This window comes from Streptomyces sp. GL_140 (assembly GCF_057834465.1).
In genome coordinates this window covers 2364246-2476453 of the sequence record NZ_CM174404.1, presented here as the reverse complement: position 1 = coordinate 2476453, position 112208 = coordinate 2364246, and the positions used below count along the sequence as shown (strand labels likewise).

Below are 112208 nucleotides of genomic sequence, written 5' to 3'. Positions count from 1 at the left end.
CTTCCGGCCGTCCGCACACTTCCTCGAAAACTCCACGGAGGAGCGACCGCGATGGCGGAACACACCAGCTCGAGCATCACGATCGAGGCGTCCCCGGCCGACGTCATGGCCGTGATCGCCGACTTCGCCCGCTACCCCGAGTGGACCGGCGAGGTGAAGGAGGCCGAGGTACTGGCCACCGACGCCGAAGGTCGCGCGGAAAAGGTCCGGCTGCTGCTGGACGCGGGCGCGATCAAGGACGACCACACCCTGGCGTACGCCTGGAAGGGCGCGGACGAGGTCAGCTGGACCCTGGACAAGTCCCAGATGCTGCGGCAGCTGGACGGCTCCTACCGGCTGGCACCGCTGGCGGGCGGTACCAGGACCGAGGTCACCTACCAGCTGACCGTGGACGTCAAGATCCCGATGCTGGGCATGATCAAGCGCAAGGCGGAGAAGGTCATCATCGACCGTGCGCTGGCGGGCCTGAAGAAGCGAGTGGAAGCCCCCGCTTCCGCCTGACCCGGCCACAGCACTAGGAGCCGTCCCGGCATGCACACCCTGCTCGTCACCGGCCCCGGCGGGGCGGGGCGGACCACAGTCGCGGCGGCCACCGCGCTCGCCGCTGCCCGCGAGGGGCACCGCGTGCTGCTGCTCTCCTCCGGCGGCCCCGGCGACCCGGTGGCCCTGCCGGGCAGCGGGGTACGGGTGGCCCGCGTCGACTCCGGCCAGGAGTTCCGCCAGGAACTCGTCGCCCTCCAGGAACGCGGCTCCACGCTCCTCGGGATGCTCGGGGCCCGCCCCCTCGGCGCCGACGAGCTCACCGAACTCCCCGGCGCCGAAGAGTTCGCGCTGCTGCGCGCCCTGCGACGGGCCGCCGCCGAGCCCGCCACCGACCTCGTCGTCGTCGACATGCCCCCGCTGCACCAGGCCGTCGCCACCCTCGCCCTCCCCGCCCAGCTGCGCCGCTACCTCGCCCGGCTGCTCCCCACGGAACGCCAGGCGGCCCGGGCCCTGCGCCCCGTACTGGCCCAGCTGGCCGGGGTGCCGATGCCCGCGCAGTGGCTGTACGAGGCCGCCGCCCGCTGGGACGAGGAGCTGGCGGCCGTCCAGGCCGTCGTGGAAGCCCCCACCACCCGGGTCCGCCTGGTCGCCGAGCCCGGACCCGCCGCCGACGAGGCCCTGCGCTCCGGGGCCCTCGGGCTGGCCCTGCACCAGCTCGCCATCAGCGACCTGATCCTGAACCGGACGGTGCCCCGGGGCTCCGCCGACCCCTGGCTCGCCGGGCTCGCCTCCCAGCAGGAGGCCTTCGAGGACCGGTGGAAGCAGTGGGGCCCCTCGGTGCCCCTGCCCCACCTGGGCCGGGATCCGCAGGGTCCCGGGGACCTGGCCGCACTGGCCGCCACGGCGGACTTCGCCCCGGCGACGGGCGGCCCCCGCCCCGCCTGGCCCGTCGAGGACCGGCTCGCCGAGGACGGGGTGCTCGTCTGGTGCGTGCCGCTGCCCCGCGCCGAGAAGGGCGAGCTGGACCTGGTCCGGCGCGGCGACGAGCTGCTGCTCACGGTGGGCCCGTACCGCAGGATCGTTCCGCTGCCCGCCGCGCTGCGCCGGTGCACGGTCTCCGGCGCGGCCCTCGCCGACGACGAGCTGCGCATCCGCTTCACCCCGGACCCGGGACTGTGGCCGCGCACGCCCTGACGCCGTGGACGGCCCTGGGTGGCGTACCGCCGTTCGGGTAACGTCGAAGGTAGTCCGCACCGCACGACCAGCCGCCGCCGCAGGAGAGTCCGCCATGAGCGAGGCCACCGACCGACCCGCCGACCGACAGGCCGGCGCCCCCGCCGGGGACGACGCGTGGGCCGAGGCCTGCGCCGAGGACCTCGCCGCGGAGAAGGAGCGGCGCCGGGCGCGGGGAGAAGGCACCGGCACGGGCACCGGCACCGCCGCCGAGGAGCTCTTCAAGCTGTTCGAGGCCGTCGCCGACAAGGTGTCCGCGCTGAACAACCCGCTGATCACGGGCGCTGCCCAGGGAGCCGTACGACAGTTCGTCAACCAGGCGAAGACCGCCGCCAAGCCCGTCATCGAGCGCAATCCCGAGGTCTTCGACCACCTCGCGGCGGCCGGCTCGGAGCTGCTCGCCGCCTACCGCTCGGCGGTCGAGGGCCACGAGCGCCGGTGGACGCGCGACGAACGCGACGAGCGCGGCGGGGAGCGCAACGACGGGCCCCGCGGCGAGAGTGGGCGCGGCACCGGCGCCGCAGGCTCCACGGAGCGGATCGATCTAGACTGATCCTCTTCATCACTCGGGTACGGTTGACAGCGGCGGGGTTTGACCGGAAACCGAGGGACTAATGGGACTCACCATCGGCGTCGACATCGGCGGCACGAAGATCGCGGCCGGCGTGGTCGACGAAGACGGCACCATCCTTGAGACGTACAAGGTGCCCACCCCGCCGACCGCGGACGGAGTGACGGACGCGATCTGCGCCGCCGTGTCCGAGGTAAGCAGCAGCCACACCATCGACGCCGTCGGCATCGGCGCCGCCGGATACGTGGACGACAAGCGCGCGACCGTACTCTTCGCGCCGAACATCAACTGGCGCCACGAGCCGCTCAAGGACAAGGTCGAGCAGCGCATCGGCCTGCCCGTGGTCGTCGAGAACGACGCCAACTGCGCGGCCTGGGGCGAATACCGCTTCGGCGCCGGACAGGGCCACGAGGACGTCATCTGCATCACGCTCGGCACGGGCCTGGGCGGCGGCATCATCATCGGCAACAAGCTCCGGCGCGGACGCTTCGGCGTCGCCGCCGAGTTCGGCCACATCCGGGTCGTCCCGGACGGCCTGCTGTGCGGGTGCGGCAGCCAGGGCTGCTGGGAGCAGTACGCCTCCGGGCGCGCGCTCGTCCGCTACGCCAAGCAGCGCGCCAACGCCACCCCCGAGAACGCGACGATCCTGCTCGCACTCGGCGACGGCACGCCCGAGGGCATCGAGGGCAAGCACATCAGCGAAGCGGCCCGGCAGGGCGACCTGGTGGCCGTGGACTCCTTCCGCGAGCTGGCCCGCTGGGCGGGCGCGGGCCTCGCGGACCTGGCCTCGCTCTTCGACCCGTCGGCCTTCATCGTCGGCGGCGGCGTCTCGGACGAGGGCGACCTCGTCCTCGACCCGATCCGCAAGTCCTTCAAGCGCTGGCTGATCGGCGGCGCGTGGCGCCCGCACGCGCAGGTGCTCGCGGCCCAGCTCGGCGGCAAGGCCGGCCTGGTCGGCGCGGCGGACCTGGCCCGCCAGGGCTGAGCGGCCCACCCGTATCGGCAGACTGCCCGCCGCGCCCCCTGGGGTACGGCGGGCAGTCTCGTTATGTTGCCGGGTATGGAACTCGCAGAGCTGCCGAACTCCCGTACCGAAGCCGATGGTTCAGCTGTCATCCGGGTGCTCTCCTACAACGTCCGCTCGATGCGCGACGACGAGGACGCACTGGCCCGGGTGATCCGCGCGTGTGCGCCGGACCTGGTGTTCGTGCAGGAAGCGCCCCGGTTCTTCCGCTGGCGCAAGCACGCGGCGCGGCTCGCCAGGAAATCCGAACTGGTGGTGCTGAGCGGGGGCGCGACCGCGGCCGGGCCGCTGCTGATGTGCTCCCTACGGGCCTTCGTGGAGCGGACCGAGGACGTGCTGCTGCCCCTGACGCCGGGGCACCACCGGCGGGGTTTCGCCACGGCCGTGGTGCGCTTCGCCGGGGCCCGGGTGGGGGTCGTCAGCACCCACCTGTCGCTGGACACGGCCGAGCGCGGGGCGCAGGCGCAGCTCCTCCTGGACCGGGTCGCCTCGATGGACGTGCCGTACGCGATCGCGGCCGGTGACGTGAACGAGATCCCGGGGGGCCCGGCCTTCGGCCGCCTCGCCGGAACCCTCCAGGACTGCTGGTCGGTGGCCCCGTGGGGCGGGGAGCGGACCTTCCCGGCGACGGCGCCGGACCGGCGGATCGACGCCGTCTTCGCGACGCGGGAGGTGGAGGTACTGGCCTGTGGCGTCCCGACCGGCCTCCCGGGCGTCCGTGCCGCGGACCTCGCCTCGGCGACGGACCACCTCCCGGTCCTGGCGGCCCTGCGTCTGCCGGCGGCGTAGCCGGCCGCTGCGCGGACCCGGTCCTCAACGCCGGACGGGCTGAGATTTGCCGCTGCGCGGCAAATCCAGCCTCGCCGGCGTTTGAGGCGCGGGGTCTGGGGCGGAGCCCCGGGGAACGGGCGAAGGGCGGGGCGGGGAGAAGGCTCCGCGCAGCGGCCGGTCGCGCCTAGACCACCGCTCCGCGACCGGGGTCGTCATCGTCGTCGTCACCAGTGGCCATCCGGGCCACCAGCGTCGCGAACCCGCCCAGGAACCCGCCGATGCCCAGGGTCGTCAGCCACCAGGTCATGTCCCACTGGAGCAGCACCGCCAGGAGCAGCAGGACCGGTCCGCCCACCACCGCCAGCCAGGCGAACTTCGAGGTGGTGTCCGCCTCCGGCAGCTCCGGTTCCGGCGGGACGAAGTGACCCTCGTCCTTCGCCGCGGCGGCCGCCGCCGCGGGGGAGTCGTCCGGGTCCGCCAGCGAGTGGTCCCGGGGGCCCGAGGTGCCCACGCCCGGGGCGAACACCACCGAGCTGCCCAGGGTCGCCGCCGGCGGGGGTTCCGGGGACGGCGGCTGCTCGGGCTGGACGTCCTCCTCCGGCAGGAGGAGGTTCTCGATCGGTCTGAAGGGCCGCGCGCCCGGCGGGTCCGCCGGCTCCTGGCCGTAGCCGGCGACGATCGCCGCCCACGCCGCTTCCTCGTCCAGCGGAGGGACACCCCCCGAGGACTCCTCGTGCTCAGCCACCGCTGGCCGCCCCCTCCCTGCCCACGCTCTCCGCCAGTCGTCCGACGAACGCATAACTGTCCGCGAAGATCCGCTCCGCGTCATGGTCCAACGTCGCGACGTGGTAACTCTGTTCCAGCAGGGTCTCGGTGACATCGGTGGAGGACACCCGCGCCAGGATCCGTGCCGAGTCGGCCGGCCGTACGACGTGGTCCTGCGGGCTGTGCAGGAGCAGCAGCGGCTGCGTCACCTGCGGCAGCTCGGTGTCCAGCATCTGCAGGAACTTCCGCAGCGAGTGCGCGGCCCGTGTCGGGATCCGGTCGTAGCCGACCTCGTCCGAGCCGGGCTTGGCGATGTCGCTCGCGATGCCCGGCGTCGACCGGATGAAGTGCTTGACCACCGGAAGGGCTACGGCCAGCGGGTCGTGCACCTTGTTGACCGGGTTGACGAGGACGATCCCCCGGATCGAGTCCCCGTGCTTCGCCGCCAGCCGCAGCGTCAGCGCACCGCCCATAGACAGCCCGAAGACGAACACCTGCTCGCAGCTGTCGAGCAGTTCCCGCAGCGCGCGGTCCACCTCGGCGTACCAGTCCTGCCAGCCCGTGAGCTGCATGTCCTGCCAGCGGGTCCCGTGCCCGGGGAGCAGGGGGAGCGACACCGTCAGCCCCCGCGCGGCCAGATGGTCGGCCCAGGGGCGCATCGACTGCGGGGAACCGGTGAAGCCGTGGCAGAGGAGGACGCCGACCTTTCCGCCCTCGTGGCGGAACGGCTCGGCTCCAGGGAGGACGGGCACCAGGATCTCCTTCGAAGGGGGGTGTGGGGGGTGCGTAGCGCTGTGTGACTTCACCGTACGCGACGGGGGTGGCACCGACCAGGGTCGTCGGGCCGCTCCGGGGACGGCCACGGGATAAGGTCTGTTCGACAGACAAAGGAAGGCTTTCGAGTTGATCTACGGCGCAATGAAGTTCTCCATCGGCGGTTCCCTGAAGCTCGCCTTCAGGCCGTGGGTCGAGGGCCTCGAGAACATTCCCGCGGAGGGGCCGGCGATCCTCGCGAGCAACCACCTTTCCTTCTCCGACTCCTTCTTCCTCCCGGCGGTGCTGGACCGCAAGGTCACCTTCATCGCCAAGGCGGAGTACTTCACCTCCCCGGGCGTCAAGGGCAAGCTGACCGCCGCCTTCTTCAAGGGTGTCGGCCAGCTTCCGGTGGACCGTTCCGGCGCGCGCGGGGCGGGCGAGGCCGCGATCAAGAGCGGCATCGACGTCATCGAACGCGGAGAACTGTTCGGTATTTACCCCGAGGGGACGCGTTCACCCGACGGCAGGCTCTACCGCGGTAAGCCCGGCGGTCTGGCCCGGGTGGCACTGGCCACCGGCGCGCCCGTGATCCCGGTGGCGATGATCGACACCGAGAAGATCCAGCCGCCCGGCAAGGTGGTTCCGAAGCTGATGCGTCCGGGTATCAGGATCGGCAAGCCCCTGGACTTCAGCCGGTACCACGGCATGGACGGGGACCGGTTCATCCTGCGCTCGGTGACCGACGAGGTCATGTACGAGATCATGAAGCTGTCCGGCCAGGAGTACGTCGACATCTACGCCACGGCCGCCAAGCGCCAGATCGCCGACGCCGAGAAGGCCGCCGCCAAGAGCGAGAAGGCGGAGCAGGCCGAACAGGCCGACAGGGCCGACAAGGACGCGGACAACGGCAAGTAGCAGTACACGGGCGGGAGCGCCCGCACGGGGTGGGGGAAATGGCGAAGCGCGAGCGCGTCGTACGCATGTCGGTCGAGCAGCCGCTGTGGCGGGCTTTGACGGCCTATCGGCTGATCACCGTGGTCTACGCGGTGGGGCTCTTCGCCTCCGCGTACAAGGACTTCGACCGGCCGTGGGTCGCGGTCGCCTACCTCGCCGTCCTCGCGGTCTGGACCCTGGTCACCCTCCCCAAGGTGGCCAACGCCGTCAGCTGCACGAAGCGGTTCCTGTGCGCCGACCTCACGGTCGCCTGCGTCGGGATCCTGCTGACCCCGGTCGCCGACAGCCACGCGCGGATCGCGGCCGGCGGCCCCACCCTCCCGACCATCTGGACCGCGGGAGCCGTCCTCGCCTTCGCCATCAAGGGCGGCTGGCGCTGGGCCTGTTTCGCCTCCACCTTCGTGGCCGCCGCCAATCTCATCCAGCGCGGCGAGCCCACCCGGGACACCCTGCACAACGTGCTGCTGGTCTGGGTCGCCTCCATCGCCATCGGTTACGTCGTCGAGGTCGCCCGCGCCAGTGAGGCCACGCTCGCCCGCGCCCTGGAGATCGAGGCCGCCACCCGCGAGCGCGAACGCCTCGCCCGCGACATCCACGACGGGGTCCTCCAGGTCCTGGCCATGGTCCAGCGGCGCGGCACCGAACTGGGCGGCGAGGCCGCCGAGCTGGGCCGGATGGCGGGGGACCAGGAGGTCGCGCTGCGCACCCTGGTCTCCAGTGGGCTGACCCGTCCCTCCCGGATCTCCCGGGACGAGTCGATGGGCGCGCTCGTGGACTCGTACGAGGTGGAGGAGCCGGACGCCGACGAGGGCGAGCTGGACCTGCGGACCCTGCTGGCCCCGCACGCCGGCTCCCGGGTGAGCTTCGCCGAGCCGGGGACCCCGGTGCCGCTGCCGGCGCCCGCGGCGAAGGAGCTGGCCGCGGCGGTCGGCGCCGCCCTGGACAACGTGCGCAAGCACGCGGGCGACGGGGCCAGCGCCTGGATCCTGGTCGAGGACTGGGGCGACGAGGTGATCGTGACCGTCCGCGACGACGGCCCGGGAATCCCGGCGGGCCGGCTCGACCAGGCGGTGGGCGAGGGCCGGATGGGCGTGGCCCTGTCCATCCGGGGCAGGCTGCGCGACCTCGGCGGCAGCGCCGAGCTGGTGTCCGTCCCCGGGCAGGGCACCGAAGTGGAACTGAAAGTACCGAGGGGGAGCACCCAGTGAACGAGCAGAGCGCCACCGGCACCGTCGCCGACATCAAGGTCATGGTCGTCGACGACCACCCGATGTGGCGGGACGCGGTCGCCCGCGACCTGGCCGCCGCCGGATTCGACCTGGTGGCCACCGCCGGGGACGGCCCCGAGGCGGTGCGCCGGGCCCGCGCGACCGTCCCGCACGTGCTGGTCCTCGACCTCAACCTGCCCGGCATGCCCGGGGTCCAGGTCTGCAAGGAGCTGGTCGGCGCCAACCCGGCGCTGCGGGTCCTGGTCCTGTCCGCGAGCGGCGAGCACGCCGACGTCCTGGAGGCGGTGAAGTCCGGCGCCACCGGCTACCTGCTGAAGTCCGCGGGCGCCCAGGAGCTCATCGACGCGGTGCGCCGCACGGCGGCCGGCGATCCCGTCTTCACCCCGGGCCTGGCCGGCCTTGTCCTGGGCGAGTACCGGCGCCTGGCCACCGACCCGGCGCCGGCCGCCGCCGACGAGCGCCAGGCCCCCCAGCTGACCGACCGGGAGACCGAGGTGCTGCGGCTGGTGGCCAAGGGGCTCTCGTACAAGCAGATTGCGGAGCGGCTGGTCATTTCGCACCGCACGGTGCAGAACCACGTGCAGAACACCCTGGGCAAGCTCCAGCTGCACAACCGGGTGGAGCTCGTCCGGTACGCGATCGAGCGCGGCCTCGACGACGTGTGAGCCGGGGCGCGGGCAGGGGTGAGCGGGTATGACGGCACCCCGGGCGTGGCCCGTTCCTCGTACGAGTGAACGGGTGTACGGCAACTCCCCTGGATTCCACCGGAATTGACCCTTCCAGGACCCTTGCTGTGACCTGAGTCACCACTAGCGTGACGGTCATGAGGGCCCCGCGGCCTCAGCGGGCCCCCGTGGCGAAGGGATGTTCCATGAAGGTCGGAGTGCTGACGGGCGGCGGAGACTGCCCGGGTCTGAACGCGGTCATCCGCAGCGTCGTGCGCAAGGGCGTGCAGGAGTACCAGTACGAGTTCATCGGGTTCAAGGACGGCTGGCGCGGCACGGTCGAAGGGGACACCGTCCCGCTCGGCATCCCCGCCGTCCGCGGGATCCTGCCGCGCGGCGGAACCATCCTCGGCTCCTCGCGCACCAACCCGTTCAAGCTGGAGAACGGCGTCCGCCGGATCAAGGAGAACCTCGCCAAGTACGAGGTCGACGCCCTCGTCGCGATCGGCGGCGAGGACACCCTGGGCGTGGCCGCCAAGCTGTACGAGGAGTACGGCATCCCCTGCGTCGGCGTCCCGAAGACCATCGACAACGACCTGTCGGCCACCGACTACACCTTCGGCTTCGACACGGCCGTCGGCATCGCCACCGAGGCCATCGACCGCCTGCACACCACCGCCGAATCCCACATGCGGGTCCTGGTCGTGGAGGTGATGGGCCGCCACGCCGGCTGGATCGCCCTGCACTCGGGGCTGGCGGGCGGCGCCAACGTCATCCTCATTCCGGAGCAGCGCTTCGACGTGGACCAGGTGTGCGACTGGGTGACCTCGCGGTTCAAGGCGAGCTACGCGCCGATCGTGTGCATCGCCGAAGGTGCGATGCCCAAGGACGGCGAGATGGTGCTCAAGGACGCCACCCAGGACTCCTTCGGGCACGTCCGGCTGTCCGGCGTGGGCGAGTGGCTGGCCAAGGAGATCGAGGCGCGGACCGGCAAGGAAGCCCGTACGACGGTGCTCGGGCACATCCAGCGCGGCGGCACGCCGAGCGCCTTCGACCGGTGGCTGGCGACCCGCTTCGGGCTGCACGCGATCGACGCGGTGCGCGACGGGGACTTCGGCAAGATGGTCGCCCTCCAGGGGACGGACATCGTGCGGGTGCCGATCGCCGAGGCGACGGCGAAGCTCAAGACGGTGGACCCGGCGCTGTACAAGGAGGCCGGAGTGTTCTTCGGCTGATCCCTCCGGCTGGGCCGGGGCGCGTAGGCGGGTCATGGGTCGTAAGGTGACAAACGGCCCATGATCCGAATCTTGCGCGCAGTACGGGAGCAAACGTGGAAATCCTGGCATTCGGGGTGACAGGGGACGAGAAGCCGCTCCTGGAGCAGGCCTTCGCCAGGCAGCACGAGGTGCGCTGCCTGGACGTCTTCCTGAACGAGGACACCGCCCCCATCGCGGCCGGGTACGAGATCGTCTCCTCCAGCGTCAACGCCGACCTGAACGGGCGGGTGCTGCGGACCCTGGCGGCGGGCGGGACGAAGATGATCGCCCAGCGCTCCACCGGCTTCAACAACATCGACCTGCCGGTCGCGAACCAGCTCGGCCTGACCGTCAGCCGGGTGTCGTACTACTCCCCGTACTCGGTGGCCGAGTTCGCCTGGACCCTGGCCATGGCCGTGAACCGGCGGATCGTCCGCGCCTCGAACCGCACGCGGGACTTCGACTTCCGGCTGAACGGCCTGCTGGGCCGAGACATGCGCGGCCGCACGGTGGGCGTGCTCGGCACCGGCAAGATCGGCGAGGCGTTCACCCGGATCGCGCACGGCTTCGGGATGAACCTGCTGGGCTGGGACGTGGCGCAGAACCCGGCGTGCGTGGAGCTGGGCATGAAGTACGTGGACAAGGACGAGCTGTTCGCGTCCTCGGACCTGATCAGCCTGCACGTCCCGCTGCTGGAGTCCACGCACCACATCATCGACGCCGAGGCGCTGAAGATGATGAAGGACGACGCCATCCTGGTGAACTCCAGCCGCGGCGGCCTGGTGGACACGGACGCGCTGGTCACCGAGTTGCGCTCGGGCCGGTTCGAGGGCGTGGGCCTCGACGTCTACGAGGCGGAGGCCGGACTCTTCTTCCTCGACAAGTCGCTGGTCGTCGTCGAGGACGACACCCTGGCGCGCCTGATCACCTTCCCGAACGTGGTGGTCACCTCCCACCAGGCCTACTACACCCACGACGCAGTGGGCCAGATCATCGAGACCACCGTCGCCAACGTCGCGGACTACCTGGCGGGACGGCGTTCGGAGAACACGCTCAGCCCTTCGGATCCTTCCTGACCCGGCGCCCCCGGAGTTCGGCCGGAGTTCGGGCTCCGGCCATGTCCGGGTGCGCGGCGGTGGCCTAATGTCGCCCACGTGGACATGGACATACCCGTAGCGTTCCGCTGGGTGCTGCTCGCCTTCGCCGGCCTCAATCTCCTCCTCGCACTGCGAGCGCTGAACCTCCTGCGCCGGGCCGGGCGGGGCCACCGCTCCGGCCCGGCCTTCGACGCCGTCGACCACGCCCTCGGCACGGTGCTGATAGGGGCCATCGCCCTGCCCGGCGACCACTCGCTCATCGCCGTCGTCACGCTGGCCCTGCTCGGCCCGGTGATCCTCTGGAAGGGCGTCCGCGATTTCCGGGCCGGCCGCGAGAAGAAGGCCAAGGCCGCCGCCGACGCGGCGGCCGGGACCCCCGCCGCGGACGGCTAGACCCCCATCGCGGACGGCTGGACCCCCGCCGTCACCCCGGCGACCAGGTCGCGGACCAGCTCCGCACCCCGCAGGGTCAGCACCGACTCCGGGTGGAACTGGACGCTCGCGAAGCCCCCGGAGACGCAGCGCAGCGCGTGCACCTCGCCCGTGGCCGGGTCCCGGGAGACCTCGATGCCCCGCAGGGCCAGGGACCGCTCCTGCTCCGCCGAGCAGGAGGCCGCGTAGGTGTTGTAGAAGCCCACCACCTCCTCCGCCCCGAACAGGGAGATCCGGGTCTGCGCCCCCTGCGCCGGCTCCGCCTTGCGCACGAGCGGGAGACCCAGCTCCGCGGCCAGCAGCTGGTGGCTGAGGCAGACACCGAGCAGCCCGCCCCGGTGCGAGGCCAGGAGCTCCGCCGCCAGAGCGCGCAGCAGCGCCATCTTCGGGTCCGAGGCGTCCGCCGGGTCACCCGGGCCGGGGCCCAGCACGATCGGCCCGTCCCAGGCCAGGGCCGCCGCCCGCAGGCCCGGGTCGTCGTGGCGCAGCACGGTCACCTCCAGCCCGGCCACCCGCAGCACGTGCCCCAGCATCGAGGTGAAGGTGTCCTCGCCGTCCACCACCAGGGCATGGCCCGTCACCGCGGCCGGCCGCTCCTGCATCCGGAGCCAGAACGGCGCCAGGTCCTCGCGGCGAGCCGCCAGGGCGGCCTGGACCCGGGGGTCGTCGGCCAGCCGGGCCCCGGCGAAGGAGGGCCGCACCGCCGCCGGGCGGACACCAAGCGCCGCCAGGACGCCCGCCGCCTTCGCGTGCGTCTCGGCCACCTCGCCCGCCGGGTCGGAGTGCCGCACGAGGGTGGCGCCCACGGGCACCCGCAGCGCGCCGTCCGCGGCGATGTCGGCCGTGCGGATCAGGATCGGGGAGTCCAGCGTCTGCGCCCCGGCCTCGTCCACGCCCAGCAGCGCCAGGGCGCCCGCGTAGTACGCCCGGCCTCCGGTCTCGTACCGCTCGATGACCCGGCAGGCGTTCTGCACCGGGGACCCGGTCACCGTCGCCGCGAACATCGTCTCCTTGAGCACCTCACGCACGTCCAGCGAGGAGCGGCCGCGCAGCTCGTACTCGGTGTGCGCGAGGTGCGCCATCTCCTTGAGCCGGGGGCCCACGACCACCCCGCCCATGTCCCCGACGGTGCACATCATCTTGAGCTCCTCGTCCACGACCATGGACAGCTCCTCGGTCTCCTTGCGGTCCCCGAGGAAGGAGAGGAGGGACTCCGCCGTCGGACCCCCGGCCGGATACCGGTAGGTACCGCTGATCGGGTTCATCACGACCGTGCCGCCGGACATCCGCACGTGCACCTCGGGGCTGGCCCCGACCAGGGTGCGGTCCCCGGTGTGGACCACGTACGTCCAGTACGCCCCCCGCTCGCCCTCCAGCAGCCGCCGGAACAGGGCGAGGGCGTCGGCGGGGCCGAAGCCCTCGATCCGGCCCTCGTAGGTGCGCCGGATGACGAAGTTGGCGCCCTCGCCGCGGCCGATCTCGTCCTCGATGACCCGCCGGACGGTGTCCGCGTACTCCTCGTCGGGGACGTCGAAGCCGCCGCCGTCGACCCGCACCTCGTGGTCCGGCAGCGCGGCCAGCGCCTCGGCGAGCGGGACCTCGTACGCCTCGTCGGCCACCAGCACGCTCAGCGGGGTGCCGTCGTCGCGCACGTCGAACCCGCGCTCCCGCATCTGCCGGAAGGGTACGAGGGCCAGGGCGGGGCGCTCGCCGACGGGCAGGTCGGCCAGGTGCTCGGCCTCGTGGACCGGGCCGGTCAGCACCTCGACGGTGTCGTGGTCGCGGCCGGGGGTGCGGCGGCGCAGCAGCGCGAACGGCTGGGTGGGGCCGGCGGACCGTCCGAGACGGTCGAAGAGGGCGGTCAGTCGGCTGGGGTCCATGGGCACAGACATGGAGGGTGCGTCCTTCCGGGTGGTGGAGGGACGGCCGACGCTTCGGGAGAAACGCGGAAGGCCGCCCCGTGGGGCGGCCTTCGCGTCGCTCGTGTCTTCTAGGTACGCACGAGGGGTGGGCCGCCGGGAGCGGTCCACCACCAGTTCTTGTTGGAGTGCGCGTACATGCGGAGAACCCTAGCCCACCGGGCGGGCTGAACGGATGAGTAACACAGTGAGAGACATCCGTCTCACGTAGTGGTCGCCAGGGCCGGACGTGCCGTGGGACGCCGTAATGTGTGTGGGGTGACCGTGAACGCTGAAACCCAAGCCCCCGCCTCCAAGGCGACCTGGCGAGACCTTCCCGCGGCGCAGCAGCCTTCGTACCCCGATGCCGAGGCCCTGCGCGCTGTCGTCGCGGACCTCGAGTCGTATCCGCCCCTCGTTTTCGCGGGTGAGTGCGACCAGCTGCGCGCCCGCCTGGGAGCCGTCGCCAAGGGCGAGGCGTTCCTGCTGCAGGGTGGCGACTGCGCCGAGGCCTTCGATGCCGTATCCGCAGACCACATCCGCGCCAAGCTGAAGACGCTGCTCCAGATGAGCGCCGTCCTGACGTACGCGGCCTCCGTGCCGGTCGTCAAGGTCGGCCGCATCGCGGGCCAGTACTCCAAGCCGCGCTCCAAGGACACCGAGACCCGCGACGGCGTCACCCTGCCGACCTACCGCGGCGACTCCGTCAACGGCTTCCCTTTCACCGAAGAGGCCCGGATCCCGGACCCCGAGCGGCTGAAGCGCATGTACCACGCGTCCGCGTCGACGCTGAACCTGGTGCGTGCCTTCACCACCGGTGGTTACGCCGACCTGCGCCAGGTGCACGCCTGGAACCAGGACTTCGTAAAGTCCTCCCCGTCCGGGCAGCGCTACGAGCAGCTCGCGCGGGAGATCGACAACGCGCTGAACTTCATGAAGGCCTGTGGCACCGACCCGGCGGAGTTCAAGGCCGTCGAGTTCTACTCCTCCCACGAGGCGCTGCTGCTCGACTACGAGGGCGCCCTCACCCGTACGGACTCGCGCACCGGCCGGCTGTACGACACCTCCGGCCACATGGTCTGGGTCGGTGAGCGCACCCGCCAGCTGGACCACGCGCACATCGAGTTCTGCTCGCAGATCGCCAACCCGATCGGCGTCAAGCTCGGCCCCACCACCACGGTGGACGAGGCCCTGACGTACATCGACCGGCTGGACCCCGACCGCGAGCCGGGCCGTCTGACCTTCGTCGTCCGCATGGGCGCCGACAAGGTCCGCGACAAGCTCCCCGAGCTGGTCGAGAAGGTCACCGCCTCCGGCGCCGAGGTCGTCTGGGTCACCGACCCGATGCATGGCAACACCTTCGAGGCGGCCTCCGGCCACAAGACGCGCCGTTTCGACGACGTGCTCGACGAGGTCAAGGGCTTCTTCGAGGTCCACAAGGGCCTGGGCACCCACCCGGGCGGCATCCACGTCGAGCTCACCGGTGACGACGTCACCGAGTGCGTGGGCGGCGGCGACGAGATCTTCGTCGACGACCTGCACCAGCGCTACGAGACGGCCTGCGACCCGCGCCTGAACCGCAGCCAGTCCCTGGACCTGGCGTTCCTGGTCGCCGAGATGTACCGCGACCAGTAAGCGGCACCCGGTACGACAGCCGGTAGTACGGAGCACTTCATGAGAATGGGGCGCGGATCGAATGTGATCCGCGCCCCATCCTCGTTTCCACCTCTTTTAGGCCACCCTAAGTTCGGGTACGGTTAGGTAAGCCTCACCGAATAGGGGATGGCTCGCCGAACCATTCCGGTCAGGGAGGTGAACCGCGTGTACGTCTGCTCTTGCTTCGGGGTCACCGACAAGCAGGTCAAGGACCACGCGGCTGCCGGGGCCTGCACCCCGCGCCAGATCGCGTCGGCCACCAAGGCCGGCACCGACTGCGGCTCGTGCGTGCGCACCATCCAGGGCCTCCTCGGCCGCGGGGCCTGCCCGCGCCGCGAGCTGCTGGAGAAGGGCAACGCCGCCACCGTGCTGGCCGCCGACCCGCTGGTGCCCGCGGGCGCGGAGCTCGTCGAAGCCGCGTAGGGCCCGAGCGGTTCCGGGTGCGGCCTAGCTCTCGGGCTGTTCCAGCAGCTGCGCGATGTACAGCGGCTCGCCGATGGACTCGATGAGCTCCAGCTGGGTGTCGAGGTAGTCGATGTGGTGCTCCTCGTCCTCCAGGATGTCCTCGAAGAGACGCGCCGAGGTGACGTCACCCTTGCCGCGCATGACCTCGATGCCCCGCTTGAGCCGGTCGATCGCCTCGACCTCGACCTGGCGGTCGCACTGGAACATCTCCGTCAGCGTCTGACCCACGCGGACGTGGAAGAGGCGCTGGTAGTTCGGCAGGCCGTCGAGCATCAGGATGCGCTCGGTGATCTTGTCCGCGTGCTTCATCTCGTCGATGGACTCGGCACGGGTGTACTTCGCGAGCTTCGTCCAGCCCTTGTTGTCCTGGATCCGGTAGTGGAGCCAGTACTGGTTGATCGCCGTAAGCTCGCCGGTCAGCTGCTCGTTCAGAAACTCAAGGACCTCGGGGTCGCCCTGCATCGCAGAGGCTCCTTCCAAGCAATGTCAGCAATGTGACTGGGCAGTTGCGCGCATCCTTGCACCGCCTTCGGAGGCCGTCCAGTAAGTGCCTCCTTAGTGGGAGTTGCCGTGACTTGCCCGAATCGGGCCGCAGCTGGTCATGACCACCCCGCCAAGTCTGTCACCATGGAGTCATGGGTCAGCCGGAAAGCCGGGAATCTCCGGGATCAGAGCAGCTGGAGCTTCCCCCGGGGCAGCGGTTGCAGCGAGGCTGGCCGGTCACCCATTACGGGCCCGTACCCAAGTTCAAGCCGGACCGCTGGGAGTTCCGCGTCTTCGGCGCGACGGCCGACGGTGAGAAGCGCTGCTGGAACCACGAGGAGTTCGCGGCCCTGCCGTTCGAGTCCGTCGTGGCGGACCTGCACTGCGTGACGAAGTTCAGCATGACCGGCGCCGAATGGGGCGGTGTGCTCACCCGCGAGATCCTCGCCCTCGCCCCGCCGTCCCCGCAGGTCACGCACGTGATGGTGTGGGCCGAGTACGGCTTCAGCTCCAACATGCGGCTCGCGGACTTCGCTTCCGACCGGTCCCTCTTCGCCACCCACCAGGGCGGTGAACTGCTCACCGCGGAGCACGGATTCCCGCTGCGGCTCGTGGTGCCGCACCTGTACGCCTGGAAGGGCCCCAAGTGGGTCCGCGGCATCGAGTACATGACCGCCGACCGCCGCGGCTTCTGGGAGGAGCGCGGCTACCACAACATCGGCGACCCCTGGCGCGAGCAGCGCTACTCGTACCAGGAGGAGCCGGGGGACGGCCCCGAGCTGTAGCTCCGCGGGCCCCGGGACCCCTCTTCGGGTTCCCTCAATGGTGGTACTGGTGGACCACCGCGTGCCCCTTGCCGCGGCCGATCATCCACTTGTTGACCGGGGTCGTGACGACGAAGGCCAGCGCGAGCGAGATGGCGAGCGCGATCCAGAACAGGACGTCCGAGAGCGTCGCGTCCATGGCTCCCGGCCAGAGCACGATCACCCCGTTGTCGATCAGCTCCATGACGGCGATCGAAAGGGTGTCCGCGGCCAGCGCCACCCGGACGGCCGTACGGAAGTCCACGCCGGCCGCGCGGATCCCGCGCAGGGTGAGCGCGTAGCCGAAGAAGAACGCGAGGACGATCGCGAGGATCATCGTCGGGACGGTCCCCCAGCCGAGCGCGGTGCCGACGATCATGCCGAGCACTTCGCCGATGGCGCATCCGGTGAGGCAGTGCAGGGTGGCCTGCGCGGCGGCGGCCCAGGTGACCTTGCCGCCGCCGTGGTGGTGCTGGTGTCCGTGCTGCTCGTGCTGCTCGTGCTGCTCGTGATCGTGGTGCTCGTGGTGCTCGTGTACGTGCTCCATGACGACCCCCTGGCGTGGAACGCCGAATAACGGCTCTGTCGATATGGCAGAACCGTATACCCCCCCGGGGTATTCCTCAACAGGTCATCCGAGCCCGCGGAGCTCCTTGAGCAGCGCCACGTCGGCCGCGTGCCCTTCCTTGCCGCCCGGAGTCTCGGTGATCAGCGGTACGCCCTCCATCGCCGGATGCGTGAACAGCTCGGCGAAGGCCTCCCGGCCGATGTGGCCCTGCCCGATGTTCTCGTGCCGGTCCTTGTGGGCGCCCACGCCCTCCTTGGAGTCGTTCGCGTGGACCAGCTTCAGCCGGCCCTCGCCGACCGTGTCCACCAGGAGGTCCAGCGTCTCCTTGGTCCCGCCCGGCGCCGCCAGATCGTGTCCGGCCGCGAAGATGTGGCAGGTGTCCAGGCAGATCCCGAGCTTCGGGTGGTGGTCCAGCGCGTCGAAGTACGGGCCGAAATCCCAGGTGCGCGAGCACAGCGAGGAGCCCTGCCCGGCCGTGGACTCCAGCAGCAGGAAGGGGTCGTCCTCGTGCGTCAGCTCCTCCAGCAGCGGCAGCATGTGCTGCCTGACCTGCGCGTACGCCTCCTCGCGCGGCCGGCCGCCGGTCGCCGAGCCGGTGTGCACGACCACCCCGAGCGCACCGATCGCACGGGCCCGGCGCAGCGAGTGGCGCAGCGACTCCACGGACTTCTCCACGGTCGCCTCGGTGTGCGAGCCGAAGTTGATCAGGTACGGGGCATGGACGTACGCCGGGATCCCCTCGGCCGCACAGGCCTCGCGGAACAGCTCGTCCTGCGCCGGAATGCCGACCGGGGTGGCCCAGCCGCGCGGATTCGCGACGAAGACCTGGACGGCCTCGGCCCCCATCTCGCGGGCGTACGTCAGACCGACCGATGCCAGCCCGCCCGCGACGGGAACGTGCCCGCCCACGGGATTACGACCTATTGAATTGCTCATGACGTGGTGCTAGAGCCCCTTGATCTTGACGGTGATGCTGCTGCCCTCGGGGGCGCTCTGGCCGGCGGGCACCGACTGCGCATCGACGGTGTTGCTGAAGGAGAGGAACGGCTTGTCGACCTTCACCTTGAAGCCCAGCCCCTCCAGGGTCTTGCGGGCCGCGTCCACCTCCTGGCCGGTGACGTCCGGCACCGGGATCTGACGGGGGCCCTTGGACACGGTGAGGGTGACGGTGTCCCCGGCGGCGGCCTGGGTACCGGCGGCCACCGACTGGTTGGCGACCGAACCGGCGGGGGAGGGGGAGTTGACCTGCTCGGGGGCGGTCTCCACCTTCAGGCCGGCGCCCTCCAGCGCCGAGCGGGCCTGGTCCAGCGGCTTGCCCACGACGCCCGGCACCGCCACCGGACGGCCCTTGCTGACCACCAGCGCGACCGCCGTGTCGAGGGCGCGCTTGGGGCCGTCCGCCGCCGGGTCCGTGCTGATCACCGAGCCCTGGGGGACGTCCTGGCTGAAGGCCTGCGTGACGATCCCGGGCGCCAGACCCGCCGAGGTCAGCTCCGCCTTCGCCGCCTCCAGCGGCTTGCCCTTCAGGTCGGGGACCGCGACGGTCTCGGGGCCGCGGGAGATGGTCACGACCACCGCGCCGTTGCCCCGTATCCGCTTGCCGCCGGGGGGATCGGTGTTCATCACCGTCCCCTTGCCGAAGGTGTTGCTGAACTTCCGGTCGACCCGCTTCACCCCGAGGCCAGCCGCCGACAGCTGGGTCCGGGCCTCCGCCTCGGTCTTGCCGAGCAGGTTCGGGACCTTGGTGAACTGGCCGGAGCTGATGTACCAGACGCCGGTGCCGACGCCCAGGGCGAGCAGCACGGCCACGATGACGAGCAGCGGCCCGCGGCGGCCCGTCCTCGGGGCGGCGGCCGCCCGGGACGGGGCGGGGCCCGGGGGCAGCGGCGGAGTCGAAAGCCGGGAGGTGTGGGAGACGGGCTCGGCCGCCGGCCGCGCGATCACACTGGTGCGGTCCTCGGTGGACGTCCGCACCTCGGCCCGCGCCTGCGGCGGTACGGCGTCCAGCGCGGCGTCGCCCAGCTGCGCGCGGGCGCCCTGCACCAGCCCGAGCAGCGCGGCGGCGTCGCCGGGGCGCAGCTCGGGATTGCGCGCGGTGGCGTACGCGACGAGCTCGTCCAGCTCGGCGGCCAGCCCGGGCACGGCGGCCGACGGGGTCGGCACGTCCTCGTTGAGGTGCTGGTACAGCACCTGGGCGGGGTTGTCGCCGAGGTGCGGCTTGGAGCCGGTGAGCATCTCGTAGAGCACGACACCGCAGGCGTAGACGTCCACACGGGTGTCGGTGACCCCGTTCTCGATCTGCTCGGGGGCCAGGTAGGAGACGGTGCCGAGGACCGAGCCGGTGGTCTGGGTGACGGAGTCCACGGATCGCACCAGCCCGAAGTCGGCCACCTTCACCCGGCCGTCGTCGCCGATCAGCACGTTCTCGGGCTTCATGTCGCGGTGCACGAAGCCGGCCCGGTGCGCGGCGCCGAGGGCGGCGAGCACAGGCTCCAGGATGTCCAGGGCCGCGCGGGGCTGGAGCGCGCCGCGCTCGCGGAGCACGTCGCGCAGGGTGCAGCCGGAGACGTACTCCATGGCGAGGTACGTGTACCGGCCGTCAGTGCCCTGGTCGAAGACGGCCACGACGTTGGGGTGGGCGAGCCGGGCGACGGACTTGGCCTCGCGGATGAACCGGTCGACGAAGGCACCGTCGGCGGCGAGCGCCGGATGCATCACCTTCAGCGCGAGGATGCGGTCGAGCCGGGTGTCCACGGCCCGGTAGACCGTGGCCATGCCGCCGGCCGCGATACGGGCGTCCACGCGGTAGCGGCCGTCGAGCGTCTGCCCGACGAGAGGGTCATCCAGGGTCGTGTCCACCCGGTGATTCTACGAGGGCGCCCAACGGCCCCGGGCCGGGTCCCAAGGGTTGCAGCAGAGCTTTGAATCCTCCCTGCTCTGAAGGGCGAGGATTCCTGGCTCACGCAGCCTGGCAGCCCGGCGGGCTGTCAGGTCTTACGCGATCGGCACCAGCCGGGTTGAGACCAGGGGACACGGTTCCGCACGCGGTGCAGGTGTAGGTACGTTCTGAGAGAGGCAGTGCGTCCAGGTCATGCCCGATCCGAAGCCCAGCTCCGGCGGCAGGTACTCCCACCACCCCGGACCGAGATCCACATGATCAACAGCTCCTGTTGGGACCTCTAAGAGCGCGCACCCCAGTGGAATTCTTATCCCTTGGCCCAGTCGGGCCAGAGGAATTCATCGGCGGGCTTGAGCGACTCGCCCTTCTGCCTCTTCTCTGCCACGATCTCGTCGGACGGGAACCAGTTGTCGAAGAACTGCCTGAGATCCTGCTTGGAATATCCTTCCACAAGGACCCGGAAATCATCCCAATTGGGAGCCTTCCCCTCTTGCGTGGGCATCCACTTCTTCAAAGTATCGTAAAACGCCTCGTCGCCGACCAGTCGCCGCAGCGCATACATTCCCTTGCTGGACATCGAATAAGTGTTGGCGATACTCCAGTCCATGCTTTCTACTTCTTGGCGATATTTGACGACGAGGTCCTCGTTGCGGAACTTCTCCAGCCACGCCCACTGTAGATAGGTTGGGATTGCCTCACCCACGTAGGAGTCATCGCTGTCATTTTCCCCGAGCCATGTATGGGCGAGCTCGTGGACAAGGACGTCGGGCGTAGTCGGTTCGAGACTTCCGCCCGGACCGGTGCGGGACTCTTTCACTATGGAGATGATGTTCGAGCCCGTCACATTGGGTGCTTCCTTATCCTCGAAGGAGAGGAAAACGACGGTCAGGCTGTCGTGGAGGTAGCCTTTCCCGAATAGCCCAGCCTCCCAGGTGACCGCTTCGGGCAGGGCTTCGGCCAGCTTCTTCCCGGTCTCTTCCTGGTCCTTGCCGTACACATAGTGCACAGGTATTCCGCCGGGCAGCGTCCCGTCCGACTCGCTCCATTTGTCGCCGACTCCGAACTTTACATTGTCAGCCTTCATGGACTTATTGTTCCACTGGTATATTTTGCGCCCATCTTCTTTCTTGGGGGCGCTGGAGGGGCCGTTTGACACAGCCGTCCATCCATCGGGGACCACGGCCTGCAGGTTTACATTGGCGCGGTCATTGGGGTCGGTGCTCGCAGGGAAAAGCATTCCGGCAGCTCCGAGCGGAAGGTAATGTCCGCCGTCCTCCGTCTTCGCCCAGGCCAGGTTGTTCTCGCCTGGGTAGGCCAGGGAGTCGCTTGGGTTTCCCGCATAGGTGATGTGCACGGTGTGCCGGCCGGGGCTCAGCCCGCCTGCCGGCTTCACCTGAAGGATGTCCTTGACGGCGGACTTTGCCGCTCCGGCGCCGTCGATCTCCACGGCACTCGCCGGCAGCTGTAACTGGAGATCGATACTGTCCCGCTGTGCAGGGACCTCAACGTCCAGAGTGGCCTGACCCGACAGGGTCCCATTTTTTGGGTCGTACTCGATCCGTGCATCGTAGGAAGTCACGTCGTACCCGGCAGCAGCTGTCACGCCCGGGCCGTTTCCCCGCACCTCAGCCGCCGCTGCGGAGGCGGTAGACCCCAGCCCCGTTATCAGAGTCACAGCCGCCACACAGACGGAAACCAACGCCTTCTTCTTCTCATTCATGACCAGACCCTATATCTGCCTTTATGACCAAATGACCACGAGCCTGTCTCAATGACGTGCGGGGCGACACGGGTGCGCAGTCACCACGGCTGCGCCGGTACCTCTCGTCGTGGCGGTCTGTGGTTCAGGCGGCTGAGGAGGGCAGGCCGGTGCAGTCGGTGATGTGGTCCGGCGGGAGAACCTGCTGGCCGCAGGCTTGTCACGCCGGTTCTGGACTCCTCGTCGAGGTGCCATTTGTCGCCCGGGTGCGGGCGCCGCCGACGCAGCGCGTTGGCGTAGGCCCGGCCGAACTCAGACACCAACGCCGGACCGTCGCTGTGGTCGCTGTTTCGTGCGGGTAGCGGCCCAGGACGGCGGTCGGCCGCCAAGAGACGAGGACCGTGTAGCGATCTGATGCGCGCCCGGTGCCGCCGGGCTGCTTGCCGCTGCCGGGTGTGGTTCCGGCTGCCTTTCCCGGGGCTCTGCCTTCGCGTCTCTGATCAGGCTCGGTCTGGAACGTATTGCCCGGCCCGTTCTTTTGGGGTTTTCCGGCTGCCTTCGTTTTTCCGTGGCGGGTCGGTCTGTCAAGGGCGGCCGCAGGCCGTCGCGGAGCGACGCGAACGCAGTGAGCGCCCTTGACGGGCCGGCCCGACGCGGAAGGACGATGAGGCTGACGGAAAACCCCGAGCCCCTCCCTGCTTCCGGCCGGGCCGGACCCCGCCGTCCCCCCGACCCCGCCGCGCGGTGCCGTCCCGGCCCGCCCCACCCCCGAGGGGGGCGGGTGGGCAGCCACCGGACCCGGGTGGGGGTCGAGGGGGCGAGGGCCCCGCACGCGCGAGGCCCCGTACCCCCGCCCCCTCAGAACGCCGGCCGCTCCGGGTCCAGGGCCGCGCGGCCCTCCGTCGGGGAGGAGGCCTCCGCGAAGCGGCGTTGGGGGATGCGGCCCGCGCGGTGGGCCAGGCGGCCTGCCGAGACCGCGTCGCGCATGGCCGCGGCCATCAGGACGGGCAGCTGCGCTCGGGTCACGGCGGAGGCGAGCATCACCGCCGCGCAGCCCAGTTCCATCGCCAGGGCGGCGTCCGAGGCCGTGCCGGCCCCGGCGTCCAGGATGACCGGGACGCCGGCCCGCTCCACCATCAGCTCGAAGTTGTGCGGGTTGCGGATGCCCATCCCGGAGCCGATCGGCGAGCCCAGCGGCATGATCGCCGCGCAGCCCACGTCCTCCAGTTTCCGTGCGAGGACCGGGTCGTCGTTGGTGTAGGGCAGGACCGTGAAGCCCTCGTCGACCAGGATCTCGGCGGCGTCGAGCAGTTCCACGCCGTCCGGGAGGAGCGTCCGCTCGTCCGCTACGACCTCCAGCTTGATCCAGTCCGTGCCGAGGGCCTCGCGCGCCAGTCGGGCCGTCAGTACGGCCTCGCCCGCCGTGAAGCAGCCGGCGGTGTTGGGCAGCACCGCGATCCCGAGCTTGTTCAGGACGGTCAGGACCGAGCCCTGGACCGTGGGGTCCAGCCGTCGCATCGCGACCGTGGTCAGTTCCGTACCGGAGGCGACCAGCGCCCGTTCCAGGATGTCCAGGCTCGGGGCGCCGCCCGTGCCCATGATCAGGCGCGAGGAGAAGCTGCGCCCGCCCAGGGTGAACACGTCGCCGTCGGGCGTGTCAGTGTTGTCGGCCATGTCGTTCAGCCTCCCTGGACCGCGGTGAGGATCTCCACGCGGTCGCCGTCTTCCACGCGGGTGTGGAGCCACTGGCCGCGCGGGACCACCGTCTCGTTGAGGGCCGCCGCGACCCCCTTGGTGGCCTGGGTGAGGGTGGCGACCACCGTGGCGAGCACGGTGCCGGCCGCGATCTCGCGCGGTTCGCCGTTGACGGAGATGGTCATGCGTACGACTCCTGTCGCGTGAGGGCGAAACGGCGCGGGGTGAAGGGGCGTGCGATCTCCGGCAGTTCGCCGGTGGTCAGCAGCTCCGCCATGACGTCCCCGGTCAGCGGGGTCAGCAGGACCCCGTTGCGGTAGTGCCCGGTGGCCAGGTGCAGGCCCGGCAGGTCGGTGGGGCCGAGCAGTGGGGCGTTGTCCGGCGAGCCGGGCCGCAGTCCGGCCAGGGTCTCCACGAGCGGGAGCTCGGTGATGCCGGGTACCAGCTCGTGGGCGTCGCGCAGGAGCTCGTAGACCCCGCCCGCGGTGACGGTGGTGTCCCAGCCGAGTTCCTCGCTGGTGGCGCCGATGACCAGCTCGCCGTTCTCGCGCGGCACCAGGTAGACGTGGCTGCCGCGCACGACGGCCCGTACGGTCCGCGACAGGAACGGCGCGTACGAGGGCGGCACCCGCAGCCGCAGCACCTGCCCCTTCACAGGCCGTACGGGGGCCACGACCTCGGGCGGTACGCCGTCCAGCCGGCCGCTGAGCGAGCCCGCCGCCAGCACCACCTGGTCGGCGAGCAGCTCCGTGGCCCCGGCGTCGTCGAGCACCGCACCGGTGGCCCGGTCGGCACTGGTCAGCAGCCGGGATGCGGCCGCCCGGTGGAAGTCGACCCCGGCGCGTTCGCAGGCGGCGAGCAGCGCCGCCGAGAGTCGGCGGGGGTCGACCTGGTGGTCGCCGTCCACGCGCAGGCCGCCGCGTACGCCAGGGGCCAGCATCGGCTCCAGGCGGCGGCACTCGCGGCCGGTGAGCCACTGCGACTCCAGCCCGCAGCGCCGCTGGAGGGCGTGCAGTTCCCGCAGGTGGAGGCGGTCGTCGGAGTCGAGGGCGACGGCGAGCGTGCCGCAGGCGCGGTAGCCGATGTCCAGGCCGCCGCTGGCTTCGGCGAGTTCGGCGGCGAACTGCGGGTAGCGGGCGGCGGAGGCGAGGTTCAGCCCGAGCAGGGTCTCCTCGCCGTAGTGGAGCTCGGTGACGGCGGCGAGCATGCCGGCCGCGACCCGGGCGGCGCCGCCGCCGGGCGCCGGGTCGGCCAGGGCGGTGCGCAGCCCGAGGCGGGCCGCCCGCCAGGCGGTGACGAGGCCGATGATGCCGCCCCCGATGACGAGGACGTCGTAGCCGGAACTCCGGCTCTTCCTGGATGAGTGCACGGTTGAGTGCATGGGCGTCCAGCCCCTCCCTTCGCCGGCATGACCCGGATCAGGTTCGGACGGTCGGAGGCCGGCCAGCCTCCCTCTCAGCCCGGTGCGCCCGGACTCCCGCGATAGGTTCGGTGGCCAGAGTAACGCCGAGCCCGACGGCGGGGTAAGGCTGCCTCCCCGGCCGGCTGCCGAGACGATCCCGGCCCCCTATTCCTGACGGACCGTCAGATGATTAGGGTGGGCCGCGTGAGCGAGCAGACGGAACACAGCGAACACACCGGTCCCGGCGTCGTCATCGTCGGCGCCGGAATGGCCGGGGTCCAGACCGCGGTGGCCCTCCGGGAGCAGGGCTGGACCGGCCCCGTCACCCTCCTGGGCGCCGAACCCCACCAGCCCTACGACCGGCCCCCGCTCTCCAAGGCGGTGCTCCTCGGCAAAGCCGAGGACTCGGCCTTCGACGTCGACTTCGAGGGGCTCGGCATCGAGCTCCGGCTCGGGGTCGAGGTCACCGGGGTGCGGGCCGCCGACCACGAGGTGGACACCGAGGCGGGTCCGGTCCCGTACGAGGTCCTCGTGCTGGCCACGGGAGCCCAGCCGCTGACCCTGCCCGGCGCGGAAGGGGTCCCGGGCGTCCACCTGCTGCGCACCCTGGACGACGCGGCCCGGCTGCGGCCCGTGCTGGCGGCCGGGTCGGCGGTGGTGGTCGTCGGCGCGGGCTGGATCGGCGCGGAGTTCGCCACCGCGGCCCGCGAGGCGGGCTGCGCGGTGACGGTGGTCGAGGCGGCCGACCGGGTCCTGGCGGGCGCGCTGCCGGCCGAGGTCGCCGAGCCCATGGGGCGCTGGTACGAGCAGGCGGGCGCCGAGCTGCTGACGGGTGCGCGGGTGGCCTCGGTCGAGGCGGGCCGGGTGCTGCTGGCGGACGGGCGCTCGCTGGAGGCGGGCGCGGTGGTCGTCGGCATCGGGGCCCGCCCCGCCACGGGCTGGCTCGCCGGGTCGGGGATCGAGCTCGGCCCCGACGGCGCGATCGTCGCCGACGAGCACCTGCGCACCTCCGTCCCCGGGGTGTACGCGGTGGGGGACTGCGCCTCGTTCCCGTCCGGGCGCTACGGCGCGCGGCTGCTGGTGCACCACTGGGACAACGCCCTGCAGGGGCCGCGGGCGGTGGCCGCGGACATCCTGGCCGCGGGCTCCGGGGACCAGCCCTACGACCCGGTCCCGTACTTCTGGTCGGAGCAGTTCGGCCGCTTCGTGCAGTACGCGGGCCACCACGGCGACTCCGACGCGATGCTGTGGCGCGGCGACCCGGCGGCCGCGACCTGGTCGGTGTGCTGGCTGCGGGAGGGCCGTCTGGTCGCGGTCCTCGCGGTGGGCCGCCCGCGCGACCTGGCCCAGGGCCGGCGCCTGATCGAGTCGGGTGCGGCCGTGGACCCGGCCAAGGTCGCCGACCCCGCGGTCGCGCTGAAATCGGCGTCGGCCTGACCGTCCGGGGGCCGGGGAGGGCCCCGGACGGGGCGCCCGGGTACCGGCAGTCAGTCCGAGGTGGCAGGCTTGTCCCCGTGACCGAGATTGACGCAAAGATCGATGCCCTTGTCCCCGCCTGGCTGTACCTCCCCGACATCGCGGAGATGCTCAACATCGAAGTGACCAAGGTTCGCCAGCTGGTCAAGGAAGGTCAGCTGCTCGCGGTGCGCCGCGGCGAGAACCGTTCCCTCCAGGTCCCCGCGGCCTTCATCGACGGGGACAAGATCGTCAAGGGTCTGGTCGGCCTGCTGACCGTGCTCCGCGACGACCGCTTCTCCGACACGGAGATCCTGGAGTGGCTGTTCACCGCTGACGACTCCCTGCCCGGCACCCCCGTGCAGGCGCTGAGCGAGAATCGCGGCACGGAGGTGAAGCGCCGCGCTCAGGCGCTCGCCCTCTGATCCGATCAAAAGCAGTACGCACAGCGCAATGCCACCCGCGGTGTGCGGGCCCCCGGCCGGGGGCCCGCACACCGCGTACGCACGAACACCACCCCGGGGGTACCCATGTCCGCCATCGCCGCCCAGCTGTCCGACGCCCGGCTCTACCTGTGCACGGACGCCCGCAGGCGGCAGGGCGACCTCCCCGAGTTCCTCGACGCCGTCCTCGCCGGGGGCGTGGACATCGTCCAGCTCCGCGACAAGGGCATGGAGGCGGCCGAGGAGCTGGAGCACCTCCAGGTCTTCGCCGACGCGGCCCGCCGCCACGGCAAGCTGCTCTCCGTCAACGACCGCGCCGACGTCGCGCACGCCATCGGCTCCGACGTGCTGCACCTCGGCCAGGGCGACATCCCGGTGCCCGCCGCCCGCGCCATCCTCGGCGGCGAGGTCCTCATCGGACGCTCCTGCCACTCCGGGGCCGAGGTCGACGCGGCCGCCGCCGAGCCCGGTGTGGACTACTTCTGCACCGGCCCCTGCTGGCCCACCCCCACCAAGCCCGGCCGCCACGCCCCCGGCCTCGACCTCGTCCGCCACGCGGCCTCGCTCGGCCAGGACCGGCCGTGGTTCGCCATCGGCGGGATCGACGCGACGAATCTGGACGAGGTGCTCGACGCCGGCGCCTCCCGCGTCGTGGTCGTACGGGCCCTCACCGAGGCCTCCGACCCCGGCGCCGCCGCCGCCGACCTGGCCAAGCGCGTCCGCGCCCGCCTCGGCTGACGGTTCCCGGCGGCCTCGCGGCCGCCCCGGCCGTTCGACCGACTGTCTCATTTTCGAGTCCAGTCCGTGGACACCACTTCGGAGTCCACCGGACCACGTCTAACCTCCCCATATGGCCCTTGGTACCTCTTCCACCTGGTCGGATCGCGCACACACGGTCCGAGACCTCATCGCGTCCGGGCGCTCGTACTCCTTCGAGTTCTGGGCGCCCAAGAGCGAGAAGGGTGAGCGCAACCTCTGGAACGCGCTGCGCCGGGTCGAGGCGGTAGCCCCGAGCTTCGTCTCCGTCACCTACGGAGCCGGCGGCTCCACCCGTGGTGGCACCGTGCGGGCCACCGAGCAGATCGCCGCGGACACCACGCTGACCCCCGTCGCGCACCTCACCGCGGTCGACCACTCGATCGCCGAGCTGCGCAACGTCATCGGCCAGTTCGCCGACGCCGGCATCCGCAACATGCTCGCCCTGCGCGGTGACCCGCCGGGCGACCCGATGGGCGAGTGGGTCGCGCACCCCGAGGGCGTGCACTACGCGGCCGACCTGGTCCGGCTGCTCAAGGAGTCCGGCGACTTCTGCGTCGGCGTCGCGGCCTTCCCCGAGATGCACCCGCGCTCGGACGACTGGAACACGGATATTCGGCACTTCGTGGACAAGTGCCGCGCGGGCGCCGACTATGCGATCACGCAGATGTTCTTCGATCCGGAGCATTACCTGCGGCTGCGCGACAGCGTCGAGAAGGCGGGTTGCGAAACCCCGATCATCCCCGAGTGCATGCCTGTTGTGGGCATCAAGCAGCTCGACCGGCTTCCGCAACTCAGCAACGCAGTCTTCCCCGCGGCCGTGAAAGAGCGCATGCTCGCCGTCAAGGACGATCCGGCCGCTGTACGCTCCATTGGCATCGAGTTCGCCACGGAGTTCTGCGCGCGGCTGCTGTCCGAGGGTGTCCCGGGGCTGCACTTCATCACGCTGAACAATTCCACGGCGACTCTCGAAATCTACGAGAACCTGGGTCTGCACCAGCGGGCCTGATCGGCCGGCCCCCGATTCCTGGGCGGTCGTCCGCACCGAGAGGGGCCCATGCATGGGAATGACGGTCCTCTACATCGCGTTCGGTTTCGTCGCGTTGTGGCTGCTTGCCGAGGTCCTGATGCAGTACAAGGCCCGGCTGCGCTGGCGCCTGCTCGCCTTCGTCGGCTTCCTCGGCGTCGTGGCGGGCGTCGCACTGCCGTCGGTGCTGGTCATCGCCGCAGGTGCGGGCGCGTTCGCGGTCGGCCAGACGCTGGTGACCCTCTCCTTCCGCAAGGGCTTCGTGGCCGGCTGGGCGCTGCGCCGGGGCAAGGCGCCCGCCGCCGCCCCGCAGGCGAACCGGCGCCGCCGGGCGGGCGGAGCGCGCCCGGAGCCGGCGCTCCAGGTGACGGCCCTGGAGTACGGGCCCGAGTCCGGGTTCGACGCCGACGGCGATGCCGTGGATTCCGGCGAGTTCGACGAGAGCGCAGCCCCGTCCGTGTCCCCGTCCGCTTCCGGAGCCCGGTCCGAGGACGGGCAGCAGCACGCGGAAGCCCAGCAGTTCTACGCCGCGCAGCCAGTGCCCGAGGAGACCGGCTCGTACGGGATCCAGAGCTTCCAGACCGCCTCCTTCGCCTCGCCGTTCGCCGCGCCGGAGCAGGACGCCCACCAGTACGCGGCGTACTACGACCCGCAGGGCCAGGGCGGCTACGACTACACCACCGGCTACCCGGCCCCCGGCGAGCCGCAGGTCTACGCCGCCTACTCGGACCCGTACATCGGCACCGGCGGCGCCGTGGCCCCGCAGCAGCCGTACGAGTACCCCCAGTCCGGCGGCTACACCGCCTACCCGGACCACACCCCCGACCCGTACGCGGCCGCGCAGCAGCAGTACTCCATGGACACCCCGCCCGGCGGGGTCTGGGTCCCGCAGCAGCGGTCCACCGACGGGGCGGCCGCCCAGCCCTACCCGGGGCAGGAGCAGCCGCAGTACCCGTACCAGGGCACGGGCGAATACGACCAGTACCGGTACTGACCCGGTCGGCGGCCGCCGGTCGCAGCCCTAGCGGGAGCCGCGGAACTCCGCGCCCTCCACGATCAGTCCGGCCACCAGGGCCCCCGTCATTCCGGCGTGCGCCAGCCCGCCGCCGGGGTGCGCCCAGCCGCCGGCGAGGTACAGGCCGGGCAGCTTCGTCGAGTTGGCGGGGTAGAGCCCGCGGCCGCCGGCTCCCGCGAGGGCCGGCGGGGGCACCGAGCCGCCCACGGCACCCGTGGCCGCCTCCACGTCGGCCGGGCCCTGCGCCCGCTGCCACAGCAGCCGCTCGCGCAGGTCCGGGACCGTCCGTGCAGCCAGGTCCAGCAGCTCCCGCGGGTCCGGTGCGGCCCCCGGCGCGCACACCGTGCTCACGGTGACGGCCTCGTGGTCCGGGTCCGGCCGGGTGGTGGCGTCGTCGGGGCGCATTACGGTCACCAGCGCGCCGGGGGAGTGGACCAGGGTCCGGTGGACGGCGTCGCCGGGGCGGGGCCCGCGCAGGGCCAGGAAGAGCGTGTGGCGGCTCGCCACTCCCTCGCCCCGGGCCGGGACGGCCCCCGGTGCGGACTCCACGCCCAGCAGCCGCGGGTCCACCCCGCAGACCACGTGATCGGCCTCCACCGAGGATCCGTCGGTCAGCAGCAGGCCGGCCGCCCGGCCCTCGCGGTCCAGAACCTCCAGCACCTCGGCGCCGAACTCGAAGGCCACCTTCCGCTCCAGGCACCGCTCGTACACGGCGGTGGCCAGCTCCCGCATCCCGCCGCGGACGTACCAGCTGCCGAAGGTCTGCTCCATGTAGGGCAGCACCGCCGCCGAGGCGGGCCCGGTCGCCGGATCGATCCCGTACGAGCGCACGCGCGCGGTGAGCAGATCGCCGAGGCCGTCTCCGCCGAGCTCGCGCGCGGCGACCTCGGCCAGGGTCGGCGGGCGGCGGCGCAGCAGGCCGCTGCCGCGCAGCGCGGGGTACGGGTCGCGGCCCAGGACCTCCCAGTCGGGGCGCAGGGGCTCCTCGAGCAGGGGGCGGCGGGTGGCGTCCCAGGCGTCCCGGGCGCGGCCCAGGACCGCGTTCCAGCGGTCCCCGGCGCCCGGCCCGAAGGCCTCGTCGAGGACGGCGGCCGCGCCGCCGTGGGAGCCGCCCGGGAGGGTGACCGTGCGGCCGTCCCGGAGGACGTGGCGGACGGCCGGGTCGAGCTGGACCAGTTCGGCGCACTCCTCCAGGGGGCGCTTGCCGGTCTTGACGAAGAGGTCGCGGTAGACGGCGGGCAGGTGCAGCAGCCCCGGGCCGGTGTCGAAGGCGAAGCCGTCCCGCTCGTACCGTCCCACGGCGCCGCCGTAGGTCGCCGCGCGCTCGTACACCGTCACCCGGTGCCCCGCCACGGCCAGCCGGGCCGCCGTCGCCATCGCGCCCATCCCGGCGCCGATCACCGCAATTCGTGCCATGCGCAGAGCCTATCGAGCGACCCTGGCCACCTCGGAGGCGAGTCTCTTCTCCTCGCGGCGCTGCGCGCGACGCCGTCGGAAGCGGCGGATCCTGGTCCAGAGGTAGATCAGCAGGGCGAGCCCGATGATCAGCAGGACGGCGCAGATGATCGCGGCGGCCTGCGGGTTGAACATCGCGAAGGTGACGATGCCGCCCACGCCGAGGTCCTCGGCGGTGCTCATGACGATGTTGCTGAACGGTTCTGGCGAGGTGTTGATCGCCATCCGCGTGCCGGCTTTGACGAAATGGCTGGCCAGCGCTGTGGAGCCGCCGACCGCGCCGGCGGCGATGTCGGAGAGCGAACCGCTCTGCCCGGCCAGCAGCGCGCCGACCACGGCTCCGGACACCGGGCGGATCACGGTGTGCACCGTGTCCCAGACCGAGTCCACGTAAGGGATCTTGTCGGCCACGGCCTCGCAGAGGAACAGCACCGCGGCCACGATCAGCACGTCGGTGCGCTGCAGGGAGGCGGGGACCTCGTCGGTCAGGCCGGTCGCGCCGAAGATGCCGAGCAGGAGGACCACGGCGTACGCGTTGATCCCGCTGGCCCAGCCGCTGGTGAAGACCAGGGGGAGCACACTCATCGGCTCATCATGGACCAGTGAGGGGACGGGCGCCTTCCGGCGCCCGTCCCCTCACCCGAGTCTGTGGGGCTCACTGCCCCTGATCGTCACGGCGGCGCTGCCACCGGTCCTCGATACGGGTCATCATCGACCGACGCTGCCGGTTCTGCCCTTGGGCCGAACCGCCTGCACTACCGGAGGCGGGCTGCTCACCAGGCTTGGGTGCCTTGCGCCAACCGGTGACCACGAGGACCGTACAGCCCAGCATGACGAGGAATCCCACCACGCTGATCCAAAGCACGTTCGGCACGATCACACCGGTCATAAGGAGCGCGACACCCACCACGATGCCTGCGACTGCCTGGTAGACCCGTCGCCGGGTGTACGTGCGCAGCCCGCTTCCCTCAAGCGCTGTAGCGAATTTGGGATCTTCGGCGTACAGCGCTCGCTCCATCTGCTCGAGCATTCGCTGCTCGTGCTCCGAGAGCGGCACGGGAGTCCTCCTCATCCGTCGGTCGCGGGGGGCAGCGACCAGGGGTCCCTTTCAGGATAGGCGGGGAACCGCCCCCGTGATACCCGCCCTCTACGCCGCGTTCTAAAAAACACTGCCTAAAAAACACTGCCCGAAAAAAGTACTGTTCCGGGGAACCCAGTCCTGTCTCAAGCATGCGTCGTGCCAAGCCGTACCGCCCTGCGAGCGGCCACTGAGGGCGTTATTCCCCAGAGGTCCGCTCGGCATGCCGGTCACTGACCCCGATCATACGGGTCACACCGCCGGTTCGGAGGGTGAGTGACGCAGTGCGTGCTTCGGAAGGTTCGCAGATCAGGCGGGCTTCTCGCCGAGCACGTGCAGTTGCGTGGCGATCGCGTGGAAGGCGGGCAGCTCGGCGGCGGCTTCCTCCAGGCGCAGCAGGGCTTCGACCGCACCCGGTTCGGTGTCCACCAGGACGCCCGGGACCAGGTCGGCGAAGACCCGGATCCCGTGGACCGAGCCGACCGTCAGGCCGGCGTCGCCGACCAGCGCGGAGAGCTGCTCGGCGGTGAAGCGGCGCGGCACCGGGTCGCCCGAGCCCCAGCGGCCGGCCGGGTCGTCGAGGGCGGTACGGGCCTCCGTGAAGTGCCCGGCCAGGGCGCGGGCCAGGACGGCCCCGCCGAGCCCGGCGCCGAGCAGGCTGAGGATGCCGCCGGAGCGCAGGGCGGCCACCGTGTTGGCCACGCCCTCGGCCGGGTCGTCCACGTACTCCAGCACGCCGTGGCAGATCACCACGTCGTAGGCGTCGCGCTCGACGACGTCGAGCAGGCCCTGCGCATCGCCCTGCACCCCGCGGACCAGGTCGGCCACGCCCGCTTCGGCGACCCGGCGCTCCAGCCCGAACAGCGCGTTCGGGCTGGGGTCGACCACGGTGACCCGGTGGCCCAGACGGGCCACCGGAACGGCGAAGTTCCCGGTGCCGCCACCCGTGTCCAGCACGTCCAGCACATCCCGCCCGGTCGCCTTCACCCGGCGGTCGAGCGCCTCCTTGAGGACCTCCCACACCACGGCGGTGCGGAGGGAGGCGCGGGGGCGGGAAGTGTCCGACACGGCTGATGGCTCCTCGGCGTAGGGGGCACCTCCCAGCGGTAGCTGGGGGAGGGTGAGCGCTCCGTGCCCACCCTATTGCCTCCGGATGCCGGGCAGGTCATCCCGCGTCCGGACGCTCCGCTCGGGGCTGCGGCAGCTGCTGGGGCGGGTCGTTCGGCGAGGTCCGCCCCGGCGGTTGCCGCAGTGGGAGTGTCCGCTCCACCAGGCGCAGGAACATCTCGACGGCACGCACCAGGTCGTCCGCGTCCCGGCCGGTGGCCGCGCCCGCTATCCCGGCCTCGGCCCGGGCCCGGCGGGCCGCACCGGAGGCGAAGAGCGCGCTCCACTCGGTCAGTTCGGGCGCTATCTCCGGAAGCACCTCCCACGCGCTGCGTATCCGGGGTCGGCGCCGCGGATTGGCGGGCACGGGCCGTCCGCGCGCGGCGAGCACGGCAGCGGCGGCGCGCAGTGCCGCGAGGTGGGCGGTGGCGTACCGCTCGTTGGGCCGGGTCAGCCGGGCGGCTTCGGCCAGGCCCGCGCGGGCCTTGACGAGCAGATCGAGGGCGGCGGCAGGGTCTCCCCGCGGCGGGACCGCGGGGGAAGGCGGCGCCGGCTTCCGGGAGATGGGGTGGACAACAGGGGACGGGGACGGTGTGGCCATGACGAACCTCCTGTCGTTGCGTGCGTGCGGTGCTTCATGTCATTGCGTCCCCCCATCGTGAAGGCCCCCACTGACAATCGCGCTGACCTGCGGTTTCGCCTCCCCTGTACCGCCCCGCTCCCGTCCCCGGTTGAGGGCGGGAGCGGGCAACTGGCCCCCCACTGCGCATCGGTGCCGATGAGGGATGCTAGTTTTTGAACTGACTGGTCAGTTCAAAAGAAGGGGGGACCGGCGTGGACAGCCCGCACGGCGCGGCCGTCAAGGCCGAGGACTTCGGACTCAAGGGCCCGCGCGGCTGGGTGTTCCGGGGCGTCGGGATCGACGCGGCGCCCGGCTCGCTCATCGCGGTCGAAGGCCCCTCCGGCAGCGGGCGGACCTGCCTGCTCCTCGCGCTCACCGGCCGGATGAAGCCCACCGAGGGCAGCGCCGAGATCGGCCGCCACCGGCTGCCGAAGAAGATGGCCGCGGTCCGCCGCATCGCCGCCCTCGGCCCGGTACCCGGGGTCAACGACCTGGACCAGGCCCTCACCGTCGCCGAGCAGCTGCGCGAGGGCGCCCTGCTCCAGCGTCGCTACGACGGCCCCCTGCGCTCCCTGCTCCGCCCGCGCGGCGAGCGCCGCACCTCCACCGCGGCCCGGATCGAAGCCGCGCTGGCCGCCGCCGGACTGGACCTGGCGACCCTGCCCAAGGGCCCGCGCACCTCCGTACGCGATCTGGAACGGCTGGAATCCGTAAGGCTGTCGGTGGCCATCGCCCTGCTCGGAGCGCCGCGCCTGCTGGCCCTGGACGACCTCGACCTCAAGCTCTCGGACACCGAGCGCACCGAGGCCTGGGAGCTGCTCCGCTCGATCACCGCCCGCGGCACCACCGTCCTCGCGGTGTGCAGCCAGGCTCCGGCCGACGCGACGGTCCTGCGGACCGTCGCCGAGGAGCCGGCCGCCGAGCCCGCGGCGGAGCCCGCCGCAGAGCGGACGGCCCTGCCCCGGCCCGCCGAATCCAAGATCACCTGGGGTGTCCCCGCAGACGCCGACGCAGACGCAGAAGCCGACACCGACACCGACACCGACACCAGGACCGACACGAAGGGGGACGACGATGCGCTCGCCGAAGCTGGCCGCGCTTGAGCTGAAGCGGTTCGGGCGGGGGAAGCTGCCCCGGGCCGCACTCGTCGCGCTGCTCCTGCTGCCGCTGCTCTACGGAGCGCTGTACCTGTGGTCCTTCTGGGACCCGTACAGCCGCCTCGACAAGGTGCCCGTCGCCCTCGTCAACGCCGACCAGGGCGCCACCGTGGACGGCAAGCGCATCGACGCCGGTGACGAGATCACCCGCAAACTGCACGCCAGCAAGACCTTCGACTGGCGCGAAGTGAGCGCCGAGGAGGCGGCCAAGGGCCTGGAGAACGGTACGTACTACCTCTCCCTCACCATGCCCGCCGACTTCAGCTCGAAGATCGCCTCCAGCGCCGGCACCGACCCCGCCACCGGAGCCCTCCAGGTCCGCACCAACGACGCCAACAACTACATCGTCGGCTCGATCTCGCGCACCGTCTTCTCCGAGGTCCGCTCGGCGGCGTCCACCAACGCCTCCCGCGGATTCCTCGACAAGATCTTCGTCAATTTCTCCGACCTACACGACAAGACCGCCGAAGCCGCGAACGGCGCCGACAAGCTCACCGACGGGGCCGGCAAGGCCCAGCAGGGCGCGAAGGACCTCGCCGACGGCCTGGACACGGCCAAGGAGAAGAACGGCGAGCTCACCGGCGGCCTGAAGAAGCTCAACAGTGCCGCGGGACAGCTGGAGACGGGGAGCAGGGACGTCGCCGCGGGCACCCAGAAGCTCGCCGACAAGGTGGGCGGCATCGCCGACCAGGCCCGCCCCTTCCTCAAGGACCCCAAGCAGCTCGCGGACAGCGCCGAACTCGTCGCCGACACCGCCAAGGTCGTCAAGAACCACCTCGACACCTTCGCCAAGGCCGCTCCGGGCGCCGCCACCGTCACCCAGCGCGTCTCCACCGGCGCCGCCGACGTCTACGCGAAGACCTGCACCAACGCCACCCCGCCGCTGCCCGCCACCTGCCCGCAGCTGAAGAAGCTCAAGGACGACGCCGCCGAGGGCGCCGAACTCGCGGGCGACGTCAACAACCTCGTCAAGGACTCCAACGGCGACCTCGCCACCCTGCGCAAGCAGCTCACCGACCTGGAGAACCAGGCCCGCACCCTCGCGGCCAAGGCCCCGGCCCTCTCCTCCGACCTCGACGCGACCGTGACCCAGGTCGACGCCCTCAACGACGGCGCCCACAAGGTCGCCACCGGCATGGCCAAGCTGCACACCGGCCTCGGTTCCGCCACCGACGGCTCCGGCGCCATCGGCGAGGGCGTCGGCAAGCTCGGCGACGGCGCGCACAGCCTCGACGGCGGCCTGGTCAAGCTCGTGGACGGCAACGGCGAACTCGCCGGCGGCCTGCACGACGGCGCGGGCAGGATCCCCGACTACGACCAGCAGCAGCGCGACGCCCGCACCCAGGTCATGGCCGACCCGGTGCAGCTCGCCAACCAGTCCCTGCACAAGGCGCCCAACTACGGCACCGGCTTCGCCCCCTACTTCATCCCGCTCTCCCTCTGGGTCGGCGCGATGGTCGCCTACATGCTGATCGCCCCGCTGAACCGGCGGGCCCTGGCCGCAGGCGCCTCGCCCTGGCGGATCGCCTTCGCGGGCTGGCTGCCCGTGGCCGGGCTCGGCGCGGCGCAGGTGGCCGCACTGATGTCCGTACTCCACTGGGGCCTCGGCCTCCAGATGGCCCGGCCGGCGCTCACCATCGCCTTCCTGATGCTGGTCACCGGCTGCTTCGCCGCGATCGTCCAGTGGCTCAACGCCAAGTTCGGGGCCGCCGGACGCATCCTGGTCCTCGCCGTCCTGATGCTCCAGCTGACCTCGGCGGGCGGCACCTACCCCGTTCAGACCAGCCCCGGCTTCTTCAACGCCATCCACCCGTACCTGCCGATGTCGTACGTCGTGGAGAGCCTGCGCCGCCTGATCACCGGCGGCGATCTCGCGCCGGTCTGGCAGGGCTGCGCCGTTCTCGCCGCCTTCACCGCGGGCGCCCTCGCCCTCACCGCGCTCGCCGCACGCGGCAAGCAGGTGTGGACGATGGACCGCCTGCATCCGGAACTGAGCCTGTAGCCAGTGGGGACGGGTTGACCTGTGAGAATCAGCGCCATGGAAAGCAGCAGCACCGGTACGGCCGCGGGCGGCGGACGCCGCCAGGCCACACGGCAGAAGCTCTACGAAGCGGCCGTGACCCTCATCGCGGAACAGGGTTTCTCCGCGACCACCGTCGATGAGATCGCGGAGCGGGCGGGTGTCGCGAAGGGCACCGTCTACTACAACTTCGCCAGCAAGAACGAACTCTTCGAGGAGCTGCTGCGACACGGGGTCGGGCTGCTCACCGAATCCCTGCGGACGGCGGCGGAGTCCACCGAGGCGCGGGGCGGGACCCGGGTCGAGGCCCTCGACGCGATGATCCGGGCCGGTCTGGTCTTCATCGACCGCTACCCGGCCTTCACCCAGCTCTACGTGGCCGAACTGTGGCGGACCAACCGCACCTGGCAGCCCACCCTGATGCTCGTGCGGCGCGAGGCGGTCGCCGTCGTGGAGACCGTGCTGCGCGAGGGCGTGGAGCGGGGCGAGCTGAGCTCGGAGATCGACGTGCCGCTGACCGCCGCCGCGATGGTGGGGATGGTGCTGGTGGCGGCACTGGACTGGCAGTCCTTCCAGAGCGAGCGCTCGCTGGACGACGTGCACTCGGCGCTGTCGCTGCTGCTGCGGGGCCGGGTCAGCGGAAACCGCTGACGCGTGCCGCCCGCCGCGACCCGCGGGCCGAACGGGTGACCCCCGATCGGCGGTGCCGCGGGGGCGGTGGGTGCAAGTAGAACTGGTGGGGCGCCTGAGTATCCGTACCTAGACGCGGAAATGAGTCGGTGCGCGGATGGGCTCCGGCCTGCGCGGACGCCAGACTGGGGGCAACGGACAGGGACCCGGCCCGCACCGCCGACACGGGGCGGCAGGTGTGGACCGGGTCTCTCTGGCCGGGGGAAGCAGAACGGCCGACGCCGGGGCTCGGGGGGATCGAGCCCCGGCGTCGGCCGTTTTTCCGTGACTGCGGGGCTTCAGCCCCGCCCCCGCGCCGGGATGCGGGTCCGCACCCGGGACAGGGCGGCCGAGACCCTGGCGGCCAGGGCCGCGCGCCGGGCCGTCGCCGCCCAGCGCAGCCGGGCCGAGGAGTGCGGCAGGAACAGGGCCCGCAGCCGGGTGGTGCGGGAGACCCCGGCCAGCAGGGCGGTCCGCACGAGCAGGACGTCGGGGGCCAGAGCCCCGTGCGAGGGTTCCGCGCCCGGCGGGGCGTACAGCGCGCGCTCCACCGCCGCCGACACCCGCCGCACCGCCTCCGCCGCCCGCTGGTCCAGCCGGCCCAGCGTCACCACCCGGTCCGCCGCACCCCGCGGGGACAGCGCCTCGTCCGGGTCGATCCCGACGTCCCACGCCGAGTCGCCCAGCTCCCGCCACGCGGCCAGGACATCGCCCGAGTCCAGCCGCCGCGACCGCAGCCGCCTGCGCCACAGGAACGGCAGGAAGGGCAGGGCCAGCAGGACCACCGCGCCGAGCGTCCAGGCCAGGACGGCCCCCGCGGACGCACCGCCGCTTCCCGAGCCCGCGCCCCGGTCGGCCGCGGCCGACCCGCACTCGCCCAGCTTCTTCTGGTCAGGCGGGCAGTCCTCCTCCTTCGAGGGCCCGGCCGAGGGCGCCGCCGAACTGGCGGACGGGGCCGCGGTCGGAGCCGTCGGCTGGGACTCCGGGGCCTCGGGCCGGCTGTAGTCCGGCACCGTGATGCCCGACCGCGGAGTCGGCTCGAAGCGGGTCCAGCCCACGCCCTCGAAGTACAGCTCCGGCCACGCGTGCGCGTCCCGCATCGAGACGTTGACGCTGCCGTCCGACTGCTTCTCCCCGGGCGTGAAACCGACCGCGACCCGCGCCGGGATCCCCAGCGTGCGCGCCATCGAAGCCATCGAGAAGGCGAAGTGGACGCAGAAGCCCTCCTTGTCGGAGAGGAACTTCACGATGGCCTGCGAACCCGTACCGGAGGACACCTTCGTGTCGTAGCGGAACCCGCCGCTCACCGCGAAGTAGTCCTGGAGCTTCACCGCGCGCGAGTAGTCGTCCTTCGCGCCCTTGGTGACCTGGCGGGCCGTGTCGGCCACCACCGCCGGCAGGTTGTCCGGCACCTTCGTGTACTCGCCCCGGATCGCCTCGTTCGGCGCCGGCGCGTTCTGCAGCTGCTCCGCCGTCGGCTTCAGCAGCAGGCTCCGTACGGTGTACTGCGCGCCCTGGGCGTTCTGGAACCTGTCCTTGCCCAGCTGGTCCCCGACGAGCGTCCGCCCGACCGGCTCGAACCGCCACTTCCCGCCGATGTCCACATGCATCGCCGGATACGGCATCGGCAGGTAGCGCTGCGCGTACGTCTGCGCCGAAGAGACGCTGGTGCGCACCTCGGCCGCGCCGCCGAGGACGTCGCCGCTCACTCCGGGCGGGTTCGGCAGCCGCTCCGGCACGTCCGTCAGGGGCCGCCCGGAAGCCTCCCACTTGACCCCGTTGAACTCGTCGAGCGCCAGGATCCGCAAGTACTGCTCGCTCAGCTGCGGATTGTCGGTGCGGTACTTCAGCACCACCCGGTTGTCCTGGGCGTTGAGGCTGCTCTGCAGCGAGACCAGCGGATTGACCGCCTGGATCGAGGGGCCGATGCCGGTCCCGTCGCCGTCACCCGCGCCGCCCGTGCCCAGCAGCCCGCCGCCCATCGAGGGCAGCACCGCCGGCACCGCCAGCGCCAGGCCCAGCGCGACCGCGCCGATCCGCCGCCCGGTGCGCACCGGGGCCATGGCCCGGCCGCCGCCCGAGACACCGGCCGACACCCGCCCGCGCGGGGCCGCGCCGAAGACCCGGCCCCACTGCGCGAGCCGGTCGCGGCCCTCGGACAGCAGCAGCAACAGGTAGCCGCACCCCGCCAGCAGGAACGCGAACCACGAGGCGCCGCCGGAGCCGGTGGCCGTGCCCGAAAGGCCCGCCGCCACCGAGTACAGGGCGAGCAGCGGGAGCCCGGCCGCCGCGGCCATCCGCAGGGTCACCGCCAGCAGGTCCACCAGGAGCCCGATGAGCAGCACCCCGGTCACCAGCAGGAGCCGGATCCCGTCCGTCAACGGCGCCGGGATCGCGAACTGGTTCACGTCCCGGACGCCCTGGGCGAACAGCCCGCCGAAGTCCGACACCAGGTAGGACAGCACCCCGTCGCTCGTCGTGGACTGGCCCTTGCCGCCGAAGAGCAGCATGAGCGTCAGCAGCGACACGAGCAGCTGCGCCGCCACGGTCAGGGACCGGGCCAGCGGCACGCGTCGCGCCCCGCCGCCCACCGCGCTCTGCAGCGCCAGCAGTACCGCCGCCTCCGGCAGCCAGCTCCCCGTCTCCACCAGCGGGTTCAGCGACCACGCCGTGAACAGCGTCGCCAGTGCCGCGAAGACCGTCAGTCTCGCCCGCCCGCTCATCCCCAGCCCCCCGCCGAACCAGCACTGCCGGACTGCGCGCTCCCGGCCAGCCGCCACAGTTCACCGAAGGCCACCCCGGGCGGGGCGGCCAGCGCCGTCCAGCCCGCGTCGCGCAGCCGGCCCAGGCGATCCGCCAGCGGGGGCAGCCCCTGCGACATCACCGCCGAGAGCCCCGGCGGCCTGCCGGACCAGTCCGCGGAGTCCAGTACGAACGCCACGGCCCCTCCGCTGCGCCGGCACATCTTGGCCGCCAGATCCGTTTGTACGTCGTCCAGGTCTCCGAAGAAGGCGATGAGGAGCCCGTCGCCCCCGGCTCCGCCGAAACCGCCACCGCCGGGGCCGCCGCCGCGGACCGCGTCGTAGGCCCGGGAGAGACCGGCGCCGTCGGAGTGGCCGACCACCGCGAGGGTGTCCATCATCAGGCCGGCGGCCTCCGCGGACTCCTGGCCGCCGGAGGTGAAGCCGCCGCCCTCGCGGGGGACGCAGTCCCCGGTGTCGGTCAGCAGCCGCACGGCGTAGCCCTGCTCCAGGAGGTGCACGAGCGCCGACGCGGTACCGGAGACGGCCCACTCGAAGGCCGAGTCGGGGCCGGCGCCCTCGTAGGCGAGGCGCCGGGTGTCCAGCAGCACGGTGGCCCGGCTGCGCTGCGGCTGCTCCTCGCGGCGCACCATCAGCTCCCCGTAGCGGGCGGTGGAGCGCCAGTGCACCCGGCGCAGGTCGTCGCCGCGCCGGTAGCCGCGCGGGATCACGTCGTCCTCGCCGGCCAGGGCCAGCGAGCGGCGGCTGCCGTCGCCGTAGCCCGAGGACTCGCCGGTGAGGCGGACCGGGGGCAGCGCTTCGGTGCGCGGTATCACCGTGAGGGTGTCGTAGGCGGAGAAGGAGCGGGTCAGCTCGACCAGCCCGAAGGGGTCGGACAGCCGCAGCTGGAGGGGGCCGAGCGGGTAGCGGCCGCGCAGGTCGGAGCGGACCCGGTAGGACACCTCGCGGTGGCCGCCCGGCTCCACCCGGTCCAGGACGAAGCGGGGCCGGGGCCCGAGCACGTAGGGCACCCGGTCCTGGAGCATCAGCAGGCCGGTGGGCATCCGGGAGGTGTTGTCCAGGCGCAGCTGCACCCGGGCCTCGGCGCCGGCGGGCACCCGCATCGGGCTCAGCCGACGGCTGCCGGAGACCCGGTGGCGGGTGCGGTGCAGGGCCAGGACGCAGATCAGCGGCAGCACGGCGAGCAGCAGCCCGACCCGGAGCAGCTCGGACTGGCCCAGGAGGTACGCGCACAGCGCGGCGGCGACGCCGGCGGCCAGGAAGGACCGGCCCCGCGTGGTCAGCCCGGCCAGCGAGGCACGCAGCCCGCCACCGTCCTCCGGTCCCCGGCCGCCACCGCCGTGCGGGGCACCGGCGCTCATCAGAAGCCCCGGATGCCCGCGCCGGGCGGGATCTCGCCGCGCGCGTGCGCGGCCGGTACGGGGGTGCGCTGGAGGATGTCGGCGACGACCTGCTCGGCGGTGCGCCGGCTCAGCTGGGCCTGCGCGGTGGGCAGCAGCCGGTGCGCGAGGACCGGGCCGGCCAGGGCCTGGACGTCGTCGGGCAGGACGTAGTCCCGGCCGGCCAGGGCGGCGGAGGCCTTCACCGCGCGCAGCAGGTGCAGGGTGGCGCGGGGCGAGGCGCCCAGGCGCAGGTCGGGGTGGCTGCGGGTGGCGGAGACCAGGTCGACGACGTAGCCGCGGACGGGCCCGGCGACGTACACCTCGCGGACGGCCTCGATGAGCTTGACCATGTCGTGGGCGTGCGCGACGGCCGTCAAGTCGTCGAGCGGGGAGAGCCCGCCGTGCACGTCCAGCATCCGCAGTTCGGCCTCGTGGCTGGGGTAGCCGACGGAGACGCGGGCCATGAACCGGTCGCGCTGGGCCTCGGGGAGGGGGTAGGTGCCCTCCATCTCCACCGGGTTCTGGGTGGCGACGACCATGAACGGGGTCGGCAGCGTGTACGTCGTGCCGTCGATGGTGACCTGGCGCTCCTCCATCGACTCCAGGAGCGCGGACTGGGTCTTGGGGGAGGCGCGGTTGATCTCGTCGCCGATGACGATCTGCGCGAAGATCGCGCCCGGCTTGAACTCGAACTCGCGGCGCTGCTGGTCGTAGATGCTGACGCCGGTGATGTCGGAGGGCAGCAGGTCCGGGGTGAACTGGATGCGCTGCACCGAGCAGTCGATGGACTTGGCGAGCGCCTTGGCCAGCATGGTCTTGCCCACGCCGGGGACGTCCTCGATGAGCAGGTGACCCTCGGCGAGCAGCACGGTCAGGGCGAGGCGGACCACTTCGGGCTTGCCCTCGATCACGCTCTCGATCGAATCGCGCACCCGCTGTGCGGTGCTCGTCAGATCCGCGAGGCTCGCTCGGTCGTCGTACGTGGTCACCTGGTTCTCCTCGACCCTATCCCCGGGCCGACGCCGCACGGCGCACGATCGGCCCACCCCGAAACACCTCAGAAATCAAGAGTGCGGACGCCGGCCCGGAGGTCCTCCGGGTGACGTCTCCCCGCATTCTTGACGGCGTTACGGCCCGGTGTCACTCACGAGGTGGGATCGATCTCCCGCAGGAGGCCGGTGTGCACGTCGAAGACGAAGCCTCGCACATCGTCCTTGTGGGGCAGGAAGGGGTTCGTCCGGACCCGCTGCATCGACTGGCGGACGTCCTGGTCCACGTCGCGGAAGGCCTCGACGGCCCAGGCGGGGCGCTGGCCGACCTCGTCCTCCAGCTCGTGGCGGAAGTCCTCGGTCAGGCTTTCGAGACCACATCCGGTGTGGTGGATGAGTATCACCGTGCGGGTGCCCAGGGCCCGCTGGCTGATGGTGAGGGAGCGGATGGTGTCGTCGGTGACCACGCCGCCGGCGTTGCGGATCGTGTGACAGTCGCCGAGCTCCAGGCCGAGGGCGGCGTGCAGGTCGAGGCGGGCGTCCATGCAGGCCACGACGGCCACGTGCAGGACCGGGCGGGCGTCCATGCCGGGGTCGGCGAACTTTGCGGCGTAGGCGCGGTTCGCCTCCACCAGCCGGTCGGTGACGGTGGGGGCGGCGGTTTCCTCGGGGGAATCCGCGGCCGGCACGGCGGGGACTGGAGTGGAAGTCGTCATGGATACGACGTTAGTGGTCACAGCCTGTCCCGGCATTGAGTGAGGGTGGACAAAGAAGGTCACTACTTCCTGTTGTGAGCTAACCCACAGGAGTGAGCACCGGGAGGTCATCCGGGTGATTCGGGGCATTTACCGGTTCGGTCCGAGAGCGCCGAACGGCGCGCGGGGCGGTTCGTTGACCGCGGCGACCGTTGCACTAAAGTGACGCGAACCGGCCGGAGCCCGGCCCTGACCGGCCGCCCGGCCCTTTGGTAAGACTCCGCGTGCGCGGCGCGGCGTATGCCTGCCGCGCCGTTATCTGAGAGGGCGCTTTGACTAGCGAGTCCCGACATGTCCCGGTGATGCTCCAGCGGTGCCTGGACCTGTTGGCCCCGGCACTGGAGAGGCCCGGGGCCGTCGTCGTCGACTGCACCCTCGGCCTCGGCGGCCACAGCGAGGCCCTGCTCACCCGGTTCCCCGAGGCCCACCTCATCGGCCTCGACCGCGACAAGGAGGCCCTGCGCCTCTCCGGGGAGCGCCTCGCGCCCTTCGGGGACCGGGCCACCCTCGTCCACGCCATCTACGCCGACCTGGCCGACGTACTGGACGACCTGCGCATCCCGACCGTCCAGGGCATCCTCTTCGACCTCGGCGTCTCCTCCATGCAGCTGGACGAGGCCGACCGCGGCTTCGCCTACGCGCAGGACGCCCCGCTCGACATGCGGATGGACCAGACGACCGGCATCAGCGCGGCCGAGGTCCTCAACACCTACGCGCCCGGCGAGCTGGTCCGCATCCTGCGCCAGTACGGCGAGGAGAAGCAGGCCAAGCGGATCGTCTCCGCGGTCGTGCGCGAGCGCGTCAAGGAGCCCTTCACCAACAGCGCACGGCTCGTGGAGCTCATCCGCGACTCCCTGCCGCAGGCGGCGAAGCGGACCGGCGGCAACCCGGCCAAGCGCACCTTCCAGGCACTGCGCATCGAGGTCAACGGCGAGCTGTCCGGGCTGGAGCGGGCCATCCCCGCCGCCGTGGACCGGATCGCGGTCGGCGGCCGGATCGCCGTGCTCTCGTACCACTCGCTGGAGGACCGCCTCGTCAAGCAGGTCTTCGCGGCCGGGGCCACGTCCACGGCCCCGCCCGGACTGCCGGTCGTACCGGAGAAGTACCAGCCGAAGCTGAAACTCCTCACGCGCGGCGCGGAGCTGCCGACGGAGGAGGAGATCGCGGAGAACCGGCGGGCGGCGCCGGCCCGCTTCCGCGGGGTGGAACGGATCCGGGAGGCGCGGCTGTGAGTCCACGCGCGGGACGCGTCGGCCGCGTCCTGGCCGGGAGCCCGGCAGGGCAGGCGGCGCGCACGCCGTTCGTCCTGCTGGTCGTCGCGCTGCTCGGCGGCGGGCTGATCAGCCTGCTGCTGCTGAACTCGGCGCTCAACCAGGGCTCCTTCCAGCTGAGCAAGCTGAAGAAGGAGACCACCACGCTGACGGACGAGGAACAGGCGCTGCAGCGGGACGTGGACGGGTACTCGGCGCCGGACGCCTTGCAGCGGCGGGCGCAGGAGCTGGGGCTGGTGCCGGGTGGCAGCCCGGTGTTCATCGGCGCCGACGGCAAGGTCGTAGGGACCGCGTCCCCGGCGGCGGAGCAGCCCCCGCCGTCCGCTCCGCCGGTTCAGTCGGGGGCCTCGGGCTTCGTGCCCGTGGTCGCCTCCGCCGTGCCCAGCCCCGCGGGCTCCCCGGCGCTCGCGCCGTCCCCGGCCCCTTCGGGCCAGGCCGCCCCGTCGGCTTCTGCCGGAGCCCCCCAGCCCTCCCAGACCCCTGGACGGTGACGTCGTGACGCGTACCCCTGCGGGGGCGGTCCCCAACCCGCCCTTCCACCGTTCCCCGGGCGCTGCCCGGACCCGTTCCGCGTGCGGCGCCGTCGCCGGGGGCCAGCCCCCGGACCCCCGCGCCTCAAACGCCGGCGGGGCTGGATTTCCCGGCCCGGGGGCTTCCGCGTGAGCCCGCAGGAGCCGCCGCGGCGGCGGGTGCCGGGACCCGGTAGGCCCAGGCCCGGCGGGGCCGGGTCGGAGCGGGCGCGGGCCACGGCCCGGCCGGCCTCCAGGCCCGCCACCCGGCGCCCCGCCCCCGCGAGGAAACCGCACACCATCCGGCTCGGCGCCCCCAAGCCCCGGCTGCGCCTCGTCAGCGTCGGACTGACGCTGGTGATGCTCGCCTTCGTCGTACGGCTCCTCCAGGTCCAGGCGGTCGACGCGTCCGCGTACTCCGCCAAGGCCTCCCAGAACCGGTTCGCCAGCTACACCCTGGCCGCCGAGCGCGGGGAGATCACCGACCGCAAGGGCGTCGCGCTCGCCACCAGCGTGGACGCGTACGACATCACCGCCGACCCGCAAATGTTCACCCCGCAGGAGAGCAAGGCCCCGGACGCCCCCGAGCAGGCGGCCGCCCTCCTCGCCCCGATCATCGGCAAGGACGCCAAGGAGCTCACCGAGCGCCTGAGGACGAAGAACACCCGCTACGTCGTCCTCGCCCGCCGCCAGACCCCCCAGGTCTGGAACCAGATCAAGGGCCTCAAGAAGGTCTTCGCGGACAAGGCCGCCGCGGACAAGCGCAACAACGGCCCCGGCGCCAACGTCATCGCGGGCGTGTTCAACGAGAACAGCAGCAAGCGCGTGTACCCGAACGGCGACCTCGCCGCCGGGATACTGGGTTACGTCAACGCCGAGGGCAAGGGCGCCGGCGGCCTGGAGTCCTCCCTGGACAAGAAGCTGGCCGGCAAGGACGGCGAGCTCACCTACGCCCAGTCCGGCGGCCGCCGGGTCCCGACGGCCGGTTCCAGCGAGAAGCCCGCCGTGCCCGGTCAGGACATCGAGCTGACCATCGACCGCGACATCCAGTGGGCCGCGCAGAGCGCGATCACCGAGCAGGTCGCCAAGTCGGAGGCCGACCGCGGGTACGTCATCGTCCAGGACACCCGCACCGGCGAGGTCCTCGCCATGGCCAACGCCCCCGGCTTCGACCCCAACGACCTGTCCAAGGCCAGCTCGGCCGCCATGGGCAACGCCGCTCTCCAGGACGTGTACGAGCCCGGCTCCACCGCCAAGGTGATGTCGATGGCCGCCGTACTGGAGGAGAAGAAGGCGACCGCCGACACCCACGTCGAGGTCCCCAACCGACTGCACCGCGGCGACCGGCTGTTCAAGGACGACATCGACCACCCGACCTGGTACCTGACCCTCAACGGGGTCCTCGCCAAGTCGTCCAACATCGGCACCATCCTGGCCACCGGCCAGCTCGCCCCGACGCAGCCCGACGCCAACAAGGTCCTGTACTCGTACCTGAACAAGTTCGGCATCGGACAGCCCACCGGCCTGAACTACCCGGGCGAGTCCAGGGGCATCCTCGCCAAGCCCGAGGCCTGGTCCACCTCCCAGCAGTACACGATCCCCTTCGGCCAGGGCCTGTCCCTCAACGCCATGCAGGCGGCCTCGGTCTACTCGACCATCGCCAACGGCGGCGTCCGCATCCAGCCGACCCTGGTCCGCGGCACCAAGGGCCCCGACGGCCGCTTCACCCCGGCCCCGGCGCCCCCGCGGATTCAGGTGGTCAGCCCGGAGACCGCCAGGACCCTTGCGCAGATGCTGGAGTCGGTGGTCGACGATCAGGAGGGCACCGGCACCAAGGCCCGCATCCCCGGCTACCGGGTCGGCGGCAAGACCGGCACCTCCAACCGGGTGGATCCGGCCACCGGCCACTACAAGGGCTACACCGCTTCCTTCGCCGGTTTCGCGCCGGCCGACAATCCCCGCATCACCGTCTACTGCGCCATCCAGAACCCCACCAAGGGCAGCTACTTCGGCGGCCAGATCTGCGGACCCATCTACAAGAAGGTCATGGAGTTCGCCCTCAAGACCCTCCAGGTCGCCCCCACCGGAACCGCTCCGGCCGGGCTCCCGGTCACCTACGAACCCGGCGCGCAGCCCGGCCCCCAGCCGAGCCCGCAGCCGGGCCAGTGACCACCGTCCGGACCGCTCGCCCCAGAAATGCGTGAGGCACCCTCAGTGACAACGATCACCCCCAAACCCGGGAACCGCGCGGACACCGGCGCCGAGGCCGGGCCCTCGCTTCGCGAGCGGCCCGCCGGGCCCGGTACGCTCACCGCCGTGCCCCACGCTGATCAGCCCAGAACCACCCAGAACGACGCACCGGCAGCGCCGCCGGGAGCGCCACGCCCCCTGTCCGCCCGCCCGACCCCCTTCGGCGAGCTGGCAGCCCTGCTGGGAGTCGAAGCCCATGGCGTCCACGATCCCCTGACGCGGATCACCGGCATCACGCACGACTCCCGTGCCGTGCGCCCCGGAGACGTCTACGCGGCCCTGCCGGGAGCCAAGCTCCACGGCGCGGACTTCGCCGCCCAGGCGGCCGCACTCGGTGCCGTGGCCGTGCTGACCGATCCGGCCGGCGCGGAGCGCGCCGCGGCCACCGGGCTGCCGGTCCTGGCCGTCGCCGACCCGCGCGGCCGGATGGGCGAACTGGCCGCCGCGATCTACGGACGGCCGGGCGAGGGCCTGCTCCAGATCGGCATCACCGGCACTTCCGGCAAGACCACCACGGCGTACCTCGTGGAGGGCGGCCTGCGCGGAGCCGGACGCCGGACGGGCCTCATCGGCACCGTCGAGATGCGCGTCGGGGACGAGCGCATCAAGTCCGAGCGCACGACTCCCGAGGCCACCGACCTGCAGGCGCTGTTCGCGGTCATGCGCGAACGCGGGGTCGAGGCCGTGGCCATGGAGGTCTCCAGCCACGCGCTGGTGCTCGGCCGGGTCGACGGCTGCGTCTTCGACGTGGCGGTCTTCAACAACCTGAGCCCGGAGCACATGGAGTTCCACACCGGCATGGAGGACTACTTCCAGGCCAAGGCGCAGCTCTTCACCGAACGCCGGGCCCGCCTCGGCGTGGTCAACATCGACGACGAGTACGGCCGGCGCCTCGCCAAGGAGTCGCCGATCCCGGTGGTCACCTTCTCGGCCGCCGGCGACCCGGCGGCCGACTGGCACGCCGAGGACGTGGTCTCGGGCCACATGGACTCCACCCTGACCCTGGTGGGCCCGGACGGGCAGCGCGTACGCGCCACCGCCCCGCTGCCCGGACCGTTCAACGTGGCCAACACCGTCGCCGCCGTGGTCACCCTCGCGGCCGCCGGCCTCGACCCGCAGACCGCCGCCGACGGCGTCGCCGCGGTCCCGGGGGTTCCCGGCCGCCTGGAGCGGGTGGACGCGGGCCAGCCGTACCTGGCCGTCGTGGACTACGCGCACAAGACGGACGCCGTCGAATCGGTCCTGCGGGCCCTGCGCGAGGTCACCACCGGCAAGCTCCACCTCGTACTCGGCTGCGGCGGCGACCGCGACACCACCAAGCGGGCCCCGATGGGCGCCGCGGCCGCCCGCTTCGCCGACACCACCGTGCTCACCTCCGACAACCCGCGCTCCGAGGACCCCCTCGCGATCCTCGCCGCGATGTTCGAAGGCGCCGTGTCCGTCCCCGCCGCCGAGCGCGGCACCGTCCTCGTCGACGCCGACCGGGCGGCGGCCATCGCCGCGGCCGTGGCGCGCGCCGAGGCCGGCGACACCGTGCTGGTGGCCGGCAAGGGCCACGAGCAGGGGCAGGACATCGCAGGCGTCGTACGTCCCTTCGACGACCGCGCGGTCCTGCGCGCGGCCATCGAGAACCAAGCGCAGCAGCGTGCCCGACAGGCCGAGGTGAACCAGTAGTGATCGCCCTTTCCCTCGCCGAGATCGCCGACATCACCGGCGGGCGGCCCCACGACATACCGGATCCGTCCGTCCGCATCACCGGGCCGGTGGTCATCGACTCCCGGCAGGTGGAGCCCGGCAGCCTGTTCGCCGCGTTCGCCGGCGAGCAGGTCGACGGCCACGACTACGCCGAGCGGGCCGTGGCCGCCGGTGCCGCGGCCGTTCTCGCGGCCCGGCCCGTCGGCGTACCCGCCGTGGTCGTCCCCGACGTGGAGAAGGCGCTCGGCGCCCTCGCCCGGGCGGTCGTCGAGCGGCTGGGCACCGATGTGGTGGCCCTGACGGGCTCCGCCGGCAAGACGTCCACCAAGGACCTCATCGCGCAGGTGCTCCAGAGCCACGCGCCCACAGTGTGGACACCCGGCTCCCTCAACAACGAGATCGGCCTGCCGCTCACCGCCCTGAAGGCCACCGAGGAAACCCGCCACCTGGTGCTGGAGATGGGCGCCCGGGGCATCGGCCACATCAACTACCTCACCGGTCTGACGCCCCCTCGCATCGGCCTCGTGCTGAACGTGGGGACCGCCCACATCGGGGAGTTCGGCGGCCGCGAGCAGATCGCCCAGGCCAAGGGAGAGCTGGTCGAGGCCCTGCCGGCGGCGGCCGACGGCGGTATCGCCGTGCTGAACGCCGACGACCCGCTGGTCCGCCCGATGTCCGCCCGCACGAAGGCCCGTACGGTCCTGTTCGGAGAGGCCGAGGACGCCGACGTACGGGCCACCGGGGTGCGGATGACACCGGGGGGACAGCCCTCCTTCACACTCCACACACCCACCGGGTGCGGCGAAGTGACCTTGCGGCTGTACGGTGAGCACCACGTGTCGAACGCGCTCGCCGCGGCCGCCGTCGCCCACGTACTGGGCATGTCCACCGAGGAGATCGCCACGGCGCTCTCCGGAGCGGGCACCCTGTCCCGGTGGCGGATGGAGGTCACCGAGCGGGCGGACGGTGTGACGATCGTCAACGACGCCTACAACGCGAACCCCGAGTCCATGCGGGCCGCTCTGCGCGCGCTTGCCGCGATGGGCGGCGCCGCCAGGGCCGTCGGGGGACGTACGTGGGCGGTGCTCGGTCCCATGGCCGAGCTCGGTGACGCATCGCTCGCCGAGCACGACGCCGTGGGACGGCTCGCCGTCCGGCTCAACGTGAGCAAGCTCGTCGCAGTCGGGGGCAGGGAAGCGTCCTGGCTGCAACTGGGCGCATATAACGAGGGTTCGTGGGGTGAGGAGTCGGTGCACGTGTCCGACGCGCAGGCGGCGGTCGACCTGTTGCGCAGTGAACTGCGCCCGGGTGACGTCGTGCTGGTGAAGGCTTCCAGGTCCATTGGTCTGGAGCGGGTCGCGCTGGCGTTGCTGGAGCGCGAGGGCGAGGTCGCCGGCCGATGAGGCAGATCCTGTTCTCCGGAGTCATCGGACTCTTCCTCACGCTCATCGGCACTCCGTTGCTGATCAAGGGTCTGGCCCGCAAGGGCTACGGCCAGTTCATCCGTGACGACGGTCCGCGCGGCCACGCCGGGAAGAAGGGCACGCCCACCATGGGCGGTATCTCCTTCATCCTGGCCACGCTGATCGCGTACGCGCTCACCAAGGTGATCACCGGGAGCACGCCGACCTTCTCGGGCGTGCTCGTCCTCATGCTGATGGCGGGCATGGGGCTGGTCGGTTTCCTCGACGACTACATCAAGATCGTCAAGCAGCGTTCGCTGGGTCTGCGGGCCAAGGCCAAGATGGCCGGCCAGCTGATCGTGGGCATCGCCTTCGCGGTGCTCGCGCTCCAGTTCAAGGACTCGCGCGGACTCGCCCCGGCCTCCACCAAGCTGTCGTTCGTCACGGACTTCGGCTGGTCGATCGGCCCGGTGCTGTTCGTGGTCTGGGCGCTGTTCATGATCCTGGCCATGTCCAACGGCGTGAACCTGACGGACGGTCTGGACGGCCTGGCCACCGGCGCCGCCGTGATGGTCTTCGGCGCCTACACCTTCATCGGCGTCTGGCAGTACCAGGAGTCCTGCGCCAACGCGCAGACCCTGACCAACCCGGCCGCCTGTTTCGAGGTACGGGACCCACTGGACCTCGCGGTCGTGGCCTCCGCCCTGATGGGCGCCTGCTTCGGCTTCCTGTGGTGGAACACCTCGCCCGCCAAGATCTTCATGGGTGACACCGGTTCGCTGGCACTCGGCGGCGCGCTCGCCGGTATCGCGATCTGCTCCCGCACGGAGTTCCTGATGGCGCTCCTGGGCGGCCTCTTCGTCCTGATCACCATGTCGGTCGTCATCCAGGTCGGCTCCTTCAAGCTGACCGGGAAGCGCGTCTTCCGGATGGCGCCGCTCCAGCACCACTTCGAACTGAAGGGGTGGTCCGAAGTCCTTGTCGTGGTCCGCTTCTGGATCATCCAGGGCATGTGCGTGATCGTGGGTCTGGGACTCTTCTACGCAGGATGGGCAGCGGACAAGTGAGCAGCACCGACCTGGCCGGCGTGCTCGGCCCCGACGCGCTGGGCCGGCTCGGTCTGCCCGACAGGATCACCGTGGCCGGCCTCGGGATCAGCGGCATCAGCGCCGCCCGTGCGCTGGCCGGGCTCGGAGCGCGGGTGACCGTCGTCGACAACGGCGACGGCGACGCGCACCGGACGAAGGCCGCCGAACTCGGGGAACTGGGCATCGAGGTCCGCCTCGGGCACCTGCCCGACGGAACCCGGGCCGGGGAGGTCCTGCCCGAGGGCACCGGGCTGGTCGTCACCTCGCCCGGCTGGCAGCCGCAGAGCCCGCTCTTCCTGGCCGCGGCCGAGGCGGGCGTCGACGTCGTCGGCGACGTGGAGATCGCCTGGCGCCTGCGCGACGCGGGTGCCGCGCTCCGCGCGGCCCGAGCGGCCGCGGACGCCGGGACGGACGGGGCCGAGCCCGCCGATCCCGCCCGGACGCCCGTACGCGGCGCAGCCGAGTGGCTCGCGATCACCGGCACCAACGGCAAGACCACCACCACCCAGATGCTCGCCTCGATCCTGAAGGCCCAGGGTCTGCGGACCGCGGCCGTCGGGAACATCGGCACCCCGATCATCGACGTGGTGCTCGGCGAGGAGACGTACGACGTCCTCGCCGTCGAGCTCTCCAGCTACCAGCTGCACTGGGCGCCCTCCGTGCGCGCCCACTCCGCTGCCGTCCTCAACCTGGCCCCGGACCACCTCGACTGGCACGGCTCGATGGAGGCGTACGCCGCCGACAAGGGCCGGATCTACGAGGGCAACAGGGTGGCCTGCGTCTACAACGCGGCCGACAAGGCCACCGAGGACCTGGTCGTCGAAGCCGACGTCGAGGAGGGCTGCCGCGCGATCGGCTTCACCCTCGGCGCTCCCGGCCCCTCCATGCTGGGCGTGGTCGACGGGATCCTCGTCGACCGGGCCTTCGTGGAGAACCGGCAGAAGAACGCCCAGGAGCTCGCAGAGGTCGCGGACGTCAACCCGCCGGCCCCGCACAACATCGCCAACGCGCTCGCCGCGGCGGCGCTGGCCCGCGCCTTCGGGGTCGCGCCGCGCGCCGTCCGGGACGGGCTGCGCAACTTCCGGCCCGACGCGCACCGGGTCAGCCACGTGGACGAGGTGGACGGGGTCACGTACGTCGACGACTCCAAGGCCACCAACACCCATGCCGCCGAGGCCTCCTTGGCGGCCTTCGAGCCGGTCGTGTGGATCGCCGGGGGTCTCGCCAAGGGCGCGACCTTCGACGAGCTCGTGGCGAAGTCGGCGAAGCGGCTGCGCGGGGTCGTGCTGATCGGCGCCGACCGGGCCCTGATCGCCGAGGCACTGGCGCGACACGCCCCGCAGGTCCCGGTCGTGGACCTCGGGCGGACCGACACTGGGGCGATGCTCGCGGCGGTCCGGGAGGCGGCGAGGCTCGCGGAATCCGGAGACACGGTTCTGCTGGCACCCGCGTGTGCCTCGATGGACATGTTCGCGAACTACAACAAGCGCGGGGACGCGTTCGCAGACGCGGTGCGCGAACTGGCCGCCGAGAAGGCCTAGGTCCGGAACTCCCGACCCGCCGGCTGCTCGCCTCGCCTCGGAACGAGTGGAGGGGAAGATCACAGATGCCGGCCAAGCAAGTGCTGCCGGGGCGGCGGCCGTCCGCCGCCAGGGCCGCCAGATCCGACAGGGCCGAGCGGAGCGGCAAGGCACCCGGGGCCGGCCGGACGCTGGGTCGCAAGCGCCCTTCCGCGAGCGGGAGGCGGCCCGCCGCGGGTGGGCCGCTGGCCGGGCTCCGGCGTACGCAACAGCAGTTGCGCCGGGCCTGGGACCGTCCGCTCACCGCGTATTACCTGATTTTCGGCAGCTCTCTGCTCATCACCGTGCTCGGCCTGGTGATGGTCTACTCGGCTTCGATGATCAAGGCCCTCCAGCTCGGCCTCGGCGACGCGTACTTCTTCAAGAAACAGTTCCTCGCGGCCGTGATCGGCACCGTACTGCTGCTGGTCGCCTCCCGGATGCCCGTCAAACTCCACCGGGCGCTGTCCTATCCGGTGCTGGCCGGCACGCTCTTCCTGATGGCGCTGGTCCAGGTCCCCGGGATAGGCGTATCGATCAACGGCAACCAGAATTGGATCTCCCTTGGCGGTCCGTTCATGCTCCAGCCCAGTGAGTTCGGCAAGCTGGCACTCATCCTCTGGAGCGCCGACCTGCTGGCGCGCAAGGGGGACAGGGACCTGCTGAGCCAGTGGAAGCACCTGCTGGTCCCACTGGTGCCGGTCACCTTCCTGCTGCTCGGGCTCATCATGCTGGGCGGGGACATGGGCACCGCGATGATCCTCGGAGCCATCCTGTTCGGCCTGTTGTGGCTGGCCGGGGCGCCGACCCGGATGTTCGCGGGCGTACTGGCCCTCGCGGGCGTGCTCGTCGCGCTGCTCATCAAGACCAGCCCGCACCGCATGGACCGGCTCGCGTGCATCGGCGCGACCGACCCGGGCAAAAACGACCTTTGCTGGCAGGCCGTCCACGGGATCTATGCCCTGGCCTCCGGCGGTTGGTTCGGTTCCGGGCTGGGTGCGAGTGTGGAAAAATGGGGGCAACTGCCAGAGGCTCACACCGACTTCATCTTCGCCATCACCGGCGAGGAACTGGGGCTGGCGGGGACGCTGTCGGTGCTCGCCCTGTTCGCGGCCCTAGGCTATGCGGGTATCCGCGTGGCCGGACGCACGGAGGACCCCTTCGTACGGTATGCCGCGGGAGGCGTGACCACCTGGATCACGGCCCAGGCCGTGATCAACATCGGTGCGGTGCTCGGTCTGCTGCCGATCGCCGGGGTCCCGCTCCCGCTGTTCTCGTACGGTGGGTCGGCCCTGCTTCCGACCATGTTCGCGGTCGGTCTGCTCATCGCGTTCGCGCGTGAGGAGCCGGCGGCACGCGCGGCGCTCGCGATGCGCAAGCCGAGGAACGGCGGGGCGCGGACCGGGCAGAGATGGAAGTCGATGAGACGGCGCGTCAAGAAGCGTCCGTCCGGAGAGCGGTGAATTTCGGTGCATGTCGTACTAGCCGGTGGGGGGACCGCCGGCCACATCGAGCCGGCGCTGGCCCTCGCGGACGCCCTGCGCAGGCGGGACCCCTCCGTGGGCATCACCGCCCTCGGCACGGAACGCGGACTCGAAACCCGTCTGGTGCCCGAGCGCGGCTACGAGCTGGGACTGATCCCGGCCGTCCCGTTGCCCCGTAGGCCCACGCCCGAGCTGATCACCGTCCCCGGACGGCTGCGCGGCACCATCAAGGCCGCGGAGGAGATCCTCCTGCGCACCAAGGCCGACTGCGTCGTCGGATTCGGCGGCTACGTGGCTCTGCCCGGCTATCTCGCGGCCAAGCGCCTCGGGGTGCCGATCATCGTCCACGAGGCCAACGCCCGGCCCGGACTGGCCAACAAGATCGGCTCCCGGTACGCGTACGCCGTCGCGGTCTCCACGCCCGACAGCAAGCTGCGCGGCTCCCGCTACGTGGGCATCCCGCTGCGCCGCTCGATCTCCACCCTGGACCGGGCCATGGTCCGCCCGGAGGCGCGCGCCGCCTTCGGCCTGGACCCCAACCTGCCGACGCTGCTGGTTTCCGGCGGCTCGCAGGGCGCCCGTCGCCTCAACGAGGTGATCGAGCAGGTCGCGCCGACCCTCCAGCGCTCCGGGGTCCAGATCCTGCACGCGGTCGGTCCGAAGAACGAACTGCCGCGTGTCGACAACATGCCCGGGATGCCGCCGTATGTGCCGGTACCGTACGTGGACCGGATGGATCTCGCGTACGCCGCCGCCGACATGATGCTGTGCCGGGCGGGTGCGATGACCGTCGCCGAACTCTCCGCCGTCGGGCTGCCCGCCGCCTACGTCCCGTTGCCGATCGGCAACGGCGAACAGCGGCTCAACGCCCAGCCGGTGGTCAAGGCCGGCGGCGGCCTGCTCGTGGACGACGCGGAACTGACGCCCCAGTGGGTGCTCAGCCAGGTCCTCCCGGTCCTCGCCGACCCGCACCGCCTGTACGAGATGTCCCGCGCGGCCGCCGAGTTCGGGCGCCGGGACGCCGACGAGCTGCTGGTCGGCATGGTGTACGAGGCGATCGACGCCAACAGGACCCGCTGAGCCGGAAGAGCACCGACGCAGGAGGCACAGGAGTGGCCGGAGCGAGCACCGCGGAACGCGGCAGTCCCGGACCCGCCCGCCAGGGCAAGGGGTCCGGCTCCCTCAAGCGGCCGAAGGCCCCCAAAGCGCCCAAGCCGCCCAGGGGATCCGGTCCGAAGGGGTCCGGCCGCCCCTGGCCGCGCGGCCCGCTCCTGCCGCGGGGCCTGCGCAGGGGCCCCACCCTGGTGGCGGGGCTCGTCCTGGCGGTGCTCCTGGCCGCCGGCTGCACCTGGGTGCTCTACGGCTCCTCCTGGCTCCGGGTCGAGAAGGTCACCGCGGGCGGCACCGAAGTCCTGACTGCGGACCAGGTGTTGGCCGCGGCGGCCGTGCCCGTCGGCGCCCCCATGGTGTCCGTGGACACCGACGGGATCGCGGCCCGGCTCCGCGGCCGGCTGCCGCGCATCGATTCGGTCGAGGTGGTGCGGGCGTGGCCGCACGGGATCGGGCTCAAGGTGACGGAACGCAAGCCGGTTCTGCTCATCAAAAAGGGCACCGAGTTCGTGGAAGTGGACGTTTCGGGTGTGCGATTCGACACGGTCGCGAAAGCACCCGGAGGCGTTCCGGTCCTCGAACTGACCGCGGACCGCGCCGCGAGCGGCCGTCGGTTCGACGAAGAACGGCTGCTGCACGAGGCCGTCGGGATCGCGGGCGGCCTCCCTGAGGCCATTCGCAAGGAGACCGTGCAGGTCAAGGTGGGCTCGTACGACTCGGTGGTACTGGAGTTGACGCGAGGTCGCACCGTGGTCTGGGGGAGCGGCGAACAGGGGGACGCGAAAGGTCGCGCTCTGTCCGCACTCCTGAAGGTGTCGCCCAAGGCCGATCGTTTCGACGTGAGCGTCCCCACCGCCCCGGCGGTGTCCGGTAGTTGACGTCCGGTCGAACAGCGACGCACCCTGGTTGGCCACCGATACGGGTGATCACATAGGGTGAAAAGAAAAACGGGAGGTTCGGCGTGTTCGTTGAACACGCGCTACTTGTCGACTTAGTGTCCTGTTCGGAAGAGTCCAAGGAACAGACACACCCCTCACCCTAAACTTCAGGGTGAGGGTTCGGGTCGGCGTTGTACGGACCGTCCCAATTTCGGCATCAGTCGTCGCACCGCAGGCCCGCGAGGCGAACGACACGTAACTCGAGGCGAGAGGCCTTCGACGTGGCAGCACCGCAGAACTACCTCGCAGTCATCAAGGTCATCGGTGTCGGCGGCGGTGGTGTCAATGCCATCAACCGAATGATCGAGGTCGGCCTCAAGGGCGTCGAGTTCATCGCCATCAACACGGACGCCCAGGCGCTGTTGATGAGCGATGCCGACGTCAAGCTCGACGTCGGTCGTGAACTGACCCGGGGCCTTGGCGCCGGCGCCAACCCGGATGTCGGCCGCAAGGCGGCAGAGGACCACCGCGAGGAGATCGAGGAGGTCCTCAAGGGGGCCGACATGGTCTTCGTCACCGCCGGAGAAGGCGGCGGCACCGGAACGGGCGGCGCACCTGTCGTCGCCAACATCGCGCGCTCGCTGGGAGCCCTGACGATCGGTGTGGTCACCCGGCCGTTCACCTTCGAGGGCCGGCGCCGCGCCAACCAGGCCGAAGACGGCATCGCCCAGCTCCGCGAGCAGGTCGACACCCTCATCGTCATCCCCAACGACCGGCTGCTGTCCATCTCGGACCGGCAGGTCAGCGTCCTCGACGCCTTCAAGTCGGCCGACCAGGTTCTGCTTTCCGGCGTCCAGGGCATCACGGATCTCATCACGACCCCGGGTCTGATCAACCTCGACTTCGCGGACGTCAAGTCCGTGATGTCCGAGGCGGGCTCGGCCCTGATGGGCATCGGCTCGGCCCGCGGCGACGACCGCGCGGTGGCCGCTGCCGAGATGGCGATCTCCTCGCCGCTGCTGGAGGCGTCCATCGACGGCGCCCGCGGCGTGCTGCTCTCCATCTCCGGCGGCTCGGACCTCGGTCTCTTCGAGATCAACGAGGCCGCGCAGCTGGTGAGCGAGGCCGCGCACCCCGAGGCGAACATCATCTTCGGCGCCGTGATCGACGACGCGCTCGGCGACGAGGTGCGGGTCACCGTGATCGCGGCCGGGTTCGACGGCGGACAGCCCCCGGCCCGCCGGGACAACGTCATCGGTGCCGCGTCCACCAAGCGCGAGGAGCCGGCTCCGGTTCCGGTCCGTGCCGCCGAACCGGCTCGTCCGGCCTTCGGTGGACTCGGCTCGGTCACCCCGCGTGAGGAGCCGGTGCGCGAGCCCGTCCAGATCGCAGAGGCGCCCGCGCCCCAGGTCCCGACGGCCCGCCCGTACCAGGACAGCCCGGCCGAAGAACTGGATGTCCCGGACTTCTTGAAGTGACGCTGGAGCAGCACAGCGAGAGCGGCGCCCACTTCGCCTTCACCGACAGGTGGGGCGGAGTGAGCGCCGTTCCGTACGAAGAGCTCAACCTCGGCGGCGCGGTCGGAGACGACCCGGCCGCCGTTCGTGCGAACCGGACGGCGGCGGCGAAGGCGCTCGGCATCGCGCCCGACCTGGTGGTCTGGATGAACCAGGTGCACGGGCGGGACGTGGCGGTGGTCGACGGCCCCTGGGCCGCCGACGCGGCCATCCCCTCCGTGGACGCGGTGGTGACCTCCCGTCGGGGGCTCGCCCTCGCGGTCCTCACCGCCGACTGCACGCCCGTCCTGCTGGCCGACCCGGTCGCCGGCATCGCGGGAGCCGCCCACGCCGGGCGGCCGGGACTGGTCGCGGGAGTGGTGACCGCCGCCGTGGAGGCGATGGTCTCGCTCGGCGCCGACCCCGCGCGCATGGTCGCCCGTACCGGACCCGCGGTGTGCGGCCGCTGCTACGAGGTGCCCGAGGAGATGCGGGCGGCGGTGGCCGCGGTGGTGCCCGCCGCCTACGGCGAGACCAGCTGGGGGACACCGGCCGTCGACGTGGTCGCCGGAGTGCACGCGCAGCTCGCGGAGGCGGGGGTGGTGAACTTGGCGCGCTCCCCGGTCTGCACACTGGAGTCGCGGGACCACTTCTCGTACCGCCGCGACCGGGTGACCGGGCGGCTTGCCGGATATGTCTGGTTGGACTGACGAATGACGGATCGTAAGGCCGAGCTCGCCGAGAACCTCGCCCTGGTCGAGGAGCGGATCGCCTCCGCCTGTGCGGCCGCGGGCCGCAAGCGGGAAGAGGTGACGCTCATCGTGGTCACCAAGACCTACCCTGCGAGCGACGTACGACTGCTGGCGGACCTGGGCATCCGTCACATGGCGGAAAACCGGGACCAGGACGCGGCCCCCAAGGCCGCGGCCTGCGCGGATCTGCCGATCGCATGGCACTTCGTCGGCCAGTTGCAGACGAACAAAGTCCGTTCCGTGGCGGGATACGCGCATGTGGTGCAGTCGGTCGACCGGCCGAAGCTCGTCACGGCGCTCTCGGCGGCCGCGCAGGGCGCGGGGCGGGAACTGGGCTGCACGGTCCAGATCGCCCTCGACGCCGAGTCGGGCGAGCGGGGGGCCCGCGGAGGTGCGGCGCCCGAACAGCTCGCCGAGTTGGCGGACCTCGTGGCGGCGGCGCCCGGACTGCGCATCGACGGTCTCATGACGGTCGCGCCGCTGGCCGGGCAGTACGCGGGACGCGAACAGGCTGCCTTCGAGCGGCTGATGGAATTGTCATCCCGCCTGCGCGCGGACCATCCGGCTGCCACGATGGTGTCGGCCGGGATGAGCGCAGACCTGGAACAGGCCGTTGCGGCCGGTGCGACACATGTACGCGTCGGCACTGCGGTACTCGGCGCGAGACCCCGGCTCGGGTAACGTCGCGAAGAAAGTCGGACCACAGCAGAAAATATGGTCATTACCGCTTATGGGCGGGCAGACCACGTGGATCGCGGGCAGTTGGTGACATTCGTGACACGGCGAGACACCTGCGACAGGGCGATCCACCACAGAGCGGAGGACTCAGAGAATGGCCGGCGCGATGCGCAAGATGGCGGTCTACCTCGGCCTCGTGGAGGACGACCGGTACGACAACCCGGGGTACGACCCCGACGACGAGTTCGAACCCGAGCCGGAACCGGACCGGGAGCGCCGCCGACAGCAACCGGCTTCGCACCAAACGCCCGTATCGGACGAACCGGTACGAGTCGCGCAGCCCCCGGCGCCCCGGGAACCTCTCCCAATGCCGGTTGAAAACGGGCGTCCTGCGCGAATCGCCCCCGTGGCATCCATCACACCCGAACGCTCGATCCTGGAGAAGAACGCCCCCGTGATCATGCCCAAGGTCGTCTCCGAGCGGGAGCCGTACCGCATCACGACGCTGCACCCCCGGACCTACAACGAGGCCCGTACCATCGGGGAACACTTCCGTGAGGGCACCCCGGTGATCATGAACCTCACGGAGATGGACGACACGGACGCGAAGCGTCTTGTCGACTTCGCCGCCGGACTCGTGTTCGGTCTGCACGGCAGCATTGAACGCGTGACACAGAAGGTGTTCCTGCTGTCGCCTGCTAACGTCGATGTCACGGCGGAGGACAAGGCCCGCATCGCGGAGGGCGGGTTCTTCAACCAAAGCTAGACCGATCCGTCAGATACGGGACCGGGAACTGAGCGGAGCAGGGGAGAGGGAAGCGCGGGATGGGCGTCGCACTGCAAGTGGTCTACATCGCTCTGATGTGCTTCCTGATCGTGCTGATCTTCCGACTGGTCATGGACTACGTGTTCCAGTTCGCACGCTCATGGACCCCCGGCAAGGCGATGGTGGTCGTTCTGGAGGCCACCTACACTGTCACCGATCCACCGCTCAAGCTTCTCCGGCGGCTCATCCCGCCGTTGCGTCTCGGGGGCGTGGCACTCGACCTGTCCTTCTTCGTTCTGATGATCATCGTTTACATCCTCATCAGTTTCGTGAGCACCGCTGCGAGAAGCGTGTGAACGATGAGCTTCCCCGCAGGCGCGGGGACAGTCCCGATACGGTCCTGCCGACTGCCGACGACTACGTAGAGGTGAAGAAGACATGCCGCTGACTCCCGAGGACGTGCGGAACAAGCAGTTCACGACCGTCCGCCTGCGAGAAGGCTACGACGAGGACGAGGTTGACGCCTTCCTCGACGAGGTCGAGTCCGAACTGACGCGCCTGCTGCGCGAGAACGAGGACCTGCGCGCCAAGCTGGCAGCCGCCACGCGTGCCGCCGCGCAGAACCAGCAGCAGGGCATGCGCAAGCCGGAACCCCAGGACCAGCGTGGCCCCGGCGCCCCCGTGCCCGCGGCCATATCCGGCCCGCCGCAGCAGCAGCCCCAGATGGGTCCGCCGCAGCTGCCGGGCGGACAGCCGCAGCTGCCGGCCGGCCCCGGTGGGCACGGACCGCAGGGTCCCGGCCCGATGGGCGGCCCCATGCAGCAGCACACCATGGGTGGGCAGCAGCAGATGGGCCAGCAGCAGATGGGCCAGCAGGGCATGGGCCAGCAGGGCCCCGGCCCGATGGGCAACCCCATGCAGCAGCAGTCCATGGGCGGCCAGAACCCGCTCGGCCAGCAGATGGGTCAGCAGATGCAGCCGATGGGGCAGCAGATGCAGCCCATGGGCCAGCAGATGCACCAGCAGCAGCCGCAGCAGCTTCCGCAGCAGGGCCCCGGTGGCGACAGTGCCGCCCGCGTCCTGTCGCTCGCCCAGCAGACCGCGGACCAGGCGATCGCGGAGGCCCGCTCCGAGGCCAACAAGATCGTCGGCGAGGCCCGTTCGCGCGCCGAGGGCCTGGAGCGGGACGCCCGGGCCAAGGCCGACGCCCTGGAGCGGGACGCGCAGGAGAAGCACCGCGTCGCGATGGGCTCCCTGGAGTCCGCCCGCGCCACGCTGGAGCGCAAGGTCGAGGACCTGCGAGGCTTCGAGCGTGAGTACCGCACCCGCCTGAAGTCCTACCTGGAATCGCAGCTGCGCCAGCTGGAGACCCAGGCCGACGACTCGCTGGCCCCGCCGCGGAACCCCGCCGGTCCCGCGCTGCCGCCGTCGCCGACCCCGTCGATGGCCCCGGCCGGTGCGATGCACTCCATGGGCGGTCCGTCGATGGGCGGCCCGTCGCCGATGGGTGGTCCGTCCCCGATGGCCCCCTCCTACGGTGGCGGCCAGCAGCAGATGTCCCCGGCGATGACGCAGCCGATGGCTCCCGTGCGGCCGGCTGCTCCGCAGCCGATGCAGCAGGCGCCGTCTCCCATGCGGGGCTTCCTGATCGACGAGGACGACAACTAAGCGGTAGCCGTCGGCAGACGGTCGGGCCGGGCCCGGTTCCCCTTCGGGGGCACCGGGCCCGGCCCGTTTCCGTACCCGGGCCGGGCCCGCGGGCGTGCCGCTGCGCGGGGCCGAGGTCCCCTACCCGCCCTTCGCCCGTTTCCCGGGGCTCCGCCCCGGACCCCGCGCCTCAATCTCCCCCAGCTACCGCTGGGAGGTGCCCCCGGGCGAGGCTGGATTTGCCCGACGGGGAGAGAAACAGCTGTGGCCCGGCACCCCAGGAGGGGCGCCGGGCCACAGGCCGAAGGGTTACGCCTTGCGGAGGCGGAAGGTGAGGCCCAAGGGCTCGTCCGTGAACGGGTCACCGTACGTGGCGTCGGCCTCGCCGGACGCGTAGTCCGTCGCCAGGACCTCGTCCGCGATGAGGGTCGCGTGGTCGGTCAGGGCCGTGACCAGCTCCGGGTCCGCGGTGGACCACCGCAGGGCGATCCGGTCGGCCACGTCGAGGCCGGAGTTCTTCCGGGCCTCCTGGATCAGGCGGATCGCGTCACGGGCCAGGCCCGCCAGCCGCAGCTCCGGGGTGATCTCCAGGTCCAGGGCGACCGTCGCGCCCGAGTCGGAGGCCACCGACCAGCCCTCGCGCGGGGTCTCCGTGATGATGACCTCCTCCGGGGTGAGGGCTACGGTCTCGCCGTTCACCTCGACCTCGGCGGATCCGGCACGCAGGGCCAGCGACAGCGCCGCCGCGTCCGCCGCGGCCACGGCCTTGGCCACGTCCTGGACGCCCTTGCCGAACCGCTTGCCCAGCGCCCGGAAGTTCGCCTTGGCCGTCGTGTCCACCAGGGACCCGCCGACCTCGGACAGGGAGGCCAGGGAGGAGACGTTCAGCTCCTCCGTGATCTGGGACCGCAGCTCCGGGGAGAGCGCCTCGAAGCCCGTCACGGCGACCAGCGCGCGCGACAGCGGCTGGCGGGTCTTGACGCCGGACTCGGCCCGCGTGGCGCGGCCCAGCTCCACGAGGCGGCGTACCAGCAGCATCTGCTGGGACAGGACCGGGTCGATCGCCGAGGTGTCCGCGACCGGCCACGTGGACAGGTGCACCGACTCCGGGGCCTCCGGCGTGACCGGGACGACCATGTCCTGCCAGACCCGTTCGGTGATGAAGGGGGTCAGGGGGGCCAGGAGCCGGGTGACCGTCTCCACGACCTCGTGCAGGGTGCGCAGCGCGGCCGCGTCGCCCTGCCAGAAGCGGCGGCGCGAGCGGCGGACGTACCAGTTGGACAGGTCGTCCACGAAGGAGGACAGGAGCTTGCCCGCGCGCTGGGTGTCGTACGCCTCCATCGCCTCGGTCACCTCGGACACGAGGGCGTGGAGCTCCGAGAGCAGCCAGCGGTCCAGGACCGTGCGGTCCGCCGGCGCCGGGTCGGAGGCCGAGGGCGCCCAGTTCGACGTACGGGCGTACAGGGCCTGGAAGGCGACCGTGTTCCAGTAGGTGAGGAGCGTCTTGCGGACGACCTCCTGGATGGTGCCGTGGCCGACCCGGCGGGCCGCCCACGGGGAGCCGCCGGCCGCCATGAACCAGCGCACCGCGTCCGCGCCGTGCTGGTCCATGAGCTGGATCGGTTCGAGGGTGTTGCCCAGGTGCTTGGACATCTTGCGGCCGTCCTCGGCGAGGATGTGGCCCAGGCAGACCACGTTCTCGTAGGAGGACTTGTCGAAGACCAGGGTGCCGACCGCCATCAGGGTGTAGAACCACCCGCGCGTCTGGTCGATGGCCTCCGAGATGAACTGCGCCGGGTAGCGCTTCTCGAAGATCTCCTTGTTCTTGTGCGGGTAGCCCCACTGCGCGAACGGCATCGAGCCCGAGTCGTACCAGGCGTCGATGACCTCCGGGACGCGGACCGAGGTCAGGGAGCAGCCCTCGTGCGTGCAGGGGAAGGTGACCGCGTCGATGTACGGGCGGTGCGGGTCCAGGTTCGACTGGTCCGTGCCGGTCAGCTCGCCCAGCTCCGCGAGCGAGCCGACGCAGGTGAGGTGGTCGTCCTCGCAGCGCCAGATCGGCAGCGGGGTGCCCCAGTAGCGGTTGCGCGACAGCGCCCAGTCGACGTTGTTGTTCAGCCAGTCGCCGAAGCGGCCCTGCTTCACCGAGTCCGGGAACCAGTTCGTCTTCTCGTTCTCCCGCAGCATCGCGTCCTTGACCGCGGTGGTGCGGACGTACCAGGACGGCTGCGCGTAGTACAGCAGCGCGGTGTGGCAGCGCCAGCAGTGCGGGTAGCTGTGCTCGTAGGCGATGTGCTTGAAGAGCAGGCCGCGCTCGTCGAGGTCGGCGGTCAGCTTCTCGTCGGCCTTCTTGAAGAAGACGCCGCCGACCAGCGGGGTGCCCTCCTCGAAGGTGCCGTCGGGACGGACCGGGTTCACCACGGGCAGGCCGTACGCGCGGCAGACCGCGAGGTCGTCGGCGCCGAAGGCGGGGGACTGGTGGACCAGACCCGTGCCGTCCTCGGTCGTGACGTACTCGGCGTTCACGACGTAGTGGGCGGGTGCCGGGAACTCGACCAGGGCGAAGGGGCGCTCGTAGGTCCAGCGCTCCATCTCCTTGCCGGTGAAGGACTCGCCGGTGGCCTCCCAGCCCTCGCCGAGGGACTTCTCCAGCAGCGGCTGGGCGACGACCAGCTTCTCCTCACCGTTGGTGGCGACGACGTAGGTGACGTCGGGGTGCGCGGCCACGGCGGTGTTGGACACCAGGGTCCAGGGGGTGGTCGTCCAGACCAGCAGCGCCGCCTCGCCCGCGAGGGGGCCGGAGGTCAGCGGGAAGCGGACGTAGACCGAGGGGTCGACGACCGTCTCGTAGCCCTGCGCCAGCTCGTGGTCTGAGAGGCCGGTGCCGCAGCGGGGGCACCAGGGGGCGACGCGGTGGTCCTGGGTGAGCAGACCCTTGTTGAAGATCTCCTTGAGCGACCACCACACGGACTCGACGTACTCGGGGTCCATGGTCCGGTAGGCGTCGTCCAGGTCGACCCAGTAGCCCATCCGGGTCGTGAGGTCGGTGAACGCGTCGGTGTGGCGGGTCACGGACTCGCGGCACTTGGCGTTGAACTCGGCGATGCCGTACGCCTCGATGTCCTTCTTGCCGTTGAAGCCCAGTTCCTTCTCGACGGCGAGCTCGACGGGCAGGCCGTGGCAGTCCCAGCCGGCCTTGCGGGCCACGTGGTAGCCGCGCATGGTCCGGAAGCGGGGGAAGACGTCCTTGAAGACGCGGGCCTCGATGTGGTGCGCGCCGGGCATGCCATTGGCGGTGGGCGGGCCCTCGTAGAAGACCCACTCGGGGCGTCCCTCGGACTGCTCCAGGGTCTTGGCGAAGGTCTTGCTCTCGCGCCAGAAGTCGAGGACCGCGTGCTCAAGGGCAGGCAGGTCGACCTGGGCGGGTACCGGGCGGTACTGCGGCGGTGTGGTCATTGGGCTGAACTCTTCCTCCGGCGGGGTGTCACTTCCGTCCGGAGGGACGAGAGCCGGATCGAAGCTGCTCCCGCGGTACCACCCTCCTTGGCCTGCGGACCTGTGGTCCGACGGCCCCCTCATTGGGGTGCGAAGCCGGTTCTACGTGCCTACGGGCACCCCTGCGGGCTCCCTGCGGCCTTCTTCCGGCGGCTCCGGGGTGATCCTTCGCATCGCGCTCGCCCCCGGGCTCTCACCGTCCCCGGGTCGCTCCTGGCTGCGTCCGACGCTACTCGTCCCCATCCATGCCTTTCGCTGGGCCCAGTGTACGGGCCGGGGCGCGGGTCGGCAGACCTGTTTAGGGGCGTGGCGCCGGGGTGCGGCGGGACGTGCCGGATGGCGCAGGGGATGACCCGAATGGACTGACGGGCCGGTCCGGGAAGCCGTGGGGCGCGAGGGGCGGATTACCGGGCCCGGGGCTGGGCACAACGGATGCAGGTTGGCCTCGATGGACGCGTGCCCCGTTGCCGTGGGCCCGGAGTCGATTTATCGTTCCGGCACGATTCGCGAGCAATGATCACAGTATGTGAAGGGGCCGCGGCCATGGTGGCGAAGAAGACCGCCGGGAGTACTGCCAAGAAGGCTGTCGCGAAGGCTGCGGAGGAGCCGGCCGAGGAGGAGTCGGCCGCGAAGAAGGCGGCTGCCGGGAAGACGGCTGCCAAGACGGCCGCGAAGAAGACGGCCGCGAAGAAGACGGCCACGACGAAGGCGGCCGCCGTCAAGAAGACGGCCGCGAAGAAGGTCACGGCCAAGGCGGCCGGGGCCGAGGGGGAGGCGCACGCCGCGCCAGAGACGGGAGCCCGCAAAGTGGTTGCCAAGAAGAGCACCGGCACGGCCAGGAAGACGGCCGCGGCCGCGACCAGCGGGCTGCCCAAGGCGCGCGGCGCCGCGGCCCTCAGCCCCGGCGAGCTGGCCGTACGGCCCGGCGAGGACCCCTGGACCCCCGAGGAGGTCGCCGAGGCCCGCAGCGAACTGATGAGCGAGGTGCTGCGGCTGCGTGCCGAGCTCCAGGCCTCCGACGAGGCCATCTCCGGCCTGATGCGGGACTCCGGCGACGGCGCGGGCGACGACCAGGCCGACACGGGCACGAAGAACATCACCCGGGAGTCCGAGCTGGCCCTCGCGGCGAACGCCAATTCCATGCTGGAGCAGACCGAGCGGGCCCTGGAGCGGCTGGAGTCGGGTACCTACGGACTCTGCGAGAACTGCGGCCAGCCCATCGGCAAGGCGAGGATGCAGGCCTTCCCGCGGGCCACGCTGTGCGTGGACTGCAAGCAGAAGCAGGAGCGGCGGCACTAGGCCGAAGGAGGCGTCCCGGAAGCCCGGCCGCCCGGCGGGAGCGGGGCGCGGCAGCGCGTGCGATACCGGGGCGGCGGCCGAGGGGCCCGCTGACGTACCCTCGTGTCTCGTCAGGGTCCAGGGACCTGGCGAGGCGGTCGGCGCGGCGCGGTCGGAGCGGTGCCGTCTGGAAACCTGGTTCGAGCTAGTTCGAGGGACTCACGTGGCAGAGGCGGAGAGCATCATCGGTACGCCGGAGGTCGGGGAAGACGGCGCCCAGCCGGAGTCCGTCGCGTCCAAGGGCCGGCGGCGGATCGTGGCCCTGCTCGTGGTGGCGGTGCTGGCCTACCTGCTCGACCTCGGCAGCAAGATGCTGGTCGTCGCGAAGCTGGAGCACCAGCCGCCGATCCAGATCGTCGGAGACCTGCTGAAGTTCGAGGCGATCCGCAATCCGGGCGCCGCCTTCGGCTTCGGCGAGGCCTTCACGATCATCTTCACCTGCATCGCGGCCACGGTCATCGTGGTGATCGTGCGCCTCGCGCGCAAGCTGTACAGCCTGCCGTGGGCGATCGCCCTGGGCCTGCTGCTGGGCGGCGCCCTGGGCAATCTGACCGACCGCATCTTCCGCTCGCCCGGCGTCTTCCGCGGCGCCGTCGTCGACTTCATCGCCCCCGCCCACTTCGCGGTCTTCAACCTCGCGGACTCGGCGATCGTGTGCGGCGGGATCCTGATCGTGCTGCTGTCGTTCAAGGGCCTGGACCCGGACGGCACCGTCCACAAGGACTGATCGGGACTGATCCAACGGCCCGTCGGGACCGGGTGCGGGCGTGATCGCGGGACCGGGCGTCTGTCCGGTCCTGCATACTCGACAGGTGAGTACGATTCCCGAGGTCCGCACCCTGCCCGTTCCCGAAGGCCTTGAAGGCGAGCGCGTCGACGCCGCCATCGCCCGTATGTTCGGTTTCTCCCGGACGAAGGCGGCCGATCTCGCGGCCGCGGGGAAGGTGTCGGTCGACGGCAGTGTCGTCGGGAAGTCCGAGCGTGTGCACGGTGGCGCCTGGCTCGAAGTCGAGATGCCCGAGCCCCCGCGCAAGATCGAACTCGTCGCCGAGCCCGTCCCCGGCATGGAGATCGTCCATGACGACGACGACATCGTCGTCATCATGAAGCCGGTCGGCGTCGCCGCCCACCCCAGCCCCGGCTGGACCGGGACCACCGTCATCGGCGGCCTCGCCGCCGCCGGCTACCGGATCTCCACCTCCGGCGCCTCCGAGCGCCAGGGCATCGTGCACCGCCTCGACGTCGGCACGTCCGGCCTGATGGCCGTCGCCAAGTCGGAGCGCGCGTACACCTCGCTGAAGAACCAGTTCCGCGAGCGGATCGTCGACAAGCGCTACCACGCGCTGGTGCAGGGTCACCCGGACCCGATGAGCGGCACGATCGACGCGCCGATCGGGCGGCACCCCAACGCCGACTACAAGTGGGCCGTGACCCAGGAGGGCAAGCCCTCCGTCACCCACTACGACCTGATCGAGGCCTTCCGCGCCGCGTCGCTGCTGGACATCAAGCTGGAGACCGGCCGCACGCACCAGATCCGCGTGCACATGGCCGCCCACCGCCACCCGTGCGTCGGCGACCTGACCTACGGCGCCGACCCGACCGTCGCCAAGCGCCTCGGGCTCACCCGCCAGTGGCTGCACGCGGTCCGGCTCGGGTTCGAGCACCCGTCGGACGGCCAGTGGGTCGAGTTCTCCAGCACCTACCCGGCGGACCTGCAGAACGCGCTGGACGTGATCCGCAAGGAGAGCGAGTGACGGCCGTCGGCTTCGAGGTCCGGGTCGTCTCCTCGGAAGCGGACCTCCGGGCGTGCTTCGCCGTACGGACCGAGGTGTTCGTCGTCGAGCAGGCGGTACCTGAGTCGATCGAGTACGACGCCTACGACGCGGTCGCGGTGCACGTGCTGGCCGAGGGGCCGGACGGGGTCCCGCTGGGCACCGGCCGGCTGCTGCACGGGCCGGACGCCCTGGGCAAGACCGGGTCCGAGGAAGTCGGCTCGCTGGGCCGCCTCGCCGTACGGAAGTCCGCGCGCGGGCTGGGCGTGGGGGTCGCGCTGGTACGGGCGATCGAAGCGGAGGCCGAGCGGCTGGGCCTCGGGTTCGTGGACCTGGGCGCGCAGACGCATGCGCTGGGCTTCTACGAGCGGCTGGGCTACGTGGCCTACGGGCCCGAGTTCCAGGACGCGGGGATCCCGCACCGGTCGATGAGGCGCACCCTCCGCTAGCCCTGCGGCGCCGTCGCCGGGGGCCAGCCCCCGGACGCGGGGTCCGGGGCGGAGCCCCAGGACACGGCGCGGCGCGCGCTCTGGACCCCGCCGCCAAGCGCAGCGGACTGGCAGGGTGTGGGAGTGGATCAGCTAGCTCTGCTGTTCGTGCTCCTGCTCGGGGCAGTGGTGACCGTACCGCTCGGGGACCGGCTGGGGCTGCCCGCGCCGGTGTTGATGACCCTCGGCGGGGTGGCGCTCGCGCTGGTGCCCGCCGTGCCCAACGTGGACATCCCTCCCGAGTACATCCTGCCGCTCGTGCTGCCCCCGCTGCTCTACGCCTCCGTGCAGCGGACCTCCTGGAGGCAGTTCGCCGCCAACGTGCGTCCCATCTTCCTGCTGGCCGTGGCGCTCGTGTTCGTCACCACCGCCGCCGTGGCCGCCACCGCCCATGCCGTCGTGCCCGGTATGCCGGTCGCCGCGGCCGTCGCGCTCGGCGCGCTCGTCGCACCGCCCGACCCGGTGGCCGCCACCGCCGTGGCCGGATCGCTCGGGCTGCCCCGCCGGATGGTGTCGATCCTGGAGGGCGAGGGGCTGTTCAACGACGTCACCGCCATCGTGCTCTACCACGTGGCCGTCGCCGCCGCCGTGAGCGGGAGCTTCTCCTGGCCGGGGGCGCTCGGGGAGTTCGTGCTCTCGGCGGTCGTGGCCGTCGCGGTCGGGCTCGCGCTGGGATGGGCCGCCCACCGGCTGATGGGGCGGCTCGGCGATGCCACGCTCCAGATCGGGCTGACCCTGCTGGTGCCCTTCGTGTCCTACGTACTGGCCGAGGAGCTCCTGGGCTCCGGGGTGCTGGCCGTGCTGACCACGGCGCTGTTCCTCGCCGAGTACGCCACCGACGCCGACGACGTGCTGGGACGGCTGGCCGGACACACCTTCTGGGAGGTGGTGGACATGCTGGTCACGGGCGTGGCGTTCGGGCTGATCGGACTGGAGCTGCACAACGTCTTCGGCGTCGCCCGCGGCCGGGAGTGGGAGATGGCCGGGTGGGCGGCAGCCGTGGTCGCCGTGGTGGTCGCCGTACGCCTGGCGTGGCTGCTGCCGGCCGGCTGGCTCGCGAAGCGGCTGCACTCGCGGCGCGACTACGAGGAGGAGATCCCGCTGAGCTGGCGGGAGTCCGTGGTGATGTGGTGGGCGGGGATGCGGGGCGTGGCCTCGGTGGCGCTCGCGCTGGCCATCCCGTACCGGACCGACAGCGGGGCGGCCTTCCCGGCGCGGGACCAGATCGTCTTCATCGCCTTCGCCGTGATCATGGTGACCCTAGTGGTGCAGGGGCTCACCCTGCCGTGGCTGGTCCGCCGGCTCGGCGTGGAGGCGGACTCCGACGTGGAGGCGGAGATCGCCCGCGCCCTCGCGATTCGCGCCGCCAAGGCCGCCAAGCGGCGGCTGAAGGAGATCGAGGAGGTGGAGGACCTCCCCGAGGAGCTGGTGGAGGTGCTCTACCGGCGGGCCTACGACGTGGGGGCGAGGATCAGCCCCGACATGGTGGACGAGGAGCGGCGCGAGGCGTACGCGAAGCGGGTGGAGCGGATCCGGGACGTGCAGCGGATCCAGCGGGAGATGATGTCCGCGGCCCGGCACGAGGTGCTTTCCGCGCGGAGCGAGCCCGGCGCCGATCCGGAGATCGTGGACCGGGTGCTCCGGCATCTGGACGTGCGCAGCCTGCGTAGCCCGTAGCCCGTAGCCCGCAGCCCGCAGCGCTCGGCCCGTAGCGCTCAGGCCGCTGCCTGCGGCTCGCGGCGGGCGAAGGAGCGCAGGAGGCGGACGTACGGGGACCAGCGCGACGGGAGGGACACCGTGCCGGTGCAGGCGGCCTCGGCGCGGTCCAGGGCGTCCTCCACGCAGGCGTCGTGCATCCAGCGGAAGGCCAGCGGCCAGCTCAGCCGGGCCGGGCCGCCGGTCCGCATCGCGAGGGTGTGCCGCAGCGCCGTGCGCCCGCCGTCGAGCGGTAGCGCCGTGAACTCGTGGAAGCCGTCGAAACCGCGCGGCCCGCTGAAGGCGAACCGCACCCAGGTGCCCGGCACGTACGCCTCGACCGTGTAGCGGACCGGTCCGTGGCCGCCCACCGCGTCGACCCCCAGCGGGCGGTCGAACTCCATCGCGGGCCACTGCGGGTGCGGCCACAGCAGGTCGGGCCGGTCGGCCGTCCGGCCGGAGAGGCTGTCGATGAGCGCGCCCACCTCGCTCGCCCCGGCGGCCAGCACGCGTTCGTGCACGTTGTAGACGGGCATGGATGTCTCCCGGAAGTGAATTAGAGAAGTGCCTCTAGTTGTTCTGGAGAGTACTCTCTGATTCATGGCTCGACCACCCCGCTTCGACACCGGCCAGATCCTCGACGCCGCGGTCCTCCTCGCGGCCTCCGGCGGCCCGTCCGGGGTCACCATGACCGCAGTCGCCCAGGCGGTCGGCGCGCCGAGCGGGTCCGTCTACCACCGCTTCCCCGGCCGGGCGGCCCTGCTCGCAGAGGTGTGGCTGCGGACCGTCGAGCGCTTCCAGGACGGGTACTTCGCCGCCCTCGGCAGCGACCCCGACCCCGCCCTCGCCGCCCGCGCCGCCGGCCGGCACGTCGTCTCCTGGAGCCGCGCCCACCCGAAGGAGGCCGCGCTCCTCCTGTACGGACCCGAGGAGTTCGGCCGGGCCGACTGGTCCGAGGAGCACAAGGACCGCGCCGACCGGGGCAACCAGCGCGTCTTCGGCTTGCTGGGAACCCTCGCCGAAGCCCTCGGCGCGGCCGGCCCCCAGGACCGTGACCGCGTCACCCTGGCCCTGATCGACCTGCCGCTGTCCGTGGTCCGCCGCCATCTGCGCGCCGGCCGCCCGCTGCCGCCGTACGCCGAGGACCTCGTCGAGGAATCGGCCGCGAAGCTGCTGGGCGCCCAGACCGGGGCTCAGCCCCGGGCCTAGACCTGGTAGCGGTTCGGGGCGAAGAGGTGGAGGTGGTCGGCGATCCACTCCGAGGTGCGGGTCAGCCCCTCGTGGAGGGAGACCTCGGGCTTCCAGCCGGCCCATTCGCGGGCCCTGGTGTTGTCCGACAGCAGCCGCTGGACCTCGCTGCCCGAAGGCCGCAGCCGGCTCGGGTCCACGACGACCTCCGCGTCCCGGCCCGAGGCGGTGATCAGGGCGCGGGCCAGGTCGCCGATGGAGATCTCCTCGCCGACGCCGAGGTTGACCACCTCGCCCAGCGCCCGGTCGCATTCCGCGACCGCGAGGAACCCCGCGGCCGTGTCCGTCACGTACGTGAAATCGCGCGTCGGGGTGAGGGAGCCGAGGCGGATCTCGCGTGCACCCGAGTGGAGCTGCGACAGGATCGTCGGGATCACCGCGCGCGCCGACTGGCGGGGCCCGTAGGTGTTGAACGGCCGGACCACCGTCACCGGCAGCTCGAACGCGTGGTGGAACGACAGCGCCATCATGTCCGCGCCGATCTTCGACGCGGAGTACGGGGACTGCGGCTGGAGCGGGTGGCTCTCGGAGATCGGGGCCGTCAGGGCGGTCCCGTAGACCTCGCTGGTGGAGGTGTGCACGAGGCGGCGCACGCCGTGGCGGCGGCAGGCCTCCGCCATGTTCTCGGTGCCGGTGACGTTGGTCTGGACGTACGCGCCGGGCGAGGCATAGCTGTAGGGGATCCCGATCAGCGCCGCCAGGTGGAAGACGGTGTCGCAGCCGGCGACCGCGTCGCTCACCCGGCCCGCGTCGCGGATGTCGCCCGCCCACATCTCGACCGGGCCGTCCGGGTCGGCCAGGTACCGGGCCAGGTGGCCCTTCTCCGCGTACGGCTTGTAGTGCACGAAGGCGCGCACCCTCGCACCCCGTGCCACCAGCAGGTCCACCAGCGTCGAGCCGATGAACCCCTCCGCGCCCGTGACCAGCACGGTCCGGCCGGTCCAGTCCGGGGTCGTCGCGGTGGTCGCGGTGGTCGTCGTCATCGTGGTCATCGTCGTCGCCTTCGTGGTCATACGAGCTCCAAGGGGGAAGGGGCGGGGGAGGAGGTGGGGAAGCCGGCGACGCGCAGGACCTGCGCCGCCAGCAGTTCGGCGGCCCGAGCGTGCGGACCCGGGTCGGCCGCACCGGCCATCGCGGACAGCCGGGCCGGGTCCGCCAGCAGCGGGGCGAGCAGCTGTGCGAGGCGCCCGGCCGTGGCCTCGGCGTCCGCCAGCAGCAGCCCGGCGCCCGCGTCCGACAGCACCCGGGCGTTGTGGGTCTGGTGGTCGCCCGGGGCGTGCGGGTAGGGGACCAGGACGGCCGGGACCCCGGTCGCCGCGAGCTCCGCGACCGTGGCCGAACCGGCCCGGCACACCACCAGGTCGGCGGCCGCGTAGACCAGGTCCATCCGGTCCAGGTACGGCACGGCCCGCGCGATCTGCCGCCCGCCCGAGGCCGACAGCCGCGCCGTGGTGTCCGCCAGCGCCGCCGGACCCGTCTTGATCAGCAGCTGTACGTCGTCCCGTGCCTGCCAGGCCTCCGCCAGCCCGGCCGCCGCCGTGGTGAGCCGGACGGCGCCCAGGCTGCCGCCGTTGAAGACGACCAGCCGCCGCCCGTGGGGCACCCCGAGCGCGTGGCGGGCCTCGGCGCGCAGGGCCGCCCGGTCCACGACGGACAGGTTCGCCAGTCCCGCCAGTGCCGCCGAGATCGGCATCCCGGTGGTCAGCGCCCGGTCCCCGCCCGCCAGATGGTCCCGGCTGCGGTCGAAGGCCACCGCCATGTGCGGGGTGAGGCGGGCCGCGAACTGGTTGGCCCGGCCCGGTACCGCGTTCGACTCGTGGATCAAGGCCGGGAGCCCGGCCATCCGGGCCCCGAGCACGGCGGGCGCGCTCGGATAGCCGCCCATCCCGACGGCCACGTGCGCGCCCTGCGCCCGGATCACGGCCTTCGCCTGCGCGGCCGACCGCAGCAGCGCCGCCGGGAGGAGGTAGCGCTTGGCGCCGAGCGCCGGGTCGAAGGGGATCATGTCGACGGTGTGGAGGCGGTATCCGGCGGCCGGGATCAGCTCGGTCTCCAGACCGCGCTCGGTCCCGACGAACGAGATCACGGCGCCCGGAGCCGCGGCGCGCAGCGCCTCGGCCAGGGCCAGCCCGGGGTAGATGTGGCCGCCGGTGCCGCCCGCGCCGATCACGACGGAGAGCGGCCAACGTGAGGTTGAGGGTGAGGAGGAGGTCATGGACGCACACTCCCGGTGCGTCCTAAGAACGTTCTAAGAGCCGGTCCGGCTGCCCACAGCGGATGGCTGCAGTTCAGAGCCTCCCCACCGCACCTGCGCCCGCCCCGAGGGGCCAATCCGGGAGCCACGAGCCGTATTTGGACGGTCTTGAGGCGCTTCAGCGTCGCCGCCGTGAACACGTCCGAAGATCTCGTCCATCGCCCAGCTTCCTTTTCCCTTCCGTGGCGCTGAGCAACGCGGTTGCCAGGTCCGGGGTCAGGGACTTGCTGGGCCGACCGGGCCTCCCCTCCGGCACCGCGACCGACTCGGCCACGTTGCGCGTTGCCCGGCCGCGCCTCTGCGCATGCGCAAGGGACCGCCGCAGGACCGAAAGCAGCAGCCGCAGCGAACTGTTGGCCAGTATCTCGGCCTTCTCGTCAAGCCAGCCGTCCAGCGTGTCCGCCTCCAGCACGCGCACCTTGGCTGCGCCGAGGGACGGGTGGATGTGCGTCGCGGCCGGGTACCGGTAGGTCTCCATTGCGGAGTTCACGCAGCTTCTGTCGCACCTCGGACTTCGTCTTGCCGGACACCTTGGGGCGGTGGCGCTTCCCCGCCGGGGTGCAGCCCAGCGAAACGGCCCCGATGAAGCGCCCCTTGGACTCCCAGTGGCAATGGGTTCTCGACACTCGACAGGCAGAATGTCCCTATATGTTCTAGATTGGCATAGCTGTTGATCCCCCACGTAAGGAACAGGACATGGCTGACAAGGGCGACTTAGGCAAGATCAAGGGCAAGGCGGCGGAGGCGGCCGGCAAGGCGGCCGACAGCGACCGGATGAGGGCCGAGGGGAAGATGGACCACGCCAAGGGCAAGGCGGCGGAAGCAGCCGGCAGGGCGGCCGAGAGCGACCGGATGAGGGCCGAGGGGAAGACGGACCACGCCAAGGGCAAGGCGGCGGAAGCAGCCGGCAGGGCGGCCGAGAGCGACCGGATGAGGGCCGAGGGGAAGACGGACCACGCCAAGGGCAAGGCGAAGGGAGCCGTGCCCGACGCCAAGGACTCCCTCCGCGGTAAGCACGAGAAGCACGAGAAGCACGAGAAGCACGACAAGCACGAGAAGCACGAAAAGCACGACAAGCGCTGAACCAGCTGCTGACAGAAGGGCCCGCCCCAGAGGCGGGCCCTTCCGCCATGCCGGGTCCGGCTTCCCCGGGCGCCTCTCACCGACTGTGATCAAACTTCCCTGCGCAAAGTTGCGTCCGTCAAGGTTGAGTGACATGCGATCACCGGCCTTTGGGGTGCAAGACCTCCGAGACACCGCTTTCCGGGGTCCTCCTCACCCCTTCCTCAAGAGCGTTTTAAGAGGTTCTCTCAGAACCATTTGGGAGGCTTTGGCGCATGCAGCGGATTCTGGTGGTGGACGACGAGCCCGAGGTGCGGGCCGCCGTCGAGGACGGCCTCGCCGTCGAGGGGTACGAAGTGCGGGGCGCGGCCGACGGGCTGGCCGCGCTGTCCGAGGTGGCGCTCTGGCAGCCCGACGCGGTGGTCCTCGACGTGATGATGCCGGTGCTCGACGGGCTCGGAGTGTGCCGTCGGCTGCGCGCAGTGGGCGACCGTACGCCCGTACTCGTCCTCACCGCCCTCGACGCGGTCAGCGACCGGATCGACGGGCTGGACGCGGGAGCCGACGACTACCTGGTCAAACCCTTCGCGCTCGACGAGCTCCTGGCGAGGGTACGGGCCCTCCTGCGGCGGGCCGCCCCCGACGACCCGGCCGGGGAGGCGCACGTGCTCGCCCACGGGGACCTCGTGCTCGACCCCGTGACCCGCACGGGGTGGCGCGGCGAGCGGCCGCTGGAGTTCAGCCGCACCGAGGCGGCGCTCCTCGAACTGCTCCTGCGCCACCCCGGGCAGGTGCTGCCGCGCGAGCTCGTCCTGGAGCTGGTGTGGGGTCGGGACTTCGGGCCGGACTCCAACTCGCTCGCCGTCTACGTCGGCTACCTGCGGCGGAAGCTGGAGGCCGGGGGCGAGCCGCGGCTGGTGCACACCGTGCACGGGGTCGGGTACCGGCTGGACTCGGCGTGAGCGGCACGGGCGGCACGAGCGGCGTCAGCGGCGCGGGCGGTACGGGTCACGGACGCGGCCGCGCGGGCGGGCGGCGGCTCGGCGCGCGATGGCGGCGCAGGCGGCCGCTGCGGACCCGGCTCGCGCTGGCGGTCACGGCGGCGGTCGCGCTGGTCGCGGTCGGGGTGTGCGCGGCGGCCTTCTTCGTCGTGCGCGGCGCGCTGTACGAGCAGCTCGACCTCAGCCTCACCCAGTCGGCCCGTCTCGCGGCCCAGCGCGAACCGGACGCGGGTCCCGGGACCCTGAGCGGGGAGTGCCGGTTCCTGGCGGCGCCCGCCTGCTCCGAGGTGGTGCCGGCCGATCCGGCGCGCGACCCCTCCGCCCCGTACCTGCTGCCGGTGGCTCCGGCCGCGCGGGCCGTCGCGGCGGGCAGGAAGGCCCCGTACTACACCGACATCGTGCACGCCGGGCATCCGGCGCGGATGCTGACCACCGACTACACCAAGGGGCGGGCGCTCCAGGTGGCGTTGCGGGCGGACACCGTCGAGAAGGGCATCGCGGAGGCTGCGTGGTGGCTGGCGCTGGCGGGGGCGGCGGGGGTCCTGCTGGCCGCGCTGCTCGGCCACTGGGTCGCCCGGACCGGTCTGGCCCCGGTCACCCGGATCGCGGCCACCGCCGAGCGGATCACCGCCACCCGCGACCCGCGGCACCGGATCGAACTGCCCCCGCCCGGCCGGGAGGACGAGATCACGCGGCTCGCCGGGAGCTTCAACACCATGCTGGAGGAGCTGGAGCAGTCGGTGACCGCCCAGCGGCGGCTCGTCGCGGACGCCTCGCACGAGCTGCGGACCCCGCTGACGGCGCTGCGGACCAACGCGGAACTGCTGGCGCGGGGGGAACGGCTGACGGCGGAGCAGCGTTCACGTGCCTTGCTGGCGCTGGGACGGCAGCTGCGCGAGGTGACCGGCCTGGTCAACGACCTGATCGAGCTGGCCCGGGACGAGGAGCCGCAGCTGCTGGTGGAACAGGTGCGGCTGGCTCCGCTGGTGGAGCACTGCGTGGGCGCTGCGCGGGCGCACTGGCCGGGGGTGTCGTTCCGGGTCCGGGCGGAGGAGGGCGTGGTGGTGGCGGGGGTGCCGGCACGGCTCAGCCGGCTGCTGTCGAACCTTCTGGACAACGCGGCGAAGTTCAGTCCGGGCAGGTCGGAGGTGGAAGTGGACCTGTCCGCTCCGGGCGGGTGCGCGGAGGTGACCGTACGGGACCACGGGCCGGGGATCGCGGCCGCCGACCTGCCGTACGTCTTCGACCGGTTCTACCGGGCCGGGGCGGCGCGGGCGTTGCCGGGGTCGGGGCTGGGGCTGGCGATGGCGCGGCAGATCGCGCGGGCGCATGCGGCCGAGCTGACCGCCGAGGCGGCTCCGGGCGGGGGAGCGGTGTTCCGGCTGGTGTTCGGGGGTGGGGATGGGGCCGGCTGACGACTGCCCTGCGGGGCTGGTCCCCTACCCACCCTTCCACCGTTCCCCGGGGCTCCGCCCCGGACCCCGCTCCTCAAACGCCGGAGGGGCTGGAATTGGGTCGGGGGAGTGCCTCGGAGGTGGCGATGCGGGGCAAGGCGTACGGGTGGTGGGTGACCAGCCAGGTCAGGAGGCGTTCGCGGACCGCGCAGCGCAGGGTCCAGATCGCGTCGGCGTCATTCGCCGTGACCACCGCGCGGACGAGGACGGTGTGCGGGGTGGTGTCCGTGACGGCCAGGGAGCCGCTGCGGCCGTCCCATTCCGGGATCGTCTTGAGGATCCGCTGGAGTTCCTCGCGCATCAGGTCCACCGGGACGCTGTGGTCCAGGTGCCAGAACACGGTGCCCGTCATCTGCGCGCCGCCGCGCGACCAGTTCTCGTAGGGCTTGCTCGTGAAGTAGGACACGGGCATCGTGATGCGGCGCTCGTCCCAGGTGCGGACGGTGAGGAAGGTCAGGGTGATGTCCTCCACCGTGCCCCACTCCTTGTCGACCACCACCGTGTCGCCGATCCGGACGGTGTCGCCGAAGGCGATCTGGAGTCCGGCGAAGAGGTTGCCCAGTGCGGACTGGGCCGCGATGCCCGCGACGATGCCGAGGACGCCCGCCGAGGCCAGCATCGAGGTGCCGACCGTGCGCATCTCCGGGAAGGTGAGCAGCATCGCCCCGGCGGCCACCACGATCACCGTCGCCGTGGCCACCCGCTGGATCAGCGTGACCTGGGTGCGGACCCGGCGCACGCGGGCCTCGTCCTCGGCGTCGGCCGCGTAGCGCGCGTAGGCGGAGTCCACGACCGCCGTCACGATCCGCACCAGCAGCCACGCGGCCCCGGCGATCAGGACCAGGGTCAGGGCGTGCCCCAACCCGTCCCGGCTGCGGCGCGCCACCTGGAGCAGGGAGGCGGCCAGGACCAGCAGGAACGGCGGCCGACAGCGGCGCAGCAGCCCCCACAGCGGGGTCTCGCTGTGCCGGGCGTCGGCCCGGCGGAGCAGCACGTCCAGCACCCAGCCCGCGAACAGGGTGACGAGCACGGTGGCGGCGACGACGAGGATCGGGCGCAGGAGGGAGTGCGTGTCCATGGATCTCAACGTAACCGGAGGCGGCCCGGCGGAGCTGGCACGATGGGGGCATGAACATCATGCTTTTCCATTCGACCTATGGGCTGCGGCCCGCGGTGTTGGAGGCGGCCGAGCGGCTGCGCGCGGCCGGGCACCAGGTCCAGGTTCCGGACCTCTTCGAGGGACGCACCTTCGAGACCGTCGAGGAGGGCATGGCCCACCGGGACGGGATCGGCCGCGACGAACTGCTCAAGCGCGCGGTGCTGGCCTCGGCCCCGCACTCCGACCAGGGGCTGGTCTACGCCGGTTTCTCCTTCGGAGGTTCGCTCGCCCAGCACCTGGCGCTGGCCGACGAGAAGGCGCGCGGGCTGCTGCTCCTGCACGGGACGGCCGACCTGGAGGACGACACCTCGGTCGACGATCTGCCGGTCCAGCTGCACATCGCGGACCCGGACCCGTTCGAGACGCACGACTGGCTGAACGCCTGGTACCTGCGGATGCGGCGGGCCGGGGCGGACGTGGAGGTCCACCGCTACCCGGGGGCCGGGCACCTGTTCACGGACCCGGGGCTGGAGGACTACGACGCGGAGGCCGCCGAGCAGGCCTGGACGGCCGCGCTCGGTTTCCTCGACTCGCTGTAGGAACGCGCGCCCTCGTGGGGGCACGCGCGAAGACGGGGCCCCGCACGCGGGGCCCCGTCCTCATGTGCGTCAGGCGCGGTACGCCGTCCACATGCTCTTCATGCGGCTGACCTGGCCCGCGGTGAACTGGTACATGCAGGAGTCGTACGTGTAGTCCATGAAGTTGTGGATCGGGTCCACACCGCTCGCGGTGCAGGTGTCACGGCCGGTCGGGCACTCGAAGGCTGCGCTCTGCTCGGCCGGGGTGTCGGAGACAGAGTCGCCGCTGCCCGAGCAGCCGCCCTGGAAGGTGTGGTAGAGCCCGAGCCAGTGGCCGACCTCGTGGGTGGCGGTGTCGCCCTGGTTGTAGTTGGTGGCGGAGCCGCCGGGGATCGAGCTGTTGAGGATGACCACGCCGTCCATCTTGGGCTGGGAGGCGTAGGAGCTGGGGAAGGTGGCCCAGCCGAGGAGGCCGCCTCCGAGGTTGGCGGTGTAGAGGTTCAGCGCGTTCTTGCCGCCCTTGCGCAGGGCGTTCTTCATGTCCTTCTCGGCCTTGGTGCCGTCGGAGACGGTGTACCAGGTGGAGTTGTTCGTGTAGTCGGTCCCGGCGAGGGAGAACTGGAAGCCGGAGTTCACGTTTCCGGTGCCCTGGCCCGCGTAGGCGGCGTTGAGGACCGAGATCTGGCTGTTGATCTGCGCGGCCGTCAGGTTTCCGGCGCTGCCGGAGGTGATGACGTGCACGTACACGGGGATGGTGATGGTGGCCGCGGCGGCGGACGGGGCGGCCTGCAGGCCCTTGTTCTGGGCGTTCACTGCGGCGAGCTTCTTCGCCAGGTCGGCGTTCATGGCCTTGACCTGGGTGTCGGTGAGCTCGTCCGAGTCGGCGGCGTGCGCGTCCTTGGGACGGGCGACGCGGGCGTTGGCGGCGGCGCCGGAGGCCTGCTCGGCGCAGGCCTCGGCCGGGGTCCTGGCGGTGTGGGCGGCGGCGACGGTGGTGGGGGCCGTCAGGGGGGCGAACGCCAGGGTGCCGGCTACCAGGGCGGTGCCCATGAGGCGGCGGCGGAGCAGGGGGGATATGCGGGCAGCAGCGCGCACGTTGACTCCTCGGAGCATGGTGGGGGACGTGAGTGGGGAATCCTCACGCGGCGCCGAGCTTACGTGTGCATGTCATTTGGTCGGCAAGACCTCGGAAGTAAAAGATTTGTTGCGTGTGATGGCGGAGGGGCGCCTCCTGTGCACCAGGCGCCCCTCCGGACAACAGAAATGACAGATGATCAGCGCACCGGCTGGTCCGCCCGCTCCACCTTCTGCGTCCCGTTCAGCGTCCGGTACGAGCGCTCCCAGGAACTCGTCGCGTCCTGGCGGCGCTTGTCGGAGACCACGTAGTAGTCCATCTGGGAACGCTCGGCGGTCACGTCCAGGACGCCGTAACCGTGGGCGTCCATATCCAGCCACTTCACGTGCCGGTTGGCGGTCTTGATCGCCGCCTCCGCGACCAGCGAGGCCGTGTCCGCCGGCACGTGCAGCAGGTCGTCGATGTTGTCCGAGGTCACCGAGGTCACCACGAACTCCACCCCCGCCGACTTCGACCACGGGTAGGTGGCCGCCGTCACCGGGACGTCGTTCGCCCACGCCATGTGGATGTCGCCGGTCAGGAAGACGGTGTTGCGGATGCCCCGGTCCGTCAGGTGGCCCAGGAGCTCCCGGCGGTCGTCGGTGTACCCGTCCCACTGGTCCGCGCTGATCGCGATCCCGCCCTTGGGCAGGCCCAGCAGCCCCGCGAGCGGCTCCAGCAGGTGCGCGGGCAGCGCCCCGAAGGCCACCGGCGAGATCATCACCGAAGTGCCCACCAGCTTCCAGGTCGCCTGGGAGCCCGCCAGCCCCGCCTTCAGCCAGTCCAGCTGGGCCCGCCCGGTGATGGTGCGCTCCGGGTCGTCCACCTTGCCGCTGCCGATGCCCACCTGCTGCGACCGGAAGGTCCGCAGGTCCAGCAGGTGCAGATCGGCCAGGGTGCCGAAGCGCAGCCGGCGGTAGACGGTGCCCTCGGTGGAGGTGCGGACCGGCATCCACTCGAAGTAGGCGCGGCGGGCCGCGGCGGCGCGGGTCGCGAAGTCGCCCTCGGTGGCCGGATCGTGGTTCTCGGCGCCGCCGGACCAGCTGTCGTTGGCGATCTCGTGGTCGTCCCAGATCGCGATGATCGGGTGGGCCAGGTGGAGGGCCTGGAGGTCCGGGTCCGTCTTGTACTTGCCGTGGCGGGTGCGGTAATCGGCCAGGGTGAGGATCTCGTGCAGCGGCGCGTGCTGGCGTACGACGTACTTCGCCTCGGGGAAGCCGCCGGTCTTGTACTCGTAGATGTAGTCGCCCAGGTGCAGGACCGCGTCCAGGTCGGCCCGCGCGGCCAGGTGCCGGTACGCGGAGAAGTAGCCGGACTCCCAGTTCGCGCAGGAGACCACGCCGAAGCGGACGCCGGGGGTGGTGGTCTCGGCGGCGGGGGCGGTACGGGTCCGGCCGGCCGGGGAGACGGTGCCCCCAGCGGTGAACCGGTACCAGTAGGCCGTCTGCGGCCGCAGTCCCCGTACGTCGGCCTTGACGGTGTGGTCGGAGTCGGCGCTCGTGGTGACGGAGCCGCGGGCCACCACCTTGGAGAAGGCCTTGTCCTCGGCGATCTCCCAGTCCACGACGGTGGCCGGGCCCGCGCCGGAGCCCGGTACGGCCGCGGCGGTCGGGGTGACGCGGGTCCACAGCAGGATCCCGTCGGGCAGCGGGTCGCCGGAGGCCACGCCGTGCAGGAAGGCGGGGGCACCGGCGGCCGCGCCGGACGGCGCGCTCTGCGCGGCCTGCGCGGTGCCGGTGCTCAGCGCGGTCATCGGGACGAGGGCGGCCGTGGCCGCGGCACCCAGGACGACCGTGCGGCGGTTCGGGGTCGACGGGGAAGTCGACTCCGAGGCAGGAGAGGAGAGTTGACTGGTCACGGACGGCCACATTACCGACGGGTATCCGATTCGGACAGACGTCTGAAAGCAACGGGCGGGCGAACTCTCGGAGTTCGCCCGCCCGTCGGTGGTCCAGCCGCGGAATCAGCCCGCGATGGCCTTGTCGATCGCCGTCGTGAACGCCTCGGGCGTCTGCGGCAGCGGGTCGATCTTCTTGCCGTCCATCTTCAGCGTCGGCGTGCCCGTCACACCGCTCTTGTCGAAGGTCTTGGACATCTCCAGCGCCCACCGGTTGTACGTGCCGTCCTCGACGGCCTTCTTGAACTCGGCGTTGCCCTTGAGCGCGGGGACCTGGTCCGCGATCGACAGGAGGACGTCGTCCTTGGCGAACTTGTCGTCCTTCTCCTCCGGGTGGTTCGCCGCGGAGTAGAGGGCCGTCTTGTACTCAAGGAACGCCTCGGGGCTGACGTTCAGCGCGGCGCCCAGCGCGCTCAGGGCGTTCTTCGAGCCGCTGCCCGGGATGCCCTTGTCGAGGAAGGTGGCGCCGATGTACTGGATCTTGTACTTGCCGGCGTCGATGTCCTTCTTGACCTGGGGGCCGACCGTCTGCTCGAAGGTGGCGCAGACGGGGCAGCGCGAGTCCTCGTACAGCTCCAGGGTCTTCTTGGCGTCGGCCTTGCCTATGACGACGGTGGTGCCGTTCTCGCCCGTGGTGTTCTTCGGCGCGACCACGTCGGCCTTGGCGGCCGCGTCCCACTCGCCGGGCTTGTTGGCCTGCACGACCAGGTAGCCGACTCCGCCGGCCAGCGCGAGGGCGGCGGCGACGCCGGCGGCCACGAACACCTGGCGGCGGACCTTGGCCTTCTTGGCGTGCGCCTCGCGCTCGGCGCGCAGCCGCTCGCGGGCGGCGGCCTTGTTCGCCTGGCTGTTGCGTGAGCTCATGATGATCTCCGTGGGGTCTGGCTTCGTCCGGAAGCCGGGTGAAAGGGGGGACTGCCCTGCGTGCGTCAGGCGCGAGCGAGCGCGCCGAATGCGCGAGGGGGTCCCCGCCGTCCCACGGAATGTGCGGGGAACCGGGTACGGGCCCCCGTGCGGGCGAGCGCCGGCCGCGGCGTGCGCGGCGCCGAGCCGAAGGCCGTGGCCACCCGGGCCGAGGCCAGGCGCAGCGGCCGGAAGGCGCAGGCGGCGGCCGCGTCGAGCAGCCGGCCCAGCGCCCGCTCCCCGTGCCGCAGCCACACCGAGGCGACCAGCCCGACGCACACGTGCGCGCCCAGCAGCAGCCACGGGGTCCACGCTCCGGGCGCGGCCAGCAGCGCGGCCGCGTCGGCGGAGCCGCCGCCCACCTGGGTCAGCGGTCCGCCCACCGGGGTGCCGCCGCACAGGTCGGCCAGGCCGAGGGCGCGCAGGGGGCCCGACACGGGACCGCCTGCGGGCCCGTAGCAGAGGTGCTGGCCCGCGGTGAAGACGGTGTCGGCGGCCAGCTCCAGGGGCACGAGCAGTCCGGCGATGGGGCCGAGGCCCCGCTCGCGTCCGGCCAGGGCGTAGGCGATCGCGAACACCGTGGCGAAAGCCCCTCCCACCAGGGCGGGAGGCAGCGGCACCTGGGACATCAGGACGTGCGAGCCGGCCGAGAGCAGCACGACGAGCGCGCTGAACAGCGCGGCCCGCAGCCCTCGTAGCCCTACCCCGGATATGCCCATCGCCGCGAGTGTGCCATGAGTCCCTGTGAGGGAGGGTCGCAGGTCCCGATTGAAGACCGAACCATCCCCTTTGGGTGGATTACCGGTTCTGGCGCTGGTTCAGGACGTGCCCGTTGCGGAAGAGGTCCACGAAGATCTGGTGGTCGGCGCGCGCCCGGGTCCCGTAGGCGTGGGCGAAGTCCACCAGCAGCTCCGCGAACCCCTCCTCGTCGGCGGCGATGGCCGCGTCGATGGCCCGCTCCGTGGAGAAGGGGACCAGCGTCTGGCCGCTCTCCTGCTCGTCGGCCGCGCCGTGCATGGTCGCCGTCGCCCGGCCCAGGTCCGCGACCACGGCCGCGATCTCCTCCGGATCGTCCAGGTCCGACCAGTCGAGGTCCACCGCGTACGGGGAGACCTCCGCCACCAGCTGCCCCGAGCCGTCCAGCTCGGTCCAGCCCAGCAACGGGTCGGCGTGCGCCTGCAGGGCCCGCTGGGAGATCACCGTGCGGTGGCCCTCGTGCTGGAAGTAGTCCCGCACCTCCCGGTCGGTGATGTGCCGGGACACCGCCGGGGTCTGCGCCTGCTTGAGGTAGATCACGACGTCGTTCTCCAGGGCGTCGCTGTGCCCCTCCAGCAGGATGTTGTACGAGGGCAGGCCCGCCGAGCCGATGCCGACGCCGCGGCGGCCCACCACGTCCTTGACCCGGTAGGAGTCGGGGCGCACCAGGGACTCGTCCGGCAGGCTCTCCAGGTACCCGTCGAAGGCGGCGAGCACCTTGTAGCGGGTGGCCGCGTCCAGCTCGATGGTCCCGCCGCCGGGGGAGAAGCGGCGCTCATGGTCCCGGATCTCGGTCATCGAGTCGAGGAGGGCGAAGCGGGTGCGGCGGCGGGCCGCGCGCAGGGCCTCCAGCAGCGGGCCTTCGGCCGTGTCCAGGGTGAAGGAGGGGACCTCGTCGTGCTTGGCGCCGGTCGCCAGCTGGTGGATCCGCTCCCGGTAGGCCGCCGCGTAGGTCCGCACGAGCCCGCTGATCTGCTCGTCGCTGAGCGCCTTGGTGTAGCCGATCAGGGCGACGGAGGCGGCGAAGCGCTTGAGGTCCCAGGTGAAGGGGCCGACGTAGGCCTCGTCGAAGTCGTTGACGTTGAAGACCAGGCGGCCGTTGGCGTCCATGTAGGTGCCGAAGTTCTCGGCGTGCAGATCGCCGTGGATCCACACCCGGCCGGTGCGCTCGTCCAGGTACGGGCCGCCGTGCCGCTCGCGCTCCAGGTCGGAGTAGAAGAGGCAGGCCGTGCCCCGGTAGAAGGCGAAGGCGGAGGCCGCCATCTTCCGGAACTTGACCTGGAAGGCGGCTGGGTCGGCGGCGAGGAGCTCGCCGAACGCGATGTCGAACACATCCAGTATCTGCTCGGCGCGCTGTTCGTCGGTCGTCTCGGGTACCGCCATGGCGGGTGCCTCCTGGTGGCGCTGGGTCGATCGCGTGCTGGATCGGATTTCGGACACTGTCCTTGGCTCTGCAACGGATGACCGTACCGGTCGGTGCCCGGGATCTGTCACCCGGCCGACGTAGACTTCAGGGCTGCCACACTCTCTCCCCGCCGGAGGATCCCCACCGTGTCCAAGACGCCGTTCACGCACTTGCACGTCCACACCCAGTACTCCCTGCTGGACGGTGCCGCGCGGCTGAAGGACATGTTCAATGCGTGCAACGAGATGGGCATGTCGCACATCGCGATGTCCGACCACGGCAACCTCCACGGGGCGTACGACTTCTTCCACACCGCGAAGAAGGCCGGAATCACCCCGATCATCGGTATCGAGGCATATGTCGCCCCGGAGTCCCGGCGCAACAAGCGCCGCATCCAGTGGGGCCAACCCCACCAGAAGCGCGACGACGTGTCCGGTTCCGGCGGTTACACCCACAAGACGATCTGGGCGGCGAACTCCACCGGCCTGAACAACCTCTTCCGGCTGTCCTCCGACGCGTACGCCGAGGGCTGGCTCACCAAGTGGCCGCGCATGGACAAGGAGACCATCTCCAAGTGGTCGGAGGGCCTGATCGCCTCCACCGGCTGCCCCTCCGGCGAGCTCCAGACCCGGCTGCGCCTCGGCCAGTTCGACGAGGCCCTCAAGGCCGCCTCCGAGTACCAGGACATCTTCGGCAAGGACCGCTACTTCCTGGAGCTGATGGACCACGGCATCGAGATCGAGCGCCGGGTCCGCGACGGGCTGCTGGAGGTCGGCAAGAAGCTCGGCATCCCGCCGCTGGTGACGAACGACTCCCACTACACCTACGCCAGCGAGGCCGGCGCCCACGACGCCCTGCTCTGCATCCAGACCGGCAAGAACCTCTCGGACCCGGACCGCTTCCGCTTCGACGGCACCGGCTACTACCTGAAGTCCACGGACGAGATGTACGCCATCGACTCCTCGGACGCCTGGCAGGAGGGTTGCGCCAACACGAAGCTGGTCGCGGACCAGATCGACACCGAGGGCATGTTCCAGTTCCGGAACCTGATGCCGAAGTTCGACATCCCGGACGGCTACACCGAAGTCACCTGGTTCCGCGAGGAGACCATGCGGGGCATGCAGCGCCGCTACCCCGGAGGCATCCCGGACGACCGGATGAAGCAGGCCGAGTACGAGATGGACACGATCATCTCGATGGGCTTCCCCGGCTACTTCCTCGTGGTCGCCGACTTCATCATGTGGGCCAAGAACCAGGGGATCGCGGTCGGCCCCGGCCGAGGCTCCGCGGCCGGCTCGATCGTCGCGTACGCCATGGGCATCACCGACCTCGACCCGATCACCCACGGTCTGATCTTCGAGCGCTTCCTGAACCCCGAGCGCGTCTCCATGCCCGATGTCGACATCGACTTCGACGAGCGCAGGCGCGTCGAGGTGATCAGGTACGTGACCGAGAAGTACGGCGCCGACAAGGTCGCCATGATCGGCACCTACGGCACCATCAAGGCCAAGAACGCGATCAAGGACTCCGCGCGCGTCCTGGGCTACCCGTACGCCATGGGCGACCGCCTCACCAAGGCCATGCCCGCCGACGTCCTCGGCAAGGGCATCCCGCTCTCCGGCATCCTGGACCCGCAGCACCCCCGCTACGGCGAGGCCGGCGAGATCCGCGGGATGTACGAGAACGAGCCGGACGTCAAGAAGGTCATCGACACCGCCCGCGGCGTGGAGGGCCTGGTCCGCCAGATGGGCGTGCACGCGGCCGGCGTGATCATGTCCAGCGAGACGATCACCGACCACGTACCGGTCTGGGTCCGCCACTCCGACGGCGTCACCATCACCCAGTGGGACTACCCGAGCTGCGAATCGCTCGGCCTGCTGAAGATGGACTTCCTCGGCCTGCGCAACCTCACGATCATGGACGACGCCGTCAAGATGGTGAAGGCCAACAAGGGGATCGACATCGATCTCCTCGGCCTGCCGCTCGACGACCCCAAGACCTTCGAACTGCTCGGCCGCGGCGACACCCTCGGCGTGTTCCAGTTCGACGGCGGGCCCATGCGCTCCCTGCTGCGCCTGATGAAGCCCGACAACTTCGAAGACATCTCCGCCGTGTCCGCCCTGTACCGGCCGGGCCCGATGGGCATGAACTCGCACACCAACTACGCCCTGCGCAAGAACAAGCAGCAGGAGATCACCCCGATCCACCCCGAGCTGGAAGGGCCGCTCGAAGAGGTCCTCGCCGTCACCTACGGCCTGATCGTCTACCAGGAGCAGGTCCAGAAGGCCGCCCAGATCATCGCCGGGTACTCACTCGGCGAGGCCGACATCCTGCGCCGCGTGATGGGCAAGAAGAAGCCCGAGGAACTGGCGAAGAACTTCGTGATCTTCGAGGCAGGCGCCAAGGAGAAGGGCTTCAGCGACCAGGCGATCAAGGCCCTGTGGGACGTCCTGGTCCCCTTCGCCGGCTACGCCTTCAACAAGGCGCACTCGGCCGCGTACGGCCTGGTCTCCTACTGGACCGCCTACCTCAAGGCCAACTTCCCGGCCGAGTACATGGCCGGCCTGCTCACCTCGGTCAAGGACGACAAGGACAAGTCCGCGATCTACCTGAACGAGTGCCGCCGCATGGGCATCAAGGTGCTCCCGCCGAACGTCAACGAGTCGGAGCCCAACTTCGCCGCCCAGGGCGACGACGTGATCCTCTTCGGCCTCACCGCCGTGCGCAACGTCGGCACCAACGTTGTCGAGTCGATCATCAAGACCAGGAAGGCCAAGGGGAAGTACTCCACCTTCCCCGACTTCCTGGACAAGGTCGAAGCCGTCGTCTGCAACAAGCGCACCGTCGAATCGCTGATCAAGGCCGGCGCCTTCGACGAGATGGGCCACACCCGCAAGGGCCTGGTCGCCCACCACGAGCCGATGATCGACAACGTGGTCGCGGTCAAGCGCAAGGAGGCCGAGGGACAGTTCGACCTCTTCGGCGGAATGGGTGACGAGACCGCGAGCGACGAGCCGGGCTTCGGCCTCGACGTCGAGTTCTCCGACGTCGAGTGGGAGAAGGCCTACCTGCTCGCCCAGGAGCGCGAGATGCTCGGCCTCTACGTCTCCGACCACCCGCTCTTCGGCCTGGAGCACGTCCTCTCCGACAAGACCGACGCCGGAATCTCCCAGCTCACCGGCGGGGAGCACGGCGACGGCGCCGTCGTCACCATCGGCGGCATCATCTCGGGCCTCCAGCGCAAGATGACCAAGCAGGGCAACGCCTGGGCCATCGCCACCGTCGAGGACCTGGCCGGCTCCATCGAATGCATGTTCTTCCCCGCGACCTACCAGCTCGTCTCCACCCAGCTGGTCGAGGACACCGTGGTCTTCGTCAAGGGCCGCCTGGACAAGCGCGAGGACGTCCCCCGGCTGGTCGCCATGGAGATGATGGTCCCCGACCTGTCCAACGCCGGGACCAACGCCCCCGTCGTCCTCACCATCCCGACCGTCAAGGTCACCCCGCCGATGGTGACCCGGCTGGGTGAGATCCTGCGCCACCACCAGGGCAACAGCGAGGTGCGGATCAAGCTCCAGGGGCCGCGCACCACCACCGTGCTCCGCCTCGACAAGCACCGGGTCAAGCCCGACCCGGCGCTCTTCGGCGACCTCAAGGTGCTGCTCGGGCCGTCCTGCCTGGCCGGCTAGCCGAGGACGCGCGAAGAACGCGGGAAGGGCCCGCCCCGGTCGACCGGGGCGGGCCCTCCTCATGTCCGCACGGAGGCGTCAGTTGTGGCCGAAGCGCTTCTGCTTGCTCTTGTGCGCCATGTCCAGCGGCGACGGCGAAGGCGACGGCGACGAGGACATCGACTCGGAGGAGGATTCCGTCTTCGACGGATCCTGCGACGAGCGGGCCTGCTGCTTCTGCGGCTGCTTCTGGTTCTTGTTCTTGGCCATGGGGGAACCTCCGTGAGGGTCTAGGGGCCAGGACCGCCTTCACACTCACACAGCGCCGTAAACGGCGCATTTTGGATCATTACCGCGCGTAGTCGGGGCTCCCACCGCGCACGTCTGAGAGATACGCCACGCCGATGATCGAGTTCCGGCCGTCAACGCCCTTGCGGTCGGGCAGACTCGAGGAAACTCAGAGGACCCCCAGGGAAGAGGGTGGTACGCGTGGACCGCTGCGTCGTCCTGGTGGACGCCGGCTATCTGCTGGGCGCCGCCGCGAGCCTTCTCGCGGGAGAACCTTCCCGCTCCCGCATCACCGTCGACCATGCGGCGCTCATCCAGGGGCTGCGCGAGCGTGCCGAAGCCGACACGGAACAGCCGCTGCTACGGATCTACTGGTTCGACGGTGCACCCGACCGGGTGCCCCAGCCCGAGCACCGCCGGCTGCGCGTCATGCCCCGCGTCACCGTCCGCCTGGGCGCCCTGACCCGCAGCGACGGCCGATGGGCGCAGAAGGGCGTGGACGCCGCCATGCACGCCGAGCTCACCGAGCTCGCCCGCAACCGCGCCTGCTCGGACGTCGTGCTCGTCACGGGCGACGGGGACCTGCTGCCCGGCCTGATGTCCGCCAAGGAACACGGGGTCGCCGTCCACCTGTGGGCCGTCCAGGCCGCCGACGGCGACTACAACCAGTCCGAGGACCTCGTCGCGGAAGCAGACGAACGCCGCGTCCTGGACCGTACGTGGATCACCCGGGCCGTCCGCGCCCGCGACCTCACCGGCCTGTGCGCCCCGGCGCCCGCGCCGCGCCCCGAGATCGCCGCCATCCTCTCCGCGCCCCTGCCCGAGGCGGCCCTCGCCGAAGCCGCGCGCGGCAACGGCAGCCGGCCCGAGACCTCCGAGGAGGCCGAGGAGGGCGGCGTACCCGGCCCGGCCTCGCCCGCCACCGCGAACGGCCGGCCCGTACCGACCCCCAAGGACCTCGCGGGCGCCTTGCGCGCCCCCGGCTCCGCGGCCCCCGCCCCGCCCTCGGCGGGCGGGGCGCCCCCGGTCGGCAGCGCCCTGCGCTGGTCCTCCGACAAGGGCTGGGTCGACCGGGGCGGGCCGCTCGGCGAGCCCGCCGAGACCGCCTCGCTGCCCACCCTCGCCCAGCTCACCTCCGCCGAGCAGCGCTGGGCGGACCGCGAGGAGGACATCACCACCGTCGGCGGCGACCCCTTCGAGGTCGGCCAGGTCTTCGCCCGGCGCTGGATGGAGCGCCTCCCGGAAAGCGTCCACCTGCAGAAACTCGCCACCATGTACCCGCGGATCCCGCACCGCATCGACGGGGAGCTGTTGCGCTACGCCGCCCGCTTCGGGCTCCTCGCCCACAAGGACGACCAGATCGACGAGCACGACCGCTACGCCATCCGCGCCGGGTTCTGGCGCGAGATCGACGTACGGGCGGCCGCCGAACACGTGACGGCCGGCGGTGCGCCTCCCGTCGTGGTCCCGCAGGCCCCCGGGGCCCCCGCGACGGCCGCGGCCGCCGCGGCGGTGGCCCCGGCAGCCGAGTAGGGGCGCGAACCCCGTAGGCTGCTCCCTCGTGAGAACGGGCACAGCACAGGCTGAAACGGGCACGGCAACGGCCGCGGGAGTGGCCTCCGACGTGGTCTGCGCGGTGCGTGACCTGGTCAAGACGTATCCCGCGGTACGCGGACGGCGCGGGGCCCCGGCCCTGCCCGAGACCCGCGCCACCGACGGGATCTCCCTGGACGTCCGGCGCGGCGAGATCTTCGGCCTGCTCGGCCCCAACGGCGCCGGCAAATCCACCCTGGTCCGCCAGCTCACCGGGCTGATGCGGCCCGACGCCGGTTCCGTGACCCTGCTCGGCCACGACCTCGTGCGCCACCCCGAGCGGGCTTCCCGGCTACTGGCCTACCTCGGGCAGGAATCCACCGCCCTCGACGAGCTCACCGTGTCCCTGGCCGCCGAGACCACCGGCCGGCTGCGCGGGCTCGGGCTGCGCGACGCACGGGCCGAGCGGGACTCCGTACTGGAGGAGCTCGGGCTGACCGAGATCGCCGGACGGCCCCTGAAGAAGCTCTCCGGCGGACAGCGGCGCCTGGCCTGCTTCGCCGCCGCACTGGTGGGGGAGCGGCCCGTACTGGTCCTCGACGAACCCACCACCGGCATGGACCCCGTGGCCCGCCGGGCCGTCTGGGCCGCCGTCGACCGGCGCCGCGCGCAGACCGGAGCCACCGTGCTGCTGGTCACCCACAACGTCATAGAGGCCGAAACGGTCCTCGACCGGGTCGCCGTCATCGACCAGGGCCGGGTCATCGCCTGCGACACCCCGGCAGGACTCAAGGCCGAGGTCTCCGACGAGGTCCGCCTGGAACTCGTCTGGCGTACCGCGCCTCCCCTGGAGATCCCCGAGGTCGCCGCGCTCGCCGGGGCGGCCACCGAATCCGGGCGGCGCTGGGTGCTGCGGCTCGGACAGGACGAGGCGCGGGCGGCGGTGGCCGCCGTGACCGGTGGCCCGGCCTTTGCGGCCCTCGACGACTTCACGCTGGCCACGCCGAGCCTGGAGGACGTGTACCTCGCACTGGGCGGGCGCACCTCGAAGGGACTGGTGAAGGCGTGAGCGCCACTGTCGCCGCCACCGCTGCCACGGCCACCGCCGCGGCCGCCGACGCCGGAGCGGGTGCCGAGGGCGTACTGGCTCCGCGTGCCCGGTTCTTCCCGGCGCTCGCCGCCGTCTACCGGGCGCAGCTCTCCCGGGCGCGGGTCTCGCGCATCCCGCTGCTGTTCGTGGCCACCTTCCAGTCCGTCGGGATCATGATCCTGATGCGGGGCGTGGTCGACGGGGGTTCCGAGGCGCGGGCCGTGGTCGCCGGTTCCTCGGTGCTGGTCGTGGCCTTCGTCGCGCTGAACCTGCTCGCGCAGTACTTCGGACAGCTCAGGGCGAGCGGCGGGCTGGACCACTACGCGACCCTGCCGGTGCCGCCCGCCTCGGTGGTGCTGGGCGCGGCCGCCGCGTACGCCTCTTTCACCCTGCCGGGCACGCTGGTGACGGCCGTCTTCGGATCCGTGCTCTTCGGGCTGCCGATGAGCGGACTGTGGATCCTGGCGGCCGTGGTGCCGCTGGCCGGGGCCGCGCTCGCCGGGCTCGGCGCCGCGCTGGGGCTGCTCGCGCCCCGCCAGGAGCTGGCCACCCTGGCCGGGCAGCTCGGGATGTCCGCCGCGCTGCTGCTGGGCGTGCTGCCGCCCGAGCGGATGCCGGACGTCATCGTGTGGGCCCGGGACCTGCTGCCGTCCACGTACGGGGTGGAGGCCTTCGCCCGCACCTTCGAGCCGCACCCCGACTGGGCGGCGGTCGTCCTCGACCTCGGCGTCTGCGCGGCGGTGGGCGTGCTGTCCCTGGCCGTGGCGACCTGGGCGTACCGGCGGGCAGCGGTCCGCTGACGTCGGGGGCCGTCGGCCCCGCTCCTCAAACACCTGGCACGATGTGGGGGTGACCGAAGCCGTGACCTCTCATGAACAGCCCGACGAGCCGCCGCTTCCGTCGGCTTCGCCCGTGGCCGCGCCCCCGACCTCTCCCGCGGTTTCCCCCGAGACCGAGCGCGTGGCTTCCCCGGCCGACATCCGGGACGGGGCCGCGATCGCCCTCGTGGTGGGCGTGACCGGCGTGCTGCTCGGGCTGCTGTGGGCGTGGCTGGCGCCGCGCGTGCAGTACGTCTCGAACGGCGAGGCCGTGTTCCTGCGGGACACCGAGAGCGAGGCGCGGATCGGGTCCGACTCGGTGTTCTTCCTTCTGTCGCTCGGGTTCGGCGTGCTGAGCGCCTCGGCCGTCTTCCTGTGGCGCCGCCGCGGGGGAGTGCCGCAGGTGGTCGGGCTCGTGCTCGGCTCGGCCTTCGCCGCGGTGGTCGGCTGGCGGGTCGGCCTGTGGCTGGGCCCCTCCTCGGACCTGGTGGGCGTCGCCCGGCGGGCGGGGAAGGGAGTTCCCTTCGACGCACCGCTGGAGCTCATGGCGCACGGGGCGCTGCTCGCGTGGCCGATGGCCGCGGTGATCGTCCATCTGGCGCTGATGGCGTTGTGGGGGCCGCGGGAGGTGGTGGCTCCGGCGTTGTCCTGGCCGTCCTATTACCAGGGCCCTGCCGATGCCGTTCCGGCTGACGACGCTCCGGTCGATGCCGCCCCTGCCGACGCTGCCGCGGATCGGTCCGCTGCGGAGCCTCCGCGCCCGTAGCCACTGGGTGGGCCGGGGTTGGGCCCTGCGGGGCCGGTCCCCTACCCATCCCCCAGACTCCGTCCGGGGGGACCCCCAGTTCCACCGTTCCCCGGGGCTCCGCCCCGGACCCCGCGCCTCAAACTCCCCCCAGCTACCGCTGGGAGGTGCCCCCGGGCGGGGCTGGATTTTCCAGCCCCGGCGGGAGACGGCACCGTGCTCGGCTACGCGCGGGCGATCGGGGCCGTGGCGGCTGCCGTCAGGGTGATCAGGGTGGCGGGGGCCAGTTCGACCTCCAGGCCGCGGCGGCCCGCCGAGACGCAGATCGTGGCGAAGGCGGCGGCCGACTCGTCCAGGACCGTGCGCAGGCGCCGGCGCTGGCCCAGGGGGGAGATGCCGCCCAGGACGTAGCCCGTGGTGCGTTCCGCCAGGGCCGGGTCGGCCATCGCCGCGCGCTTGCCGCCGACCGCGGCTGCCAGGGCCTTGAGGTCGAGGCTGCCGGAGACCGGGACCACCGCCACCACCAGGGTGCCGTCCACGTCCGCGAGGAGGGTCTTGAAGACCTGGCTCGGGGATACCCCGAGGGCCTGCGCGGCCTCCTCGCCGTAGGACGGGTGGGAGGGGTCGTGCTCGTACGCGTGGACCTTGAACTCGGCGCCCGCGGCCGTCAGCGCGACGATCGCCGGGGTACCGGCAGGCGCCGGCTTCTTCTTCGCCATCAGTTCGGGCTCGTCGGCGCGCGCGTCAGGTCCACCGCCGGCAGCGACGGGAGGTGGCGGATGACCGCCGTCTCCGCGCGCAGCAGCTTGAGCTCCTCCGCGAGGCGGGTGGCGATGTCCGGGGCCTGGAGCAGCCGCTGCTTCGCCGGGATGTCCAGTACGGCCGCCGCCGCGACCAGGTACGAGACCACCGACGGCTCGTCGGGGAGCTCCGTACCGGTCAGGGACCGCTCGCGGGCTCCCGCCAGCCGCTTCTGGTAGCTGCGGAAGGCGCGCAGGACCCCTTCGGCCAGGGCTCCGGCCCCCTCGCCCGCGTCCTCCGGGAGCTCTTCGAGCTCCGCCGTCAGGTACGGGCCGGTCGCGTCGACGGAGAGCAGCCGGACCCGGACGGTGCCCGTGGCCATGACCTCGAAGCTGCCGTCCTCGCGTTCCCGGATCGAGGCCGCGTCGGCGATGCAGCCCACCCGGTGGAACGCCTGGATGGGGTCCGCGCCGAAACCGGCGGCCGGGCCGCGTTCGGGCAGGGAGGTCTGGTCGGGCAGGCCCGGGGCGGTGGGGGCGACCTCCCGGCCGTCGCGGATCGCGACGACCGCGAAACGGCGCGGCTCGTCCTCGCCCGCCTTCAGCAGCTCGCGCATCATGGCGCGATAGCGCTCCTCGAAGATGTTCAGCGGGAGGACGAGTCCCGGGAACAGCACCGAGTTCAAGGGGAAGAGGGGCAGGCGAACGGTGGTCACGAGGCACAGGGTAGTGGCCGCGGGGCCGGCGCCGTCACCCCCGCCTCAGCAGGCGGGACGCCCCCGCGGCCACCGTCGTGGCCAGGATCCATCCCAGTACCACCAGCGCCGCGGCGCCCCACTGCCAGCCGCCCTTGAGATTCCACTGGTCCTGCTGACCGAGGTCGATCACCGGGAGCAGCAGGTCCAGGGCGAAGAGCGAGGGGTTCCATTCGGGGTGTTCGTCCGCCTTGATCGGCGCGGGGGCCTCGTGCCAGGAGAAGAGCAGGGCCCCCGCCGCCCACAGGACGGCCATCCACAGGGCGGCCCGGCCCGGCCGGTACCCGTAGACCACCAGCCAGTCCTGGACGTACCCCCACGCCCGCAGGGCCGGCGGCAGGGTCGTGCGCCTGCGCCGCTGCTTGGCCAGCAGCACCTCCCGGGCGTCCGCGTCCTCCCCGGAGGCGCGCAGCACGGCGGCGAGGCGCTCGTACGGTTCGGGCGAGTACTCGGGGGTGGCCGCCTCCACCCACTCCAGACGCCGGGTGAGCGGGAAGTGTCCCCGGGGCGCGAGGTTCTCGTAGTCGAACCCCTCCAGGGAGACCCGGCCCGGGCCCGGCCAGCTGGTGGCCATGTCGACGAGCTTGACCACCTTCGCCCCCGACACCACCACCCGTCCCAGCTCCGGCCGCTCGCCCACGAAGCGCAGCTCCGGGGTGTGGATCCGGCGCAGCGACACCTCCTGGTCGGCGGTCAGGACGAAGCGGGCGCCGTAGAAGTCGACGGCGTCGCCGAACCGGCCGTCGTCCAGCCGCAGGCCGCCCTGGCACTCGAACCGCTGCATGCGCTGGCCCCGGCCGGGGGTCAGGCCGATCCCGTACGGGGGAGTGGAGGAGGGGTCGAAATCGCCCGTCGTGGCGTCCAGCGCGATCGAGGTCAGGTACAGGGTGCGCTCGACGGTGAGCTGCGGGGCGTTCAGCGCGCGCCGCCCGTACGGGTTGGACAGCCGGGCCCCGCGCAGGTTCATCGACACGCCGACCTTGGCCCCGCGCAGGCTGACCTCCCCGTACGTGCGCAGCAGCTCGCCCTGGAAGTCCTGCGCGACCGACATCCCGTCGGCCGCCATGGCCCGCCCCTTGTTGTCCCGCTGCACCACGGCCTCGCTGATCAGCAGGTCGGTGCCGATCTGGGCGTCGGTCAGCCGGATGCCGCGCGCCACCCGGCAGCGCTGGAGGTGCAGGTCGCCCTCGGTGTGCAGGCGGGCCGCGTCCAGCCGGGGTATCGCGCAGTTGACCAGGCGCAGCGTGCCGAAGCGGGTCTCGGAGAGCTGGATCTCGCCGTCGAAGCGGCAGGACTGGAGTTCCACGTACGGGGCGACCGTGCCGCCGGAGAGGTCGAGGCGGCCGGTGATCCGTACGCCGCGCAGCTTCAGCGAGGCCACCCGGCCCGGCACCGGGCCCGGACCGTGGAGCAGCAGCAGCGCCACGACCTGTGCGCGCACGCTCCGCTCGGGGCCCCAGGCGGTGTCGGCGTGCGGATCGTCCCGTTCGGCGGTACGGGCGCTGAGATCGCATACGCTGCCCGTGCGGTACGCGCCCCACATGCGCTGTTCCGGGCCGGTGAGATCCGGCGGTTCCCCGTCCGGACGTGCTTCGGCCATGGCGGCCCCCCTCCGCGGACGCGGTGGACGTCACCGCGCGTACCCGAACGCTAAGCGGGCGATGTGACATCCGGGAACGTCCGTGGCGTGTATCAGCCAGTGATACGGACGAACGGTGGCGCGAGGCGGTCTGAGAGAATTGAAACGTGATCTCTCGTATCGACCTGCGCGGTGACACCCTCCCCGAGGGTGGCGCCCTGCGCGATCTGCTGCCCCGTGCCGAGTTCGACGTGGAAGCCGCCCTGGAGAAGGTGCGGCCCATCTGCGAGGACGTCCATCATCGTGGGACCGCGGCGCTGATCGAGTACGCGCAGAAGTTCGACGGAGTGACCCTTTCCCGGATCAGGGTGCCCGCCGAGGCGATCGAGGCCGCCCTCGCGGGGCTCGATCCGGCCGTCCGCGCCGCACTCGAGGAGTCGATCCGGCGCGCCCGGATCGTGCACCGCAACCAGCGCCGCACCGAGCACACCACCCAGGTGGTCCCCGGTGGAACGGTGACCGAGAAGTGGGTTCCGGTGGAGCGCGTGGGGCTGTACGCCCCGGGCGGCCGCTCGGTGTACCCGTCCTCGGTCGTCATGAACGTCGTACCGGCCCAGGAGGCGGGCGTCGGGTCGATCGCGCTGGCCTCCCCGCCGCAGGCCGAGTTCGACGGCCTGCCGCACCCGACGATCCTCGCCGCGTGCGCGCTGCTCGGCGTCGACGAGGTGTACGCCGCCGGCGGCGCCCAGGCCGTCGCGATGTTCGCGTACGGGACCTCGGGACCCGACGGGTGCCCCCCGGCGAACATGGTGACCGGCCCCGGCAACATCTGGGTCGCCGCCGCCAAGCGCTACTTCACCGGGAAGATCGGCATCGACACCGAGGCCGGCCCGACCGAGATCGCGGTCCTCGCCGACTCCACGGCCGACCCGGTGCACGTCGCCGCCGACCTGATCAGCCAGGCCGAGCACGACCCGCTGGCCGCCGCCGTCCTGGTGACGGACTCCGAGGAGCTCGCGGCCGCCGTCGAGAAGGAGCTGGAGCCGCAGGTCGCGGCCACCAAGCACATCGAGGACCGGATCAAGCCCGCGCTCGCAGGCCGCCAGTCCGCGATCGTGCTCGTCGACTCCCTGGAGGACGGTCTCAAGGTCGTCGACGCGTACGGCGCCGAGCACCTGGAGATCCAGACCGCCGACGCGGCGGCCTGGGCCGCCCGCGTGCGCAACGCCGGCGCGATCTTCGTCGGCCCGTGGTCCCCGGTCTCGCTCGGCGACTACTGCGCCGGATCGAACCACGTGCTGCCCACCGGCGGCTGCGCCTGCCACTCCTCGGGCCTGTCCGTGCAGTCCTTCCTGCGCGGCATCCACATCGTCGACTACACGCGGGACGCCCTCGCCGAGGTCACCCACCACGTGGTGACGCTGGCCGAGGCGGAGGACCTGCCCGCGCACGGCGCGGCTCTCAAGGCACGATTCGGGTGGAAGGTTCCGCAGGCATGACGGGCACGCAGGACACGACAGGCACGCAGGACGAGGCGGCGGCCGTCATCGGCATCGACGACCTCCCCGTCCGCGACGAGCTGCGCGGCCAGACCCCCTACGGGGCCCCGCAGCTCGACGTCCCCGTCCAGCTCAACACCAACGAGAACCCGTACGGGCTCCCCGAGGAGCTCGTCGCCCGCATCGCCGAGCGCGTCGCCGAGGCCGCCCGCACCCTCAACCGCTACCCCGACCGGGACGCGGTCGAGCTGCGCACCGAGCTGGCCGCCTACCTGACCCGTACGGGCAAGCACGCGGTCGCACGGGAGAACGTATGGGCCGCCAACGGCTCCAACGAGGTCCTCCAGCAGCTGCTGCAGACCTTCGGCGGGCCCGGCCGCACCGCGATCGGCTTCGAGCCCTCGTACTCGATGCACGCGCTGATCGCGCGCGGCACCGGCACGGAGTGGATCTCCGGTCCGCGCAACGAGGACTTCACGATCGACCTGGAGTCGGCGGAGCGGGCCATCGCCGAGCACGCCCCCAACGTGGTCTTCATCGCCTCGCCCAACAACCCCACGGGTACCGCGGTCGGGGCGGAGACCGTCCTGGCGATCTACGAGGCCGCGCAGGCGGCCGGGCCCTCCGTGGTCATCGTGGACGAGGCCTACGTGGAGTTCAGCCACCGGGACTCGCTGCTGCCGCTGATCGAGGGCCGCCCGAACCTGGTGGTCTCCCGGACCATGTCCAAGGCCTTCGGCGCGGCCGGCCTGCGCCTGGGCTACCTGGCCGCGCACCCCGCCGTGGTCGACGCCGTGCAGCTCGTACGCCTGCCGTACCACCTGTCGGCCGTCACCCAGGCGACCGCGCTGGCCGCCCTGGAGTACACCGACACCCTGCTCGGCTACGTCGAGCAGCTCAAGGCCGAGCGGGACCGCCTGGTCACCGAGTTGCGCGGGATCGGCTACGAGGTCACCGAGTCCGACTCGAACTTCGTGCAGTTCGGCAGGTTCGAGGACTCCCACACCGCCTGGCAGAAGATCCTCGACCGGGGCGTCCTGGTCCGGGACAACGGCGTGCCGGGATGGCTGCGGGTCACCGCGGGCACCCCGGCCGAGAACGACGCGTTCCTGGAAGCGGTTCGCGCACTGAAGAAGGAGCAGCACGCATGAGCCGCATCGGACGGGTCGAACGGACCACCAAGGAGACCTCGGTCCTCGTCGAGATAAACCTCGACGGCACCGGCAAGGTCGACGTCTCGACGGGCGTGGGCTTCTACGACCACATGCTCGATCAGCTCGGCCGCCACGGCCTCTTCGACCTCACGGTCAAGACCGAGGGCGACCTGCACATCGACAGCCACCACACCATCGAGGACAGCGCGCTCGCGCTGGGCGCCGCCTTCAAGCAGGCCCTCGGCGACAAGGTGGGCATCTACCGGTTCGGCAACTGCACCGTGCCGCTCGACGAGTCCCTCGCCCAGGTGACCGTCGACCTGTCCGGCCGCCCGTACCTCGTGCACACCGAGCCCGAGAACATGGCGCCGATGATCGGCAGCTACGACACGACGATGACCCGGCACATCTTCGAGTCCTTCGTCGCGCAGGCCCAGATCGCGCTGCACGTCCACGTGCCCTACGGCCGCAACGCCCACCACATCGTGGAGTGCCAGTTCAAGGCCCTCGCCCGCGCCCTGCGCTACGCCGCCGAGTTCGACACGCGCGCGGCCGGGATCCTGCCTTCCACGAAGGGCGCCCTCTAGCGTGAACGGGCTCAACACGATCCTGATCGTCCTCGGCCTCTTCCTGGCCGGAGGCGTCTACTCCTTCCAGAAGCAGCAGATGCCCAAGTCGGTCGTCATCCTGCTCGCCATCAGCTCCGCGCTCTGCCTCGTCGCCGGAGTCCTGCGTATTCAGGGGATTTGGGAATGAGCGCAGTCAGCCCCACCAAGAAGGTCGTGGTCTTCGACTACGGCTTCGGCAACGTCCGCTCCGCCGAGCGCGCCCTCGCGCGCGCCGGCGCGGACGTGGAGATCACCCGCGACTACGACAAGGCCATGGACGCCGACGGACTCCTCGTCCCCGGTGTCGGAGCCTTCTCGGCCTGCATGAAGGGGCTCAAGGACGCGCGCGGCGACTGGATCATCGGCCGCCGGCTCTCCGGCGGCCGCCCGGTCATGGGCATCTGCGTCGGCATGCAGATCCTCTTCGAGCGCGGCATCGAGCACGGGGTGGAGACCGAAGGCCTCGACGAGTGGCCCGGCACGGTCGGCCCGCTCAAGGCCCCGATCGTCCCCCACATGGGCTGGAACACCGTGGAAGCCCCGGCGGACAGCCAGGCCTTCGCGGGTCTCGACGAGGACGCCCGGTTCTACTTCGTGCACTCCTACGCGGCCCACGACTGGACCCTGGAAGTCACCAACCCGCTGATCAAGGCGCCCAAGGTCACCTGGGCCACGCACGGCGAGCGGTTCGTCGCGGCGGTGGAGAACGGGGCCCTGTGGGCCACCCAGTTCCACCCCGAGAAGTCCGGGGACGCCGGCGCCCAGCTCCTCACCAACTGGATCGAGACCCTGTGATGACGACCCCCAAGAAGCTTGAGCTGCTCCCTGCGGTCGACGTCCGCGACGGCCAGGCCGTCCGCCTCGTGCACGGCGTGTCCGGCAGCGAGACCTCCTACGGCTCCCCGCTCCAGGCCGCCCTGGCCTGGCAGGCCGCCGGCGCCGAGTGGCTGCACCTGGTCGACCTGGACGCCGCCTTCGGCACCGGGGACAACCGCGCGCTCGTCGCCGAGATCACCGGCGCCATGGACATCAAGGTCGAGCTGTCCGGCGGCATCCGCGACGACGCCTCGCTCGCCGCGGCCCTCGCCACCGGCTGCACCCGGGTCAACCTCGGCACCGCCGTCCTGGAGACCCCCGAGTGGGCCGCCAAGGCCATCGCCGAGCACGGTGACAAGATCGCCATCGGCCTCGACGTGCGCGGCACCACCCTCAAGGGCCGCGGCTGGACCAGCGAGGGCGGGGACCTCTACGAGACCCTCGCGCGCCTGGACTCCGAGGGCTGCGCCCGCTACGTCGTCACCGACATCGGCAAGGACGGCACCCTCACCGGCCCCAACCTGGAGCTGCTGAAGAACGTCTGCGCCGCCACCGACCGCCCCGTCGTCGCGTCCGGCGGCATCTCCTCCCTCGAAGACCTGCGCGCGCTGGCCGCCCTGGTCGGGGACGGGGTCGAGGGCGCGATCGTGGGCAAGGCCCTGTACGCCAAGGCGTTCACGCTCGAAGAAGCCCTGAAGGTGGTCTCCGCATGAGTTCCGAGCAGATTTCCCCCGTGCCGTCCGACGTCCGGCGCATCTCCTCCGGCGGCGCCTACGAGGACGTCCTCGGCTACTCGCGCGCGGTGCAGCTCCCCAACGGGCTGGTCCTGGTCTCCGGCTGCACCGGAGCCGACGCGGGCGGCCCGTACGACCAGACGATGAAGGCCTTCTCCGTGGCCTTCGCCGCCCTGGAGCAGGCCGGTCTCGGCCCCGAGCACGTGGTCCGCACCCGGCTGTACCTCACGCACGCCCGGGACGTGGACGAGGTGGGCCGCGCCCACAGCGAGCTCTTCGACAAGATCCGCCCCGCCTCGACGCTGATCATCGTCAACGGGTTCGTCGACCCCAGCATGGTCGTCGAGGTGGAGGTCGAGGCCTTCGGCCCGGCCCCCGTCGCCGGAGGCTCCGCATGACGCTCTCCGTACGGGTGATCCCCTGCCTGGACGTGGACAACGGCCGGGTCGTCAAGGGAGTCAACTTCCAGAACCTGCGCGACGCCGGCGACCCCGTCGAGATGGCCAAGCTCTACGACGCCGAAGGCGCCGACGAGCTGACCTTCCTCGACATCACCGCCTCCTCCGGGAACCGCGAGACCACCTACGACGTGGTGCGCCGCACCGCCGAGCAGGTCTTCATCCCGCTGACCGTGGGCGGCGGCGTACGCACCGCCGACGACGTGGACAAGCTGCTGCGGGCCGGCGCCGACAAGGTCGGCGTGAACACCGCCGCCATCGCGCGGCCCGAGCTGATCCAGGAGATCGCCGAGCGCTTCGGCCGCCAGGTGCTGGTGCTGTCGGTCGACGCCCGCCGGACCGCATCGGGTTCCTTCGAGGTGACCACCCACGGCGGCCGCCGGAGCGCCGGCATCGACGCCGTCGAGTGGGCCCACCGCGCGGCCGAACTGGGCGCCGGGGAAATCCTGTTGAACTCGATGGACGCGGACGGTACCAAGGACGGCTACGACACCGAGATGATCGCGGCCGTGCGCAAGCACGTCACGGTCCCGGTGATCGCCTCGGGCGGCGCGGGCAAGCTCGCTCACTTCGCGCCGGCGATCGCGGCGGGGGCCGACGCGGTCCTCGCGGCGTCCGTGTTCCACTTCGGCGACCTGCGCATCGGGCAGGTCAAGGACGTGCTGCGGGAGGCGGGCCACCCGGTCCGCTAGAGGTTCCACCTGGGGGCGGGTGCGGGTTGAGCGGGAACGACATCGGCGGGGGCGTCGGGGACGGCGGGGGCGCGGGGTCAGGCAGCGTCTGGCGGGACGCCAACGTCCTGCGCTGGCTGGCCGCCTACGGGGCTTCGCTCATCGGGGACGGGGTCTACTTCCTCTCCCTCGGCTGGACGGCGGCGCAGACCGCCGGCCCGGCCGAGGTCGGGGTGGTCATGGCCGTCGGCGCGGTGCCGCGGGCCCTGCTCATGCTGGGCGGCGGAGTGGTCGCCGACCGCTTCGGCCCCCGGCTCGTGGTGATCTCCTCGGACGCCGTGCGCTGCGCGGTGATCCTGGCGCTGGCCGCCCTGGTCGCCCTGACCTCACCGGGCCTGTGGATCCTGGTCCTCGTCGCGCTCGTCTTCGGCGTCGTGGACGCGCTGTTCATGCCGGCCGTCGGCGCGCTGCCGCCGCGGATCGCCGCGCCGGGGCAACTGGTCCGGGTCCAGGGACTGCGCAGCCTCGCCGAGCGCGTCGGGCACACGGCAGGGCCGCCGGTGGCGGGCCTGGCGATGGGCCTCGGCGGCCCTGCGGCGGCCTTCGGGGTGGCCTCGGCGCTGTTCGGGCTCTCGCTGGCGCTGCTGGTGGCGGTACGCATCTCCCCGCTCGGGGAGCCCGCGGGGTCCTCGGGGTCCCCGGCGTCCCCGGCGCGTTTCGCGGAGAGCCCCTGGCGCCAGCTCCGGTCCGGCCTCCGGTACATACGGGGGCACGGGCTGATAGGCCCCCTGGTCCTGTCCGGGGCGCTGAGCCAGCTGGGCACCTCCGCGCCGATGACGCTCGGGCTGATCCTGGTCGCGCAGGACCGCGGCTGGGGTGCGGGCGGGGTCGGCTGGATCGTGGGAGCCATGGGGGTGGGCGCGGCGTCCAGCGCGCTCCTGCTCACCCTGATCCCGCGGTTCCCCCGGGCCGGGGCGGTCCAGAACCTCACCCTGATCCTCGGCTCGGCCGGCATCGGCGGGCTGGTCCTGGCTCCGAGCCTGCCGGTGGCGGTCGTGCTCGCCCTGCTGACGGGCCTGGTCTGCGGGATCTGCGGAGGCCTGGCGGTCGCCCTGATCCAGACCGCCACGGATCCCTCGTACCTGGGCCGGGTCAGCTCCGTGATGGCCTTCACGGCGGTCGGGCTGGCGCCGCTGGCCTATCCCGTCTTCGGCTTCGCCGCCGATCTGTGGGGCGTGACCCCCGTGTTCCTGGCGGGAGCCGCGGTGTCCATGGCGGGTGCGATCGTCGGCACCTCGGCGCCTGCGGTCCGGCGGGCGGAGCTGGCCTTCGCCTGAGGGTGCGGGTGCGGCCCTGCGGGGCTGGTCCCCTACCCACCCTTCCACCGTTCCCTGGGCTCTGCCCGGACCCGGTCCTCAAACTCCCCCCAGCTACCGCTGGGAGGTGCCCCCTGGACGGGCTGAAGGCGCCGAGCCGCGGAAAATCCAGCCCCGCCGGCGTTTGAGGCGGCCCTGGCCCGGGAGGGTCAGATGCCCAGGCGGGCTGCCGTGAGCTTCGTGATCGCCTCCGCCGGGCCGTCCAAGGCCACCGTGGCAGCGGCCTGGCGGCCGAACAGGAACAGGGTCAGCTCTCCCGGCTCGCCCGTCACCGTCACCACCGGGGCGCCCTTGTGGGCCACCGCCGTCTGGCCGTTCGGGCGGCGCAGGACCAGGCCCACCGGGGAGCGGCGGCCCGTGAGGCGGGCCAGCTTCTCCAGGCGGGACCACAGCGAGTCGGAGAAGACCGGGTCCAGCGCACGCGGGGACCAGTCCGGCTGGGCGCGGCGGACGTCCTCCGCGTGGACGTAGAACTCCACCGCGTTCGCCGCCTCGTCGATCTGCTTCAGGGAGTAGAGGGACATCTTCGGCGGGCCCGTGCGGATCAGCTGCACGAGTTCCTCGTACGGCTTGGCCCCGTACTCCTCCATCGCCTGGTCCAGGCGGCCCTTGAGGACGTTGAGGAGGAGCCCGCCCGCCGCGTCGGGGCGGCGTTCGCGCACCACCACGTGCGCCGCGAGCTCCCGCGTCCGCCAGCCGTCGCACAGCGTCGGCGCCTCGGGCCCGGCCGACTCCAACAGATCGGCCAGCAGCAGTCGTTCACGCTTCGCATGGGTAGACATGCGGGCCAGCCTACGGCCGGAACCCGTGCCACGCCTGCCCATCAGGCGGACAGGGAGCCGTGGTGGCAGCACCGGCCCGGCACAATGGGATCCATGAGTACGTCCTCCCTAGATCCCGCCATCGGCGCCCGCCTCAAGCGCTCCGCGGACGGTCTGGTCCCGGCCATCGCCCAGCAGTACGACACCGGTGAGGTGCTCATGCTCGGTTGGATGGACGACGAGGCCCTGCACCGCACCCTGACCACCGGCCGCTGCACGTACTGGTCGCGCAGCCGCCAGGAGTACTGGGTCAAGGGCGACACCTCCGGCCACTTCCAGCACGTGAAGTCCGTCGCCCTCGACTGCGACGCCGACACGCTGCTGGTGCGGGTGGACCAGGTCGGGGCGGCCTGCCACACCGGGGCCCGGACGTGCTTCGATGCCGACGTCCTGCCCCTGGCCGGTCCCTCCGGCCCCACCGCCGAAGCCGAACAGCCGCAGTCGAAGAGGTAGGGTCCCACGCCATGGATCTTGAGACGTTCCGCAAGCTCGCGGCCGACCGCCGCGTCATCCCCGTCAGCCGCAAGCTGCTGGCGGACGGGGACACGCCCGTCGGGCTCTACCGCAAGCTGGCCGCCGAACGCCCCGGGACGTTTCTCCTGGAGTCCGCCGAGAACGGCCGCTCCTGGTCGCGCTACTCCTTCGTAGGCGTCCGCAGCGCCTCCACCCTGACCGTCCGCGACGGCGAGGCCCACTGGATCGGCACCCCGCCCGTCGGCGTGCCGACCTCCGGTGACCCGCTGGACGCCCTGCGGCAGACCGTCGAGGCCCTGCACACCCCGCGCGACCTCTCCTCCACCCTGCCGCCCTTCACCGGCGGCATGGTCGGCTACCTCGGCTACGACATCGTGCGCCGGCTGGAGCGCATCGGTGAGCACACCGACGACGACCTCCAGCTGCCCGAGCTGACCATGCTGCTCACCTCCGACCTGGCGGTCCTGGACCACTGGGACGGCACCGTCCTGCTCATCGCCAACGCGATCAACCACAACGACCTCGAAGCCGGCGTGGACGAGGCGTACGCGGACGCCGTCGCCCGCCTCGACGCGATGGAGGCCGACCTCGCACGGCCCGCCCCGTACGCGCCGATGCCGCTGCCGGACTCCGAGCTTCCCGAGTTCTCGGCCCTGTGGGGCGGCGAGAAGTACCAGGAGGCCGTCGAGGACGTGAAGGAGCGGATCCGGGCCGGCGAGGCCTTCCAGGTGGTGCCCTCGCAGCGGTTCGAGACCCCCTGCAAGGCCTCCGCGCTCGACGTCTACCGGGTCCTGCGGGCCACCAACCCGTCCCCGTACATGTACCTCTTCCGCTTCGAGAACGGCTTCGACGTGGTCGGGTCCAGCCCCGAGGCGCTGGTCAAGGTCGAGGACGGCCGGGCCATGGTCCACCCCATCGCCGGCACCCGGCACCGCGGCGCGACCCCGCAGCTGGACAACGAGCTCGCCGACGAGCTGCTGGCCGACCCCAAGGAGCGCGCAGAGCACCTCATGCTCGTCGACCTGGGCCGCAACGACCTGGGCCGGGTCTGCGAGCCGGGCTCCGTCGAGGTCGTCGACTTCATGAGCATCGAGCGGTACTCGCACGTCATGCACATCGTCTCGACCGTGACGGGCCGCGTCGCCCGGGGCAAGACCGCCTTCGACGTCCTCACCGCCTGCTTCCCGGCCGGCACCCTGTCCGGCGCTCCCAAGCCGCGCGCCATGCAGATCATCGAGGAGCTGGAGCCCACCCGCCGCGGTCTCTACGGGGGCTGCGTCGGCTACCTCGACTTCGCCGGGGACTCCGACACGGCCATCGCCATCCGCACCGCACTGCTGCGCGACGGCAAGGCGTACGTCCAGGCCGGGGCCGGAGTGGTCGCGGACTCGGTGCCCGAACTGGAGGACGCGGAGTGCCGCAACAAGGCCGCCGCGGTGCTGCGCGCGGTGGGAGCGGCGAACCGCCTCCACGGCTCGTGAACCGGTAGGGGATAGTGGGGGGCGTGAGTGCCGTACCCCCACCCCGAACCGACCGCGCCGCCACCGACCCCGGGTCCGAACCCGTCCCGGAGGGCCGCGGCCCAGGCCGCCGCAGCGTGGCCGTCGCCCTGCTGCTCGGCACCCTCGGTGCCACCGTGGTCCTGCTCGCCTCCGGGCGGGTGTGGGCACGGGGCACGGCCGCCTTCGGCGGCGGCTCGCTGCCGCTGAGCGCGGACGGCCAGAGCGTCACCGGACTGCCGGCCGCCCTGGCCATAGTGGGCCTCGCCGCCCTGGTCGCCGTCTTCGCCGTCCGCGGCAGGAGCCGGCTGCTGGTGTCGGCGCTGCTCGCCCTGAGCGGCCTGGGCGCGGCGGCGGCCGCGCTGGTCAACGCCGACGGCCGGCGCGCCCTGGACGCGGAGGCCGCCCGTACGACGGCGGACACCGCGGCCCAGGTGGCCGGCCTGACCCATACGGCCTGGCCCTACGTGACGGCGGGCGGCGCGGCGCTGATCCTGGTGGCGGGGCTGCTCGCCCTGCGCTTCGGGCGCGCCTGGCCCGCGATGGGCGGCCGCTACGAGCGCGACGGCAGCGCGAAGCCCCGTAGGGCGCCCGTGGTGGACCCGGACCGGCCCGAGGACCTGTGGAAGGCTCTGGACCGGGGCGAGGACCCGACCGGGACCCCCTGAACCGCGCGGCCTTCCGGTGCGGGACAATGAGCACCGAGCGTTCGACACAGCACGTGCGGCGTGCGACAGAGCACACCCGAGTACGAGGAGCAACTCATGGCGGGCACTAGCCACGGACACACCCCGGCCGCCTGGACCGGTGTCATCATCGCCTTCATCGGTTTCTGCGTCTCCGGCGCCTTCATGGTGCTGGCGAACCCGCTGGGCTTCTGGGCCGGCCTCGTCGTCGTCGCGCTCGGCGGTGTCGTGGGTCTGGCCATGAAGGCCGCGGGCATGGGTGCGCCGAAGGCCACCCACAAGGACCTCTCCGAGGTCATCGCCGCCAACCGCCTGGCCAAGGTCTGAGGCGAGCCGGGGCCGAGCAGGGCCACCGACTTCGAAAGGCGCGGCCCTGTCGGGCTGCGCCTTTTGTCATGAGCGGAGAGAATCAGCAGGTGGACGCCTCTCGCACCCCAGAACGCACGCCGTCCGCGGCGCCCGCCGCCGCGGCCGGTCCCGCGTCCCGGTCCCGGCGGCTGGCCTCACCGGCGCTCACGCTGGCCACCGCCACCGCGGCCCTCGCGTACGTGGGCACGGTGAACCCGTACGAACCGGGCCACTACCCGGTCTGTCCGCTGTTCCGGCTGACCGGCGTGCTCTGCCCCGGCTGCGGGGGACTGCGCAGCGCGCACGCGTTCGCCCACGGCGATCTCGTGACCGCCCTCGGGGCGAACGCCCTGGCGGTGGTCGGCTACTTCGCCTTCGCGGGTTTCATGCTGCTGTGGCTGGTCCGCGCGTACCGCGGCGGACGGGCCCCGAGGCTGGTCATGAAGCCGGTGTACTGGTGGGGGATCGGACTGGTGGCACTGGTCTTCTCGGTGCTGCGGAACCTGCCCGCGGGCTCCTTCCTGGCGCCCTGAGGTATCGATGAAGCAAAGATTCCCCATGTCCATTTAATGGGACGCCGTCAACCGTGTGCGGAGGGCAAGGCGTCCTGCGGATACCATTTGAACTGCTGACCTTGCGGTTGTACGTGTCCGCAAGGCGGCCGACCGCCATCGACCCGGAAGGGGGCCGCTCGCGTGAGTGTGCTCGACGAGATCATCGAAGGGGTCCGCGAAGACCTTGCCGAACGGCAGGCACGCGTCAGCCTCGACGAGCTCAAGGAGCGTGCCGCCAAGGCGCCCCAGGCCAAGGACGGCGTCGCTGCCCTGCGCGGTGACAGCGTCAAGGTGATCTGCGAGGTCAAGCGCTCCAGCCCGTCCAAGGGCGCGCTGGCCGCCATCGCCGATCCGGCCGGGCTCGCCGCCGACTACGAAGCGGGCGGTGCGGCGGTCATTTCCGTCCTCACCGAGCAGCGTCGTTTCGGTGGCTCGCTGGCCGACCTGGAGGCCGTCCGCGCCCGCGTGGACATCCCGATCCTGCGCAAGGACTTCATCGTCACGGCGTACCAGCTGTGGGAGGCCCGCGCCTACGGCGCCGACCTCGTGCTGCTGATCGTCGCGGCCCTGGAGCAGGAGGCCCTCGTCTCCCTCATCGAGCGTGCCGAGTCCATCGGACTCACCCCGCTCGTCGAGGTCCACGACGAGGAGGAGATCGAGCGTGCGGTCGCGGCAGGCGCAAGGATCATCGGCGTCAACGCCCGCAACCTGAAGGACCTCAAGGTCGACCGCTCCACTTTCGAGCGCATCGTCGGCGAGATCCCGGCCCACATCGTCAAGGTCGCCGAGTCCGGCGTCCGCGGGCCGCACGACCTGATCGCCTACGCCAACGAGGGGGCCGACGCCGTCCTCGTGGGCGAGTCCCTGGTGACCGGCCGCGACCCGAGGTCGGCCGTGGCCGATCTCGTCGCCGCCGGAGCCCACCCCGCCCTGCGCCACGGGCGGAGCTGACCCGTCCCCATGGCCCACGACCGCCCCTTCGTCCGCACCCGGCCCGGCTCCTGCCCGGCCTGCGTGCCGACGGCGCACGCGCCCCTGGCGCGCGGCTGCCGCCCCCGCGGCTGCCGCGCCCCGGCCCGGCGCGTGCACGGGCGGCGGGTCCGGTACGTGATCGGCTCCGAGCCCGGTCAGGTCAACGGCATGCGATGGCGTACCCCGGACGCGTCGTAACGAGGCCGCCCCGGCCGTGGTGTACCCGTACACCGCGCCCGTAGGCGTACCCGTACGGCCTGCCGCCCGAGCCGCCGGCTCCGGGGGCGGGCCGCCCCGTACCGCACGCACACGCCCCAGCGGGGTGTGGTCGTCGCGGGCGGGCGGCGCAATACGGTGAAGACATCCGCGTCGCACCCGTAGGAGTACCTGGGCATGTCCAGCGTCACCAGTGAGTTCTTCATTCCGGACCCCGAGGGTCACATCCCCAACGCCGAGGGCTATTTCGGCGACTTCGGCGGCAAGTTCATCCCGGAGGCGCTCGTCGCCGCCGTGGACGAGGTCGCCGTCGAGTACGACAAGGCCAAGAGCGACCCGGCCTTCGCGGCCGAGCTCAACGACCTGATGGTCAACTACACCGGCCGCCCCAGCTCCCTGACCGAGGTGCCCCGGTTCGCCGAGCACGCCGGGGGCGCGCGGATCTTCCTCAAGCGCGAGGACCTGAACCACACCGGCTCGCACAAGATCAACAACGTGCTGGGCCAGGCGCTGCTCACCAAGCGCATGGGCAAGACCCGCGTCATCGCCGAGACCGGCGCCGGGCAGCACGGCGTGGCCACCGCCACCGCCTGCGCCCTCTTCGGCCTCGAATGCACCATCTACATGGGCGAGATCGACACCCAGCGCCAGGCCCTCAACGTGGCCCGCATGCGCATGCTGGGCGCCGAGGTCATCGCCGTGAAGTCGGGCTCGCGCACCCTCAAGGACGCCATCAACGAGGCGTTCCGAGACTGGGTCGCCAACGTGGACCGCACCCACTACCTCTTCGGTACGGTCGCCGGCCCCCACCCCTTCCCGGCCATGGTCCGCGACTTCCACCGCGTCATCGGCGTCGAGGCCCGCCGCCAGATCCTGGAGCGCGCCGGACGGCTGCCCGACGCCGTCGCGGCCTGCGTCGGCGGCGGCTCCAACGCCATCGGCCTCTTCCACGCCTTCATCCCGGACGCCGGCGTCCGCCTGGTCGGCTTCGAGCCCGCAGGGCACGGCGTGGAGACCGGCGAGCACGCGGCCACCCTGACCGCGGGCGAGCCCGGCATCCTGCACGGCTCCCGCTCCTACGTCCTGCAGGACGAGGAGGGCCAGATCACCGAGCCGTACTCCATCTCGGCCGGTCTGGACTACCCGGGCATCGGCCCGGAGCACTCCTACCTCAAGGACGCGGGCCGCGCCGAGTACCGCGCGGTCACCGACGACCAGGCGATGCAGGCCCTGCGGCTGCTCTCGCGCACCGAGGGCATCATCCCGGCCATCGAGTCGGCGCACGCCCTCGCGGGCGCGCTGGACCTCGGCAAGGAGCTCGGCAAGGACGGGCTGCTCGTCGTCAACCTGTCCGGCCGCGGCGACAAGGACATGGACACCGCCGCCCGCTACTTCAACCTGTACGACGCCTCCGAGGGGGAGACCAAGTGAGCGGCAACATCGAACTCCTCTCGGCCACCCTCGCCAAGGCGAAGGCCGAGGACCGCGCGGCCCTCGTCGCCTACCTCCCGGCGGGCTTCCCGACCGTGGACGGGGCCATCGAGGCCGTCAAGGCCGTCATCGCGGGCGGCGCGGACGTGGTCGAGATCGGCCTCCCGCACAGCGACCCGGTCCTGGACGGCGCCATCATCCAGACCGCCGACGACATCGCCCTGCGCGGCGGGGTCAAGATCGCGGACACCCTGCGGACCGTCCGCGAGGCGCACGAGGCCACGGGCGCCCCGATCCTGGTCATGACGTACTGGAACCCCATCGACCGCTACGGCGTCGAGCGGTTCACCGCGGAGCTCGCCGCGGCCGGCGGCGCGGGCTGCATCCTGCCCGACCTGCCGGTCCAGGAGTCCGCGCTGTGGCGCGAGCACGCGGCCAAGCACGGTCTCGCGACCGTCTTCGTCGTGGCCCCCAGCAGCAAGGACGAGCGCCTGGCCACCATCACGGCGGCCGGTTCCGGCTTCGTCTACGCCGCTTCGCTCATGGGTGTCACCGGCACCCGCGAGTCGGTCGGCAACCAGGCCGAGGACCTCGTCCGCCGTACCCGCGCCACCAGCGAGCTCCCGGTCTGCGTCGGTCTGGGCGTCTCCAACGCCGTTCAGGCCAAGGAAGTGGCCGCCTTCGCCGACGGGGTGATCGTCGGCTCGGCCTTCGTGAAGCTGCTGCTGGACGCGCCGGACCTGGCGGCCGGGCTGGACGCCGTACGGGCGCTGGCGGGCGAGCTCGCCGAAGGCGTACGCAGAAGCTGACGCCGGACGGGCCGCAGGACGGGGTTCTGTAGCCCGATCGGGTGGAAGTAGGGGCAGGGAGGCACGAGAGTGCCTCCCTGCTTCGTTTGGCGGAACGTGAGTGACATGAACGACGGTGCGAACCGCGACGCGACGAAACGATCGGCCCGTGAGCGACTCCAGGCGGAGCGCGAGCGGCAGAAGGCCAAGGACAAGCGCAGGCGCACCCTCGTGGTGTCGGCGGCG

The 112208-nt window shown here is 71.8% G+C and carries 108 protein-coding genes, 2 pseudogenes and 1 riboswitch (1 of these 111 only partly in view); of the genes and pseudogenes, 72 read left to right on the top strand and 38 right to left on the bottom strand.

The features are described from left to right. Positions 1–51: 51 nt before the first annotated feature. From AC3IYJ_RS11620 to AC3IYJ_RS11600, 5 genes are all read left to right on the top strand, one after another. Positions 52–501, top strand: coding sequence for an SRPBCC family protein (locus AC3IYJ_RS11620; protein ID WP_489401229.1), 450 nt, complete (start codon positions 52–54; stop codon positions 499–501). 30 nt (positions 502–531) lie between these two features. Next, positions 532–1677: an ArsA family ATPase gene (locus AC3IYJ_RS11615; protein ID WP_489401228.1), complete on the top strand. Its 1146-nt coding sequence runs from the start codon at positions 532–534 to the stop codon at positions 1675–1677. Between the two features lie 94 nt (positions 1678–1771). Further along, on the top strand, positions 1772–2269 hold the full coding sequence (locus AC3IYJ_RS11610) for a DUF5304 domain-containing protein (RefSeq protein ID WP_489401227.1): 498 nt from the start codon (positions 1772–1774) through the stop codon (positions 2267–2269). 61 nt (positions 2270–2330) lie between these two features. Further along, positions 2331–3272, top strand: coding sequence for an ROK family glucokinase (locus AC3IYJ_RS11605; protein ID WP_384661364.1), 942 nt, complete (start codon positions 2331–2333; stop codon positions 3270–3272). 75 nt (positions 3273–3347) lie between these two features. After that, positions 3348–4100, top strand: coding sequence for an endonuclease/exonuclease/phosphatase family protein (locus AC3IYJ_RS11600; RefSeq protein WP_489401226.1), 753 nt, complete (start codon positions 3348–3350; stop codon positions 4098–4100). Positions 4101–4266: 166 nt separating this feature from the next. Here AC3IYJ_RS11600 and AC3IYJ_RS11595 read toward each other — a convergent pair whose 3' ends face one another. Continuing rightward, positions 4267–4827 (bottom strand): hypothetical protein, encoded by a 561-nt coding sequence (locus AC3IYJ_RS11595; RefSeq protein WP_489401225.1) that lies wholly within the window; start codon positions 4825–4827, stop codon positions 4267–4269. Beyond that, the gene (locus tag AC3IYJ_RS11590; RefSeq protein WP_489401224.1) at positions 4820–5599 is read right to left on the bottom strand and encodes an alpha/beta hydrolase; all 780 of its coding nucleotides are present in this window, start codon (positions 5597–5599) and stop codon (positions 4820–4822) included. Before AC3IYJ_RS11590 ends, AC3IYJ_RS11595 begins: the two co-directional genes overlap by 8 nt. Before the next feature lie 166 nt (positions 5600–5765). Between AC3IYJ_RS11590 and AC3IYJ_RS11585 the strand changes: the two genes are divergently transcribed. The 6 genes from AC3IYJ_RS11585 (at position 5766) to AC3IYJ_RS11560 (ending at position 11197) form a co-directional block, all read left to right on the top strand. After that, positions 5766–6518 (top strand): lysophospholipid acyltransferase family protein, encoded by a 753-nt coding sequence (locus AC3IYJ_RS11585; RefSeq protein WP_489402782.1) that lies wholly within the window; start codon positions 5766–5768, stop codon positions 6516–6518. Between the two features lie 38 nt (positions 6519–6556). After that, positions 6557–7765 carry a MacS family sensor histidine kinase gene (gene macS, locus AC3IYJ_RS11580; RefSeq protein WP_489401223.1) on the top strand — a complete coding sequence of 403 codons (1209 nt, stop codon included), beginning with the start codon at positions 6557–6559 and terminating at the stop codon, positions 7763–7765. A 41-nt stretch (positions 7766–7806) separates the two neighbouring features. Next, on the top strand, positions 7807–8451 hold the full coding sequence (locus AC3IYJ_RS11575) for a response regulator (protein WP_489402781.1): 645 nt from the start codon (positions 7807–7809) through the stop codon (positions 8449–8451). Positions 8452–8657: 206 nt separating this feature from the next. After that, a complete protein-coding gene (locus tag AC3IYJ_RS11570; RefSeq protein WP_489401222.1) occupies positions 8658–9686 on the top strand; it encodes a 6-phosphofructokinase in 1029 nt (342 codons plus the stop codon). A 95-nt stretch (positions 9687–9781) separates the two neighbouring features. Continuing rightward, positions 9782–10783, top strand: coding sequence for a 2-hydroxyacid dehydrogenase (locus AC3IYJ_RS11565; protein ID WP_489401221.1), 1002 nt, complete (start codon positions 9782–9784; stop codon positions 10781–10783). A 78-nt stretch (positions 10784–10861) separates the two neighbouring features. Continuing rightward, positions 10862–11197, top strand: a complete 336-nt coding sequence (locus AC3IYJ_RS11560) for a hypothetical protein (RefSeq protein WP_489401220.1) — start codon at positions 10862–10864, stop codon at positions 11195–11197. Here AC3IYJ_RS11560 and AC3IYJ_RS11555 read toward each other — a convergent pair. Beyond that, positions 11194–13116 carry an anthranilate synthase family protein gene (locus tag AC3IYJ_RS11555; RefSeq protein ID WP_489402780.1) on the bottom strand — a complete coding sequence of 641 codons (1923 nt, stop codon included), beginning with the start codon at positions 13114–13116 and terminating at the stop codon, positions 11194–11196. The genes AC3IYJ_RS11560 and AC3IYJ_RS11555 overlap by 4 nt on opposite strands. A gap of 288 nt (positions 13117–13404) precedes the next feature. Between AC3IYJ_RS11555 and AC3IYJ_RS11550 the strand changes: the two genes are divergently transcribed. Together AC3IYJ_RS11550 and AC3IYJ_RS11545 are read left to right on the top strand one after the other, a co-directional pair. Continuing rightward, on the top strand, positions 13405–14769 hold the full coding sequence (locus AC3IYJ_RS11550) for a class II 3-deoxy-7-phosphoheptulonate synthase (RefSeq protein ID WP_489402779.1): 1365 nt from the start codon (positions 13405–13407) through the stop codon (positions 14767–14769). A gap of 177 nt (positions 14770–14946) precedes the next feature. Then, positions 14947–15213 carry a (2Fe-2S)-binding protein gene (locus tag AC3IYJ_RS11545; RefSeq protein ID WP_489401219.1) on the top strand — a complete coding sequence of 89 codons (267 nt, stop codon included), beginning with the start codon at positions 14947–14949 and terminating at the stop codon, positions 15211–15213. Between the two features lie 24 nt (positions 15214–15237). On the opposite strand, the gene bfr is transcribed toward AC3IYJ_RS11545, so the two are convergent. After that, the gene (gene bfr / locus AC3IYJ_RS11540; protein WP_489401218.1) at positions 15238–15717 is read right to left on the bottom strand and encodes a bacterioferritin; all 480 of its coding nucleotides are present in this window, start codon (positions 15715–15717) and stop codon (positions 15238–15240) included. 173 nt (positions 15718–15890) lie between these two features. Between bfr and AC3IYJ_RS11535 the strand changes: the two genes are divergently transcribed. After that, positions 15891–16523 (top strand): sulfite oxidase-like oxidoreductase, encoded by a 633-nt coding sequence (locus AC3IYJ_RS11535; RefSeq protein ID WP_489401217.1) that lies wholly within the window; start codon positions 15891–15893, stop codon positions 16521–16523. 34 nt (positions 16524–16557) lie between these two features. On the opposite strand, the gene AC3IYJ_RS11530 is transcribed toward AC3IYJ_RS11535, so the two are convergent. The 9 genes and pseudogenes from AC3IYJ_RS11530 to thiO all read right to left on the bottom strand — a co-directional run bounded on the left by AC3IYJ_RS11530 (position 16558) and on the right by thiO (position 24783). Next, a complete protein-coding gene (locus AC3IYJ_RS11530; RefSeq protein WP_489401216.1) occupies positions 16558–17088 on the bottom strand; it encodes a DUF4396 domain-containing protein in 531 nt (176 codons plus the stop codon). An 84-nt stretch (positions 17089–17172) separates the two neighbouring features. Further along, positions 17173–18045 (bottom strand): deoxyribonuclease IV, encoded by an 873-nt coding sequence (locus AC3IYJ_RS11525; protein WP_489401215.1) that lies wholly within the window; start codon positions 18043–18045, stop codon positions 17173–17175. Positions 18046–18054: 9 nt separating this feature from the next. After that, entirely contained in the window at positions 18055–19968 is a 1914-nt protein-coding gene (gene pknB, locus AC3IYJ_RS11520) for a Stk1 family PASTA domain-containing Ser/Thr kinase (protein ID WP_489401214.1), read from the bottom strand. A 9-nt stretch (positions 19969–19977) separates the two neighbouring features. Continuing rightward, positions 19978–20227, bottom strand: a pseudogene (locus AC3IYJ_RS11515) (RNA-guided endonuclease TnpB family protein); the annotation flags it as partial. A gap of 88 nt (positions 20228–20315) precedes the next feature. Further along, positions 20316–21728: a gluzincin family metallopeptidase gene (locus tag AC3IYJ_RS11510; protein WP_489401213.1), complete on the bottom strand. Its 1413-nt coding sequence runs from the start codon at positions 21726–21728 to the stop codon at positions 20316–20318. Positions 21729–21946: 218 nt separating this feature from the next. Then, positions 21947–22041, bottom strand: a pseudogene (locus AC3IYJ_RS11505) (IS6 family transposase); the annotation flags it as partial. Positions 22042–22565: 524 nt separating this feature from the next. Next, the gene (locus AC3IYJ_RS11500; protein ID WP_489401212.1) at positions 22566–23381 is read right to left on the bottom strand and encodes a thiazole synthase; all 816 of its coding nucleotides are present in this window, start codon (positions 23379–23381) and stop codon (positions 22566–22568) included. A 5-nt stretch (positions 23382–23386) separates the two neighbouring features. After that, positions 23387–23587, bottom strand: coding sequence for a sulfur carrier protein ThiS (gene thiS, locus AC3IYJ_RS11495; RefSeq protein ID WP_489401211.1), 201 nt, complete (start codon positions 23585–23587; stop codon positions 23387–23389). After that, positions 23584–24783, bottom strand: a complete 1200-nt coding sequence (thiO, locus tag AC3IYJ_RS11490; protein WP_489401210.1) for a glycine oxidase ThiO — start codon at positions 24781–24783, stop codon at positions 23584–23586. Before thiO ends, thiS begins: the two co-directional genes overlap by 4 nt. Next, a riboswitch (TPP riboswitch) is annotated at positions 24781–24893 on the bottom strand. Its footprint overlaps the gene before it by 3 nt. A gap of 115 nt (positions 24894–25008) precedes the next feature. Between thiO and AC3IYJ_RS11485 the strand changes: the two genes are divergently transcribed. The 5 genes from AC3IYJ_RS11485 to AC3IYJ_RS11465 all read left to right on the top strand — a co-directional run bounded on the left by AC3IYJ_RS11485 (position 25009) and on the right by AC3IYJ_RS11465 (position 29479). Beyond that, positions 25009–26241 (top strand): NAD(P)/FAD-dependent oxidoreductase, encoded by a 1233-nt coding sequence (locus tag AC3IYJ_RS11485; RefSeq protein ID WP_489401209.1) that lies wholly within the window; start codon positions 25009–25011, stop codon positions 26239–26241. A gap of 77 nt (positions 26242–26318) precedes the next feature. Then, positions 26319–26684: an Rv2175c family DNA-binding protein gene (locus AC3IYJ_RS11480; protein WP_489401208.1), complete on the top strand. Its 366-nt coding sequence runs from the start codon at positions 26319–26321 to the stop codon at positions 26682–26684. Between the two features lie 105 nt (positions 26685–26789). Then, complete coding sequence (thiE, locus tag AC3IYJ_RS11475; RefSeq protein WP_489401207.1) at positions 26790–27440, top strand: thiamine phosphate synthase; 651 nt, start codon at positions 26790–26792, stop codon at positions 27438–27440. 112 nt (positions 27441–27552) lie between these two features. Further along, entirely contained in the window at positions 27553–28467 is a 915-nt protein-coding gene (metF, locus tag AC3IYJ_RS11470) for a methylenetetrahydrofolate reductase [NAD(P)H] (protein ID WP_489401206.1), read from the top strand. Between the two features lie 52 nt (positions 28468–28519). Next, positions 28520–29479: a hypothetical protein gene (locus AC3IYJ_RS11465; protein ID WP_489401205.1), complete on the top strand. Its 960-nt coding sequence runs from the start codon at positions 28520–28522 to the stop codon at positions 29477–29479. Positions 29480–29506: 27 nt separating this feature from the next. Here the strand turns inward: AC3IYJ_RS11465 and AC3IYJ_RS11460 are convergent, their stop codons facing one another. From AC3IYJ_RS11460 to AC3IYJ_RS11440, 5 genes are all read right to left on the bottom strand, one after another. After that, positions 29507–30916, bottom strand: a complete 1410-nt coding sequence (locus tag AC3IYJ_RS11460; RefSeq protein ID WP_489401204.1) for a phytoene desaturase family protein — start codon at positions 30914–30916, stop codon at positions 29507–29509. A gap of 9 nt (positions 30917–30925) precedes the next feature. Next, positions 30926–31540, bottom strand: coding sequence for a DUF4126 domain-containing protein (locus AC3IYJ_RS11455; protein WP_489401203.1), 615 nt, complete (start codon positions 31538–31540; stop codon positions 30926–30928). A 70-nt stretch (positions 31541–31610) separates the two neighbouring features. Beyond that, positions 31611–32012, bottom strand: coding sequence for an SCO2097 family morphological protein (locus AC3IYJ_RS11450; protein ID WP_330295990.1), 402 nt, complete (start codon positions 32010–32012; stop codon positions 31611–31613). A gap of 330 nt (positions 32013–32342) precedes the next feature. After that, positions 32343–33101, bottom strand: a complete 759-nt coding sequence (locus AC3IYJ_RS11445) for a class I SAM-dependent methyltransferase (RefSeq protein ID WP_489401202.1) — start codon at positions 33099–33101, stop codon at positions 32343–32345. A 97-nt stretch (positions 33102–33198) separates the two neighbouring features. After that, positions 33199–33741 carry an SAV_6107 family HEPN domain-containing protein gene (locus AC3IYJ_RS11440; RefSeq protein ID WP_489401201.1) on the bottom strand — a complete coding sequence of 181 codons (543 nt, stop codon included), beginning with the start codon at positions 33739–33741 and terminating at the stop codon, positions 33199–33201. Positions 33742–33974: 233 nt separating this feature from the next. On the opposite strand from AC3IYJ_RS11440, the gene AC3IYJ_RS11435 reads away from it, so the two are divergent. The 3 genes from AC3IYJ_RS11435 to AC3IYJ_RS11425 are packed head-to-tail and all read left to right on the top strand — an operon-like array spanning position 33975 to position 37590. Next, the gene (locus tag AC3IYJ_RS11435; protein ID WP_489401200.1) at positions 33975–34865 is read left to right on the top strand and encodes an ATP-binding cassette domain-containing protein; all 891 of its coding nucleotides are present in this window, start codon (positions 33975–33977) and stop codon (positions 34863–34865) included. Further along, on the top strand, positions 34837–36921 hold the full coding sequence (locus AC3IYJ_RS11430) for a YhgE/Pip family protein (protein WP_489401199.1): 2085 nt from the start codon (positions 34837–34839) through the stop codon (positions 36919–36921). The genes AC3IYJ_RS11435 and AC3IYJ_RS11430 overlap by 29 nt, the downstream gene beginning before the upstream one ends. A 36-nt stretch (positions 36922–36957) precedes the next feature. After that, complete coding sequence (locus AC3IYJ_RS11425) at positions 36958–37590, top strand: TetR/AcrR family transcriptional regulator (protein ID WP_489401198.1); 633 nt, start codon at positions 36958–36960, stop codon at positions 37588–37590. 317 nt (positions 37591–37907) lie between these two features. On the opposite strand, the gene AC3IYJ_RS11420 is transcribed toward AC3IYJ_RS11425, so the two are convergent. From AC3IYJ_RS11420 to AC3IYJ_RS11405, 4 genes are all read right to left on the bottom strand, one after another. Next, complete coding sequence (locus AC3IYJ_RS11420; protein ID WP_489401197.1) at positions 37908–40331, bottom strand: transglutaminase TgpA family protein; 2424 nt, start codon at positions 40329–40331, stop codon at positions 37908–37910. Then, the gene (locus tag AC3IYJ_RS11415; RefSeq protein WP_489401196.1) at positions 40328–41731 is read right to left on the bottom strand and encodes a DUF58 domain-containing protein; all 1404 of its coding nucleotides are present in this window, start codon (positions 41729–41731) and stop codon (positions 40328–40330) included. The genes AC3IYJ_RS11420 and AC3IYJ_RS11415 overlap by 4 nt, the downstream gene beginning before the upstream one ends. After that, positions 41731–42741, bottom strand: a complete 1011-nt coding sequence (locus AC3IYJ_RS11410) for an AAA family ATPase (RefSeq protein ID WP_489401195.1) — start codon at positions 42739–42741, stop codon at positions 41731–41733. Before AC3IYJ_RS11410 ends, AC3IYJ_RS11415 begins: the two co-directional genes overlap by 1 nt. Positions 42742–42896: 155 nt before the next feature. Continuing rightward, positions 42897–43520 (bottom strand): beta-class carbonic anhydrase, encoded by a 624-nt coding sequence (locus tag AC3IYJ_RS11405; RefSeq protein ID WP_489401194.1) that lies wholly within the window; start codon positions 43518–43520, stop codon positions 42897–42899. A gap of 248 nt (positions 43521–43768) precedes the next feature. Here AC3IYJ_RS11405 and rsmH point away from each other — a divergent pair, with 248 nt between their 5' ends. From rsmH to AC3IYJ_RS11325, 16 genes are all read left to right on the top strand, one after another. Continuing rightward, positions 43769–44728 carry a 16S rRNA (cytosine(1402)-N(4))-methyltransferase RsmH gene (gene rsmH / locus AC3IYJ_RS11400; RefSeq protein WP_489401193.1) on the top strand — a complete coding sequence of 320 codons (960 nt, stop codon included), beginning with the start codon at positions 43769–43771 and terminating at the stop codon, positions 44726–44728. Continuing rightward, the gene (ftsL, locus tag AC3IYJ_RS11395; protein WP_489401192.1) at positions 44725–45258 is read left to right on the top strand and encodes a cell division protein FtsL; all 534 of its coding nucleotides are present in this window, start codon (positions 44725–44727) and stop codon (positions 45256–45258) included. Before rsmH ends, ftsL begins: the two co-directional genes overlap by 4 nt. Before the next feature lie 168 nt (positions 45259–45426). After that, positions 45427–47445 carry a peptidoglycan D,D-transpeptidase FtsI family protein gene (locus AC3IYJ_RS11390; RefSeq protein WP_489401191.1) on the top strand — a complete coding sequence of 673 codons (2019 nt, stop codon included), beginning with the start codon at positions 45427–45429 and terminating at the stop codon, positions 47443–47445. 45 nt (positions 47446–47490) lie between these two features. Further along, entirely contained in the window at positions 47491–49200 is a 1710-nt protein-coding gene (locus AC3IYJ_RS11385; RefSeq protein WP_489401190.1) for a UDP-N-acetylmuramoyl-L-alanyl-D-glutamate--2,6-diaminopimelate ligase, read from the top strand. Then, complete coding sequence (locus AC3IYJ_RS11380; protein WP_489401189.1) at positions 49200–50624, top strand: UDP-N-acetylmuramoyl-tripeptide--D-alanyl-D-alanine ligase; 1425 nt, start codon at positions 49200–49202, stop codon at positions 50622–50624. Before AC3IYJ_RS11385 ends, AC3IYJ_RS11380 begins: the two co-directional genes overlap by 1 nt. Next, positions 50621–51691 (top strand): phospho-N-acetylmuramoyl-pentapeptide-transferase, encoded by a 1071-nt coding sequence (gene mraY, locus AC3IYJ_RS11375; protein ID WP_489401188.1) that lies wholly within the window; start codon positions 50621–50623, stop codon positions 51689–51691. Before AC3IYJ_RS11380 ends, mraY begins: the two co-directional genes overlap by 4 nt. Then, positions 51673–53253: a UDP-N-acetylmuramoyl-L-alanine--D-glutamate ligase gene (gene murD, locus AC3IYJ_RS11370; protein ID WP_489401187.1), complete on the top strand. Its 1581-nt coding sequence runs from the start codon at positions 51673–51675 to the stop codon at positions 53251–53253. Before mraY ends, murD begins: the two co-directional genes overlap by 19 nt. A gap of 65 nt (positions 53254–53318) precedes the next feature. Next, on the top strand, positions 53319–54734 hold the full coding sequence (gene ftsW, locus AC3IYJ_RS11365) for a putative lipid II flippase FtsW (protein WP_489401186.1): 1416 nt from the start codon (positions 53319–53321) through the stop codon (positions 54732–54734). Positions 54735–54740: 6 nt separating this feature from the next. Continuing rightward, positions 54741–55835 (top strand): undecaprenyldiphospho-muramoylpentapeptide beta-N-acetylglucosaminyltransferase, encoded by a 1095-nt coding sequence (gene murG, locus AC3IYJ_RS11360; RefSeq protein ID WP_489401185.1) that lies wholly within the window; start codon positions 54741–54743, stop codon positions 55833–55835. 32 nt (positions 55836–55867) lie between these two features. After that, a complete protein-coding gene (locus tag AC3IYJ_RS11355; protein WP_489401184.1) occupies positions 55868–56743 on the top strand; it encodes a cell division protein FtsQ/DivIB in 876 nt (291 codons plus the stop codon). A gap of 281 nt (positions 56744–57024) precedes the next feature. Then, positions 57025–58221 (top strand): cell division protein FtsZ, encoded by a 1197-nt coding sequence (ftsZ, locus tag AC3IYJ_RS11350; protein WP_489401183.1) that lies wholly within the window; start codon positions 57025–57027, stop codon positions 58219–58221. Further along, on the top strand, positions 58218–58949 hold the full coding sequence (gene pgeF / locus AC3IYJ_RS11345) for a peptidoglycan editing factor PgeF (RefSeq protein WP_489401182.1): 732 nt from the start codon (positions 58218–58220) through the stop codon (positions 58947–58949). Before ftsZ ends, pgeF begins: the two co-directional genes overlap by 4 nt. Before the next feature lie 3 nt (positions 58950–58952). Continuing rightward, positions 58953–59672, top strand: a complete 720-nt coding sequence (locus tag AC3IYJ_RS11340) for a YggS family pyridoxal phosphate-dependent enzyme (protein WP_489401181.1) — start codon at positions 58953–58955, stop codon at positions 59670–59672. Between the two features lie 151 nt (positions 59673–59823). Next, positions 59824–60435, top strand: a complete 612-nt coding sequence (locus AC3IYJ_RS11335; protein WP_371615472.1) for a cell division protein SepF — start codon at positions 59824–59826, stop codon at positions 60433–60435. A gap of 59 nt (positions 60436–60494) precedes the next feature. Continuing rightward, a complete protein-coding gene (locus tag AC3IYJ_RS11330; protein ID WP_112450285.1) occupies positions 60495–60791 on the top strand; it encodes a YggT family protein in 297 nt (98 codons plus the stop codon). 82 nt (positions 60792–60873) lie between these two features. Next, positions 60874–62103: a DivIVA domain-containing protein gene (locus AC3IYJ_RS11325; RefSeq protein ID WP_489401180.1), complete on the top strand. Its 1230-nt coding sequence runs from the start codon at positions 60874–60876 to the stop codon at positions 62101–62103. A gap of 288 nt (positions 62104–62391) precedes the next feature. On the opposite strand, the gene ileS is transcribed toward AC3IYJ_RS11325, so the two are convergent. After that, positions 62392–65538 (bottom strand): isoleucine--tRNA ligase, encoded by a 3147-nt coding sequence (ileS, locus tag AC3IYJ_RS11320; protein WP_489401179.1) that lies wholly within the window; start codon positions 65536–65538, stop codon positions 62392–62394. A 582-nt stretch (positions 65539–66120) separates the two neighbouring features. Between ileS and AC3IYJ_RS11315 the strand changes: the two genes are divergently transcribed. The 5 genes from AC3IYJ_RS11315 to AC3IYJ_RS11295 all read left to right on the top strand — a co-directional run bounded on the left by AC3IYJ_RS11315 (position 66121) and on the right by AC3IYJ_RS11295 (position 70852). Beyond that, positions 66121–66876 carry a TraR/DksA family transcriptional regulator gene (locus AC3IYJ_RS11315; protein ID WP_489401178.1) on the top strand — a complete coding sequence of 252 codons (756 nt, stop codon included), beginning with the start codon at positions 66121–66123 and terminating at the stop codon, positions 66874–66876. A gap of 202 nt (positions 66877–67078) precedes the next feature. Then, complete coding sequence (gene lspA / locus AC3IYJ_RS11310; RefSeq protein ID WP_489401177.1) at positions 67079–67642, top strand: signal peptidase II; 564 nt, start codon at positions 67079–67081, stop codon at positions 67640–67642. 85 nt (positions 67643–67727) lie between these two features. Further along, positions 67728–68669, top strand: coding sequence for an RluA family pseudouridine synthase (locus AC3IYJ_RS11305; RefSeq protein ID WP_489401176.1), 942 nt, complete (start codon positions 67728–67730; stop codon positions 68667–68669). Continuing rightward, positions 68666–69136 carry a GNAT family N-acetyltransferase gene (locus tag AC3IYJ_RS11300; protein ID WP_489401175.1) on the top strand — a complete coding sequence of 157 codons (471 nt, stop codon included), beginning with the start codon at positions 68666–68668 and terminating at the stop codon, positions 69134–69136. The genes AC3IYJ_RS11305 and AC3IYJ_RS11300 overlap by 4 nt, the downstream gene beginning before the upstream one ends. Before the next feature lie 123 nt (positions 69137–69259). Next, complete coding sequence (locus AC3IYJ_RS11295) at positions 69260–70852, top strand: Na+/H+ antiporter (RefSeq protein ID WP_489401174.1); 1593 nt, start codon at positions 69260–69262, stop codon at positions 70850–70852. Positions 70853–70890: 38 nt separating this feature from the next. Here AC3IYJ_RS11295 and AC3IYJ_RS11290 read toward each other — a convergent pair whose 3' ends face one another. Beyond that, complete coding sequence (locus AC3IYJ_RS11290; RefSeq protein ID WP_489401173.1) at positions 70891–71406, bottom strand: SRPBCC family protein; 516 nt, start codon at positions 71404–71406, stop codon at positions 70891–70893. 64 nt (positions 71407–71470) lie between these two features. On the opposite strand from AC3IYJ_RS11290, the gene AC3IYJ_RS11285 reads away from it, so the two are divergent. After that, positions 71471–72079 (top strand): TetR/AcrR family transcriptional regulator, encoded by a 609-nt coding sequence (locus tag AC3IYJ_RS11285; RefSeq protein ID WP_489401172.1) that lies wholly within the window; start codon positions 71471–71473, stop codon positions 72077–72079. Here AC3IYJ_RS11285 and AC3IYJ_RS11280 read toward each other — a convergent pair. The 3 genes from AC3IYJ_RS11280 to AC3IYJ_RS11270 form a co-directional block, all read right to left on the bottom strand. Beyond that, positions 72076–73101, bottom strand: a complete 1026-nt coding sequence (locus AC3IYJ_RS11280; protein WP_489402778.1) for an SDR family NAD(P)-dependent oxidoreductase — start codon at positions 73099–73101, stop codon at positions 72076–72078. The genes AC3IYJ_RS11285 and AC3IYJ_RS11280 overlap by 4 nt on opposite strands. Positions 73102–73127: 26 nt before the next feature. Next, positions 73128–74333: a UDP-N-acetylglucosamine--N-acetylmuramyl-(pentapeptide) pyrophosphoryl-undecaprenol N-acetylglucosamine transferase gene (locus AC3IYJ_RS11275; protein ID WP_489401171.1), complete on the bottom strand. Its 1206-nt coding sequence runs from the start codon at positions 74331–74333 to the stop codon at positions 73128–73130. 157 nt (positions 74334–74490) lie between these two features. Next, positions 74491–74862, bottom strand: coding sequence for a hypothetical protein (locus AC3IYJ_RS11270; RefSeq protein ID WP_489401170.1), 372 nt, complete (start codon positions 74860–74862; stop codon positions 74491–74493). A gap of 206 nt (positions 74863–75068) precedes the next feature. Between AC3IYJ_RS11270 and AC3IYJ_RS11265 the strand changes: the two genes are divergently transcribed. The 3 genes from AC3IYJ_RS11265 to AC3IYJ_RS11255 all read left to right on the top strand — a co-directional run bounded on the left by AC3IYJ_RS11265 (position 75069) and on the right by AC3IYJ_RS11255 (position 77850). Beyond that, a complete protein-coding gene (locus AC3IYJ_RS11265; protein ID WP_489401169.1) occupies positions 75069–75455 on the top strand; it encodes a CsbD family protein in 387 nt (128 codons plus the stop codon). Between the two features lie 254 nt (positions 75456–75709). Beyond that, the gene (locus tag AC3IYJ_RS11260; RefSeq protein ID WP_489401168.1) at positions 75710–76396 is read left to right on the top strand and encodes a response regulator transcription factor; all 687 of its coding nucleotides are present in this window, start codon (positions 75710–75712) and stop codon (positions 76394–76396) included. 107 nt (positions 76397–76503) lie between these two features. Beyond that, positions 76504–77850: a sensor histidine kinase gene (locus tag AC3IYJ_RS11255; protein ID WP_489402777.1), complete on the top strand. Its 1347-nt coding sequence runs from the start codon at positions 76504–76506 to the stop codon at positions 77848–77850. Positions 77851–77923: 73 nt separating this feature from the next. Here the strand turns inward: AC3IYJ_RS11255 and AC3IYJ_RS11250 are convergent, their stop codons facing one another. Further along, complete coding sequence (locus AC3IYJ_RS11250; protein ID WP_489401167.1) at positions 77924–78967, bottom strand: mechanosensitive ion channel family protein; 1044 nt, start codon at positions 78965–78967, stop codon at positions 77924–77926. A gap of 50 nt (positions 78968–79017) precedes the next feature. Between AC3IYJ_RS11250 and AC3IYJ_RS11245 the strand changes: the two genes are divergently transcribed. Further along, positions 79018–79587 carry a dienelactone hydrolase family protein gene (locus AC3IYJ_RS11245; protein ID WP_371615460.1) on the top strand — a complete coding sequence of 190 codons (570 nt, stop codon included), beginning with the start codon at positions 79018–79020 and terminating at the stop codon, positions 79585–79587. Positions 79588–79656: 69 nt separating this feature from the next. Here AC3IYJ_RS11245 and AC3IYJ_RS11240 read toward each other — a convergent pair whose 3' ends face one another. The 5 genes from AC3IYJ_RS11240 to AC3IYJ_RS11220 form a co-directional block, all read right to left on the bottom strand. Next, positions 79657–80616, bottom strand: coding sequence for a zinc metalloprotease (locus AC3IYJ_RS11240; RefSeq protein ID WP_489402776.1), 960 nt, complete (start codon positions 80614–80616; stop codon positions 79657–79659). Positions 80617–80840: 224 nt separating this feature from the next. After that, positions 80841–82550 carry an alkaline phosphatase D family protein gene (locus tag AC3IYJ_RS11235; protein WP_489401166.1) on the bottom strand — a complete coding sequence of 570 codons (1710 nt, stop codon included), beginning with the start codon at positions 82548–82550 and terminating at the stop codon, positions 80841–80843. Between the two features lie 93 nt (positions 82551–82643). Next, positions 82644–83441, bottom strand: coding sequence for a DsbA family protein (locus tag AC3IYJ_RS11230; RefSeq protein WP_489401165.1), 798 nt, complete (start codon positions 83439–83441; stop codon positions 82644–82646). A gap of 65 nt (positions 83442–83506) precedes the next feature. Then, positions 83507–84199: a hypothetical protein gene (locus AC3IYJ_RS11225; protein ID WP_489401164.1), complete on the bottom strand. Its 693-nt coding sequence runs from the start codon at positions 84197–84199 to the stop codon at positions 83507–83509. Between the two features lie 79 nt (positions 84200–84278). Then, positions 84279–85619, bottom strand: coding sequence for a DUF2252 domain-containing protein (locus AC3IYJ_RS11220; RefSeq protein WP_489401163.1), 1341 nt, complete (start codon positions 85617–85619; stop codon positions 84279–84281). Positions 85620–85787: 168 nt separating this feature from the next. Between AC3IYJ_RS11220 and dnaE the strand changes: the two genes are divergently transcribed. Further along, on the top strand, positions 85788–89330 hold the full coding sequence (dnaE, locus tag AC3IYJ_RS11215) for a DNA polymerase III subunit alpha (protein ID WP_489401162.1): 3543 nt from the start codon (positions 85788–85790) through the stop codon (positions 89328–89330). 78 nt (positions 89331–89408) lie between these two features. On the opposite strand, the gene AC3IYJ_RS11210 is transcribed toward dnaE, so the two are convergent. Next, positions 89409–89579 (bottom strand): hypothetical protein, encoded by a 171-nt coding sequence (locus tag AC3IYJ_RS11210; RefSeq protein WP_384663623.1) that lies wholly within the window; start codon positions 89577–89579, stop codon positions 89409–89411. A 219-nt stretch (positions 89580–89798) separates the two neighbouring features. Here AC3IYJ_RS11210 and AC3IYJ_RS11205 point away from each other — a divergent pair, with 219 nt between their 5' ends. From AC3IYJ_RS11205 to AC3IYJ_RS11190, 4 genes are all read left to right on the top strand, one after another. Further along, positions 89799–91130: an NYN domain-containing protein gene (locus tag AC3IYJ_RS11205; RefSeq protein WP_489401161.1), complete on the top strand. Its 1332-nt coding sequence runs from the start codon at positions 89799–89801 to the stop codon at positions 91128–91130. 28 nt (positions 91131–91158) lie between these two features. Further along, positions 91159–92199, top strand: coding sequence for an ABC transporter ATP-binding protein (locus AC3IYJ_RS11200; RefSeq protein ID WP_489401160.1), 1041 nt, complete (start codon positions 91159–91161; stop codon positions 92197–92199). A gap of 74 nt (positions 92200–92273) precedes the next feature. Continuing rightward, positions 92274–93020 (top strand): ABC transporter permease, encoded by a 747-nt coding sequence (locus tag AC3IYJ_RS11195; RefSeq protein WP_489402775.1) that lies wholly within the window; start codon positions 92274–92276, stop codon positions 93018–93020. Between the two features lie 49 nt (positions 93021–93069). Then, complete coding sequence (locus tag AC3IYJ_RS11190; RefSeq protein ID WP_489401159.1) at positions 93070–93804, top strand: hypothetical protein; 735 nt, start codon at positions 93070–93072, stop codon at positions 93802–93804. Between the two features lie 203 nt (positions 93805–94007). Here the strand turns inward: AC3IYJ_RS11190 and ybaK are convergent, their stop codons facing one another. Genes ybaK through AC3IYJ_RS11175 form a run of 3 tightly spaced genes read right to left on the bottom strand, consistent with a single transcriptional unit; the run spans position 94008 to position 96878 of the window. Next, on the bottom strand, positions 94008–94502 hold the full coding sequence (gene ybaK, locus AC3IYJ_RS11185; RefSeq protein WP_489401158.1) for a Cys-tRNA(Pro) deacylase: 495 nt from the start codon (positions 94500–94502) through the stop codon (positions 94008–94010). After that, a complete protein-coding gene (locus tag AC3IYJ_RS11180; protein WP_489401157.1) occupies positions 94502–95239 on the bottom strand; it encodes an LON peptidase substrate-binding domain-containing protein in 738 nt (245 codons plus the stop codon). Before AC3IYJ_RS11180 ends, ybaK begins: the two co-directional genes overlap by 1 nt. 34 nt (positions 95240–95273) lie before the next feature. Next, positions 95274–96878, bottom strand: a complete 1605-nt coding sequence (locus AC3IYJ_RS11175; protein ID WP_489401156.1) for an oxidoreductase — start codon at positions 96876–96878, stop codon at positions 95274–95276. A 146-nt stretch (positions 96879–97024) separates the two neighbouring features. On the opposite strand from AC3IYJ_RS11175, the gene hisD reads away from it, so the two are divergent. The 9 genes from hisD to AC3IYJ_RS11130 are packed head-to-tail and all read left to right on the top strand — an operon-like array spanning position 97025 to position 104134. Then, a complete protein-coding gene (gene hisD / locus AC3IYJ_RS11170; protein WP_489401155.1) occupies positions 97025–98356 on the top strand; it encodes a histidinol dehydrogenase in 1332 nt (443 codons plus the stop codon). Next, the gene (locus AC3IYJ_RS11165; protein ID WP_489401154.1) at positions 98353–99507 is read left to right on the top strand and encodes a histidinol-phosphate transaminase; all 1155 of its coding nucleotides are present in this window, start codon (positions 98353–98355) and stop codon (positions 99505–99507) included. Before hisD ends, AC3IYJ_RS11165 begins: the two co-directional genes overlap by 4 nt. Beyond that, entirely contained in the window at positions 99504–100097 is a 594-nt protein-coding gene (gene hisB / locus AC3IYJ_RS11160; protein ID WP_214949778.1) for an imidazoleglycerol-phosphate dehydratase HisB, read from the top strand. Before AC3IYJ_RS11165 ends, hisB begins: the two co-directional genes overlap by 4 nt. Before the next feature lies 1 nt (position 100098). Beyond that, a complete protein-coding gene (locus AC3IYJ_RS11155) occupies positions 100099–100266 on the top strand; it encodes a hypothetical protein (protein WP_489401153.1) in 168 nt (55 codons plus the stop codon). Further along, positions 100263–100913: an imidazole glycerol phosphate synthase subunit HisH gene (gene hisH, locus AC3IYJ_RS11150; RefSeq protein WP_489401152.1), complete on the top strand. Its 651-nt coding sequence runs from the start codon at positions 100263–100265 to the stop codon at positions 100911–100913. Before AC3IYJ_RS11155 ends, hisH begins: the two co-directional genes overlap by 4 nt. After that, the gene (gene priA / locus AC3IYJ_RS11145) at positions 100913–101647 is read left to right on the top strand and encodes a bifunctional 1-(5-phosphoribosyl)-5-((5-phosphoribosylamino)methylideneamino)imidazole-4-carboxamide isomerase/phosphoribosylanthranilate isomerase PriA (protein WP_489401151.1); all 735 of its coding nucleotides are present in this window, start codon (positions 100913–100915) and stop codon (positions 101645–101647) included. The genes hisH and priA overlap by 1 nt, the downstream gene beginning before the upstream one ends. Then, entirely contained in the window at positions 101644–102066 is a 423-nt protein-coding gene (locus AC3IYJ_RS11140) for a RidA family protein (protein WP_489401150.1), read from the top strand. The genes priA and AC3IYJ_RS11140 overlap by 4 nt, the downstream gene beginning before the upstream one ends. Next, a complete protein-coding gene (gene hisF, locus AC3IYJ_RS11135) occupies positions 102063–102818 on the top strand; it encodes an imidazole glycerol phosphate synthase subunit HisF (protein WP_489401149.1) in 756 nt (251 codons plus the stop codon). The genes AC3IYJ_RS11140 and hisF overlap by 4 nt, the downstream gene beginning before the upstream one ends. Before the next feature lie 41 nt (positions 102819–102859). Next, on the top strand, positions 102860–104134 hold the full coding sequence (locus tag AC3IYJ_RS11130) for an MFS transporter (protein WP_489402774.1): 1275 nt from the start codon (positions 102860–102862) through the stop codon (positions 104132–104134). Positions 104135–104322: 188 nt separating this feature from the next. Here the strand turns inward: AC3IYJ_RS11130 and AC3IYJ_RS11125 are convergent, their stop codons facing one another. Continuing rightward, positions 104323–104955 carry a TIGR03085 family metal-binding protein gene (locus tag AC3IYJ_RS11125; protein WP_489401148.1) on the bottom strand — a complete coding sequence of 211 codons (633 nt, stop codon included), beginning with the start codon at positions 104953–104955 and terminating at the stop codon, positions 104323–104325. Between the two features lie 84 nt (positions 104956–105039). Here AC3IYJ_RS11125 and hisI point away from each other — a divergent pair, with 84 nt between their 5' ends. The 10 genes from hisI to AC3IYJ_RS11075 form a co-directional block, all read left to right on the top strand. Then, complete coding sequence (hisI, locus tag AC3IYJ_RS11120; RefSeq protein ID WP_489401147.1) at positions 105040–105447, top strand: phosphoribosyl-AMP cyclohydrolase; 408 nt, start codon at positions 105040–105042, stop codon at positions 105445–105447. Between the two features lie 11 nt (positions 105448–105458). Next, positions 105459–106949 (top strand): anthranilate synthase component I, encoded by a 1491-nt coding sequence (locus AC3IYJ_RS11115; protein WP_489401146.1) that lies wholly within the window; start codon positions 105459–105461, stop codon positions 106947–106949. Positions 106950–106963: 14 nt separating this feature from the next. Next, positions 106964–107635, top strand: a complete 672-nt coding sequence (locus AC3IYJ_RS11110) for a TIGR02234 family membrane protein (RefSeq protein WP_489401145.1) — start codon at positions 106964–106966, stop codon at positions 107633–107635. 96 nt (positions 107636–107731) lie between these two features. Next, positions 107732–107980, top strand: a complete 249-nt coding sequence (locus AC3IYJ_RS11105) for an HGxxPAAW family protein (RefSeq protein ID WP_489401144.1) — start codon at positions 107732–107734, stop codon at positions 107978–107980. Positions 107981–108048: 68 nt separating this feature from the next. Next, the gene (locus AC3IYJ_RS11100; protein WP_489401143.1) at positions 108049–108534 is read left to right on the top strand and encodes a DUF2752 domain-containing protein; all 486 of its coding nucleotides are present in this window, start codon (positions 108049–108051) and stop codon (positions 108532–108534) included. A 162-nt stretch (positions 108535–108696) separates the two neighbouring features. Next, the gene (gene trpC, locus AC3IYJ_RS11095) at positions 108697–109506 is read left to right on the top strand and encodes an indole-3-glycerol phosphate synthase TrpC (RefSeq protein ID WP_489401142.1); all 810 of its coding nucleotides are present in this window, start codon (positions 108697–108699) and stop codon (positions 109504–109506) included. A 9-nt stretch (positions 109507–109515) separates the two neighbouring features. Further along, positions 109516–109725: a tryptophan biosynthesis modulator TrpM gene (trpM, locus tag AC3IYJ_RS11090; RefSeq protein ID WP_489401141.1), complete on the top strand. Its 210-nt coding sequence runs from the start codon at positions 109516–109518 to the stop codon at positions 109723–109725. 195 nt (positions 109726–109920) lie between these two features. Next, complete coding sequence (gene trpB / locus AC3IYJ_RS11085; protein ID WP_489401140.1) at positions 109921–111174, top strand: tryptophan synthase subunit beta; 1254 nt, start codon at positions 109921–109923, stop codon at positions 111172–111174. Then, positions 111171–111983, top strand: coding sequence for a tryptophan synthase subunit alpha (gene trpA / locus AC3IYJ_RS11080; protein ID WP_489401139.1), 813 nt, complete (start codon positions 111171–111173; stop codon positions 111981–111983). Before trpB ends, trpA begins: the two co-directional genes overlap by 4 nt. 105 nt (positions 111984–112088) lie before the next feature. Continuing rightward, positions 112089–112208, top strand: the 5' end (the start) of a protein-coding gene (locus AC3IYJ_RS11075; RefSeq protein WP_489401138.1) for a DsbA family protein. 867 nt of this gene lie beyond the right edge of the window; only the first 120 of its 987 coding nucleotides appear in the window; it begins with the start codon at positions 112089–112091; the stop codon falls past the right edge of the window.

Excerpts from the sequence above, each read along its gene's own strand:
- AC3IYJ_RS11335 (WP_371615472.1), top strand. The coding sequence starts at position 59,824 with ATGGCCGGCGCGATGCGCAAGATGGCGGTCTACCTCGGCCTCGTGGAG.
- AC3IYJ_RS11210 (WP_384663623.1), bottom strand. The coding sequence starts at position 89,579 with ATGGCCAAGAACAAGAACCAGAAGCAGCCGCAGAAGCAGCAGGCCCGC.
- AC3IYJ_RS11240 (WP_489402776.1), bottom strand. The coding sequence starts at position 80,616 with ATGGGCACCGCCCTGGTAGCCGGCACCCTGGCGTTCGCCCCCCTGACG.
- AC3IYJ_RS11585 (WP_489402782.1), top strand. The coding sequence starts at position 5,766 with ATGAAGTTCTCCATCGGCGGTTCCCTGAAGCTCGCCTTCAGGCCGTGG.
- AC3IYJ_RS11525 (WP_489401215.1), bottom strand. The coding sequence starts at position 18,045 with ATGAGCAATTCAATAGGTCGTAATCCCGTGGGCGGGCACGTTCCCGTC.
- hisF (WP_489401149.1), top strand. The coding sequence starts at position 102,063 with ATGACGCTCTCCGTACGGGTGATCCCCTGCCTGGACGTGGACAACGGC.
- thiS (WP_489401211.1), bottom strand. The coding sequence starts at position 23,587 with ATGACCATCTCCGTCAACGGCGAACCGCGCGAGATCGCGGCCGGCACC.
- AC3IYJ_RS11140 (WP_489401150.1), top strand. The coding sequence starts at position 101,644 with ATGAGTTCCGAGCAGATTTCCCCCGTGCCGTCCGACGTCCGGCGCATC.
- AC3IYJ_RS11175 (WP_489401156.1), bottom strand. The coding sequence starts at position 96,878 with ATGGCCGAAGCACGTCCGGACGGGGAACCGCCGGATCTCACCGGCCCG.
- AC3IYJ_RS11605 (WP_384661364.1), top strand. The coding sequence starts at position 2,331 with ATGGGACTCACCATCGGCGTCGACATCGGCGGCACGAAGATCGCGGCC.
- AC3IYJ_RS11575 (WP_489402781.1), top strand. The coding sequence starts at position 7,807 with ATGGTCGTCGACGACCACCCGATGTGGCGGGACGCGGTCGCCCGCGAC.
- AC3IYJ_RS11455 (WP_489401203.1), bottom strand. The coding sequence starts at position 31,540 with ATGAGTGTGCTCCCCCTGGTCTTCACCAGCGGCTGGGCCAGCGGGATC.
- AC3IYJ_RS11315 (WP_489401178.1), top strand. The coding sequence starts at position 66,121 with ATGGTGGCGAAGAAGACCGCCGGGAGTACTGCCAAGAAGGCTGTCGCG.
- AC3IYJ_RS11510 (WP_489401213.1), bottom strand. The coding sequence starts at position 21,728 with ATGAATGAGAAGAAGAAGGCGTTGGTTTCCGTCTGTGTGGCGGCTGTG.
- AC3IYJ_RS11230 (WP_489401165.1), bottom strand. The coding sequence starts at position 83,441 with ATGAGCTCACGCAACAGCCAGGCGAACAAGGCCGCCGCCCGCGAGCGG.
- AC3IYJ_RS11100 (WP_489401143.1), top strand. The coding sequence starts at position 108,049 with ATGAGCGGAGAGAATCAGCAGGTGGACGCCTCTCGCACCCCAGAACGC.
- AC3IYJ_RS11105 (WP_489401144.1), top strand. The coding sequence starts at position 107,732 with ATGGCGGGCACTAGCCACGGACACACCCCGGCCGCCTGGACCGGTGTC.
- AC3IYJ_RS11530 (WP_489401216.1), bottom strand. The coding sequence starts at position 17,088 with ATGGAGCACGTACACGAGCACCACGAGCACCACGATCACGAGCAGCAC.
- ileS (WP_489401179.1), bottom strand. The coding sequence starts at position 65,538 with ATGACCACACCGCCGCAGTACCGCCCGGTACCCGCCCAGGTCGACCTG.
- AC3IYJ_RS11430 (WP_489401199.1), top strand. The coding sequence starts at position 34,837 with ATGCGCTCGCCGAAGCTGGCCGCGCTTGAGCTGAAGCGGTTCGGGCGG.
- ftsW (WP_489401186.1), top strand. The coding sequence starts at position 53,319 with ATGCCGGCCAAGCAAGTGCTGCCGGGGCGGCGGCCGTCCGCCGCCAGG.
- AC3IYJ_RS11235 (WP_489401166.1), bottom strand. The coding sequence starts at position 82,550 with ATGTGGCCGTCCGTGACCAGTCAACTCTCCTCTCCTGCCTCGGAGTCG.
- AC3IYJ_RS11620 (WP_489401229.1), top strand. The coding sequence starts at position 52 with ATGGCGGAACACACCAGCTCGAGCATCACGATCGAGGCGTCCCCGGCC.
- AC3IYJ_RS11330 (WP_112450285.1), top strand. The coding sequence starts at position 60,495 with ATGGGCGTCGCACTGCAAGTGGTCTACATCGCTCTGATGTGCTTCCTG.
- thiE (WP_489401207.1), top strand. The coding sequence starts at position 26,790 with ATGTCCGCCATCGCCGCCCAGCTGTCCGACGCCCGGCTCTACCTGTGC.
- thiO (WP_489401210.1), bottom strand. The coding sequence starts at position 24,783 with ATGCACTCAACCGTGCACTCATCCAGGAAGAGCCGGAGTTCCGGCTAC.
- AC3IYJ_RS11290 (WP_489401173.1), bottom strand. The coding sequence starts at position 71,406 with ATGCCCGTCTACAACGTGCACGAACGCGTGCTGGCCGCCGGGGCGAGC.
- AC3IYJ_RS11460 (WP_489401204.1), bottom strand. The coding sequence starts at position 30,916 with ATGGCACGAATTGCGGTGATCGGCGCCGGGATGGGCGCGATGGCGACG.
- AC3IYJ_RS11555 (WP_489402780.1), bottom strand. The coding sequence starts at position 13,116 with ATGGACCCCAGCCGACTGACCGCCCTCTTCGACCGTCTCGGACGGTCC.
- hisH (WP_489401152.1), top strand. The coding sequence starts at position 100,263 with ATGAGCGCAGTCAGCCCCACCAAGAAGGTCGTGGTCTTCGACTACGGC.
- AC3IYJ_RS11500 (WP_489401212.1), bottom strand. The coding sequence starts at position 23,381 with ATGGCCGACAACACTGACACGCCCGACGGCGACGTGTTCACCCTGGGC.
- AC3IYJ_RS11570 (WP_489401222.1), top strand. The coding sequence starts at position 8,658 with ATGAAGGTCGGAGTGCTGACGGGCGGCGGAGACTGCCCGGGTCTGAAC.
- AC3IYJ_RS11535 (WP_489401217.1), top strand. The coding sequence starts at position 15,891 with ATGGGTCAGCCGGAAAGCCGGGAATCTCCGGGATCAGAGCAGCTGGAG.
- AC3IYJ_RS11615 (WP_489401228.1), top strand. The coding sequence starts at position 532 with ATGCACACCCTGCTCGTCACCGGCCCCGGCGGGGCGGGGCGGACCACA.
- ybaK (WP_489401158.1), bottom strand. The coding sequence starts at position 94,502 with ATGGCGAAGAAGAAGCCGGCGCCTGCCGGTACCCCGGCGATCGTCGCG.
- macS (WP_489401223.1), top strand. The coding sequence starts at position 6,557 with ATGGCGAAGCGCGAGCGCGTCGTACGCATGTCGGTCGAGCAGCCGCTG.
- AC3IYJ_RS11465 (WP_489401205.1), top strand. The coding sequence starts at position 28,520 with ATGGGAATGACGGTCCTCTACATCGCGTTCGGTTTCGTCGCGTTGTGG.
- trpB (WP_489401140.1), top strand. The coding sequence starts at position 109,921 with ATGTCCAGCGTCACCAGTGAGTTCTTCATTCCGGACCCCGAGGGTCAC.
- AC3IYJ_RS11115 (WP_489401146.1), top strand. The coding sequence starts at position 105,459 with ATGGATCTTGAGACGTTCCGCAAGCTCGCGGCCGACCGCCGCGTCATC.
- bfr (WP_489401218.1), bottom strand. The coding sequence starts at position 15,717 with ATGCAGGGCGACCCCGAGGTCCTTGAGTTTCTGAACGAGCAGCTGACC.
- AC3IYJ_RS11280 (WP_489402778.1), bottom strand. The coding sequence starts at position 73,101 with ATGACGACGACCACCGCGACCACCGCGACGACCCCGGACTGGACCGGC.
- mraY (WP_489401188.1), top strand. The coding sequence starts at position 50,621 with ATGAGGCAGATCCTGTTCTCCGGAGTCATCGGACTCTTCCTCACGCTC.
- hisI (WP_489401147.1), top strand. The coding sequence starts at position 105,040 with ATGGGATCCATGAGTACGTCCTCCCTAGATCCCGCCATCGGCGCCCGC.
- AC3IYJ_RS11260 (WP_489401168.1), top strand. The coding sequence starts at position 75,710 with ATGCAGCGGATTCTGGTGGTGGACGACGAGCCCGAGGTGCGGGCCGCC.
- AC3IYJ_RS11440 (WP_489401201.1), bottom strand. The coding sequence starts at position 33,741 with ATGGCCACACCGTCCCCGTCCCCTGTTGTCCACCCCATCTCCCGGAAG.
- AC3IYJ_RS11220 (WP_489401163.1), bottom strand. The coding sequence starts at position 85,619 with ATGGCGGTACCCGAGACGACCGACGAACAGCGCGCCGAGCAGATACTG.
- AC3IYJ_RS11420 (WP_489401197.1), bottom strand. The coding sequence starts at position 40,331 with ATGAGCGGGCGGGCGAGACTGACGGTCTTCGCGGCACTGGCGACGCTG.
- AC3IYJ_RS11245 (WP_371615460.1), top strand. The coding sequence starts at position 79,018 with ATGAACATCATGCTTTTCCATTCGACCTATGGGCTGCGGCCCGCGGTG.
- priA (WP_489401151.1), top strand. The coding sequence starts at position 100,913 with ATGACGACCCCCAAGAAGCTTGAGCTGCTCCCTGCGGTCGACGTCCGC.
- hisB (WP_214949778.1), top strand. The coding sequence starts at position 99,504 with ATGAGCCGCATCGGACGGGTCGAACGGACCACCAAGGAGACCTCGGTC.
- AC3IYJ_RS11265 (WP_489401169.1), top strand. The coding sequence starts at position 75,069 with ATGGCTGACAAGGGCGACTTAGGCAAGATCAAGGGCAAGGCGGCGGAG.
- AC3IYJ_RS11275 (WP_489401171.1), bottom strand. The coding sequence starts at position 74,333 with ATGACCTCCTCCTCACCCTCAACCTCACGTTGGCCGCTCTCCGTCGTG.
- AC3IYJ_RS11325 (WP_489401180.1), top strand. The coding sequence starts at position 60,874 with ATGCCGCTGACTCCCGAGGACGTGCGGAACAAGCAGTTCACGACCGTC.
- AC3IYJ_RS11415 (WP_489401196.1), bottom strand. The coding sequence starts at position 41,731 with ATGAGCGCCGGTGCCCCGCACGGCGGTGGCGGCCGGGGACCGGAGGAC.
- AC3IYJ_RS11125 (WP_489401148.1), bottom strand. The coding sequence starts at position 104,955 with ATGTCTACCCATGCGAAGCGTGAACGACTGCTGCTGGCCGATCTGTTG.
- AC3IYJ_RS11250 (WP_489401167.1), bottom strand. The coding sequence starts at position 78,967 with ATGGACACGCACTCCCTCCTGCGCCCGATCCTCGTCGTCGCCGCCACC.
- AC3IYJ_RS11600 (WP_489401226.1), top strand. The coding sequence starts at position 3,348 with ATGGAACTCGCAGAGCTGCCGAACTCCCGTACCGAAGCCGATGGTTCA.
- AC3IYJ_RS11165 (WP_489401154.1), top strand. The coding sequence starts at position 98,353 with ATGACGGGCACGCAGGACACGACAGGCACGCAGGACGAGGCGGCGGCC.
- AC3IYJ_RS11285 (WP_489401172.1), top strand. The coding sequence starts at position 71,471 with ATGGCTCGACCACCCCGCTTCGACACCGGCCAGATCCTCGACGCCGCG.
- AC3IYJ_RS11425 (WP_489401198.1), top strand. The coding sequence starts at position 36,958 with ATGGAAAGCAGCAGCACCGGTACGGCCGCGGGCGGCGGACGCCGCCAG.
- AC3IYJ_RS11610 (WP_489401227.1), top strand. The coding sequence starts at position 1,772 with ATGAGCGAGGCCACCGACCGACCCGCCGACCGACAGGCCGGCGCCCCC.
- AC3IYJ_RS11340 (WP_489401181.1), top strand. The coding sequence starts at position 58,953 with ATGACGGATCGTAAGGCCGAGCTCGCCGAGAACCTCGCCCTGGTCGAG.
- AC3IYJ_RS11225 (WP_489401164.1), bottom strand. The coding sequence starts at position 84,199 with ATGGGCATATCCGGGGTAGGGCTACGAGGGCTGCGGGCCGCGCTGTTC.
- trpM (WP_489401141.1), top strand. The coding sequence starts at position 109,516 with ATGGCCCACGACCGCCCCTTCGTCCGCACCCGGCCCGGCTCCTGCCCG.
- murD (WP_489401187.1), top strand. The coding sequence starts at position 51,673 with ATGGGCAGCGGACAAGTGAGCAGCACCGACCTGGCCGGCGTGCTCGGC.
- metF (WP_489401206.1), top strand. The coding sequence starts at position 27,553 with ATGGCCCTTGGTACCTCTTCCACCTGGTCGGATCGCGCACACACGGTC.